This window comes from Sphingomonas sp. 35-24ZXX, assembly GCF_000786215.1.
Classification (GTDB): domain Bacteria; phylum Pseudomonadota; class Alphaproteobacteria; order Sphingomonadales; family Sphingomonadaceae; genus Blastomonas.
In genome coordinates, this window is the sequence record NZ_JROG01000003.1 from 57672 (window position 1) to 169947 (window position 112276).

Annotated in this window: 111 protein-coding genes, 1 tRNA gene and 1 pseudogene (2 of these 113 only partly in view); 57 read left to right on the forward strand and 56 right to left on the reverse strand. The window is 64.4% G+C overall.

The features are described from left to right. Nucleotides 1–1135 carry the 5' portion of a DUF885 domain-containing protein gene (locus LI72_RS02950; protein WP_033924424.1) on the reverse strand. It extends 686 nt beyond the left edge of the window, so only the first 1135 of its 1821 coding nucleotides appear in the window; it begins with the start codon at nt 1133–1135; its stop codon lies off the left edge, out of view. Nucleotides 1136–1428: 293 nt separating this feature from the next. Between LI72_RS02950 and LI72_RS02955 the strand changes: the two genes are divergently transcribed. After that, nucleotides 1429–1836 (forward strand): response regulator, encoded by a 408-nt coding sequence (locus LI72_RS02955; protein ID WP_052129458.1) that lies wholly within the window; start codon nt 1429–1431, stop codon nt 1834–1836. A gap of 47 nt (nt 1837–1883) precedes the next feature. On the opposite strand, the gene LI72_RS02960 is transcribed toward LI72_RS02955, so the two are convergent. Further along, a complete protein-coding gene (locus LI72_RS02960) occupies nt 1884–2972 on the reverse strand; it encodes a PAS domain-containing protein (RefSeq protein ID WP_052129459.1) in 1089 nt (362 codons plus the stop codon). A 53-nt stretch (nt 2973–3025) separates the two neighbouring features. Then, a complete protein-coding gene (locus tag LI72_RS02965) occupies nt 3026–3763 on the reverse strand; it encodes a Crp/Fnr family transcriptional regulator (RefSeq protein WP_033924425.1) in 738 nt (245 codons plus the stop codon). 278 nt (nt 3764–4041) lie between these two features. On the opposite strand from LI72_RS02965, the gene LI72_RS02970 reads away from it, so the two are divergent. Continuing rightward, nucleotides 4042–5802 (forward strand): class I adenylate-forming enzyme family protein, encoded by a 1761-nt coding sequence (locus LI72_RS02970; RefSeq protein ID WP_033924426.1) that lies wholly within the window; start codon nt 4042–4044, stop codon nt 5800–5802. A 45-nt stretch (nt 5803–5847) separates the two neighbouring features. Here the strand turns inward: LI72_RS02970 and LI72_RS18875 are convergent, their stop codons facing one another. Beyond that, complete coding sequence (locus tag LI72_RS18875; protein ID WP_052129461.1) at nt 5848–6591, reverse strand: hypothetical protein; 744 nt, start codon at nt 6589–6591, stop codon at nt 5848–5850. Between the two features lie 139 nt (nt 6592–6730). On the opposite strand from LI72_RS18875, the gene LI72_RS02980 reads away from it, so the two are divergent. From LI72_RS02980 to LI72_RS03005, 6 genes are read left to right on the forward strand one after another with little or no spacing between them, the layout of a single operon-like run. After that, nucleotides 6731–7375, forward strand: a complete 645-nt coding sequence (locus tag LI72_RS02980; protein ID WP_052129462.1) for a hypothetical protein — start codon at nt 6731–6733, stop codon at nt 7373–7375. Between the two features lies 1 nt (nt 7376). After that, entirely contained in the window at nt 7377–8687 is a 1311-nt protein-coding gene (locus tag LI72_RS02985) for a DUF4350 domain-containing protein (protein WP_033924427.1), read from the forward strand. Beyond that, nucleotides 8684–9640, forward strand: coding sequence for an AAA family ATPase (locus LI72_RS02990; RefSeq protein WP_033924428.1), 957 nt, complete (start codon nt 8684–8686; stop codon nt 9638–9640). Before LI72_RS02985 ends, LI72_RS02990 begins: the two co-directional genes overlap by 4 nt. Beyond that, nucleotides 9637–10959 carry a DUF58 domain-containing protein gene (locus LI72_RS02995; RefSeq protein ID WP_033924429.1) on the forward strand — a complete coding sequence of 441 codons (1323 nt, stop codon included), beginning with the start codon at nt 9637–9639 and terminating at the stop codon, nt 10957–10959. The genes LI72_RS02990 and LI72_RS02995 overlap by 4 nt, the downstream gene beginning before the upstream one ends. Beyond that, nucleotides 10956–11987 carry a stage II sporulation protein M gene (locus tag LI72_RS03000; protein WP_033924430.1) on the forward strand — a complete coding sequence of 344 codons (1032 nt, stop codon included), beginning with the start codon at nt 10956–10958 and terminating at the stop codon, nt 11985–11987. The genes LI72_RS02995 and LI72_RS03000 overlap by 4 nt, the downstream gene beginning before the upstream one ends. Further along, complete coding sequence (locus LI72_RS03005) at nt 11987–12913, forward strand: RDD family protein (protein WP_033924431.1); 927 nt, start codon at nt 11987–11989, stop codon at nt 12911–12913. Before LI72_RS03000 ends, LI72_RS03005 begins: the two co-directional genes overlap by 1 nt. 19 nt (nt 12914–12932) lie before the next feature. Here the strand turns inward: LI72_RS03005 and LI72_RS03010 are convergent, their stop codons facing one another. The 4 genes from LI72_RS03010 to LI72_RS03025 form a co-directional block, all read right to left on the reverse strand. Continuing rightward, nucleotides 12933–13268 carry a hypothetical protein gene (locus LI72_RS03010; RefSeq protein WP_033924432.1) on the reverse strand — a complete coding sequence of 112 codons (336 nt, stop codon included), beginning with the start codon at nt 13266–13268 and terminating at the stop codon, nt 12933–12935. 107 nt (nt 13269–13375) lie between these two features. Beyond that, nucleotides 13376–14905, reverse strand: coding sequence for an acyl-CoA carboxylase subunit beta (locus LI72_RS03015; RefSeq protein WP_033924433.1), 1530 nt, complete (start codon nt 14903–14905; stop codon nt 13376–13378). Nucleotides 14906–14953: 48 nt separating this feature from the next. Further along, nucleotides 14954–15529 (reverse strand): peroxiredoxin, encoded by a 576-nt coding sequence (locus LI72_RS03020; protein WP_052129463.1) that lies wholly within the window; start codon nt 15527–15529, stop codon nt 14954–14956. A 106-nt stretch (nt 15530–15635) separates the two neighbouring features. Continuing rightward, complete coding sequence (locus LI72_RS03025) at nt 15636–16397, reverse strand: glycerophosphoryl diester phosphodiesterase membrane domain-containing protein (protein ID WP_033924434.1); 762 nt, start codon at nt 16395–16397, stop codon at nt 15636–15638. Between the two features lie 108 nt (nt 16398–16505). Here LI72_RS03025 and lipB point away from each other — a divergent pair, with 108 nt between their 5' ends. Both lipB and LI72_RS20255 read left to right on the forward strand, forming a co-directional pair. After that, the gene (gene lipB / locus LI72_RS03030) at nt 16506–17216 is read left to right on the forward strand and encodes a lipoyl(octanoyl) transferase LipB (RefSeq protein WP_052129464.1); all 711 of its coding nucleotides are present in this window, start codon (nt 16506–16508) and stop codon (nt 17214–17216) included. A 2-nt stretch (nt 17217–17218) separates the two neighbouring features. Further along, nucleotides 17219–17527, forward strand: coding sequence for a hypothetical protein (locus LI72_RS20255; RefSeq protein WP_197051792.1), 309 nt, complete (start codon nt 17219–17221; stop codon nt 17525–17527). A gap of 40 nt (nt 17528–17567) precedes the next feature. Here the strand turns inward: LI72_RS20255 and queC are convergent, their stop codons facing one another. The 3 genes from queC to hslO all read right to left on the reverse strand — a co-directional run bounded on the left by queC (nt 17568) and on the right by hslO (nt 19908). Next, on the reverse strand, nt 17568–18251 hold the full coding sequence (gene queC, locus LI72_RS03040; RefSeq protein ID WP_197051794.1) for a 7-cyano-7-deazaguanine synthase QueC: 684 nt from the start codon (nt 18249–18251) through the stop codon (nt 17568–17570). A 175-nt stretch (nt 18252–18426) separates the two neighbouring features. Further along, nucleotides 18427–18843, reverse strand: coding sequence for a hypothetical protein (locus LI72_RS03045; protein WP_033925225.1), 417 nt, complete (start codon nt 18841–18843; stop codon nt 18427–18429). A 168-nt stretch (nt 18844–19011) separates the two neighbouring features. Beyond that, the gene (gene hslO / locus LI72_RS03050; protein ID WP_033924436.1) at nt 19012–19908 is read right to left on the reverse strand and encodes an Hsp33 family molecular chaperone HslO; all 897 of its coding nucleotides are present in this window, start codon (nt 19906–19908) and stop codon (nt 19012–19014) included. 117 nt (nt 19909–20025) lie between these two features. Between hslO and LI72_RS18880 the strand changes: the two genes are divergently transcribed. Continuing rightward, the gene (locus LI72_RS18880) at nt 20026–20535 is read left to right on the forward strand and encodes a hypothetical protein (RefSeq protein ID WP_156139461.1); all 510 of its coding nucleotides are present in this window, start codon (nt 20026–20028) and stop codon (nt 20533–20535) included. 33 nt (nt 20536–20568) lie between these two features. Here the strand turns inward: LI72_RS18880 and LI72_RS03060 are convergent, their stop codons facing one another. The 10 genes from LI72_RS03060 to LI72_RS03105 all read right to left on the reverse strand — a co-directional run bounded on the left by LI72_RS03060 (nt 20569) and on the right by LI72_RS03105 (nt 24339). Then, entirely contained in the window at nt 20569–20988 is a 420-nt protein-coding gene (locus tag LI72_RS03060; RefSeq protein ID WP_033924437.1) for a SufE family protein, read from the reverse strand. A 52-nt stretch (nt 20989–21040) separates the two neighbouring features. Continuing rightward, on the reverse strand, nt 21041–21280 hold the full coding sequence (locus LI72_RS03065; protein ID WP_017670897.1) for a hypothetical protein: 240 nt from the start codon (nt 21278–21280) through the stop codon (nt 21041–21043). Nucleotides 21281–21331: 51 nt separating this feature from the next. Continuing rightward, a complete protein-coding gene (locus LI72_RS03070; protein WP_033924438.1) occupies nt 21332–21601 on the reverse strand; it encodes a hypothetical protein in 270 nt (89 codons plus the stop codon). 31 nt (nt 21602–21632) lie between these two features. Continuing rightward, complete coding sequence (locus LI72_RS03075; RefSeq protein ID WP_033924439.1) at nt 21633–21893, reverse strand: hypothetical protein; 261 nt, start codon at nt 21891–21893, stop codon at nt 21633–21635. A gap of 31 nt (nt 21894–21924) precedes the next feature. After that, nucleotides 21925–22194, reverse strand: a complete 270-nt coding sequence (locus LI72_RS03080) for a hypothetical protein (RefSeq protein ID WP_231562345.1) — start codon at nt 22192–22194, stop codon at nt 21925–21927. Between the two features lie 53 nt (nt 22195–22247). Continuing rightward, complete coding sequence (locus LI72_RS03085) at nt 22248–22568, reverse strand: hypothetical protein (protein WP_033924441.1); 321 nt, start codon at nt 22566–22568, stop codon at nt 22248–22250. Nucleotides 22569–22604: 36 nt separating this feature from the next. After that, nucleotides 22605–23012: an envelope stress response membrane protein PspC gene (gene pspC / locus LI72_RS03090; RefSeq protein ID WP_052129466.1), complete on the reverse strand. Its 408-nt coding sequence runs from the start codon at nt 23010–23012 to the stop codon at nt 22605–22607. Next, complete coding sequence (gene pspB / locus LI72_RS03095; RefSeq protein WP_033924442.1) at nt 23009–23311, reverse strand: envelope stress response membrane protein PspB; 303 nt, start codon at nt 23309–23311, stop codon at nt 23009–23011. The genes pspC and pspB overlap by 4 nt, the downstream gene beginning before the upstream one ends. 4 nt (nt 23312–23315) lie before the next feature. After that, complete coding sequence (pspA, locus tag LI72_RS03100; protein ID WP_033924443.1) at nt 23316–24011, reverse strand: phage shock protein PspA; 696 nt, start codon at nt 24009–24011, stop codon at nt 23316–23318. A 127-nt stretch (nt 24012–24138) separates the two neighbouring features. Then, nucleotides 24139–24339, reverse strand: coding sequence for a hypothetical protein (locus LI72_RS03105; RefSeq protein WP_033924444.1), 201 nt, complete (start codon nt 24337–24339; stop codon nt 24139–24141). A 162-nt stretch (nt 24340–24501) separates the two neighbouring features. Between LI72_RS03105 and pspF the strand changes: the two genes are divergently transcribed. Then, on the forward strand, nt 24502–25560 hold the full coding sequence (pspF, locus tag LI72_RS03110; protein WP_033924445.1) for a phage shock protein operon transcriptional activator: 1059 nt from the start codon (nt 24502–24504) through the stop codon (nt 25558–25560). Between the two features lie 40 nt (nt 25561–25600). Next, entirely contained in the window at nt 25601–26752 is a 1152-nt protein-coding gene (locus tag LI72_RS03115) for a cupin domain-containing protein (protein WP_052129467.1), read from the forward strand. A 7-nt stretch (nt 26753–26759) separates the two neighbouring features. Here LI72_RS03115 and LI72_RS03120 read toward each other — a convergent pair whose 3' ends face one another. After that, nucleotides 26760–27302: a pseudouridine synthase gene (locus tag LI72_RS03120; protein ID WP_033924447.1), complete on the reverse strand. Its 543-nt coding sequence runs from the start codon at nt 27300–27302 to the stop codon at nt 26760–26762. A gap of 97 nt (nt 27303–27399) precedes the next feature. Here LI72_RS03120 and LI72_RS03125 point away from each other — a divergent pair, with 97 nt between their 5' ends. The 4 genes from LI72_RS03125 to LI72_RS03140 all read left to right on the forward strand — a co-directional run bounded on the left by LI72_RS03125 (nt 27400) and on the right by LI72_RS03140 (nt 30869). Beyond that, entirely contained in the window at nt 27400–28533 is a 1134-nt protein-coding gene (locus LI72_RS03125; protein ID WP_033924448.1) for a zinc-binding dehydrogenase, read from the forward strand. A gap of 198 nt (nt 28534–28731) precedes the next feature. After that, the gene (locus LI72_RS19465; RefSeq protein ID WP_033924449.1) at nt 28732–29229 is read left to right on the forward strand and encodes a glycine zipper 2TM domain-containing protein; all 498 of its coding nucleotides are present in this window, start codon (nt 28732–28734) and stop codon (nt 29227–29229) included. A 161-nt stretch (nt 29230–29390) separates the two neighbouring features. Next, nucleotides 29391–29945 carry a GNAT family N-acetyltransferase gene (locus LI72_RS03135; protein ID WP_033924450.1) on the forward strand — a complete coding sequence of 185 codons (555 nt, stop codon included), beginning with the start codon at nt 29391–29393 and terminating at the stop codon, nt 29943–29945. Between the two features lie 168 nt (nt 29946–30113). After that, complete coding sequence (locus tag LI72_RS03140; RefSeq protein ID WP_033924451.1) at nt 30114–30869, forward strand: hypothetical protein; 756 nt, start codon at nt 30114–30116, stop codon at nt 30867–30869. A gap of 6 nt (nt 30870–30875) precedes the next feature. Here LI72_RS03140 and LI72_RS03145 read toward each other — a convergent pair whose 3' ends face one another. The 5 genes from LI72_RS03145 to LI72_RS03165 all read right to left on the reverse strand — a co-directional run bounded on the left by LI72_RS03145 (nt 30876) and on the right by LI72_RS03165 (nt 34087). Further along, nucleotides 30876–31802 carry a DUF481 domain-containing protein gene (locus LI72_RS03145; protein WP_231562346.1) on the reverse strand — a complete coding sequence of 309 codons (927 nt, stop codon included), beginning with the start codon at nt 31800–31802 and terminating at the stop codon, nt 30876–30878. 82 nt (nt 31803–31884) lie between these two features. Next, on the reverse strand, nt 31885–32361 hold the full coding sequence (locus LI72_RS03150; protein ID WP_033924452.1) for an RNA pyrophosphohydrolase: 477 nt from the start codon (nt 32359–32361) through the stop codon (nt 31885–31887). Nucleotides 32362–32378: 17 nt separating this feature from the next. Next, entirely contained in the window at nt 32379–32804 is a 426-nt protein-coding gene (locus LI72_RS03155; protein WP_033924453.1) for a hypothetical protein, read from the reverse strand. Nucleotides 32805–32810: 6 nt separating this feature from the next. Beyond that, nucleotides 32811–33113, reverse strand: coding sequence for a hypothetical protein (locus LI72_RS03160; RefSeq protein WP_197051796.1), 303 nt, complete (start codon nt 33111–33113; stop codon nt 32811–32813). After that, on the reverse strand, nt 33110–34087 hold the full coding sequence (locus tag LI72_RS03165) for an alpha/beta hydrolase (protein WP_033924455.1): 978 nt from the start codon (nt 34085–34087) through the stop codon (nt 33110–33112). The genes LI72_RS03160 and LI72_RS03165 overlap by 4 nt, the downstream gene beginning before the upstream one ends. Before the next feature lie 208 nt (nt 34088–34295). On the opposite strand from LI72_RS03165, the gene LI72_RS03170 reads away from it, so the two are divergent. The 3 genes from LI72_RS03170 (at nt 34296) to LI72_RS03180 (ending at nt 37258) form a co-directional block, all read left to right on the forward strand. Further along, a complete protein-coding gene (locus LI72_RS03170; protein WP_033924456.1) occupies nt 34296–35108 on the forward strand; it encodes an SDR family NAD(P)-dependent oxidoreductase in 813 nt (270 codons plus the stop codon). A gap of 200 nt (nt 35109–35308) precedes the next feature. Next, nucleotides 35309–36211: a hypothetical protein gene (locus tag LI72_RS03175; RefSeq protein WP_156139462.1), complete on the forward strand. Its 903-nt coding sequence runs from the start codon at nt 35309–35311 to the stop codon at nt 36209–36211. A 141-nt stretch (nt 36212–36352) separates the two neighbouring features. Continuing rightward, entirely contained in the window at nt 36353–37258 is a 906-nt protein-coding gene (locus LI72_RS03180) for a hypothetical protein (RefSeq protein ID WP_231562347.1), read from the forward strand. 100 nt (nt 37259–37358) lie between these two features. On the opposite strand, the gene bfr is transcribed toward LI72_RS03180, so the two are convergent. From bfr to LI72_RS03190, 3 genes are all read right to left on the reverse strand, one after another. Next, the gene (gene bfr, locus LI72_RS03185; protein ID WP_033924459.1) at nt 37359–37838 is read right to left on the reverse strand and encodes a bacterioferritin; all 480 of its coding nucleotides are present in this window, start codon (nt 37836–37838) and stop codon (nt 37359–37361) included. A gap of 147 nt (nt 37839–37985) precedes the next feature. Beyond that, complete coding sequence (locus tag LI72_RS19470; RefSeq protein ID WP_081984724.1) at nt 37986–38156, reverse strand: (2Fe-2S)-binding protein; 171 nt, start codon at nt 38154–38156, stop codon at nt 37986–37988. Nucleotides 38157–38222: 66 nt separating this feature from the next. Beyond that, nucleotides 38223–39461, reverse strand: a complete 1239-nt coding sequence (locus LI72_RS03190; protein WP_033924460.1) for a DUF418 domain-containing protein — start codon at nt 39459–39461, stop codon at nt 38223–38225. A gap of 830 nt (nt 39462–40291) precedes the next feature. On the opposite strand from LI72_RS03190, the gene LI72_RS03195 reads away from it, so the two are divergent. From LI72_RS03195 to LI72_RS19915, 6 genes are all read left to right on the forward strand, one after another. Next, nucleotides 40292–40924: a TetR/AcrR family transcriptional regulator gene (locus tag LI72_RS03195; protein ID WP_081984584.1), complete on the forward strand. Its 633-nt coding sequence runs from the start codon at nt 40292–40294 to the stop codon at nt 40922–40924. A 123-nt stretch (nt 40925–41047) separates the two neighbouring features. Then, nucleotides 41048–41962 (forward strand): haloalkane dehalogenase, encoded by a 915-nt coding sequence (locus LI72_RS03200; RefSeq protein ID WP_033924462.1) that lies wholly within the window; start codon nt 41048–41050, stop codon nt 41960–41962. 40 nt (nt 41963–42002) lie between these two features. Then, nucleotides 42003–42911 carry a YghX family hydrolase gene (gene yghX, locus LI72_RS03205; RefSeq protein ID WP_033924463.1) on the forward strand — a complete coding sequence of 303 codons (909 nt, stop codon included), beginning with the start codon at nt 42003–42005 and terminating at the stop codon, nt 42909–42911. Nucleotides 42912–43059: 148 nt separating this feature from the next. Then, nucleotides 43060–44493 (forward strand): cytochrome ubiquinol oxidase subunit I, encoded by a 1434-nt coding sequence (locus LI72_RS03210; RefSeq protein ID WP_033924464.1) that lies wholly within the window; start codon nt 43060–43062, stop codon nt 44491–44493. Further along, on the forward strand, nt 44490–45491 hold the full coding sequence (gene cydB / locus LI72_RS03215) for a cytochrome d ubiquinol oxidase subunit II (protein ID WP_033924465.1): 1002 nt from the start codon (nt 44490–44492) through the stop codon (nt 45489–45491). Before LI72_RS03210 ends, cydB begins: the two co-directional genes overlap by 4 nt. Before the next feature lie 16 nt (nt 45492–45507). Further along, nucleotides 45508–45651: a DUF2474 family protein gene (locus tag LI72_RS19915; RefSeq protein WP_156139463.1), complete on the forward strand. Its 144-nt coding sequence runs from the start codon at nt 45508–45510 to the stop codon at nt 45649–45651. A 6-nt stretch (nt 45652–45657) separates the two neighbouring features. Here the strand turns inward: LI72_RS19915 and LI72_RS03220 are convergent, their stop codons facing one another. After that, entirely contained in the window at nt 45658–46944 is a 1287-nt protein-coding gene (locus tag LI72_RS03220) for an aminotransferase class V-fold PLP-dependent enzyme (RefSeq protein WP_033924466.1), read from the reverse strand. A 14-nt stretch (nt 46945–46958) separates the two neighbouring features. Next, nucleotides 46959–49367 carry a TonB-dependent receptor gene (locus LI72_RS03225; RefSeq protein WP_156139464.1) on the reverse strand — a complete coding sequence of 803 codons (2409 nt, stop codon included), beginning with the start codon at nt 49365–49367 and terminating at the stop codon, nt 46959–46961. A 193-nt stretch (nt 49368–49560) separates the two neighbouring features. Here LI72_RS03225 and LI72_RS03230 point away from each other — a divergent pair, with 193 nt between their 5' ends. The 3 genes from LI72_RS03230 (at nt 49561) to LI72_RS03240 (ending at nt 51705) form a co-directional block, all read left to right on the forward strand. After that, nucleotides 49561–49983 carry a phosphate-starvation-inducible protein PsiE gene (locus LI72_RS03230; protein WP_081984585.1) on the forward strand — a complete coding sequence of 141 codons (423 nt, stop codon included), beginning with the start codon at nt 49561–49563 and terminating at the stop codon, nt 49981–49983. 90 nt (nt 49984–50073) lie between these two features. Then, a complete protein-coding gene (locus LI72_RS03235) occupies nt 50074–50631 on the forward strand; it encodes a phosphoribosyltransferase (protein ID WP_033924467.1) in 558 nt (185 codons plus the stop codon). 51 nt (nt 50632–50682) lie between these two features. Then, nucleotides 50683–51705 (forward strand): adenosine deaminase, encoded by a 1023-nt coding sequence (locus LI72_RS03240; RefSeq protein WP_033924468.1) that lies wholly within the window; start codon nt 50683–50685, stop codon nt 51703–51705. Between the two features lie 14 nt (nt 51706–51719). Here LI72_RS03240 and gpmA read toward each other — a convergent pair whose 3' ends face one another. Then, nucleotides 51720–52406 carry a 2,3-diphosphoglycerate-dependent phosphoglycerate mutase gene (gene gpmA / locus LI72_RS03245; RefSeq protein ID WP_033924469.1) on the reverse strand — a complete coding sequence of 229 codons (687 nt, stop codon included), beginning with the start codon at nt 52404–52406 and terminating at the stop codon, nt 51720–51722. A 161-nt stretch (nt 52407–52567) separates the two neighbouring features. Further along, entirely contained in the window at nt 52568–53974 is a 1407-nt protein-coding gene (locus tag LI72_RS03250; RefSeq protein ID WP_033924470.1) for a cytochrome P450, read from the reverse strand. 185 nt (nt 53975–54159) lie between these two features. On the opposite strand from LI72_RS03250, the gene LI72_RS18890 reads away from it, so the two are divergent. The 6 genes from LI72_RS18890 (at nt 54160) to LI72_RS20455 (ending at nt 59227) form a co-directional block, all read left to right on the forward strand. Further along, on the forward strand, nt 54160–55020 hold the full coding sequence (locus tag LI72_RS18890) for a hypothetical protein (protein WP_052129468.1): 861 nt from the start codon (nt 54160–54162) through the stop codon (nt 55018–55020). Between the two features lie 74 nt (nt 55021–55094). Then, nucleotides 55095–56087 carry an LLM class flavin-dependent oxidoreductase gene (locus tag LI72_RS03260; RefSeq protein WP_033924471.1) on the forward strand — a complete coding sequence of 331 codons (993 nt, stop codon included), beginning with the start codon at nt 55095–55097 and terminating at the stop codon, nt 56085–56087. 4 nt (nt 56088–56091) lie between these two features. Continuing rightward, a complete protein-coding gene (locus LI72_RS03265) occupies nt 56092–56802 on the forward strand; it encodes an RluA family pseudouridine synthase (RefSeq protein ID WP_033924472.1) in 711 nt (236 codons plus the stop codon). Next, nucleotides 56795–57202 (forward strand): alternative ribosome rescue aminoacyl-tRNA hydrolase ArfB, encoded by a 408-nt coding sequence (arfB, locus tag LI72_RS03270; RefSeq protein WP_033924473.1) that lies wholly within the window; start codon nt 56795–56797, stop codon nt 57200–57202. Before LI72_RS03265 ends, arfB begins: the two co-directional genes overlap by 8 nt. A 25-nt stretch (nt 57203–57227) precedes the next feature. Next, nucleotides 57228–57710, forward strand: coding sequence for a GAF domain-containing protein (locus LI72_RS03275; protein WP_033924474.1), 483 nt, complete (start codon nt 57228–57230; stop codon nt 57708–57710). Between the two features lie 194 nt (nt 57711–57904). Then, on the forward strand, nt 57905–59227 hold the full coding sequence (locus LI72_RS20455) for an RcnB family protein (protein WP_052129469.1): 1323 nt from the start codon (nt 57905–57907) through the stop codon (nt 59225–59227). 3 nt (nt 59228–59230) lie between these two features. Here the strand turns inward: LI72_RS20455 and LI72_RS03290 are convergent, their stop codons facing one another. The 4 genes from LI72_RS03290 to LI72_RS03305 all read right to left on the reverse strand — a co-directional run bounded on the left by LI72_RS03290 (nt 59231) and on the right by LI72_RS03305 (nt 62341). Then, the gene (locus LI72_RS03290; RefSeq protein ID WP_033924475.1) at nt 59231–60331 is read right to left on the reverse strand and encodes a hypothetical protein; all 1101 of its coding nucleotides are present in this window, start codon (nt 60329–60331) and stop codon (nt 59231–59233) included. Next, nucleotides 60325–61431 (reverse strand): phosphotransferase, encoded by a 1107-nt coding sequence (locus tag LI72_RS03295; RefSeq protein ID WP_033924476.1) that lies wholly within the window; start codon nt 61429–61431, stop codon nt 60325–60327. Before LI72_RS03295 ends, LI72_RS03290 begins: the two co-directional genes overlap by 7 nt. A gap of 108 nt (nt 61432–61539) precedes the next feature. Then, nucleotides 61540–62019 (reverse strand): DUF1465 family protein, encoded by a 480-nt coding sequence (locus LI72_RS03300; protein ID WP_033924477.1) that lies wholly within the window; start codon nt 62017–62019, stop codon nt 61540–61542. A gap of 124 nt (nt 62020–62143) precedes the next feature. Beyond that, entirely contained in the window at nt 62144–62341 is a 198-nt protein-coding gene (locus tag LI72_RS03305; protein WP_033925234.1) for a YdcH family protein, read from the reverse strand. A 207-nt stretch (nt 62342–62548) separates the two neighbouring features. Here LI72_RS03305 and LI72_RS19480 point away from each other — a divergent pair, with 207 nt between their 5' ends. After that, nucleotides 62549–62707, forward strand: coding sequence for a YdcH family protein (locus LI72_RS19480; RefSeq protein ID WP_081984587.1), 159 nt, complete (start codon nt 62549–62551; stop codon nt 62705–62707). Nucleotides 62708–62836: 129 nt separating this feature from the next. Here the strand turns inward: LI72_RS19480 and LI72_RS03310 are convergent, their stop codons facing one another. Next, a complete protein-coding gene (locus tag LI72_RS03310) occupies nt 62837–63913 on the reverse strand; it encodes a DUF5694 domain-containing protein (RefSeq protein WP_197051798.1) in 1077 nt (358 codons plus the stop codon). 177 nt (nt 63914–64090) lie between these two features. Between LI72_RS03310 and ptsP the strand changes: the two genes are divergently transcribed. The 7 genes from ptsP (at nt 64091) to LI72_RS18910 (ending at nt 72453) form a co-directional block, all read left to right on the forward strand. Next, on the forward strand, nt 64091–66373 hold the full coding sequence (gene ptsP / locus LI72_RS03315) for a phosphoenolpyruvate--protein phosphotransferase (protein WP_033924478.1): 2283 nt from the start codon (nt 64091–64093) through the stop codon (nt 66371–66373). A 164-nt stretch (nt 66374–66537) separates the two neighbouring features. Then, on the forward strand, nt 66538–67434 hold the full coding sequence (locus tag LI72_RS03320) for a helix-turn-helix domain-containing protein (RefSeq protein ID WP_081984592.1): 897 nt from the start codon (nt 66538–66540) through the stop codon (nt 67432–67434). A 222-nt stretch (nt 67435–67656) separates the two neighbouring features. After that, a complete protein-coding gene (locus LI72_RS19485; protein ID WP_231562348.1) occupies nt 67657–68565 on the forward strand; it encodes a tetratricopeptide repeat protein in 909 nt (302 codons plus the stop codon). Then, nucleotides 68549–69511, forward strand: coding sequence for a tRNA lysidine(34) synthetase TilS (gene tilS / locus LI72_RS03330; RefSeq protein ID WP_033924479.1), 963 nt, complete (start codon nt 68549–68551; stop codon nt 69509–69511). Before LI72_RS19485 ends, tilS begins: the two co-directional genes overlap by 17 nt. 115 nt (nt 69512–69626) lie before the next feature. After that, nucleotides 69627–71582, forward strand: coding sequence for an ATP-dependent zinc metalloprotease FtsH (gene ftsH, locus LI72_RS03335; protein WP_033925238.1), 1956 nt, complete (start codon nt 69627–69629; stop codon nt 71580–71582). Between the two features lie 15 nt (nt 71583–71597). After that, nucleotides 71598–71990, forward strand: a complete 393-nt coding sequence (locus tag LI72_RS03340; protein ID WP_156139466.1) for a hypothetical protein — start codon at nt 71598–71600, stop codon at nt 71988–71990. Between the two features lie 88 nt (nt 71991–72078). Next, nucleotides 72079–72453: a hypothetical protein gene (locus tag LI72_RS18910; protein ID WP_156139467.1), complete on the forward strand. Its 375-nt coding sequence runs from the start codon at nt 72079–72081 to the stop codon at nt 72451–72453. Nucleotides 72454–72507: 54 nt separating this feature from the next. On the opposite strand, the gene LI72_RS03350 is transcribed toward LI72_RS18910, so the two are convergent. The 4 genes and pseudogenes from LI72_RS03350 to cpdR all read right to left on the reverse strand — a co-directional run bounded on the left by LI72_RS03350 (nt 72508) and on the right by cpdR (nt 74964). Then, nucleotides 72508–73485, reverse strand: coding sequence for an NAD(P)H-dependent flavin oxidoreductase (locus LI72_RS03350; protein ID WP_033924480.1), 978 nt, complete (start codon nt 73483–73485; stop codon nt 72508–72510). Nucleotides 73486–73529: 44 nt separating this feature from the next. Further along, nucleotides 73530–74303 (reverse strand): thioesterase family protein, encoded by a 774-nt coding sequence (locus tag LI72_RS03355; protein WP_033924481.1) that lies wholly within the window; start codon nt 74301–74303, stop codon nt 73530–73532. 99 nt (nt 74304–74402) lie between these two features. Then, nucleotides 74403–74477, reverse strand: a tRNA-Val gene (locus LI72_RS03360). A gap of 108 nt (nt 74478–74585) precedes the next feature. After that, nucleotides 74586–74964, reverse strand: a pseudogene (gene cpdR / locus LI72_RS18700) (cell cycle two-component system response regulator CpdR). A gap of 197 nt (nt 74965–75161) precedes the next feature. Here cpdR and LI72_RS03370 point away from each other — a divergent pair. Together LI72_RS03370 and LI72_RS03375 are read left to right on the forward strand one after the other, a co-directional pair. Further along, nucleotides 75162–76061, forward strand: coding sequence for an N-formylglutamate amidohydrolase (locus LI72_RS03370; protein ID WP_081984595.1), 900 nt, complete (start codon nt 75162–75164; stop codon nt 76059–76061). 268 nt (nt 76062–76329) lie between these two features. Next, complete coding sequence (locus tag LI72_RS03375) at nt 76330–76743, forward strand: hypothetical protein (protein WP_052129475.1); 414 nt, start codon at nt 76330–76332, stop codon at nt 76741–76743. Between the two features lie 12 nt (nt 76744–76755). Here the strand turns inward: LI72_RS03375 and LI72_RS03380 are convergent, their stop codons facing one another. From LI72_RS03380 to uvrA, 5 genes are all read right to left on the reverse strand, one after another. Beyond that, nucleotides 76756–77655, reverse strand: coding sequence for a hydrogen peroxide-inducible genes activator (locus tag LI72_RS03380; protein ID WP_033924482.1), 900 nt, complete (start codon nt 77653–77655; stop codon nt 76756–76758). Nucleotides 77656–77993: 338 nt separating this feature from the next. Next, nucleotides 77994–79478, reverse strand: a complete 1485-nt coding sequence (locus LI72_RS03385) for a TolC family protein (protein ID WP_052129476.1) — start codon at nt 79476–79478, stop codon at nt 77994–77996. Next, on the reverse strand, nt 79478–80581 hold the full coding sequence (locus LI72_RS03390) for an efflux RND transporter periplasmic adaptor subunit (RefSeq protein ID WP_033924483.1): 1104 nt from the start codon (nt 80579–80581) through the stop codon (nt 79478–79480). Before LI72_RS03390 ends, LI72_RS03385 begins: the two co-directional genes overlap by 1 nt. Beyond that, on the reverse strand, nt 80568–82292 hold the full coding sequence (locus LI72_RS03395) for an ABC transporter ATP-binding protein (protein WP_231562349.1): 1725 nt from the start codon (nt 82290–82292) through the stop codon (nt 80568–80570). The genes LI72_RS03390 and LI72_RS03395 overlap by 14 nt, the downstream gene beginning before the upstream one ends. Nucleotides 82293–82633: 341 nt before the next feature. Continuing rightward, complete coding sequence (uvrA, locus tag LI72_RS03400) at nt 82634–85567, reverse strand: excinuclease ABC subunit UvrA (protein ID WP_033924484.1); 2934 nt, start codon at nt 85565–85567, stop codon at nt 82634–82636. A 198-nt stretch (nt 85568–85765) separates the two neighbouring features. On the opposite strand from uvrA, the gene LI72_RS03405 reads away from it, so the two are divergent. Then, nucleotides 85766–86218 carry a hypothetical protein gene (locus LI72_RS03405; RefSeq protein WP_033924485.1) on the forward strand — a complete coding sequence of 151 codons (453 nt, stop codon included), beginning with the start codon at nt 85766–85768 and terminating at the stop codon, nt 86216–86218. 49 nt (nt 86219–86267) lie between these two features. Here the strand turns inward: LI72_RS03405 and LI72_RS03410 are convergent, their stop codons facing one another. The 4 genes from LI72_RS03410 to LI72_RS03425 form a co-directional block, all read right to left on the reverse strand. Then, nucleotides 86268–87644, reverse strand: a complete 1377-nt coding sequence (locus LI72_RS03410) for a sensor histidine kinase (protein ID WP_052129478.1) — start codon at nt 87642–87644, stop codon at nt 86268–86270. Next, nucleotides 87641–88612, reverse strand: coding sequence for a hypothetical protein (locus tag LI72_RS03415; protein WP_197051800.1), 972 nt, complete (start codon nt 88610–88612; stop codon nt 87641–87643). Before LI72_RS03415 ends, LI72_RS03410 begins: the two co-directional genes overlap by 4 nt. 72 nt (nt 88613–88684) lie before the next feature. Continuing rightward, entirely contained in the window at nt 88685–89872 is a 1188-nt protein-coding gene (locus LI72_RS03420) for a hypothetical protein (protein WP_033924487.1), read from the reverse strand. 123 nt (nt 89873–89995) lie between these two features. After that, nucleotides 89996–90313 (reverse strand): hypothetical protein, encoded by a 318-nt coding sequence (locus LI72_RS03425; RefSeq protein WP_033924488.1) that lies wholly within the window; start codon nt 90311–90313, stop codon nt 89996–89998. A 71-nt stretch (nt 90314–90384) separates the two neighbouring features. On the opposite strand from LI72_RS03425, the gene LI72_RS03430 reads away from it, so the two are divergent. Then, a complete protein-coding gene (locus LI72_RS03430; RefSeq protein WP_033924489.1) occupies nt 90385–92751 on the forward strand; it encodes a hypothetical protein in 2367 nt (788 codons plus the stop codon). A 6-nt stretch (nt 92752–92757) separates the two neighbouring features. On the opposite strand, the gene LI72_RS03435 is transcribed toward LI72_RS03430, so the two are convergent. From LI72_RS03435 to LI72_RS03445, 3 genes are read right to left on the reverse strand one after another with little or no spacing between them, the layout of a single operon-like run. Continuing rightward, nucleotides 92758–94221: an efflux transporter outer membrane subunit gene (locus LI72_RS03435; protein WP_033924490.1), complete on the reverse strand. Its 1464-nt coding sequence runs from the start codon at nt 94219–94221 to the stop codon at nt 92758–92760. Beyond that, nucleotides 94218–97421, reverse strand: a complete 3204-nt coding sequence (locus LI72_RS03440; protein WP_033924491.1) for an efflux RND transporter permease subunit — start codon at nt 97419–97421, stop codon at nt 94218–94220. Before LI72_RS03440 ends, LI72_RS03435 begins: the two co-directional genes overlap by 4 nt. Before the next feature lie 4 nt (nt 97422–97425). Continuing rightward, nucleotides 97426–98511: an efflux RND transporter periplasmic adaptor subunit gene (locus tag LI72_RS03445; protein WP_197051802.1), complete on the reverse strand. Its 1086-nt coding sequence runs from the start codon at nt 98509–98511 to the stop codon at nt 97426–97428. A 395-nt stretch (nt 98512–98906) separates the two neighbouring features. On the opposite strand from LI72_RS03445, the gene folE reads away from it, so the two are divergent. From folE to LI72_RS03465, 4 genes are all read left to right on the forward strand, one after another. Then, nucleotides 98907–99521: a GTP cyclohydrolase I FolE gene (folE, locus tag LI72_RS03450; RefSeq protein ID WP_033924493.1), complete on the forward strand. Its 615-nt coding sequence runs from the start codon at nt 98907–98909 to the stop codon at nt 99519–99521. 122 nt (nt 99522–99643) lie between these two features. Beyond that, complete coding sequence (locus LI72_RS03455; protein WP_052129479.1) at nt 99644–100585, forward strand: dioxygenase family protein; 942 nt, start codon at nt 99644–99646, stop codon at nt 100583–100585. A 10-nt stretch (nt 100586–100595) separates the two neighbouring features. Continuing rightward, nucleotides 100596–101393, forward strand: a complete 798-nt coding sequence (locus tag LI72_RS03460; RefSeq protein ID WP_052129480.1) for a response regulator transcription factor — start codon at nt 100596–100598, stop codon at nt 101391–101393. Then, entirely contained in the window at nt 101394–102758 is a 1365-nt protein-coding gene (locus LI72_RS03465) for a sensor histidine kinase (protein WP_033924494.1), read from the forward strand. Between the two features lie 57 nt (nt 102759–102815). Here LI72_RS03465 and LI72_RS03470 read toward each other — a convergent pair whose 3' ends face one another. Beyond that, complete coding sequence (locus LI72_RS03470; protein ID WP_033924495.1) at nt 102816–103292, reverse strand: peroxiredoxin; 477 nt, start codon at nt 103290–103292, stop codon at nt 102816–102818. 221 nt (nt 103293–103513) lie between these two features. Between LI72_RS03470 and ahcY the strand changes: the two genes are divergently transcribed. The 6 genes from ahcY to LI72_RS03500 all read left to right on the forward strand — a co-directional run. Then, nucleotides 103514–104932, forward strand: a complete 1419-nt coding sequence (gene ahcY / locus LI72_RS03475) for an adenosylhomocysteinase (RefSeq protein WP_033924496.1) — start codon at nt 103514–103516, stop codon at nt 104930–104932. A 192-nt stretch (nt 104933–105124) separates the two neighbouring features. Beyond that, nucleotides 105125–108286, forward strand: a complete 3162-nt coding sequence (locus tag LI72_RS03480; RefSeq protein ID WP_033924497.1) for an amidohydrolase family protein — start codon at nt 105125–105127, stop codon at nt 108284–108286. A 124-nt stretch (nt 108287–108410) separates the two neighbouring features. After that, nucleotides 108411–110774 (forward strand): sensor histidine kinase, encoded by a 2364-nt coding sequence (locus LI72_RS03485; RefSeq protein ID WP_033924498.1) that lies wholly within the window; start codon nt 108411–108413, stop codon nt 110772–110774. Then, complete coding sequence (tsaE, locus tag LI72_RS03490; protein WP_033924499.1) at nt 110771–111232, forward strand: tRNA (adenosine(37)-N6)-threonylcarbamoyltransferase complex ATPase subunit type 1 TsaE; 462 nt, start codon at nt 110771–110773, stop codon at nt 111230–111232. The genes LI72_RS03485 and tsaE overlap by 4 nt, the downstream gene beginning before the upstream one ends. Then, a complete protein-coding gene (locus tag LI72_RS03495; protein ID WP_081984597.1) occupies nt 111229–112215 on the forward strand; it encodes an aminoglycoside phosphotransferase family protein in 987 nt (328 codons plus the stop codon). The genes tsaE and LI72_RS03495 overlap by 4 nt, the downstream gene beginning before the upstream one ends. Before the next feature lie 29 nt (nt 112216–112244). Beyond that, on the forward strand, nt 112245–112276 hold the beginning of the coding sequence (locus tag LI72_RS03500) for a nucleotidyltransferase family protein (protein ID WP_156139540.1). It continues 664 nt past the right edge of the window; only the first 32 of its 696 coding nucleotides appear in the window; its start codon is at nt 112245–112247; its stop codon lies off the right edge, out of view.

Below are 112276 nucleotides of genomic sequence, written 5' to 3' on the forward strand. Positions count from 1 at the left end.
TGGGCAGGATCTTGAACTGGGTGGAAATGACCGCATCGACCTTCTTGCCGATATCGTAATAGCCCTGGGTCAGAGCCTCGCGGGTCGGCATCTTGAACTTGGGGTCGGTGCGCAGATGGTTGAAGAACTCGGGCAGGGTGCCCTTGAAGGCGACCTCGGCCCGGATCGTTTCCATCTCGGTGAGGATGCGCTTGACCTCGCTGAGCCCCAGATTGTGCACTTCATCGGCGGTCAGCGGCAGCGTGGTGGTCTGCTCGATCAGATAAGCATAAAGCTTGTCGCCGCCCTTCATGTACTTGAGGCCGACGCCCTCGCGCGCGTCCTTCAGATAGTCGTTCGCCAGATAATCGCGCAGCCGCGTGTAGGCGGGGTAGATCTCGTCGGTGATAACCTTGCGATATTCGGCGGTAAAGCGTGCCTTGTCCGCCTCGCTGAAGTCGGCGGGCAGTTGCTTGATCGGGCCGTAATAGGGCGATTCCTCGGGAGCCTGCTTCAGCTGCGTGTCGAGCTGTTCGATCACGTTGCGGATCGTCAGCTTGGTTTCGAACACGCCCGATGCCTGGCCTTCCTTGAAGCGCGCGATCGAACGGTCGAGCAGCAAGACGAACTCCTTGTGCCGCTTGAGGTTGTTTTCATAGTCGACGACCGTCTTGAACGGCGCGGTGCCGGTGCCCGAGGCGAAGTTCGGGTAGAAGGTGTGGAAGCCGAAGAAGTGGTTGAGCGGGCGCACCGCGGTCAACGGCAGATATTCAGGCGACAATCCCTTGATCAGATCCTTCTGGTTGCGCTCGAAGATGTCATAGGCAATCTGGTTGGTAGCGGTCAGCTTGGCCCGGTCGATCTTGGCCAGCGCCACCAGATTCTCTTCGGCCGCCTGGCGTTCGCCCGCATAATATTCGTCGGTGACATAATCGCCCAGGCGATCGGCATAGCGCAGATCGCCGCGGAACAGCCCGCCGATCGGGTTGCGCTTGAGCTGCGCCTCGTCATCGGCAGCAAAAAGGGCTGTCAGCCGAGCATCTTCCGACTGGGGGGCAGCCTCTGTCGCGGTCTGCGCCAGCGCGGGCGAAAGGCTGAGCGGGGCAGCGAGTGCGGCGCTGGCGAGCAGAAGCATGGTCTGGCGGAATGACGTCATTGGTGGCGGAACCTTCCCGGTCTGAAAATGGGGCGCAGGCCGGGCATAGAGACCAGCATTGCGGATAGCGCGGCGCTATCATGGCGGATGCGGCGCTGCAACGGCGGCGCAATGGTGCTGGTCGAACCCATTGATACGTTGGTGGAAACAGATCACCGCGCGTTGCGGTGGATCGAGCGCGTCGATTAACATGCATCAACTTATCGATGAAACTTTATGCCGCACCGGTGGTTTTATCTTTCGAGTGCCGCCCATTGGGGGACGCACCAGACCAAATTGGAAACGTAACCGCCATGCCCGCCCGGATCCTCATCGTTGAAGACGAGTTTCTCGTCGCACTCGACATGCAGGTCGGGCTGGAAGACGCGGGCCACGAGGTTGTCGGTGTTGCCGACGACTGGAAGTCGGCGATGCGTCTGGCAGAACGCAGCCCCAGCGTCGCTCTGGTCGATATCAACCTGTGCGATGGCGCGACTGGACCCTCGATTGGCGCCTGGCTGGGGCAGGACATCGGCTGCACGGTAATTTTCGTGACCGCCAATCCGCGCCAGATCGACGTTCCGATCCCCGGAGCGTTGGGCGTGATGATCAAGCCGGTCGATAGCCGCCAGGTCGTCGAGGCCGTCAGCTTTGCGGCGGCAGCCCGTCAAGGTCTGCCGACACCCACGCCGCCTGCCTGCCTGATGCTGCTGTCGTCCTGATGGGGGCAAGCCGGCGATTTGCAACTTCGCAAATCGTGCTTCGTTTCCTAGACTGGAGCGCCATCTGCGCGCTTGAGCCGGCTCGCCGAAATCCGCATATCGACGCGCAATCCCTCCGGCAGCCAATGTCGCTCGATCCCGCCAGCCAGCTGCTGGGTGACGGCCAGCTGTACCAGCCGCGTGCCGAAGCCCGTTTCCGCCGGCTCGCCAGCAAGGGGAGGGCCATGGCGTTCGATCCAGTTCACCTGCACGTCATCGCCCACCTGCGCCACCTCGATGGCCACGGTGCCAATGTCTGATGACAAAGCCCCGTATTTTGCCGAATTGGTCGCAAGCTCGTGGAACACCAGGGCGATCGGCGTCGCGCTGCGATCATCGATGTCAGGATCATCGCCGGTGATCGTCAATCGGCCTTCGCCCAGCGCCGGATAGGCGCTCAGAATTTCGCCGAGCAATCCGCGCAGCGTGGACGCGACCGAGACCGGGCGGGATTGTTCGCTGTGCGGGCGGGCGAATTCGTGTGCACGGCCGAGGGCCGCGATACGATCCTGCAGTTCCTCCGCCAGCGGGCGCAACTGCGGGCTTTGCCGGGCGGACATGCCGATCAAACCGTTGATGACGGCGAAAATGTTCTTGATCCGGTGGCTCAGCTCCCGGCTCAGAATCTCGTTTTCCTCCATCATCATCTTGGATTCGTGGATGTCGGTGCAGGTGCCGATCCAGCGAACGATGGTTCCGGCCTCGTTGCGCAACGGCAGCGCACGGCCCAGAGTCCAGCGATATTCGCCGCTGTGATGCCGCAGCCGGTAGGTGATTTCATAGGGATCGCCGGTCTCGAGCGAGTGGCGCCAGACGCTCCAGGCAAATTGCTGATCGTCGGGATGGAACACGTCGTTCCAGCCTTCGCCGTCGGTCGAACCGTCGGGGACACCGGTAAACTCGTACCAGCGCGCATTGTAATAATCGTGGAAGCCGTCGGGCAGTGTCGACCAGACCATCTGCGGCATGGCGTCGGTGAGGATGCGGAAGGCGGAATTCATCCGCTGCAGCGTATCGCGCGCGGCAACGACGCCATCGTCATCGGCGACCGGCGAACCAATACCGAAGGCGCGCGACAGAAAATCAAGGTCAGACATGGGCCAGCTTTCTAGCGGACTCGTCCGCACTATGACAGTCGGTTGCTCGAGGCTCACGCTCTGGCGGCGGGAAACCAGCTGGTGTCGATCGCGCTGAAGCGATCGACGAAGCGGGAAATCTCGATCAGCCGGGGTTCGTCCAGCAGGGTGACGGTGCTGCGATTGCGGGTAATCAGCTTTTCCTCGGTCATCTGCCGGATCAGACGGTTCACATGGACCTGCGTCAGCCCCACGGCATCGCCCAGATCGCTCTGAGTCAGCGGGATGCGGACCACGGGATTGCTCTCGCCGCTGACAGCCCGCATGCGGGCCGCGATCGAGAGAAACAGGTTGGCGAGCCGCGCCTTGCCTTCGCTCCGGCCAATCGCCCGCAGCCGATCGGCCAGATCGATGCTTTCCATCTGGCTCATCGAAAAGAACAGCGCGGCCAGCCTGGGGTGATGGATGAAGGTCTCGCCCAGAGCCTTGCGGGGAAACCGGCAGACGACCATGTCGGTCGCTGCGACGATGCTGGATGCGGCATCGCGAAAGGCAATTCCCGCAGCGCCGATCAGATCGCCCGAAAAATGGAACCGCAGAATCTGGCGCTTGCCATTGGGCGGGCGCGTCTCGGAATGGGCCCAGCCATGGTGCACGATCAGCAGCTCGGACACATCATCACCCTCCTGCCACAGCACGCTGCCTGATGGATATTCCTTGGGATCGCGCTCGAGCGCGGAGACGGCTTTCATCTCTCCAGCGGTCAGCGCAAGATAGCGGTTGAGCCGGACGACGAAACAACTGTCTGACATGGCCGGGCTCCTGCAACAAACACCATCCGGCAGGCCCGCCGGGATGCTGACAATTTCCAAACGCTTCTGGTCCTCGGCCGCTAGGCTTTAGGACGGCACCGACTAATTATCCAGCAAATTCATAATATTAACATATGTTATCAACTGGCGGTGCCAAGCTAGGAGTCTGTACGCCCGGCCCTGGAAAACGATCCGCAAAATCAGCCATTGCACGCTGCGTGCAATTCCATAGGGTTGAGCCAACACCAAAAAAAACGCATAGAGAGGATCGCCTTATCATGACGCTCACCCAGAGCCTGACTGCCCCAGAGACGCTTGCCGACAGCTGGAGTGCGCCTGCGGGCTGGCCTGCCATGTCGCTCAAGCAGATCGAGGGGATGCTGTGCGCGCCGGGTCAGCCGTTCGAGATGGAAACCATCGTCATCGATGGCATTGCCACGCGCTGCTGGAAGAACGCACCGCCCAGCCTGGCGGCACTGGCGCAGGTGGCGCGGATGCACGGCGACAAGACCTTCATCGTCTACGAGGACGAGCGCGTCAGCTACGACGCCTGGTTCCGCGCCGCCGCTACGCTGGCGCATCACCTGCAGGCTGCAGGAATCGGCAAGGGCGACCGGGTGGCGCTGGCGATGCGCAACCTGCCCGAATGGCCGGTGGCGTTCTTTGCCATCGTCAGCATCGGCGCGATTGCGGTGCCGCTCAATGCCTGGTGGACGGGCGCCGAACTGGCCTATGGTCTCGCTGATTCCGGCGCGAAGCTGCTGATTGCCGATGCCGAACGGCTGGACCGGATCGCCCCGCACCTGGGCGAGCTCTCCGCCTTGGAAGCGATGCTGATCAGCCGCAGCCTTGGGGATCTGGCCGCGCCTGCTTCGCGTCTTGAGGATATCATCGGCGCGCCGCCCGCTTATGCGGCGCTGGCGGCGGCCGAGCTGCCGGTGGTGGACATCGCCCCCGACGATGCCGCGACGATCTTCTACACCTCGGGTACCACCGGCAACCCCAAGGGGGCGTTGGGCAGCCACCGCAACATGACCACCAACATCATGACTTCTGCCTATGCCGGGGTACGATCGTCGCTGCGCCGCGGCGAAGCGCCGCCCGCGCCTGAACCTGCGGTGATGCTCACCGTCATTCCGCTGTTCCACGTCACCGCCTGCAGCGCAGGGATGACCGGCATCATGTTCAGCGGATCGACCATGGTGTTCATGCACAAATGGGATGCGCAAAAGGCGCTGCAGATCATCGAGCGGGAACGTGTGACAGCCACCGGCGGCGTTCCGACCATCGCCTGGCAGCTGATCGAGCATCCCGATCGCGACAAATACGACCTGTCGTCGCTCAAGTCGATTTCCTACGGCGGCGCGCCCTCCGCGCCCGAGCTGGTCCGCAAGATCCGCGAAGTGTTCGGCGCATTGCCTGGCAATGGCTGGGGCATGACCGAGACGATGGCGACGGTGACCAGCCACACAGCAGAGGATTATCTCAACCGGCCCGACAGCTGCGGCCCTGCGGTGCCCGTGTGCGACCTCAAGATCATGGACGCCGATGGCCTGACCGAGATGCCTGCGGGCGAAGTGGGCGAGCTCTGGGCGCGGGGCCCGCAGATCGTGAAGGGATACTGGAACAAGCCGGAGGCGACAGCGGCCACCTTCGTCGATGGCTGGGTGCGTACCGGAGATCTGGCGCGGATCGACGAAGAGGGCTTCTGCTACATCGTCGATCGCGCCAAGGACATGATCATCCGCGGCGGCGAGAACATCTATTCGTCCGAGGTCGAGAACGTGCTGTACGACCACCCCGCCGTCACCGATGCGGCGTTGATCGGCCTGCCGCACCGCACCTTGGGCGAAGAGCCCGCCGCCGTCGTCCATCTCGCGCCGGGAACCAGCGCGAGCGAGGCGGAGCTGCAGGCCTGGGTGCGCGAACGGCTGGCCGCGTTCAAGGTGCCGGTCAGGATCGTGTTCTGCCACGAAACGCTGCCGCGCAATGCCAATGGCAAGATCCTCAAGAAGGATCTCGCGGGCCTGTTTGGCTGAACTGCTGGTCCGGGGCCGGGCGAGGGCCTGGCCCCGGATTGCGCTTTACGCGAACACGCTGGCGAGATCCTCGCTGCTTGCGCCTTCCCGGGTTCCGCGCAGTTCGATGTAAACGGCGGCAATCCCCGCCGAGCCGACGGCGGCGCTCGCAGTGCTCAGCAAGGCGCTGCTGACCACGGTCAGCGAATCGCTGATCATCGAGATCACGCCGATCGGGATGGCGATGATGAAGCTGAACACGAAAAACACGATGATCAGCCCCAGCAGCCTCAGCCGCGAACCCTTGGTCAGCGCCGCGCTGCGGCCAAGCGCCTCGAACACGCCCAGATTTTCGACCATCAGTGCGGGCACGGCCACCATCCACATCAGGTAGAGGATGATGCCGGGGATGATCAGCAGCACCAGGCCCAGGCTGATGCCCACGGCGACGACGATCCCCAGCCCGATCAGCGGAAGCAGTTTCGACACTGCTCGCCCGACACATTCGCCGAAGTTGACCGGACGGCCTGCCAGGTCGTTGGCAGATGCCACGATCAGCGACGCCTGAAGGATGATCGACAGGAACAAGAAGACGAAATAGCCGATGATACTGCTGATAATTCCACCGGGGTTGGCGAACACCGTCGTCGGGTCCGCCGGTGCTGCGGGGAAGGCCATGCCGACCCCGACCTGCGGCAGCCCGACAATCACGAGCGATAGCCCCAGAAACAGGGCGGGGTTCCGGGCGATGACCCCGAACGTATTGGAAAACACATTGGATATGCTGAACTCGGCGGGCTGGCTGGCCATATCAATTCTCCCGGATGAATGTCCCAAGCGACCGGATCTGGTTTTGCGCAGAGCCTAACAGGTACGCGCAGGTCGTCCAGTGCGCTTCGTCACGCAAATCGCCTTGCCCCGTCCTCTCGCTTCTGCGATCAAACCGGCTGTGACTGCTGGCCCGGCCCTTACTGCACCCCGCCGCGATGGCTTTGATGCAGCCTATGATCAGGTGCGCGGCGATAGCGATATCCAGTTCGCCCCCAGCTTTGCCAAACCCCCCGATCCGCCGCCCGCGTGGTGGGAGGATGTCACCCGATGGCTGGGCGATGTGCTGGAGCCGGTGCTGCAGGTTCTTGCCGCCGCGTGGCCGTGGCTCAGCAAGCTGCTGCTGGTGGCGCTTGTCGTTGGCGTGATCGCTCTGCTCTGGGTGATCCTGGCGCCGTATATTGCCGACTGGCGCGAACGCCGCGCCGCCGCTGTGCCGGACTGGGCCCCGGACAAGGCGCAAGCGCGCGTCCTGCTCGAAGAGGCCGATCGGCTGGCAGCCGAGGGCCGGTTCGATGAGGCGGCGCATCTGCTGCTGTATCGCTCGATCGAGGACATCGCTGCCACGCGGCCCGATCTGCTGCGGCCATCGACCACCGCGCGCGAAGTCAGCGCGTTCGAGGCGCTGTCACAGCGCGCGCGCCAGGCGTTCGGCGTGATCGCAGGCCATGTCGAGGCGAGCTTCTTCGCGCGCCGCCCGCTCGATCGCAGCGCGTGGGACAGCTCGCGCGAAGCCTATCGCGCATTCGCGCTGGACGGCGGCTGACATGGCGGAAGCCGGCACCAGCGCCAACCCCTTCGCCCGCGGCACCGTGCTGCTGATGGTCGCCATCGGGTTCGCGGCATTTGTGGCATTGCTCTATGCGATCGGCGCGGGCGGAGCGCTTCGGCCGGGCAACAACGGCCAGGCGCATGGCGCATCATCGGGCGCGATCGGCTATTCGGCGCTGGGGCGGTTGCTCGAGCAAACCGGCACCCCCGTGCGCTATGGGCGCGGCCCGGATGCGCTGCAGCAGCAGGATCTGCTGATCGTGACGCCACAGCTGTCTTCCGATCCCAAGGAGTTGGCGGCCCTCGTCAACCAGCGCGCCTTTACCGGCCCCACCATCATCATCCTGCCCAAATGGCAGGCCAGCCCGATCCAGGGGTTCAAGACCGGTTGGGTCCAGCTCGATTCCCCGTTCGTGGCGATACAGAGCCCGCAGCTTCTGGCACAGCTGCTTCCCGTCAAGACACGGCTGGAAGGGGTCGATGATACGCTCGCCACGAAAATGCTTGTCCAGCCCGAGACGCCCGAGCAGCAGGCTGCCTTGATCCGGCAGGCGCTCAAGGCGCGCGTCACGATCACCGGCGACAGGCTGAAGACCGTGCTCGCCGACGCGCCAACCGGCCGTGCGCGCGTGGCAGTGATCGAGGACGGCGGCTGGTATCCTTCGCTCGACGCCAATGCACCGGCCGAGCCGGGCCCCGGCGTGCAGCAGGGGCGCTATCCGGTGGTCATCGTGGCCGATGCCGATCTGATGAACAACCTGAGCCTCGCCAACCGCAAGACGGCGGCGCAGGCGTTGCAGATCATCGATGCGGCCTGGTCTGGTGGCGGTGAAGGGGTGGTGTTCGACCTCACCCAGAACGGCCTGGGCGCATCGGAAAACCTGCTCTCGGTTGCATTCCGCCCGCCCTTTGTGGGCGCGGTGGCGAGCCTTTTGCTGGCGGCGATCGCCTTTGGCTGGATGGCGTTCTTCCGCTTTGGCCCGCCAATGTCCGAGGAGCGTCCGTTCGGCTTCGGCAAGACCGCGCTGGTCAAGGGCAGCGCCGGCCTGATCCGACGCCTGGGACGCGATCATCTGACCGCAAGCGCTTATGCCGACCTGCAACGCGATCGCGCGGCGCGCGCGCTGGGCCTGCCACCCTCGCTGCCACCGCCTGAGGTCGATGCCCGGCTGGCGCTAGTGCCTGCCGATGGGGAGGGCCGCAACTACGAGACACTGATCGAAACCATGCGCACGGCGCGCGACCGGCCCGCGATCGCGGCCGCCGCCCGCGCGCTCTACCGATGGAAAAAGGAACGGATGGGATGAACATGGCCGATATCAACGCGCTGGGAGACCGCATCCGCGCCGAAATGGCCAAGGCGATCATCGGCCAGGACGAGATTGTCGATCACCTGCTGATCGCGCTGTTCTCGTCGGGTCATGTGCTGCTGGAAGGGCCACCGGGCACCGCCAAGACCTTCATGGCGCAGTGCTTTGCCGCGTGCCTGTCGCTCGATTTCGGGCGCATCCAGTTCACCCCCGATCTGATGCCTGGCGACATCATCGGCTCGAACCTCTTCAACTTCCAGACCAGCCAGTTCACGCTGACCCGCGGCGCAATCTTCACCGATCTGCTGCTGGCGGACGAGATCAACCGCACCCCGCCCAAGACCCAGGCTGCGCTGCTCGAGGCGATGCAGGAGCGCAGCGTGACGCTGGATGGCACCCGCCATGCCTTGTCACCACATTTCATGGTGGTTGCGACGCAGAACCCGATCGAGCAGCAGGGCGTGTACCCGTTGCCCGAAGCGCAGCTCGACCGCTTTCTGTTCAAGCTGCTGGTCGGCTATCCCGATGCGGCAGAAGAGGCGCGGATCGTTGCCGAATATGGCAGGCGCAGCGGCATGCAGCGCCCGCAGGCGTTCGATATCCAGCCGCAGGTGACATCCGACGAGCTGACCGCGGCGCGCGCTGCAGTGGCGGACGTCAAGCTGGTCGACGAGGTGGTTGCCTATATCGTGCGTCTGGTGCGCGCGACGCGCGAGACCGCGGATTTCGAAAGCGGGGCAAGCCCGCGTGCGGCGATCATGCTCGCCAATGCGGCGCGGGCGCGGGCCGCGCTGCTGGGGCGCGATTACGTGATCCCCGATGACGTCAAGCAGCTCGCCGCATCGGTGCTGCGCCACCGCACCTTGCTGTCGCCCGCGGCAGAGATCGAGGGCCGCCGGGTCGAGACGATCGTCGCCGATCTGGTCGAACGGACCGAGGCGCCGCGTTGATCGGAGCCTATCCCAGTCTGCGCGGCGGCCTGCTGATTGCCGCCGGTGCGCCGCTGGCGATCCTGCTGACGGCGTTCGCGCCCGGGCTGTGGGCGCTGGGACCGGCCTGGTCGGCGTCGGTGCTGCTGCTGGCAGTGCTCGATTCCCTGATTGCCGGGCGTGCGCGCGACATCCGGCTGATTGTCCCGGCCAGCAGCGAACTGGGGCAGGATGTGCAGATCGGCGTCGAGGGGGCGTTGACATCGCAGGTGCCGATCCGGCGTGCCGAAGCGAGCATCGCGGTGGCAAGCCGGATCGTTCCGGGCGGACGCGGCTTTTCCGTTCTGACTGCGGACCGAGCGGCAGGGCACGTGCGGGGGACCATCGCACTCAGCCCGGCGCGGCGCGGAACTCTGGTGATCGAAACATTGTGGGTCCGCTGGCAGGGTCCGCTCGGGCTCGGCTGGCGACAGGAAAGACGCGCGAGCGGCGAAAGCACCGCGATCCTGCCCGACATTGCGGCGGTTCGCGCACCCGCCTTGCAGCTCTTCATCCGCGACGCGGTGTATGGAATCCTCGCCCGCCCGATCCGAGGCGAAGGCAGCGAGTTCGAGGCTCTGGTCGAATATCAGCCGGGGTTCGATCGCCGCGCGATCGACTGGAAAAGCTCTGCGCGCCATTCCAAGCTGCTCGCCCGCGAATATGATACCGAGCGCAACAACCAGATCGTGTTCGCGCTCGATTCCGGGTCGGACATGTGCGAGCCGGTCGCGGGCCTGCCGCGTATCGACCGGGCGGTGTCGGCGGCGCTGCTGACCAGCTATGTGGCGCTCAAGGCGGGCGACCAAGTGCGATTGTTCTCGTTCGCAGCCCGGCCAGAGCGCGCCACGCCGTTCGTCTCGGGCAGCCGCAACTTCTTCCGCCTGCAGTCCGAGGCTGCCGGAATCGACTACCGGTTCGAGGAAAGCAACTACACTCTGGCGCTGTCGACGCTCGCTGCGCAGCTCCAGCGGCGCTCGCTGATCGTCGTGTTCACCGACTTTACCGACCCCACCAGCGCCGAGCTGATGCTCGAATCGGTCGGGCGGCTGATCGATCGGCACCTGCTGCTGTTCGTCGCGATGGAAGATGAGGAACTGCTGGGCATCGTCGACCAGCCACCTGAAACCAGCGAAAGCGTGGCGCAGAGCGTCGCGGCAGCCAGCCTGCTGGCGCAGCGACGGCTGGTCATCACGCGGTTGCGGCATCTGGGGGTCGAGGTGATCGAGGGGCGGCATGACGAGATCGGCACGCGGTTGATGAACGCCTATCTCAAGATCAAGCGCCGGGGGCAGCTGTGACCGGCGCGGCGCAGCCATTGCGCGGCGAACAGGCGGTGGCGGCCGCAGTGCTGCGCAGCGATCGCTTCCGGCTGGAGCGCGAAGGCGATTGGCAGCGGCTCGACGCGATGGTCACGGCGATGGAAAAGGGGCGGCTGAAGAAGCTGTCCGATGATGACGTCATGGCGTTGCCGGTGCTGTACCGCAATCTGCTCTCGAGCCTGTCGATCGCACGCGAAAGCTCGCTCGACGCCGGGCTGATCGCCTATCTCGAATCGCTGACGTTGCGGGCGTATTTCATCGTCTATGGCACGCGCACCACCTTTGGCGGCTGGTGCCGCAGCTTCTTCGGCGGCGGTCTGAGCCGTGCGGTGCGTGCGGTGGGAGTGGATATTCTCGTTGCGCTGGCGGCAATGGTGATCGGTGCGATGCTGGGCTTCTGGCTGGTCGACGCCGACCCGCAATGGTATTTCCGGCTGGTACCCGCGCAGTTCAGCGACGTGCGCGTGCCGGGGGCCTCGCGCGAGGCCCTGCTCGGTACGCTGTTCGGCAAGGCCGAAGGCGAAGGGCTTTCGGTCTTTGCCGCCTATCTGTTCAACAACAATGCGCAGGTCGCGATCATGGCCTTCGCGCTGGGCTTTGCCTTTGGCGTGCCGACGCTGCTGCTGCTGGTGTACAACATGGTCGGCCTGGGCGCGATGCTGTGGGTCTTTGCCTCACGCGGGCTCACGGTGGAGTTCATCGGCTGGCTGTCGATCCACGGCACCACCGAGTTGCTTGCGATCCTGCTGGCAGGAGCAGCGGGGCTTCACATCGGGCGCGCTTTGGGCTTTCCGGGGCAGCGCAGCCATCTGGCGGCTCTCAGCGGGGCCGGGCGCACCGCCGCGCAAGTCATGGCGGGGGTCATCGTCATGCTGATCTGCGCGGGGTTGCTCGAAGGCTTTGCCCGCCAGCTCGTCCAGTCGACCGCGATGCGCTATGCCATCGGCTACGGCGTGCTGGCGCTGTGGCTTTCCTATTTCTTCGCTTTTCGCCCGAGGCGCAGCTGATGGCCCGCGCCGCCAACTTGGGTCGCAGCCGCGGCACCGATGCCAAGCTGCGGCGGACACTGGTCACGCCGGAAGGTGTCGCGCTCGACATCGCCGTCGCGCCGGCGAGCGCGCGGATTGGTGCGCTGTTCATCGATCTGACCGCGCTGTTCGGTCTGTTCCTGGCGTTCGTACTGACGATCCTGCTGCTCGCCTGGGCCTATTCGCGCGCCGGGCTGCCGGCCGTGTCGGATGGCGTGATGAACTTTCTGTTCGTGCTGTTCATCATCGGCACGTTTCTGGCGCGCAATGCCTATTTCCTGTTCTTCGAACTGGGCCAGCGCGCGGCGACCTGGGGCAAGAGGTCGGTGGGAATCCGCGTCGCCGCGCGTGACGGCGGCAGGCTGACGGCAGAAGCGGTGATCGCGCGCAATCTGCTGCGCGATATCGAGATGTTCCTGCCGTTGATGTTCATGACATCGGGCGGGGTGCAGGGCACGCTCAGCGAATTTGCCGCCTGGTCGGGGATCTTGTGGGTGGGGATATTCCTCGCCTTTCCGCTGCTCAACAAGGACCGGCTGCGCTGCGGCGATCTGATCGCGGGAACCTGGGTGGTGCAGGCCCCCCGGGCGACGCTGGGAGAGGTGGTCGCGACAGGCGCTGCGGCGAGCCCTGGCGCAGAACAGCTTTCACCCGACCGCTATCGGTTCGAGGAGGCCGAGCTTTCGGTCTATGGCGAGTATGAATTGCAGATGCTGGAGCAGGTGCTGAGGACCGGCAATCCCGAAGCGATGGACACCGTCGCCGCGACCATCTGCGGCAAGATCGGCTGGACGCCGCCGGTCGGCGATGAACGCGCTTTTCTGGAGGCCTATTACACGCAATTGCGCGCCCGGCTCGAACGCGCAATGCGGTTCGGTCGGCGACGCGCGGACAAGAACAGTTGATGAGACGACCTGCCGCCTGTCAGGCGGCGCCGATCAGCCCCGTGACGGCTTCAGCAGTCGGGGGACGCAGGGTCCGCATCGCCTGCTCGGGATCGCCGAGGATCGCCTTGGCAACTTGGCGCGCGAACTTGTCGAGCGTCTGCGGCAATTCTGCTGCGGACGCAGCCTTGGCCAGGCTCTCCATCGCTCCGCTGGTGGCGGTGGGGCGGTTGATCAGATTGATCACGCCTTCACCGGTCGATCGGCTGGGGGCCGGATCGGTGTTCCGCGGCGCGACGTCGTTCGCCTGATAATTGGGACGGATATACACCGTCCGCATGGTGGGCGAGCCCGGGGGGTCTGAATTGTTGATCATGGCACTGGTCCTGATAAAGTTCCTGACTGACAATGCCATCGTGTGCGTTAAGACAGGCTTCAGGGAGATGGCGTGCGCCGCGTTAAGCATATCGCAAGCGGTGCGCCTTATGCCCGACCTGCCGAAAGTCTTGTCCAGGCCAGATCCGCGAACTCGCATAATAACGGCCGAGTTTCGCGCGGATCAATGATATCTTCGACGGCAAAATGCTCGGCGCTGCGAAACGGGCTGCGAACCTTGTTCAGCCGCGCGCGGATGGCAACAAGATGCGCCTGCGGATCGGCACTGGCTTCCAGTTCGGACTTGTAGGCGACCTCCACGCCGCCCTCGATCGGCAGCGAGCCCCAATCGCCGCTCGGCCAGGCAAAGCGATACTGGAAGCGCTCGGCATTCGACATCGCCGATCCCGCAATCCCGTAAGCGCGGCGGACGATCACCGAGGCGAGCGGCACCCTGGCACGATAGATCGCGTTCATCGCGTTGACGCCATAGCGGATTGTCCCTGCGCGCTCGGCATCCGCTCCGATCATGAAACCGGGATTGTCGACGAGATGGACGATCGGCAGGCGGAACTGATCTGCCAGCTTGACGAAACGCTCCGCCTTTTCGCTGGTCTTGGCCTCCCACGACCCGCCCAGAAAGCTGGGGTCGCTGGCCAGTACCGCGACCGGCCAGCCATTGAGCCGGGCAAAGGCGGTGATCACCGCACGTCCCCAGCGCCGACCCATCTCGAACACGCTGCCGTGATCGAACACTTGGGTGAGCACCCGGCGCATCGCGTAGACCTGAGCCGGGTCACGGGGAACGACGGAGAGCAGTGCCTCTTCCCGGCGATCGACGGGATCGCTGCAGGGCGTTCGCGCGGCCAGGCTGTCGATTGAGGAGGGCAGGTAGGAGAGAAACCTGCGGGCGACGGCAAAGGCGTCGGCTTCGCTCGCCACCTCTTCATCGACGACGCCATTGCGGCAGTGGATCTCGGTGCCGCCCAGCTGTTCCTTGTCGACCGTCTCGCCGATCGCGGCCGCGACGGCGGGACCGGCGGCGAACAGCTGGGAGAGGCCCTTGACCATCACCGAATAATGGCTGGCAACCGTGCGGGCCGCCCCCAAACCGGCGGTGGGGCCGAGCGCCAGCGCCACGACCGGCACGGTTTCCAGGTTGGTGACGATATGATCCCAGCCCGGCACCATCGGAACGTAAGTATAGCCCATGGTCTCGAGCGTCTTGACCGATCCGCCGCCACCGGTGCCGTCGATCATCCGCACAAGAGGCAGGCGCAGCTCGTGCGCCATCGCCTCGCACTGGACGAACTTGCGGTGGAGGGCAGCGTCGGCCGAGCCACCGCGTACGGTGAAGTCATCGGCGCTGGCGACGATCGCCCGCCCGTCAATATCGCCCCGCCCGAAGATGAAGTTGGACGCGGCAAAGTCTGCCAGATCGCCTTGCGCATCATAGCTGCCACGGCCCGCGATCTTGCCGATCTCGCGAAAGCTGCCCGGGTCGAGCAGGCCATCGAGCCGGGCGCGCGCATCCATCTTGCCGCGCGCATGCTGCCGCGCGACCTTCTCTTCCCCGCCCATGTTGTCTGCCAGCGCGCGGCGCCGGTTCAGCTCGTCGATCTCGTCCTGCCAACTCATGCCCCGACGCTAGCGCGCGCCGGGGGCGGGGTCACGCAGGAAAAAGGATCAGCCCTTCTTGCCCTTTGCCATCGACTGGACGGCGCCCAGCGTCAGCTTGACGTGATCGCGATAGTCCATGTCGTCATGCACGAAGGTCACGCGGCCATTGGGCGCGACAACCATGCTGGTGCGTCTGGTCATGTTGGGGCGACCTGCCAGACCCACGCCATAGGCCTGGATCATCTGCGGGGTGGCCTGTGCCACAGTGAACTTGCTCTGGCAGGCTTCGGTCGAGAACTTCTTGAGCTCGTCGATGCCGTCGGCGGACAGGCCGATCACGGTCGCGCCGGCCTTCTTGAAATCGGCCATGCGGGTGGCGAACTCGTGCGCTTCTGCGGTGCAGCCGCTGGTGAACGCCTTGGGGAAGAAATACAGCACCACCGGGCCCTTCTTGAGCTCGCTGGCCAGGCTGAGCTTGTAGGCCTTGCCCGCCTTGGCGCCGGTGGTCGTGAACATCGGGGCCTTGCCGCCGATGGCGATCTTGCCGGCATCCGCGGCATAGGCCGGGGCCTCGGTCAACACTGCGGCGGAGCCTGCTGTCAGGGCGAGAACGGCGAGAGGAAGAGCAACCTTGGCGCGCATGAGTGTGACCCCTTTGTTTGGCGATAGTCGCAACTTAGGCGCGCGTCGCCGAATTTCCAGACGCATCGCCGGGTTTTCCGCCGTCAACGCATCCTGCAAATGCCGATCAGCTGAATTCGCGCGCGATATCCTCTGCATCGGGCCCGGCAATCTGGCGATAGATCGCGGCATAGATGCACACCATCAGCACCGTCAGCAGCATGCTCAGCACCGCATCGACCAGGGTCGTCAGCGTATCGGCTATGTCGCCAGCCATCCCCAGCCGGATCACCAGCCCGAAAACCGTGACGCTGGTGATGTAGACGAAGAACCCAGTCACCGCGACGACGATCAGAAACATCAGGATGCGGCCGCTATTGCCCTTGGTCAGCGCCCACGAACGCCGCAGCGGCGCCGTGATGCCGTGCTTGCGCTCTGCCACCATCACCGGACCGGCGACGATCAGCTTCACGAAGATATAGATGCCCGGCAGAATGAAGGCGAGCGACCCCAGAAAGGTGAGCACCCCACTGAGCACGCCCATTGCGTAATAGGGCAGGATGATCGCCAGGCCGCGCCGCATCGCTTCGCCGACATTGGGCCGCGTGCGATCAAGCATCAGTACCAGCATGACGATGCTCGCAAAACCATTGAGCAGCCCGATCAGCACGATCCAGATGATGTTGTCCGAATAGAACTGCTGGAAATTCTGATAGATGACCTCGAATGTCGCGTCCGCCGGGGCCGCCGGTTGCGGCGAAAAGAACGCGAACGCGAGGCTCGGCAGCAGGATGAACACCCCCGCCACGCTGAGCAGCAGCTCGCGATTGGCGCGGAAAAGCTGCATCACGTCGTTCCAGCAGGCGGAAAGGTCTAGCTTGCGGGTCATGGCGGGATTGGCCTCACGGACTAAAGCGACTAAAGCCGTGCGCTAAACGGCACAGGGGCCCCGCGCAAGGCATTTGGCTGCGGCGCCCCCGGCAGAAGGCACAGCGCAATGGCATTGGCAGGCAGTTTGGCAGAGACACCCGCAGGCATTCCCGACACGCCCGAGTGGCGCATCACGGCTGGTCATGCGGATTATCCGCAGGCGCTGGCCGAGATGGAGGCGCGCAATACCGCGATCGAACGCGGCGAGGCGGGCGAGCTGCTCTGGCTGCTCGAGCACCCACCGCTGTACACCGCCGGGACCAGCGCCGATCCTGCCGAATTGCTCAGCCAGCAGTTTCCCGTGTTCGATACTGGGCGCGGTGGGCGCTATACCTATCATGGGCCGGGCCAGCGGGTCGGCTATGTGCTGCTCGACCTGCGCAAGCGCGGCAAGGATGTGCGCTGCTTTGTCCATGCCGTCGAAGGCTGGGTGATTGCCGCGCTCGCGGATCTGGGCGTTGCCGCGCGCCGGGCGGAAGGGCGCGTCGGTATCTGGACCGACAACCGGGCAGGGCAGGAGGCCAAGATCGGCGCGATCGGCGTCCGCGTGCGTCGCTGGGTGACGATGCATGGCTTTGCGGTCAACGTGAACCCGGATCTGACGCATTTCGGCGGCATCGTGCCGTGCGGGATTGCCGAATATCCGGTGACCAGCCTGGCCGACCTCGGCATTGCCGCGAGCATGGCCGATCTCGACGCCGCGCTGGCGCGCCATGCCACCGGCTTTCTTGCAGCGCTGGGCGGGACGTGCCAAGGGCTGGGCGAAGCGAAGGAATGACGATGACGCGGATGCCTATCAGGACCGGGATTATGCTCGCGCTGGCAGGGCTGGCGCTGGCGGGATGCGAGCAGAAGAGCGCAGACGGTGCCGCCGTGGCCCAGGGGCGCGCGCCCGAAGGCACAATCAGCGACGAACTGCCCGATCTTGAACTGCTGCCCAATGATGCGCCGCTGGCCGATCCGGCAGACCTGCCGCCGGTTCCGGGGGCAGCGCCGCTCGTGCCGCCCACCGAGGCTCCGGCTGCAGCCGCACCGGCGCCTGCGCCCGCTCCGGCAGAACCTGCGCTCGAAGGTTCGATCGCGGAATAATCTTTCGTTTGCCCCGGCGTTTCGCCGGAGGACGCAGGCATCAGGCGGCGTAGACCGTCGGATCGACCAGCCCGGCATCGGCAAAGCCCTGTTTGCGCAGGCGACAGCTGTCGCACAGGCCGCAGGCCTTGCCCTCGGGCGTCGGATCGTAGCACGACCAGCTCATTCCGGGATCGAGCCCCAGCCGGGCTGCCTCGGCTGCGATCTCGGCCTTGCCCAGAAACTGCAGCGGCGCGTGGATGGTGAACGGCTCGCCCTGATCGCCAGCCTTGGTGGCAAGGTCTGCCAGCCGCTCGAAGCCCTGGATGAACTCGGGCCGGCAATCGGGATAGCCCGAATAATCGAGCGCATTGACGCCGATGAAGATGTCGCGCGCGCCGAGCGCTTCGGCCCAGCCCAGCGTCAGCGACAGGAAGATCAGGTTGCGTGCGGGCACGTAGGTCACCGGAATGTCGGTGCCGACCCCGGTCTTGGGCACGGCGATATCGTCGGTCAGCGCCGATCCACCGAACTGGCGCAGGTCCAGCGGCAGGATGATGTGCCGCACCGCGCCGATATGCTCGGCGATGGTCCTCGCTGCCTCGATCTCCACCCGGTGGCGCTGATTATAGTCGATCGTCAGCGCGGCAACGGCAAAGCCTGCTTCCTGCGCGCGCGCGGCGGACACCATGGAATCAAGGCCGCCCGAAAGCAGGACGACAGCGGTTTTCTGGGGCTGGATCATGCGCTTTCGCATATTGCGCCGCGCCATCGCGGGCAAACCAAAAAATCGGGCCGCTCGGACATGTCCGGCGGCCCAGGGAGGTCTTGCGACCTGAATGGAGGAAAGCGTACCGAATCCGGCACGCCCCGGTCATAACCCGCGCGTGGTTAAGAAAGCGTGCACCCTCCCGGGCGCATCAGCCGCCGCAGGTTCCCGCGTACCGGGCTTCCTTCGCGAAGGCGAACGGCGAGTTATGGGCAATGCCCTGCGAATCGATCTGGATCAGCCCGCGGCCTTCATATTTGATGGTGGTGCGACCGGAGCCGCCGCCGGGGCAGCGATAGGTCACGGTGACCTCGTTGGGTTCGTCGGAGACTACGAAGCGGCTGCACTGGATGTCGCGGTGACCCAGCTGCAACAGCTTGCGCGGATCGCGCACGCACACCTTGTCGGTGGCATCGCTGCTGCCGCGTTCCTTGAGGTTCCAGAGGCCGGGCTGCACCTTGTTGAGCATCGCGAGTTCAGGGGCCTGCGCGGGGGACGAGACCGACGCGAACACGAGCGCGCCCAGCGGCAGGGCAATCCATTTCAGGCGAAGGGGAAATGCAGTCATGCGGGTAACCTTATCGTTGATCCCCGCCGGCGATGCGGCAGGGACAGTCATTGGCTTGCGACCCGATTCAGGTTTCTTGCCCCAGGCAATAGGGATGTCTTACGGGCAGATCGTGGCAAAATCACCCGGCAATTATGGCGGGTTTGCGGCCCCGTGCGATGACCGCGATCACAGCCCTGCGGGCGGCTCGATATGAAACGCGCGCGAGCAGAAGGCGCAATCGACCACGATCGTGCCGGTGTCACCGACCATTTCGGCCTGTTCTTCGGGCGGAAAGCGCCCGATGACATCGCGGATATGGTCTATATTGCAGCGGCATCCCTTGACCAGCGCCACGCCATCGGTGGCGCGGATCTCGTCTTCCTCGTGAAACAGCCGCCACAGAATGTCGCGCCCGCTCAACTCCGGGTCGAGCAGTTCGGAATGCTTGAGCGTACCCGACAGCACCGAGATATGCTCCCACTGCGGGTGGTCGAGCCGAACGTGCAGCCGCTCGCGTCCTTCCTCGCCTTCGGGGAGGTGCTGGATCAGATAGCCCGCGCTGCGGCAGCCGGTGGCGTCGCTCTCGATCGCGATGCGGATCATCGTCGGCACCTGTTCGGACTGGCTGAAATAGCTCTCGCACGCCTGTGACAGTGAATCGCCGTCGAGCGGAACGATGCCCTGGTAGCGGCCCTTGCCAAAGCTCTGGTCGAAGGTCATCGCCAGATAACCCTTGCCGAACAGCGCGAACAGCGAGGGATTGGCCCCCAGCCGCGCCAGCCGCTCGGCATCGAAGCGCACATGCCCGCGCAGCTCTCCGCCGCGATAATCCACCACCAGCAACTCGACGATGCCGCCTTCGGTCTGCGCCTGGATGGTGACCTGGCCGCCATCCTGCTTCATCAGCGAGCCGATGAGTGCGGCGAGCGTGATCGCCTCGGCCAGCACCAGCTTGATGCAGGTGGGATAATCGTGCGCGGCGAGAATCTCGCGCAGCACGCTGTCCAGCCGCACGAAACGGCCGCGCGCATCCTGGCCGGGGAGGGTGAAATGGACGGGCAAGGCTTCGAAAGGTGAGGTCATGCGCCGCTATATGGTGCGGGCAGGGGCTGGCGTCAAACCTGTGTTCCGAGAGCTGCCCTTCCTTGCCATTGCCTATGGGACAGGTGCATCTGTTCCATCGCGGCTGGGGAGGACAGAATGAAAACCATATGGATGAGCGCGCTTGTGCTGGGATCGATCGTTTTGAGCGGCGCAGGGCCCGCAAACCAGAGCACGGTACAGGACACCGCAGCATCTCGCTTTGAAGCCATGACAGGACTGGTCGGCGTATGGCGCCGGGCCGACAAACCCGATTCTCCCTTGCGGATACGGTTCTCGTTGACGGCGGGTGGTACGGTTCTGGTCGAAGAATGGCTGCGACGCGATCAGCCGCATTCGTTGACGCTGTACCATCGCGATGGGTCAGATCTGCTGGCGACCCATTACTGCCCTCAAGGCAACCAGCCGCGACTGGTTGCATCGACGGCCCATGCGGCAGACGCTCTCGTTTTCAAGTTTCGCGACGCCACAGACCTGGACGCGCAACACGAGTCTCATCTGGTGGAACTTGGGTTCGAGCTTTCGGCTCCCGATCAGATGAAGCGATCCGAAATCTATCGGCAAAATGGAGCAGACGAAGCGTCCGAACTGCACCTGGTCCGCGAGTGACGAAATTGCCGAGCCGTTGAAGCCCGCGGCAGCCTAACCCGTGTACCGTCCCGCCGTCTCCCGGATCAGCGCGATCATGTTCGGGATGCCCTGCGTGCGGTTGGACGAGAGCTGGTTCTTCAGATCGAACGGGGCGAGTGCGCCTTCGATATCGGCGCTTGCAACCTCGGCGGGCGCCTTGTCCTGCACGCTGAGCAATACAAGCGCGATGATGCCCTTGGTGATCGCAGCGTTGCTGTCGGCGAGGAAGTGGAGGCGATCATCGTCGGTGCGGGTGGGATAGACCCAGACCGAAGCGGAGCAGCCGCGGACCAACGTGGCATCGGTCTTGAGCGCATCGGGCATCGCGTCGAGCGTCTTGCCGAGGTCGATGATCAGCCGGTAGCGGTCGTCGGCATCGAGAAATTCGTATTCTTCGGCCAGATCGGCCAACTGGGGGGCTGTGCTGCTCATGGGCCGCAGATAGGGGCGCGGCGGGGGAAAGTCACCCCGCCGCGCGCTTTTGTTAGAGCTCGACGCCGGCGGCGATCGCTTCCAGCTTGCGGATGCGCTCCTTGAGATCGGCGATCTCGATCCGCGAATGGGTCGAGGGCGATCCGCCATCGTGCAGCGGGCCGTGCGATTCGATCTCGTGCCGCTTGAAGGCGAGCCATTCGCGCCAGCCGCGCAGCACGGTGGAGGAGACGAGGGCAATGCTCAGCAAGGCGCTGGTTGCCACGGTCATGTAGAGATAGGCGCTTTCCATGATAGTACCCTTTACGGCCCCCGCCGCCCGGTTGATGGTTCATGCGCCGCGTCAGCGGTCGCGCAGTTTCTCGATTTCAAGGCTGAGGTCGCTGGTCTGGCGCTGATCGGTGATCACGCGTTCCAGCACCTGCACCCGCTCCTTGAGGCCGCGCACTTCTTCGCGCAGCCGTGATGCTTCTGCGGTGTCGGCAGGCCGGGCGAGCTGCTCGTTGCCGTGCTCGTCTTCCAGGATGCCGTGCTTGGCCTTGTATCTGGCCTTCAGAACATTGCCGATCGTCACGATCAGAATGATGCCGATCACCATTTCAAACGGATTCATGATGTGATTTCCCTCAAAATCTCAAAACGTCTCAGGTCAGCTGCTTCTCGCGCAGATTCTCGATCTGCTGAGCCAGGTCGTCGCGGCCTCGGCCATCGGTGATGATCCGTTCCAGCGTCCGCAGGCGCTGTTCCATTCGATCATCGACGGGTGGTCTCGCGATTGCCTGAGCCTTGGCCAGCTCGATCTGCAGCTCCAGCGTCTTGCGCTGGTGCTTTGTCCAGATCGCCAGGCCGCCGAGCATAAACGGGGCTAGCGGGATCAGAACCAGAAGCGCGTCGGGATCGAACATTGGTATGCCCCCAGGTGTTAGAGTGTCAGTGTCAGTTGGCCCGTTTGTCGCGCAGCGCCTCGATCTCGTGGGTCAAGCGGTGCGCGTCATCGGTGACGATGCGCTCGACATTGCCCAGACGGTCCTTGATCGATCCCAGCTCGGCGCGCAGCTGGGCGTTTTCCTGGCTCAGCAGCTTGATCCGTTCGACCGATTCCTGATCGGTCTTGGGATAGATCGCCTTGCCCCAGCTGCTTTCGAGCGGATAGCCGTTCTTGATGCGCAACCAGGTTGTGGCAACCCAGCCAAAGGTGATCATCATGCAGCCCGCCACCATAACCGGTGCAAGAGCTTCAATGAGTGCCAGCTTTTCCATTATGCGCGGTCCTTTTCCACTCTCAGGCGTTCGATTTCATCGGCAAGGCGGCTGCTGGAGCTGTTGGCATCGGTGGCGATGCGTTCCAGCACCGCAATCCGTTCTTCCAGCCGTCCGATCTTGCCGGTTAACTGCTCGTTTTCATTGGTGAGCAGCGATATTTTTCGATCAGCGTCGGGATCGGTTCGTTCAATGACTTTGCCGGTCCACTGATCTTCCAGTGGATAGCCATGCTTGGCGCGGATCCAGGTGGTGAACACCCATGCGCTCATCGACAGCATGACAATCGCGATAACAAACCCTGGTCCACCCCAGCTCATGATACTCTCCTGAAGCCTTGTTGTTGGCGGTTGCGCTTAGCGCAGGCTTTCGATCTCGTCGGCCAGCCGCGTGTTCTTGGCGGTGTAGAACAGCTCTACATCGGCCAGGCGGCGGTCGATCTCGCGGAACCGGGCCTTGACGTCGCGGGCGGTGCGGCCCGGCGACTGGCGTACGCCCTGCCAGAACTTCTGGTCCTGATCGTCGGTGTAGAGATGCGCGGGCTTCTTTTCAGCGAGGAAGCCCATCGCGAGATAGCCGATCAGCGCCCAACCCGTCATCAGTGTCAGCAGGATGGCGGCAACGCGGATCCAAACGACGTCGATCCCGGTATAGTCGGCGATGCCAGCGCATACGCCCATGAACTTGCCGTTCTGCTTGTTGCGGTAGAACTTGGTCTTGCGCGGTGCAGGGGCGTCGTATTTGTATTTGTCCAGGCGGCTCATTTCCTTACCCTTTCCTTCAGCAGGCGCTCAACCTGTTCCAGGCCGTAATCGTCCTGGTCATCCGAGCTGGTCAGCCGCGCCGGGCGCCAGTCGGGGTTGTCGGCGGAAATGATCCGCTCGACGGTATCCATGCGATCATCGAGGCGACGTGCCATCGCGTGCAGCTCTTCCAGCAGGTTTTCGTCCGAGCTGGTGAGGGTCGCTGCGGTCTTCCACTTGGTGATGTAGTGAAACACCAGCCAGGGCAGACCGATAAAGAGCATGCCGACGACGAAGATGGGGACGAGGATGTCTTCCATCGGATCAGCCCTCCTTCTTCAGGGCGCGTTTCATCGCCTCGAGTTCTTCATCGACCTTGTCGCTGTCTGCGAGGGCAGCAAACTCATCGTCCAGGCTGCGCTGGCCCAGCGCCTTGCGCTCGCTGCGTTCGTCCTCGGCCATGCCCAGAGCATCGGCGCGGCCTTCGGCCATGTCGACGCGGCGCTCGAGCAGGTCGAAGCGGCTGAACGCCTCGCGGACCTTGTCGCCATTGTACATCGTGCGCAGCTTGACGCGGTTTTCCGCGCTTTCGAGGCGGCTCATGATGTTGTTCTGGCGCATGCGGGCCTCGCGCAGCTTGGCCTGCAGCTTGGCGATGTCCTGTTCCGAGGCGCGCAGCGCATCGTCCAGCACGGCAATCTCGACATTGAGCTGATCGGCCATATCGGCAGCCTTCTTCTTTTCCAGCAGCGCGGCGCGGGCCAGGTCTTCGCGGTCCTTGGACAGGGCGAGTTCCGCCTTGTCGGTCCAGTCGGCCTGCAGCTGCTCCAGCTTGCCCACGTGCCGCTTCATTTCCTTCTGATCGGCAATGGTGCGCGCGGCAGAGGCGCGGACTTCGACCAGGGTTTCTTCCATCTCAAGGATGATCATGCGGATCATCTTTGCCGGGTCTTCGGCCTTGTCGAGCAATTCGGTGACATTCGCGGCGATGATGTCGCGGGTTCGAGAGAAAATTCCCATGGCCAAAACTCCGTTCATTCTAGGTCAGGCGGACCGGATCCTTGTCCACCATATCCTCTTTTGCGCATGTGTTGAAAGAGATTGGCCGGGACGGGGCAAGGGGGGGTAAGCGTCCCGGCCAAATCCGTCAGGCAAGGTACCGGACGGAAACGATTTTGCCGGCATCACCGTCGTGGCGGACGGGCGAGGCGGCGGCCTCGATGCTGGCGAAGGCGGTGAGGAAGAGCGTGGTGACCAGCGCCAGCGCAGCGACCGTGGTGATCAGGGTCGACTTGAAGACGCTGTCTTCCTGGGTCGTCTGTTCGTTGGTCTGGTTCGCGTAACGCACTGTCTTTCTCCCTTGTACCGCTGTGTGTCGGTGTTGTCCCAAGCATTGCAGGGTGCGTGCCAAACTGAAAAACATTGTAAAAACAAAGGTTTGGAAATTTGACCTCGGCTTGGCGTTGGTTGGGATTGCCATGAGTTGGGATTTTGCACTATCTCTTGGCGCATGGAACGGGGCAGTCAATTCATCGGGGAATCAGGAGCGTTTCTGGACGCGGTCGAACGCGCCAGCCGCGCCGCCATGCTCAACCGTCCGGTGCTGGTCATCGGCGAGCGCGGGACGGGCAAGGAGCTGATCGCCGAGCGCCTGCATCGCCTGTCCTCGCGCTGGGATGGGCCGCTGATCACGCTGAACTGTGCAGCCCTGCCCGAAACGCTGATCGAGGCGGAATTGTTCGGCCATGAAGCCGGCTCGTTCACCGGCGCCACCCGGGCGCGGCAGGGCCGTTTCGAAGAGGCCGATGGCGGGACATTGTTTCTCGACGAGCTCGCCACCTTGAGCATGGGCGCGCAGGAGCGCCTGCTGCGCGCGGTCGAATATGGCGAAGTGACCCGCATCGGCTCCTCGCGCTCGATCAAGGTCGACGTGCGCATCGTGGCGGCGACCAACGAGCATCTGCCCGAACTGGTCGACAATGGCCGCTTTCGCGCCGACCTTCTCGACCGGCTTTCGTTCGAGGTGGTCACTCTGCCCCCGCTGCGCGCGCGCGAGGGCGATGTCATGGTGCTTGCCGACTTCTTCGGGCGGCGCATGGCCGCCGAGCTCGACTGGTCGAGCTGGCCCGGCTTCGGCGCGATGGCGACCGAAGCGATGCAGCGTCACAGCTGGCCGGGCAATGTCCGCGAACTGCGCAACGTCGTTGAACGCGCGGTCTATCGCTGGGACGACCCCGACCGCCCCGTCGATCATATCGTCTTCGATCCGTTCGAATCCCCCTGGAAGCCGCGCTCGGCCAAGCGCGCCAATGCGCCAGCGAACGAATCGCCGTGTGACGAGGTGATCGATGCAGCACTGTCAGACGCGGGGGTTCGCGCGACACTCGACCAGACGATGAACTTCGATACGGTCGACGATCTGCGCGGCGCGGTCGATGCGCACGAAAAGCGCATCCTGCAGGCCGCACTTGCCCGCCACCGCTACAACCAGCGCCAGACCGCCAAGGCGCTGGGCCTCAGCTACGACCAGCTGCGCCACTGTTTGAAGAAGCACGACCTTCTGGGCTGAAAGCGCTGGACGGCGGCTCCGACGGCTGGGAAGGGGAGGCATGAAACTCGCCCATTTCGATCCCGCCGATTTCCTTGCCAACCACTGGCAGCAGCGACCTTTGCAAATTCGCAATCCCTGGGATGACTGGCAATGCCCGGTCGATCCGGACGAGCTGGCGGGCCTTGCCTGCGAGCCGGAAGTGGAATCGCGGCTTGTGGTGCAGCCGGAGCCGGAAATCTGGGCGCTGGAGCAGGGGCCCTTCGATGAATCGCGCTTTGCCGATCTGGAGCAGTGCCCCTGGACCTTGCTGGTGCAGGCGGTCGATCATCATGTGCCCGACGTCGCCGCGCTGCTTTCGCAATTTCGCTTCGTGCCCAATTGGCGGATCGATGACGTGATGGTCAGCTATGCCAGCGCCGGCGGCGGTGTCGGCCCGCATTTCGACCAATATGATGTCTTCCTGATCCAGGGTCGCGGGCGGCGGCGCTGGCGGGTTGGGCAGCATTGCGATGACAATACGCCGCTGCGGCCACACCAGGATCTCAGGCTGCTCGCCGATTTCGAGGAGGCTGCGGTCTACGATTTGGAGCCGGGCGACATTCTCTATGTCCCGCCGGGAGTCGCCCATGATGGCGTGGCGCTGGACGATGACTGCATGACGCTGTCGATCGGCTTTCGTGCGCCGTCTCGCGCCGAGCTGGTGACGGGGTGGAGCGACCATGTGCTCGATCAGCTGGGTGACGATGATCGCTATGCTGATCCGGGGCTGGTGCTGCAGCCGAACCCGGGCGAGATCACGCCCGAGGCGCTGGACCGATTGCAGGCGATGGTGCTGGCAGCGCTGGGCGACCGTGATCAGTTCGCGCGCTGGTTCGGTGCTTCGAACAGCACGCGCAAATATCCCGAGATCGACTGGCAGCCCGAGGCACCGCTGACCGCCGACGATGTCCGTGACGCGCTGGCTGCGGGGATACCGGTGCTGCGCAACCCCGCCAGCCGCTTTGCCTTTGTTCGCCAGGATGCTGGCGTGCTGCTGTTTGTCGATGGCGAGATGTTCGAATGTGCAGGCGAAGGCGCGCGCCTGGCCGAGACGCTGAGTGCAGCGGACGAGGTCATAGTTGGTGAAACCTCGGACCAGGGCGTCGAACTGCTGCTGGCGCTGGTCAACATGGGCAGCATTGCCTTTGCTGGGGACGAAGACGACGCCTGATCGCGGTTCAGTCTGCCTCGACGGCGCGCCATTGGCCCTGAGCCAGGCCATCGAGCGACCACGAACCCACCTGCCAGCGCACCAGCCGCAGCGTCGGCAGCCCCACCGCCGCGGTCATCCGGCGAACCTGCCGGTTGCGGCCTTCGCGCAGCGTCAGGCTGATCCACGCATCGGGCACGGTTTTGCGGAATCGCACCGGTGGATCGCGCAGCCAGAGCGCAGGCGGCTCGATTTTCCGGGCATCTGCAGGGCGGGTCATGCCGTCCTTCAGCAAAACGCCGCTTTGCAACTTTGCAATTGCGTCGTCGGAGGGCTCACCTTCGACCTGCACGAGATAGGTCTTGGGCAGCTTGAACTTCGGATCCGCGATGCGCGCCTGCAACCGCCCGTCGTCGGTCAGCAGAACCAGCCCCTCGCTGTCCTGGTCCAGACGCCCGGCGGGATAGACCCCGCGCACATCCACGAAATCGGCCAGCGTCTTGCGGTCGCCCTCGCCGCTGAACTGGCAAATGACGCCATAAGGTTTGTTGAACAGGATCAGCCGGGGCAAGGGCAAGGCACTTTCTGCGCGCTATGGGTGGCATTGTGGTGCAAGGCTTGGCACAGGGGTGCATTGCATAACAACCCCAATAGAGAGAGGTCCCACCATGACGCTTCCGTCAACCTATCTGCAGATGATCTCCACCGTCAGCGCCGAGGGCGAGCTGGTGATGGAGCTTGCCGAAAAGCCGATGCCAGAGCTCGGCGACGACGATGTGCTGATCCGCGTCGAGGCGACTCCGATCAACCCCTCCGACCAGGGCGTGATGTTCGGCTGGGCCAGCATGGCCAAGGCCAGCTCGTCGGGCAGCGGCGATGCGACCAAGCTGACCGCGCCGGTTTCTGCCCAGGGCATGGCGGTGATGAAGGCTCGCATCGGCCAGCAACTGCCCGTCGGCAACGAAGGCGCCGGCACCGTGGTGGCCGCAGGCTCTGGCGATTATGCGCAAGGCCTGATGGGCAAGGTCGTCGCGGTGATGGGTGGCGGCATGTATGCGCAGTACCGCAAGGCCCCGGCGATGATGTGCCTGCCGCTCCAGGATGGTCATACCGCGCGCGACGGCGCATCGTGCTTCGTCAACCCGCTGACCGCGCTGTCGATGGTCGAAACCATGCGGATGGAAGGTCACACCGCGCTGGTGCACACTGCGGCCGCGTCCAACCTGGGCCAGATGCTCAACCGCATCTGTGCCGCCGATGGTGTCGAGCTGGTCAATGTCGTTCGCAAGCCCGAACAGGCCGAACTGCTGCGCGGCATGGGGGCGAAATATGTCGTCGATTCGAGCAGCGACAGCTTCAAGGCCGATCTGGTTGACGCGATCCACGCCACCGGCGCGACCCTGGCGTTCGATGCGACTGGCGGCGGTGAACTCGCCTCGAACATTCTCGCCGCGATGGAAGCGGCTGCAGCGCGCACCCCGGGGGCGTACAGCATCTACGGCTCGGTCAAGCACAAGCAGGTCTACCTGTATGGCGGGCTGGATACGTCGCCCACCGTGCTCAACCGCGCCTATGGCATGGCCTGGGGCGTGGGTGGCTGGCTGCTGCCCAACTTCCTGGCCAAGGCAGGCAATGATGTCGCGGTGCGGTTGCGGGCACGGGTGGCCGATGAGCTCAAGACCACCTTCGCCAGCCATTACACCGACGAACTGTCGCTGGAACAGGCGCTGCAGGCGGATGTCGTGGCGCGCTATTATGCCAAGACCACGGGCGAAAAGTTCCTGATCTGCCCGCAGAAGTAAGCGTGTCCGCGGCGGGCGGGCAGGGGGCTTCCCTTGCCTGCCCGCCGCCGATCGCCATATCCGGAAAGGCCGCGCGCCGTTCAAGAAACCCTGCTGCAACATGAACAGCCTTTCCACAATTCGTTCAGCTGGCATCCCTTAAATATGAACATAACAGATGGCGAATCGGCGCTGTCTCGGTCTCAAGGGAGACAGATTATGAAGAAGTTCCTTCTCGCTGCTGCCGCTGCCGGTGCAGTCACCCTTTCCGCAGCGCCTGCTATGGCAGCCCCGGTGAGCCATTCCGCTCCCAGTGCAGCAGCCGCTTACGGCGTCACCTACGAAGCCCCCATCGCGCATCAGTATCGCGGCTATGACAACGACTGGCAGCGCCGCGGCTATGACAACGACCGTTATTACGGCCGCGAGGGTCGCTGGGACGATCGGAATGATCGTCGCTTCGACCGCAGGTACGACCGGCGCGCGGTTCGCGGCTGGAACGGCCAGTCCTGGCGCGGTAATGACGGCCGCTTCTACTGCCGCCGCGACAATGGCACCACCGGTCTGCTGATCGGCGGCGCCGCAGGCGCCCTGGCCGGCAGCGAGATCGCCGGACGTGGCGACCGCACCGTCGGCGCGATCATCGGCGGCATCGGCGGCGCGCTGCTTGGCCGCTCGATCGACCGCAGCGGCAACAACGGTTACAGCTGCCGCTAACAAGCTTTCGCCTGCGCTTCCTGACGGGGGCGTGGTGAACGGGGAGACCCCTCTCTGCCGACGGGCAGGGAGGGGTTTCGCTTTGGGGCACGCAGCCTTGCCAAGCCGAAGTGCTGTGCCTATCCCCGAGGCCATAAACAGACAGGCGAGGGAGATGCGCGATGATCAACGGCCCCATATTGGTGACCCAGCGCCTGATCCTGCGCCCGCCCGGCCCTGAGGATTTCGAAGCCTGGGCCCAGTTTTCCGCCGATGAAGAGACCATGCGCTATCTGGGCGGCGTGCAGCCACGCGCCGTTGCCTGGCGGGGCCTCTGCTCGATGGCGGGCGCCTGGCACATTCGCGGATTTGCGATGTTCTCGCTGATCACGCGCGATACCGGTGAATGGATCGGGCGGATCGGTCCATGGCAACCCGATGGCTGGCCAGGCACCGAGGTCGGCTGGGGTGTGCTGCGCAGCCATGCCGGCAAGGGCTATGCGCTCGAGGCGGCCGTGGCGACGATCGATTACGCCTTCGATCTGCTGGGCTGGGACAATGTCATCCATACCATCGATCCGGACAATGCCGCGTCGATCGCGCTCGCCGAGCGGTTGGGATCGCGCAATCAGGGCAGGACGCAGCTGCCCGAGCCGTATCAGGACTTTCCGGTCGATTGCTATGGCCAGAGCAAGGCCGAATGGCAGGAGAACCGGCGCAAATTTGTCCGGTTCTGAAACGGTTAGCGGCTAAGTCCCGTTGTGGGACAGGGCCTGACCCAATTGGCGGCGGGTTAACCCTCTTTTGGCGGGACAGTTCCATCACCGCCAAGGCATGGCTAACGTGATGCTAACGGCTTCTCTGGCATGGAGAGGCTTTCCGTCGATCAACTGAGGACAACAGCCATGGCCCGACCTTCCTTCGCGTTGCCGCGCAACCTGCTGATACTGAGCAGCGCGGCGCTGGCGCTGGCAGCCTGTCAGGACGCCAACGACAAGGCGGCAGACGGGGAAGATGCCGCGCTGCTGGCGGACGCTGCCGATCCTGCGATGAAGGGTGCGCTGGAGGATCAGATCCTCGTCGATCCCGATCTGGTCGACAAGTCGAACCGCAACGCGGTGCTCGGCGAAGGCAGCGATGGCTCGGTCCCGTCGGCAGGAGTGCCCAAGGGCCAGCTGGCTGCGGTGGAGAAGGCCGCTGCGGCCGCGATCGGTCCGCGCGGCCTGATGAAGGCCCCCGAACCCAAGAAGGTCGCCGCCGAAGACTGCAAGGATTGCAATCAGGGCAGCACTCTGGGAGCCAAGGCGGCGCAACAGAACGGCGTGTGCCAGGGCAAGCTCGATTACGCGATGGGCTGGGCCAGCCGCATGCCTGCGGATTTCGCGGTCTACCCGCGCGCCAATGTCAAGGAAGCTGCTGGCGTCGACAAGGGCCAGTGCAATATTCGCGTGGTCAACTTCACCACGCCGGCCGCGCTCAAGAATGTCGTCGATTTCTATTACACCAAGGCCCGGCGCGGAGGCTATTCAGCTGAATATCAGCTGCGCGGCGCGGACCATGTGCTCGGCGGCACCAAGGGCGAATCGGCTTATGTGCTGTTCCTGAAGCCCATGGCCAACGGCGGGACCGAGGTCGACATCGTCGCCAACGGCGGTCGCTGAACGACCTCAGAAGCCGTAGACCAGGGTCAGGCGGCTCGTCGTGTCGGTGGGCGCGCGGCCCAGCGCCGGGTTCGATTCATACTGCACGGTATAGGACAGGCGCGCCTTGAGCTTGCCGATCAGCTGGGAATCGATCGCGGCGACCGAGAACAGGGTGCTGCGCTCTTCGTCGACATAGGCGCTGGCCGCCTCGGTCAGCTGGATCGTCGGGGTCACCTTGACCTTGATGTCGACTGAAGCCAGGCCTGCGACCACCGATTCCTGCATGCCGGTCACCAGCCGGGTATAGCGCCACGCCGGGCCCGCCTTGACGCTCAACTTGGCTTCATCGCTGGTGAGCAGGCTGTAGCCGACACCGCCCGATACGCTGTAGCGCGCGTGGAATCCCTGGAAGCGGTCCTGTTCATACTGGCCCAGCCCGTAGACATAGCCGCGCTCGTTGAACTTGTAGTTGGGTTCCACGCTGAAGCGATACTGTTCGCGGACCACGACCTTGCTGGTTTCCTGGTAATCCGCGCGTCCCAGCAGACCCAGCCGCCAGTCTTCGCCCTCGGCCGTCAGCTTCAGCCCGGCCGCAAGGCCGATTCCGGGCGCATTGCCGGTGGTGGTGAAGGCACCCAGTTCGCCTTCTCCGCTGTATTTGACGGCCGACGCCGTCTGTTCAGGCTCGGCAGACGCCTGGGTCTTCGCTTCGGCAGTGATCACGGGTGGGTTGGCGGCGACGGCAGGGGGAGCGGGCGGCTGGTCACCCGAACCATTGGCATTGCGAAAGGCGGCGACCTGCGCGTCGATCGCTTCGGCAGCCTCGGGGTGCGCCTGCTTGGCATAGCGGATTACCGCATCCAGACCTGCAGCATCGCCCGAACGAAGCGCAGCCTCGACCATCTCACCCACCCCTGCCGGAGTCTGGGCTGCCAGGGGCGCGCTAGCCAATACAATCAGGGCGATCGCGCCCGTTACGGCGCGCGAAGGGATCATCTTGAACGCGTCCAATCACATCTGCGAAATACGCAGACTATATGAGCGGACGGAATTCTTCCACCACTGCGCGGTACAACCGTCGCTTGAATGGCACGATCAGTCCCTCAAGACTGTCGGGATCGGCCCAACGCCAGGATTTGAACTCCTGGTGGTCGGTCTCGATATCGATGTCCTTGTCGGTCCCCATGAACCGCATCAGGAACCACATCTGGCGCTGGCCGCGGTACTTGCCGCCCCAGATCCGCCCCATTAGTTCAGGTGGAAGATCATAGAGATGCTCGTGCTTCGAGCGCGCGATCACTTCGACCAGCGAGGCGGCGATGCCGGTTTCCTCGCCAAGCTCCCGATAGGCGGCCTGCTCGGGCTCTTCGCCCGGGTCGATCCCGCCTTGCGGCATTTGCCAGGCTTCAACTGTGCTATCCAGCCGCTGGCCGACAAACACCTTGCCATCATTGTTGACCAGCATGATGCCCGCGCACGGCCGATAGGGAAGACTGTCAAATTCGTTCATGCTGCACGCCTTAGCGGTCAGGGCGACCCAAAGGCAATGGAGCAATCGCCAGTTGCCGTCTTGTCGCGACAGAATGCGATCGACCGGAAGCGACTCATGACCGCAGGCACCATGTCATCGCGGATCGGCGGCTCCCCTTCGGCAAAGCGTTCGCCCCGCTCGGCATATTGCAAAACCACGATATTCTGATCGTCGCGCAGCAACAGGGCGATGAACTGCTCACCCCGGCCGGACCGGGCACCGGGATAGCCGCCCGCGGCGGTCGATCCGCAGCCATTGCTCGAAAGATTGTACTCGGTTCCGTCGTTCAGTCGGCCACTGGCGATCACGCGCGAGAAGTTTGCAATTTCGCAGCCCTTGGCGGTGTTGAAGAACCGCTGCTGCATGTCGGCGGTGGAAACCGGCGAGGATCCTGCGCCCTTGAAGGCGGACAGGGTGATCATTCGCGGCTAGTTTTCAACTGTCGCACCCTGGGGCACGAATTCGAGGATCAGCTGGCGGTCGTTTCGCGCCTCGTAGACCGGCTCGAAGCTGTCGAAGAGCCAGAAGGCGAGGGTCCGGTCGAGCACTGGTGCAGAAAAGGCACAGCAGCTGCCAGCGTCGCGTGCGCGCTTTTCCCGATACTCGCTCACGATCCCGGAAAAATCGGGGGCTGTGCGCACCTGGGGTGCGCTTTGCGCCTTCGCCGGAATCGCAGGAAGACCGCCCGCCAGCACCGTGGCAAGGGCGATGATCCCCAGCTTGCGCATCACAGCGCCAGCATCGCCTTCATTCCGCGGAAAATGGCATCGCAATCATCCTGCGCGCTGGGAACGCCCTTGCGCAGGCAGATGAAGCCATGGATCGTGCCGCGCATCTCCATATAGGTGACATCGACTCCTGCCTTGACCAGCCGTGAGGCAAAATCGCGGCCCTGGTCGCGCAGCGGATCGAGCCCCGCCGTGACCAGCAGCGTCGGCGGCAGGTTTGCAAGTTCGCCATTGATGCAGTCATGGCGCGGATCGCCGGGGATGGCGGCATAGGTGTCGCCGAACCATTTCATGGCATCGGCGGTCAGCAGATAGCCTTCGGCAAAGTCGGTGAACGACCCGCTGGTCTGGCTGGAATCGACGACCGGATAGAGCGGTGCCTGGGCGATGACGGGAACGGCTGCCGGCTTTGCAAGCAGCGCCTGCGTGACCACGATCGTCAGATTGCCGCCCGCGCTGTCGCCGGTAAAGACCAGGCCTGTGATATCGAGGCCCAGGGACGTGCCGTTTTCCGCCAGCCAGCGTGCCGCAGCTTCGCAATCGATCGGCGCGGCAGGGAACGGGTGCTCGGGCGCCAGCCGGTAATCGACCGCAATGACGGGCAGGTCCATCTTAGCGGCCAGTTCGGTGCAATAGGGATGGTGCGTTTCCAGATCCCCGATGACGAAACCACCGCCGTGGAAGAACATGATGGCCGGACCCGCCTCCCGCGTTTCGCGCGCATCATAATAGCGCAGCGGGATGTTGCCGGCAGGGCCGGGGCAGGTGAGATCGCGAACGATCGCGAGTGGGGTGGGGTCGGCGTCCGCGACGAACCGCATCATGCGATAGGCATCGCGCGCATCGGCCAATGGCAATTGGTCCATCGGCGGGGCGCCAGAGGCCGCCATCATCGCCAGCAGCATCGCCACGTCGGGGCGCACATAGGGCCCGGTCTGTTCGTCGCTGTCGCGTTGCAGTTCGATGGTGTCGCTCATCCTCTTGATATCCTCTCAGCTGGATTTGGCGGCGAGGCTAACGCGTCGGCTGCAATGGGTCCATCTGCAAAATAGGTCGCCGTGCCAGTCCTATTGCGATTCATCGGGCACGACCCGCCAGCCGCTGTCACAATTGCGGAATTACACGGCATCGGCGCGGTGCTAAGCCCAAGGCGTTCAGGTGTGGCATCGGTGCAGGGGTGAAAACATGGCGGATTTCGGATCAAGCAGGTTGCAGGGCCGGGTCGCGTTCATCTCCGGTGGTCTGCGCGGGATTGGCCATGCCTGTGCCGCGCGGTTTCTGGCCGAAGGTGCCATGGTCGTGCTGTCCGATCTCGACAGCGCGGAAGACGCGGCAGAGACGATGGCCGCGCTGGGCGATGGCGCAAGCTATCTGCAGGCCGATGTCACCCGCGAGCAAGACTGGCAGCGCGCGCTCGATCATGTCACCCAGCGTCATGGCGCGCTGCATGTGCTGGTCAACAATGCCGGGATCGATCTGACCGGGCCGGTCGAATCGATCGCCCTTGCCGACTGGCGCAGGATCATGAGCATCAACGTCGATGGGGTGTTCCTGGGGACCCGCGTCTTCGTGCCCTTGCTCGCGCAGAGCGGCCTGGCGGTGAAAGGCGGGGCCAGCATCATCAACGTCAGTTCGATCATGGGCATCACCGGCTATAGCGAGGTTTCCGCGTACAACGCCAGCAAGGGGGCGGTGCGAATGTTCACCAAGGGGATCGCGGTCGAATTTGCAAAAAAGCAAATGCCGATCCGCGCCAATTCGGTGCATCCCGGCTTTGTCGAGACGCCCTTGCTCAACGCCGGGTTCCAGCGCTGGGTCGACAAGGGCTTCGCCGAGAAGACCGAGGATCTGGTGGCAGCGATGAATTCCGCAACGCCGATCGGACGGCTGGCGCGGCCCGAAGAGATTGCCGCCCCGATCGCCTTCCTCGCCAGCGATGATGCCAGCTACATGACCGGATCAGAACTGATCGTCGATGGCGGATGGACCGCCCAATAACGCGCAAATATCCGTCAATCTGGGGCCAAGGCGCCGTTCGCCAGACAAAAAGACGCGTTGATCGAACATAGCGTTACGATCGCTGTGTCATGGGGTTTGATCGGGAGAGTCATTGCGGTGCGGTCGCAGCCCATAGCCGGTTCCGCAATCGCACCCGAATTCAGCATCACAATGCGAGGTTTGTCGCCATGAAGCTCCGCATGTCACTCCGGTTCCTTTCGGGCATGGCCCTGTCTGCCCTGGCGCTGTCGTCCTCGATCGCTCCGGCAGCGGCTCCGGGGGATGACGATCCCATTGTCGTTACCGGCCAGAGGATCACCCGCGCCGAGGCGCATCAGATGGCACGCGCGTACACCCGCGCGGTTTTCGCCCCCACCGAGGCGGATCAGAATGCCCGCTGGGCCGACCCGATCTGCGTTGGGGCCATCGGCCTTCGCCCCGAAATCGCCACGCCGCTGATCGACCGGATCGAGGCAACCGCCCGCGAGGTCGGCGCGCGCGTTGCTGAAGGCGAGTGCTCGCCCAACATCATGCTGGCATTCCTGCAGGACAGCGATGCGACTTTTGCAAAGTTGCAAACCAATCGGCCCGACCTTTTGCAGACCACCAAGAACGAAGAGCGGCGCAAGCTGGCCCGACCTGGCTGGCCCGTTCGCTGGTTTTACGGACAGGTGGCCGAGGGTCTTGGCGGCCGCGGAGTGGGGCAGAATGGTCCGGGCCTCGCCGGCTCTCCCGGCGCGCTGTTCGATCTGCCCGTGCTCAACGACGGCAGCCTCAGCCGCATGAACAGCCCGGCGCAGATAAGCATCAAGGGCGTGACCGTGCTGGTCGACGTGCCGCGCATTGCCGGCGTGCCGTTCGACGCGCTGGCCGATTATCTGGCCTTCGGGATCCTGTCTCGCACCAAGCTGGATGCCGACCCGCAGAGCGCCAGCATCATGGCGCTGTTCGTGGCACCCGAAGGCAATCGACCCACCGGATTGTCGGATTTCGACCGCGCCATGCTCAAGGCGCTGTACCGGATCCCGATCAATCGCAGCGCAGCCGTCCATCGCAACCAGATCGCGAGCGAAATGATCAAGGACATTGCTGCAGCGCAATAAGTCATCGGCCAAGCACTGTTGCTTGGGTCCAAAATCAACCTCAAGTCCAGTTTGAGCATCGATGCTTGTAACGGGTAGGGCGTTTCTGTAGCATCGCTGATGCTGCGACATCGGGATGCTCTATTGACGAGGTCGATGATGATGAAAAAGCGCTTTCTGCTTGCCTCTGCTTTGGTGCCGGCGCTGCTTGCCGCGTCCGGACCTGCCTCTGCCAGCCGTCCCTCCGAAGACGATCCGATCGTCGTGACCGGGCAGGTGATGAAGCGCGGCGATGCCCATGCGCTCGCCAGGGATTTTACCCGCGCGGTGATGGCGTCTTCGGTTGCCGACCAGAATGCGCGATGGGCTGCGCCGCTCTGCATCGGCGCGATCGGCCTACGCCCCGAAGTGGCAACCCCGTTGATCGACCGGATCGAGGCGATGGCCTTGGCTGTCGGTGCCCGCGTTGCCAAGGGCGATTGCCAGCCCAATGTCATGCTGGCTTTCGCGCAGGATGGCGATGCCGTGTTTGCCAACCTGTCGAAGAACCGGCCCGACCTGCTGATCGACACCCGTGCCGAGGAGCGTCGGAAGCTGCGGATGGCCGGGCTGCCGGTGCGCTGGTTCTACGGACAGACGGTCGAAGGGCTTGGCGGCCGCCAGGTCGGGCAGATTGCGCCGGGATTGCGCCAGGGCGCCGTTGCGCTGTTCGACTTGCCGATCCTGAATCATGGCACCGTCAGCCGGATCAACAGCCCGGCGCAGGTCAGCATCGAGGGTGCGACGTTCGTCATCGACGTGCCCCGCGTGGCGCACGTGTCGTTCAACGCGCTGGCGGATTACCTCGCCTTTGGCATCCTCTCGCGCACCCGCGTCGATGCCAGTCCATCGGGGAGCAGCATAATGAACCTGTTCAATGCCTCAGCCAGCGCGCTACCAGAAGGCATGACCGATCTCGATACGGCCATGCTGACAGCGTTGTACAAAATACCGATCAACCGCACCGCGATCGTTCATCGCAACCAGATGGCGAGCGAAATGATCAAGGCCATAGCGCTCAGCCAGTAAATCCAGCCCGATGTCGCGGTAAGCACAGGCTGCAGTTCATGCAAGACGATGGGCAGGGCATAACGCGCCTGCCCGTCATCGCGAAAGTGCCTTCAACGGGTCAGTCTTCAACCGGGCTCGACTGCAGCTGGATGTAGTTGTGGATGCCCATGCGCTCGATCAGGTCGAACTGCGCTTCGATCGTGTCGACATGTTCTTCCTCGCTCTTGAGGATATAGGCGAGCAGGTCGCGCGTGCCGTAGTCGCGCACGGACTCGCAATAGGCGATGCCGTCCTTGAGCAATGGAATCGCTTCGTTCTCGAGTGCCAGATCGGCCTTGAGGATCTCCTCCACCGTCTCGCCGATCTTCAGGCGACCGAGCAGCTGGAAATTGGGCAGGCCGTCGAGGAACAGGATGCGATCCGCCAGCTTGTCGGCGTGCTTCATCTCGTCGATCGATTCCTCATACTCGTATTTGGCGAGCTTGTTGATGCCCCAGTTGGCGAGCATCTTGGAGTGGAGGAAATACTGGTTGATCGCTGTCAGCTCGTTCTTGAGCGCGTCGTTGAGAAATTCGATGACCTTGGGGTCGCCCTTCATGATGATGCTCCTGTAACCGCATGGCCTCTCCCAAGGCGCATGGGCGTGTTCAATTCAGAAGCTTATGATAGCGGGAAATGGCCCGGAAATAAAGACTTTGCAGTGCGGGAAATACTTGATTTTTAAAAGGAATTTAGCGGGCTATTGCTATGCGCTCGCAGTTTCCCGGCTGATAATGCTTTGCGCAAACGAGAGGCACTGGCCGCATTTCGGACGCCGGCCAAGCCGGGCGTAAACCTCTGCCGGACGGGCTGCGCCATCGCGCAAGGCGTCCTTCAGATCCTGTTCCCGAATCGCGTTGCAGATGCAAACAACCATGCGTCTCTCCTGTTGCAGCCCCCAATAGCGATATTGAGAACGCATCGCAACAGGCATTTTGCGACCCTATCGCAATTTCATCGGTTGCAAGCTGCGCCGCGCCAGCGAACGCCACAGCCATTCGGCGGGCCCGAAGCGGAATCGCTCGAGCCACGGCCTCGACCACAACAGCATGATTCCCCAGGTTGCGAACACGAACAGCATCGATGTGGCCCGGTTGACGCTGCCGAACAGACCCAGGCCCCAGCCATAGAAGATGAAGGTCATCAGCAGGCTGGTGCCGAGATAATTGCTGAACGCGGCCCGCCCTGCGGCGGCCACGCGCACGATAAGGGGGTGGTCCCTGTGCTGCCCGATCAGCCAGAGCAATGCCGAGGCCCAGCCGACGGTGAGCACGATCCGGAACGGAAATGAGAAGCAGAAGAATGCTGCGAACGTGATGATCGTGTCAAAGCCGCTGGCAATCACCCAGGCCGCCAGCGCGATCATCGGGACCAGCCCGATGGTAAAGGCCCGCAGCGCGATCTTCGCGTACATGGCAGGAGCCCAGAGCCCCAGGATGAAGCCGCTTTTGAGCATCGCCATGCCCAGCAGCATCATCGCCAGCGTATCGAGCGTGAAGAACATCAGCGTATTCACCAGCGATTCCGCAAAGATCGACAGATGCTCGCGGACGATCGTCGGCCAGCCGCTGCGATAGAGCTCGAGGCTTTCGGAGATCTGGTCGGTGCCCGGCTTGCCGAAGCTGGCGAGCATCTTGGCAGCGCCTCTGGCCATTTCCGGATCGGCCCCGGGGGCGGCGGTCTGGATCGCCTGCCACCAACCACCCGCCACCAGCAAGCAGGTCAGGATGAAATAAAGCGTGTAGAGGATCACCGCCCAGCGCAGCAGCTGCTTTACATCCTTGTTCACGAAGAAAAGCGCCAATGTGCCGCAAATGGCATAGGGCACCAGGATGTCGCCCCACCAGATCAGGATGAAATGGGCGGCGCCGATGACGAACAGCCAGGCCATGCGATTGAGATGGACTGCGCTCGGGTTCTGCCCTGCCGCTTCTGCCCGCTGCATCACAAGTAGCATGCTTGCGCCGAACAGCACGCTGAACAGCCCTCGCATCTTGCCGTCGAACACGACGAAATTGATTGCCCACACGCCCGCATTGAGCACATCGGTGCCGCCCCACGCGGCGGGATTGACATAGGCCGCATCGGGCATCGCGAACCCCACGATGTTGAGCAGCAGGATGCCCATCACGGCAAAGCCTCGCATGGCATCGAGCGATAGGTGCCGGTCGGTCTGTGTCATGTCGAATGCCCCCTCATGGCCGCCCGGCGCCGCGATGGCGCGATCCGCTCCAGATCAGGCGAGTTAGCCTTCTAACACACTGACCCGATGGCGCAATGCGCAGATTGCCGAGCAGGGGAGGGGCGGGAGCCCGGGAAGATGACGCCCCTATGCCCGGTTTTCCAAGGCTCTGAAGTCTCCAGACCGGATGGTCCAGCGGAAGACCCGCCGGTCCAGCAGCAAACCTTTCGGTCTAGGTAGCAGGCTCCAAAATCGCTCTTCGACGCACCGATCGCGGGCCAATATTGCCTGGTCGAGGGGTCTGACGGGTTCGAAAAGGGCCTGATTTGACCTGTCTGGACCGCACGGTCCGAAACCCAAAAGTTAATGGACCGACCGGATCAGCCTCGGCCGCACAAAACGGCGGCTTAGCAAAACCCGTCGTGCGCTCCACCGCGGTAACCTTTTGGTCATCAGGATTAACCGATAGAAATGCCAGATTTATCTTCTGTTAACCAAGATTAACTCCAAAAAATATCATTTTCATACAGTGAATTATAACGCAAATTTGTGATGAAATATCGATGAGTCTGGTATCATCCCCCGAAGTGTGGGGAAATCCGGGTCTGACCGAACGGTCCATTTGGTCCGTTTTGCCGCCAGGTTGACCAAAGGTAAACGCGTCTTGAAGCGATCCGATCGCTGACCACAAGCCGATCCCAATTCGTTAACGAAAGATGTTGGTGTTTTTGGCGTCCGAGGCACCCGTTTTGGCTGCTCCCACAGCAAAAAATGCCTCTGAATTGCGGCTCGCTTGACAGGCTGGAGCCGCTCGCTAGACTGTTCGGTCTATGCTGGCCTTTTTGCTCGATCCCAACCCCGTTTCCGGCGCGTCCGGAGGGGGTGACCCGTCCTCGGACATGCATCCGACGCGATTGCGCCTGATCATGGTCGCGACCCGGCTGTTCCAGCAGCGCGGCTATCATGCGATCGGCCTGTCTGAGATTCTGGCGCTGTCCGAGACCCCCAAGGGCTCGCTCTATCATCATTTTCCCGGCGGAAAGCAGGAGTTGGCTGAGGCGTGCATTAACAGAAATGCAGAATCCTCGCTGGCGGCACTCGACCGCGTATCGGCCACAGGGCTCGATATCATCGGGTTTCTGCGCAACCTGTCTGACGTGACGGCGGCATGGTTGCAGCGCACCGATTGGCTGGATGGCTCGCTGCTCGCGGCGATCGGGCAGGAGCAGGGTGGCGCCAGCAGTCCGCTCGGCGAGGCCGTGCGCATCGCCTATCAGCGCATCGAAATGCGGCTTGCGCGCTGGCTGATGGCCGAAGGCGTGGCTGTCGCGCGGGCCCGCGACATGGCCGCCACCATCATCGCTTCGCAGGAGGGCGCGCTGGTTCTGGCCCGAAGCCGCCATGATGCGGCGCCGGTTCGGCTGGTCACCGACATGCTGTGCGCGATGGTCGACCGCGGATAGCCCGGATTCCCGAGGTTTTGTGCATGGCGACCAATCGGTCTAGGCAGCAAAACGCGCTGGTATCTGTGCGATTTCCAGCTAGTCTGGCGCAACACGGATTGGATAGCGAAGGACTACCTGGCCATGATCGAAGCGCTGCGTACCCCCGATGCGGCGTTCGATGCCGTTCCCGATTTCGCCTATCCCGTCGATTATGCCGATGACCTGCCAGGCTATGAAGGGTTGCGCGCGGCCTGGATCGATGCGGGTCCGCACAATGCCGACCGCGTCTTCCTGTGCCTGCATGGCGAGCCCAGCTGGTCGTTCCTGTACCGCCGGATGATCCCGGTGTTTCTGCAAAGCGGCGCGCGCGTGATCGCGCCTGATCTGTTCGGCTTTGGCCGCTCGGACAAGCCGGTGCGGCAGGAAGATTACAGCTTCGCCTTCCATCGTGACCATCTGCTGCGGCTGGTCGAGCGACTGGACCTTCGGAACGTGACCCTGGTGGTGCAGGACTGGGGCGGCCTGCTGGGCCTGACCTTGCCGGTCGACCCCGGCTTTGCAGACCGGTTGACGCGGCTGATCGTGATGAACACCGGCATAGGGCAGGGGGAAAGCCCCGGCCCGGGCTTCGACGCCTGGAAGGCCTATGCGCTCTCCACCCCGGATCTGCCGGTGGGGCGGATCATTGCGCGCGGCACGCCGCATCTCACCGAGGCAGAGATCGCGGCCTATGATGCGCCTTATCCCGGCCCCGAATACAAGGCCGGGGCTCAGATCTTCCCTGCGCTCGTTCCTGTCGCACCCGATATGCCGGGGGCTGATCTGGGCAAGGCGGCAGCAGCGTTCTGGAGCGAGGATTGGTCCGGCGAGAGCTTCATGGCGGTGGGCGCCGCCGATCCGGTGCTGGGCACCGGGCCGATGGCGCGGCTGCGTTTAATGATCAGGGGCTGCCCCGAACCGATGATCATTCCCGATGGCGGGCATTTCGTGCAGGAATGGGGGGAACAAATCGCCCGCGCAGCGCTTGCCCATTTTGGCGACATGCCCGCCGACTGACCTTTTCGACCTCCTATCCCGCAGCCCCAAGGATGACCCGATGACCGAAGCTTCCACCCCCCGCCGGATGCGCGTCAGCGATTTTCACCCGCACATCCTCGAGATTTTCGATGGCTATGTGCATGGCAAGCTGACCAAGCGCGAATTCATCCAGCAGGCAGGCCGCTATGCCGCTGCGGGTGTCACCGGGCTGATGATCCTCAACCAGCTCAGCCCGGACTATGCGCTGGCGCAGCAGGTTTCGCCCGACGATCCGGCGATCCGCACCGAGCGGGTCGAGTACAAGAGCCCCGAAGGCCATGGCACTGTGCGCGGATTGATGGCCTGGCCCGCCAAGACCAAGGGCAAATTGCCCGCGGTACTGGTCGTGCACGAAAATCGCGGCCTCAATCCGTATATCGAGGATGTCGTTCGGCGGCTCGCCAAGGCTGGCTATCTGGCGCTTGGCCCCGATGGCCTGACCTCGCTGGGCGGTTATCCCGGCACCGATGATCAGGGCCGCACGATGCAGGCCTCGCTCGACCCTGCCAAGCTGATGGAAGATTTCTTCGCCGGGTTCGAATTTCTGCGCGATCACAAGACGAGCACCGGCAAAGTGGGTGTCACCGGCTTCTGTTATGGCGGCGGCGTGTGTCATGCGCTGGCGGTGGCCTATCCCGATCTTGCCGCCGCAGCGCCGTTCTACGGGCGTCAGGCGCGGCCCGAAGAGGTGCCGATGATCAAGGCGCCGCTGCTGATCCATTTTGCCGAGAATGACGAGCGGGTGAATGCGACCTGGCCGGCGTGCGAGGCCGCGCTCAAGGCCAATGGCAAGCCGTACGAGGCGCATTTCTATCCCGGCACCAGCCACGGCTTCCACAATGACACCACCCCGCGCTATGACGAGGCGGCGGCAAAGCTGGCCTGGGACCGGACATTGGCGCATTTCGCCAAGCATCTGAAGGCCTAGCCTTCGCCGGGGCGGGCTTGCTTGGACAATCCGTCGCATTGTGGCATCTTCTGCGCTGTCATAGGCTTGTGACAGAGACCGGCCAGGCTTCTGGCCGGAAAGCTCCGCCCCTCCTGTCAGGGGAGGAGCGGCCTGGGAGAACGCGCCGATGTTCGAGGGTTTTGACGCGCTGTTGCTGGCGCGAATCCAGTTCGCCTTTACGGTCAGCTTCCATTTCATCTTCCCGGCGTTTTCGATCGGGCTGGCCAGCTATCTGGCGGTGCTGGAAGGGCTGTGGCTCAAGACCAACGACAATACCTATCTCGATCTGTTCAAATACTGGCGCAAGATCTTCGCGATCGCCTTTGCCATGGGTGTCGTCTCGGGCATCGTGATGTCCTACCAGTTCGGCACCAACTGGTCGGTGTTTTCGGACAAGACCGGCCCGATCATCGGCCCGCTGATGGCCTATGAGGTGCTCACCGCCTTCTTCCTGGAGGCGGGTTTCCTCGGCGTGATGCTGTTCGGCATGGACAAGGTGGGGCGCAAGCTGCACTTCACCGCGACCTTGATGGTCGCCATCGGCACCTTCATCTCGGCCTTCTGGATCCTCAGCGTCAACAGCTGGATGCAGACACCCACCGGGTACGAGATCGCCGCCAACGGCCAGTTCATTCCCGGTGACAGCTGGCTGGCTATCATCTTCAACCCCAGCTTCCCCTATCGCCTCGTCCACACCGTGATGGCAGCCTATCTTACGACCGCGTTCGTGGTCGGTGCCGTCGGCGCCTTCCATCTGCTCAAGAACAAGACCGACCATCGCGCGCGGCGGATGTTCTCGATGGCGATGTGGATGGCCGCCCTGGTGGCTCCGCTGCAGATCTTCGCCGGCGACATGCATGGGCTCAACACGCTCGAACACCAGCCCGCCAAGGTCATGGCGATGGAGGGGCACTATCAGAGCCACCCCGATGGTGCGCCGCTGATCCTGTTCGGCATCCCCAACAGTGCGGAAAAGCGCGTGGACTATGCGATCGAGATCCCCAAGGCCTCCTCGCTGATCCTCAAGCATGATCTCGACGCGCCGCTCGCCGGGCTGGATACCATTCCTGCCGACAAGCAGCCGCCGGTCGGCATGCTGTTCTGGTCGTTCCGTATCATGGTGGGCATCGGCTTTGCGATGCTGGGAATCGGGCTGTTCAGCCTGCTCGCGCGGGTGCGCGGCAAGCTGTACGACTGGCCGTGGCTGCACCGCGCGGCGATGGTGATGGGTTCCTCAGGCTTTGTCGCCGTGATCGCGGGCTGGGTGACCACCGAGGTCGGCCGCCAGCCGTACACGGTCTATGGCCTGCTGACGACGGCCGACAGCGTCTCGCCGCTCGCGGCACCTGCGGTCGGCGCGTCTCTGGTCGCGTTCGTGGTCACCTATTTCATCATGTTCGGCGCGGGCACGCTCTATATCCTGAAGCTGATGAGCAAGCCTGCCACCGGTCATGAGGAAGCGGCTGCATCGGGGCCGCTGCGCAGCGCAGGCATCACCCCGGCATCGGCCGACAGCACGCGGCGCGGCCAGACCGGGACCATGGCGGAGCATGGCGCATGAACCTGGATCTGACGATCGTCTGGGCGTTCATCATCGCCTTTGCCGTTTTTGCCTATGTGGTAATGGACGGGTTCGATCTGGGCATCGGTATCATCTTCCCGGCTTTGGGGCGTGGGCCCGAGCGTGACAAGGCGATGAACACGGTCGCGCCGGTCTGGGATGGCAACGAGACCTGGCTGGTGCTGGGCGGGGGAGGGCTGCTTGCGGCGTTCCCACTGGCCTATGCGATCATCCTGCCCGCGATCTACCCGCCGATTATCGCGATGCTGCTGGGGCTGGTGCTGCGCGGTGTGGCATTCGAGGGCCGCTGGCGCGACCCCAATCACCAGCCGTTCTGGGATTTCTCGTTCACCGCCGGATCGTTCATCGCCGCGTTTGCGCAAGGGGTGACGCTGGGCGCGCTGCTGCAGGGGGTGGAGGTCGAAGGCCGCGCCTATGCGGGCGGCTGGCTCGACTGGCTGAGCCTGTATTCAGTGCTTACCGGCATCGGCACGGTGATCGGCTATGGCCTGCTGGGATCGACCTGGCTGATCATGAAGACCGAAGGCCCGGTGCAGGATCACGCGTTCCGGATGAGCTGGAAGCTGTTCCCGGCAACGCTCGTCGCGCTGGGGGCGGTCAGCCTGTACACGCCGTTCCTGGAGGGCGAGTACTGGAACCGCTGGTTCACCTTCCCGAATGTGCTGTTCTCCGCGCAGGTGCCGGTGCTGGTCGCGCTGATCACCTTCCTGCTCTACCGCGCGCTCAAGCTGCGGCGCGACTATGCGCCCTTTCTGCTGACGTTGGCGCTGTTCCTGCTGGGCATGATCGGGCTGGGGATCAGCATGTTCCCCTATGTCGTGCCCGATGAAGTGACGATCTGGGATGCCGCGACCCACCCCAGCAGCCAGCTGTTCATGCTGGTCGGCACCTTGTTCATCGTGCCGCTGATCATCGGCTATACCGGCTGGGCCTATTGGGTGTTCCGCGGCAAGGTGGGCGACGAGGGCTACCATTGATGGAAGGCTGGCATTGATGCTCCCCGACGCCGACGACCCCGATCGCGGCGATGCGCGGCCGTTGGCGCACAAGCTGGGCTGGATGGTCGCGATCTGGCTGATGTCGGTCGGCTTTATCGGGGCGATCGCCTATGCGATCCGCTGGTGGATCAACGCCTGACCGGCATCATCCCTTGGCCATCCTGGGGGCGAGTTCCTGCAGCGCCTTGGCCAGCGCATCGACATCGGCCATCGTGTTGCACAGGGCAGGGGTCACGCGCACGCAGGCTCCGGCAGCGACCCCGCCGCGCTGGACGGTGAAGATGCCGTGGCTCTCCAGCAACGCCTGCGCCACCGCGCGATTGTCCGCATCGCTGGTGCATCTGCGCACCCTGAACGAGGTGATCGCCCCGTGCATGCGGGGATCGTCGGGTGTCAGCACCGCGATATCGGGGTGCGTGCGCACCTGTCGCACCCAGCGGTCGCGCAAGCTGCGCAGCCGCTGCTCGCGCGCCGGCGCACCGATCGCCGCCTGGAAATCGAGCGCGGCGGGCAACGTCAGCAAGGCTGCAAAATCCACCGTTCCGGTATGCACGCGTGACGCGATGGACTCGAGTTTGGCGTGATCATCTGCCAGATCGGGATCGATCGCATCGAGCCGCTCTGCACGAATGTACATCGCCCCCACGCCCAGCGGCGCGCCGATCCATTTGTGCAGGTTGAAGCCGATGAAATCCACGCCCAGATCGGGCAGGCGATAGTCGACCTGGCCCAGGCTGTGCGCGGCATCGAGGATCGTGTCGATCCCGCGCGCCCGCGCCATGTCGGCAATCGCACGCACCGGCAGCATCAGCCCGGTGCGGTGGCTGATATGGGTGAGCAGCACCAGCTTGAGGTCGCGATGGGCTGCAAAGGCCGCCGCGTAAGCCGCGAGCACAGCATCATGCGTTGCCGGTTCGGGCAGGTCGATCTTCACCACCCGCGCACCGCGCAGGCGGGCCGCATTGACGAGGCTCGCCTGCATGCTGTCGTAATCCAGATCGGCGTGGAGCACCGCCGTTCCGGGGCCGATCCGGTTATAGCCGCCGATCAGGCTTTTCAGCGCCTCGGTGGCGTTGCGGGTGAACACGATCTCGTTCGTGGCCACGCCCAGATGGCTCGCCAGCCGCTGCTGCGCCGCCATCAGATCGCGCCCCATGCCGCGGCGGGCATAGAAGCTGGTGTCGCGGTTTACCCGTGCCACCGCTTGCTGATATTGCGCCAGCACCGGGCGCGCCATCATCCCCCAATTGCCGTTTTCCAGCTGGATGACCGATTCCGGGCGATCATATTGCGCAGCCACGCGGGCCCAATAGGCCTCGTCTTGGGCCGCGGCGCCCTGGCTGGCACTCGCGGCGCGGGCCAGAGGGGAGGCGAGGGGCGCAGCAGCGAATGCCGCCGCGCCCGTCAGCAAGGTTCTGCGATCGATGCTCATGCCCCGATCATGCCTCAGAACTGCACGCCCAGGCGAACATAATATTGACCGCCATCGGTATCATAGGGCGCATTGCGCGAATAGATGAGGCCACGCACCGCCTGGTTGGTTGCTTCATCGGGATAGGTGTCGAAGATATTCTCGGCACCGACACGGATCGACAGATTCTCGGTGAATTGCACCGCGGCGGACAGATCGAACAGCACGATCGAGCCGAACCGCTGGAACACATCTCCGGTGGCATTGCCGCTGGAATCGGTCCACGCGCCGTAATAGCGGCCCGCCGCCGTCACCGTGAACGCGCCGATCGTGTAGCCCAGCGAACCGGTAGCATTGTGCTGCGGCAGGCGTTCCTCGAACAGGCGCCGCTGCGTATCGTTGCCAATGGTGATGCTGGTGCCGTTGGTCACCTTGGTCTGGTTGTAGTTATAGGCGAGGCGCGCGTTGAACGTGCCATCCCCCAAGGCGGCGGCATATGCGAGCACCACATCGAGCCCACGGGTGCGGGTGTCGAAATCGTTGGTGAAATAGCTGATCGAGGTGAACTGCAGCGGATTGGGAAGGCCCGCCGGCACCGCAAAGGCATTGGACTGGCCGAACCGGTCACGCACGTCGATCTGATAGACATCGATGCTCGCCGAGAGACCGAATTCGGACTGGAAGGTCAGGCCTGCGGTGAGCGTTTCGGACTGTTCGGGCTGCAGGGGCTGGGCCCCCAGCGCGATTGCGACCGGATCGTTGGTCGAAAGCCGTCCCCGGGTGAAGATCTGTAACGTGCGGGTATCGAGCCCCTGCGAGGTGTTCGAGGTGTTCGACTGGCCCGGCGTCGGCGCGCGGAAGCCGGTGGAAAACGCACCGCGGATGGCAAGGCCCGAAATTGGCTCGAACCGCGCCGACAGCTTGTAGTCGAACGTGTCGCCAAAGTTCGAGAAATCCTCGTAGCGGGCTGCCACACCCAGTGTCAGCGGTTCGGCCGGGCGCCATTCGAGATCGAGATATCCGGCATAGCTTTCCTGCCCGAAGCTGCCGTCCTGGCTGGGCGCAAAGCCCGGAAAGCCGTTGGCATTGGGGGCGAGGCCTGCCACTGCGCCCGGGCCGACGGCGTAAGATGCCGGGTCGCCTGCCCCCACGCTGTAGGTTTCCTCGCGGCGCTCGCCGCCAAAGGCGATGTTGACCGGCTCAAACCCGCCGACATCCAGCCGATAGACAAAATCGGCATTCAGGTTGAACTCGCGCTGCTCGAGCCGGCCCAGATAGAAGCTCGTCGGGCTGTTGGGACCGAGCGAGGCGTTGAGCGATTCGCTCATCAGATAGTCGATGCGGCTGCGGCCCGACGAGGCGCTGATGTCGAAGGTGAAGTCTCCGGTACGCTCGGCGCTTCGCAGCCCGGCGACGGCTTGCAGGTCCTCATGCTCGGTGCCGAAGCGCGGGGTGAAGCCGGCAGGGTAGATCCGCGAAAAGTTGAAGCCCGGAAAGACCGTCGTGTTGGCATAGACGTTTGCGGTGCCGACCGGGTTGCGCCAGTTGAAATCGGTGACGCCATCGCCGCCGGTGGCGGTTCCGAAGGCATAGATTTCCAGCGCATCGCTCAAGGCATAGCGCATGTTGATCGCGCCGCGCATGATCCGCGATTCCGGCTGACCCCATCGCTGCACCGGGTTGGGGATCACCAGATCGGGGCGGGCCGCCTGCAGGGCGATCGCATCAGGGCGCTGGCGCGTGCGTGATGTCGCCGCATTCTTGCTGTATTCGCCCGAGAACACGATGCTGCCGCGGTCGCCCAGCGCGAGGCCGCCCTGAACGCCGACCTGATAGTTGTCGCCATCGCCTTCATAATATTCGGAGAACTGGCCGAAGGCTTCCATGCCGGGCTCGTCATCGAGGATGATGTTGATCACGCCGGCGATTGCATCCGAACCATATTGCGCGGACGCACCGTCGCGCAGCACCTCGATCCGCTTGATCGCGATGGTCGGGATGGTGTTGAGGTCGGGCGCCTGCGCGCCGCGACCGCCCAGCAGCGCCGAACGGTGATAGCGCTTGCCATTGACCAGAACGAGCGTGTGGTCGGGCGACAGGCTGCGCAGGCTGGCCGGGCGGACGAAGGCCTGGCCATCGGCTGCGGGAAGCCGCTGGACATTGAACGACGGCAGCAGCCGGGCGAGCGTGTCAGACAGGTCTTCGGAAATCACGTTGTCGACGACATCATCCGACAGCACATCGACAGGGGCCATGGTGTCAAACTGGGTCCGGGTGGCATCGCGGGTGCCGGTGACGATGATCATGTCCGACGGGGCGGCATCGGCAGCATCCGCCGCATCTTCGGCTCCGGCTGACGGCATGACGTCAGCAGCCTGTGCTGCGGAAGGACAAAGCATGGCGAATTGCAGCGCGATGAGCGCGCACCCGGTGAATTTCGACATTTGGTGTAACCCCATGAAAACTGACGTTATTTGGCTGTCGCGGCCGATAGGGTCGGGGGGCGTCGCTCTGATGACCGGATTGTATACTATTTATGGCAGTCCGGCGGCGGGTCTGTCACAATGCCGACGGCGGCGGGGTGCAGAGCCGGGAGACGGCGCTAACCTTTTTTGCGATGCCGTGGTAGGCTGGCGCATGGCAGACCAACCCGGACCGCATGACGAGGTGCCCGCCGCCGCATCGCCCATGCTGGCCGCCGACTCGTATGCCGTGCGCGGCTTCCACCTGATCGAGCATGTGCTGCTGATCCTGGTGGCGTTGATGACGCTGGGCGCGGCGGGGATCGAGGTCTGGGGCATTCTGGCCGCACGCACCATTTCGCTGGCCGATATCCTGCTGATGTTTCTGTACACCGAAGTGATCGGCATGATCGCGGTCTTCTATACCGGGCGCGGATCGCCGTTCGTCTATCCGATCTTCATCGCCATCACTGCGCTTGCCCGGCTGATCGTGCTTCAGGGCAAGGACATGGCACCCGACAAGATCCTGTTCGAAGCTGGTGCGATCCTGCTGCTGGCGATTGCCGCGGTGGTGATCACGCGCGCGGGCAGGGCCTGAAGCGCGGCGCCTGATCCCGGCAGGGCTTGACCCCACCTGCGGCGCTGGCATGAAGGCGCAACGCCCGTCGCCAGCAAGGCCGCCCAAGTCATGACCACCGAAAAACTCTATATCACCGCCAACAGCCTGCTCGAAGACAGCTATCGGCTGGCCATGCAGGTGATCGAGAGCGGCTATCAGCCCACCCATATCGTCGGAATCTGGCGCGGCGGTGCGCCGGTGGGCATCGCGGTGCAGGAGCTGCTCGAATATCACGGCATCGATGCCGACCATATCGCCATCCGCACCGCCAGTTATTACGGTATCGACCAGCAGAGCAAGGACGTGCGCGTCTATGCCTTGGGCTATCTGATCGACACCTTGAGCCCGGAAGACCGGCTGCTGGTGGTCGACGACGTGTTCGATTCCGGACGATCGATCCGCGCGTTCATTCATGAGCTCGCGGCGAAATGCCGGTACAACATGCCGCACGACTGGCGGATCGCGACCGTCTACTACAAGCCATCGCGCAATGTCACCGATCTCACCCCGCGCTATTTCGTGCACGAAACCGAACAGTGGCTGGTCTTTCCGCACGAGATCACCGGCCTGACGGTCGAGGAAATCCGCGCCCACAAGCCGGGGGCCAATATCATTCTTGGGGAATGATGACCGCAGAAGCGATTGCGCCGGACCCTTGCGATTGGCATAACCGCAGGCATGAAACCCGATCAGCGCGACGCCTATATCGACCGGCTCCCCAAGGCCGAACTGCACCTCCACATCGAAGGCTCGCTTGAGCCCGAAATGCTGTTTGCGCTGGCGCAGCGCAACCGCGTCGATATCCCGTTCGACAGTGTCGAGGATATTCGTAAGGCATATAATTTCAGTAACCTGCAGGACTTTCTGGATATCTACTATCAGGGCATGGCAGTGCTGCTGACCCAGCAGGATTTCTACGACCTGACCTGGGCCTATCTGGAACGTGCGCATGCCGACCATGTCCGCCATGTCGAAATCTTCTTCGATCCGCAGGGGCATACCGAGCGCGGCGTAGCCTTTGCCGATGTCGTCACCGGAATTTCCGACGCGCTCGCCGATGGTGAAAAGCAGTGGGGCATGACCTCGCACCTCATCATGTGCTTCCTGCGCCATCTCGACGAGGCCGCGGCCGAGGCGACGCTGGACGAGGCGCTTCCGTATCTGGACAAGATCGCCGGGGTGGGTCTCGATTCGTCCGAGGTCGGCCATCCGCCGTCGAAATTCACCAATGTGTTCGCGCGCGCGCGGTCGCTCGGCCTCAAACTGGTCGCGCATGCCGGCGAGGAAGGGCCGCCCGCCTATGTCCACGAGGCGCTGGATATCCTGGGTGTCGACCGGATCGACCATGGCAATCGCGCCATGGAGGATGCAGGGCTGGTCGCGCGCATCGCGGGCGAGGAGATGACGCTCACCGTCTGCCCGCTGTCCAACCTCAAATTGTGCGTGATCGACGAGATCGGGCAGAGCCCGGTCAAGGCGATGCTGGACGCCGGCATCCGCGCGACGATCAATTCGGACGATCCGGCCTATTTCGGCGGCTATGTGAACGAGAATTATCGGGCCGTCGCCAGGGCATTGGACCTCAGCCGTGCTGAGCTGCGATCGCTCGCAGCCAACAGCTTTACCGGTTCATTCCTGCCCCCCGAAGCGGTGGCGCATCTGCTGGCCGAAATCGACCATTATGACGCGCACACCGCCTGACGGCAGGGCGCCGGTCAGCGCTCGCTGAGGTAATAGCGCTCCACCTCGGCGAGATTGTCGTCGAGCTGGTAGACGATGGGCTGACCGGTGGGGATTTCGAGCGAGGTGATGTCATCGTCGGCGATGCCCGAGAGGTGCTTGACCAGCGCCCGCAGCGAGTTGCCATGCGCCGAGATGATCACCCGCTTGCCTGCCTTGAGTTCGGGCGCGATGCGGCTTTCCCAATACGGCAGCACGCGCGCGATGGTGTCCTTGAGGCTCTCGGTATTGGGAATGGCGATGCCGGCATAGCGGCGCTCCTTGGACAGGTCGAATTCCGATCCTGCGTCCATCGGCGGCGGCGGAATGTCGAAGCTGCGCCGCCAGATGTGCACCTGCTCGTCGCCATGCTTGGCGGCGGTCTGTGCCTTGTCGAGCCCGGTCAACCCGCCATAATGCCGCTCGTTCAGGCGCCAGTCCTTCTCGACCGGAAGCCACAGCCGGGTCATCTCTTCGAGTGCCAGATTGAGCGTCTTGATGGCGCGGGTCTGCAGCGAAGTGAAGGCGATGTCGAAATCCAGCCCCTTGTCGCGCATCAGGCGGCCAGCGGCGCGCGCTTCTTCCGCGCCCTTTTCGGTCACATCCACGTCCCACCAGCCGGTGAAGCGGTTTTCCAGGTTCCACTGCGACTGGCCGTGGCGGATGAGGACGAGTTGCGGCATCGGATGGGTCTCCTGTGATGGTCTTTGGTCGCCACCTAACGCCGATAACCGCCAGAGAAAACCCGTTTTCCGGCAAAAGCCGGAAACCAGGGGCGGTGTGGTGCGGTACGCAGCCCGGACTCAGGCTTTCGCCAGAGACCGGGAGAGGAGAGGAGGGGAGCCTAGAGCGTCTCGAACCGGACCCTGAGGCCATCCTTGGGCTGCGGGATCGGCCAGGCCTGCCATTCGGGGGCATAGCCGGGCTCGGTCACGATGCGATGTTCGCTCAGGATGTGGTGGAGCAGCACCTTGATCTGCATATAGGCAAAGTGCAGCCCCAGGCACATGTGCGCGCCGCCGCCGAACGGCACCCAGGCGTATTTGTGGCGGTTGCGCGTTGCCTCGGCGGTGAACCGCATCGGATCGAACCGGTGCGGCTCGGGCCAATGCTCTTCCTGCTTGTGGGTATAGGCCGCGCTGATGCTGACCGGGGTTCCGGCAGGGATGCGATAGCCGCCGAACTCGAAATCCTTGAGCGCGCGGCGCGGGGTGGAGGGCACCGGCGGGATCAGCCGCAGCGATTCTTTGAAGGCCATTTCGGTGAGCTCGAGATTGGGCAGCGAGTCGTACGGCATCGGCGAACCGGCAGGCGCCTGTTCGAGCAGTTCGGCGCGCAGCTTGTCCTGCCATTCGGGGTGGCGCGCCAGCATCCAGATCAGCGAACTGGCCGACGAGGTGATGGTATCGTGCGCCGCCATCATCAGGAAGTTCATGTGATCGACCACCTCGTCGGTGGTGAGCAGGCTGCCATCTTCGCGGGTTGCGCGGCAGAACTGGCTGAACATGTCCGGCCCCTGCTGCTCGCGGCGCTTCTGCACCTCGGGGGTGAAGTAATCGACCAGGAATTTGCGGCCCGCCACCCCGCGGCCCATCTTGGTGAAGGGCAGCGGACGGCGCACGACTCCGATCGAGGCCTGGACCATGTCGACAAAGGCCTTGTTGATCTGGTCAGCTTCGGGGCCCCAGGGGATACCCAGGAAAGACGTTGCCGCAAGATCGAGCGTCAACTTCTTGATTTCCGTATAGAACTGGATGTCCTTGTTGGCCCAGCTACGGACCCGTGTTGCAATTCCCTCGTTCAGCTTTTCCGCATAATGGCGCATCGGCGCGGGCTTGAAGGCGATCGACAGCGCGCGCCGGTCGGCCCGGTGATGATCGAAGTCCATCAGCATCAGCCCGCGCGGGAACAGCAGATTGAGCACCGGTCCCCAACCCTGTTCGGACGAGAACACCTTGTCGCGGTCGAACAGCACCAGCTCGTTCGCGTCCGCGCCGAACAGCGCCACCTGCTTGCGGCCGAACGCATTGGTGCGATAGACCGGGCCGTATTTGGCGCGCATCTCGTTGCCGAACTTTTCGGGGTCGGCCAGCATCTTCAATGTGACGCCCAGCACGGGCAGGCCGTCCTCGCCGGGAATGTGGTCCAGGGCGTCGGGTCGCGGCATGCGCGTCCAGTGCGGATTGCCGCTGTCGCGCTGTATCGTATGATCAGGAAACATCTCGCGCGGGGGTGCAATCACGGTAGCCATGGGGAATCCTCTGCACTGGTTTAATCGCCCCATTAAATATCAACTGACATCAATGTTAGCAAGCGCCGACTGACTGGCTCGACTCATTCATCGTTAATTCAACAAGCGGTTTGTATGAACGAATAATCGGGGCATCGCTCCGGCGGCCTGTCGCGCCCGGCTTGCGGCAACCTTGGGGAAAAATTGTGGCCCGACTTGAATTCCTAGGCAGGACCCGTCGCCAGGCGCTGCGCATTGCGGCTCTGGCCGTCGGGGCGGTTTCGCTCTCGGCCTGCGCTTATGGCGATTATGGCGGTTACGGTGGCGTCTCGGTCGGCGTGGGCAGCGGCTTTGCCGGTGGCTATGACCCCTATTGCGACGGCTTTTCGGCATGGGACAGCTGGTACGGCTGCGATGCCGGCTACGGCTTTGGCCAGATCGGCTATGGCGGGGGCTATTGGGACAATTTCTACTACCCCGGCTATGGCACCTGGATCTTCGATCGCCCCGGCGGACGCCGCTTTGCGATGCAGGACCGGCACCGTCGCTATTGGGCACAGCAGCGCTGGCAATATCAGCAGCAGCGCCGCGGGGAGCGGCGTGACGATCGGTTCGACCGCCGCAACGACCGGCGCGATGATCGCTTCGACCGGCGTCAGGACCGGCGCGAGACCCTGGATGACCGGCGCGACTGGCGGCGGGAGCAGCGCGCCGACAACCCTGAATTCCCCCGCACCCGGCGTGGTGAGCGCGAGCGGATGGGGGGACTGACCCCCGAAGACCGGCAGCGGCGCTTGGAGCGCTGGGAACAGCGTCAGCAGGAACAGCTGGGTCAGCCCCGGCAGGATCGCCGCGGAGGAGGAGAGGGCAGAGGCGCAGGCCGTGGCCGCCCTGATCTCGGTCAGCCCGATGGACAGGGACAGCCCGGCGTCAGCCGTCCGCCGCGGGCGGAGCGCGCGCCGCGCCCCGACCGCGCACCCCAGGTCATCGAACGCCCGCGGCCGCGTGGCCCGGCGGGGGTCGCCAACAGCAACGGCGTGCGCCCGCAGGACGTCCGCGAGGACTGATCGGCATCACGCATTTCGGGGCGGGACACGGCTTGGGCTTGTGACCCGCCCCAAAAGGCCTATCCTTATAGGCGATGCTACGTTTTTCCCTTCTCGACCAATCGGTACGCTTTGCCGACGTTCCCGCCAGCGCGGCGCTCGCCGCGTCGCTGGAGACGGCGCAGCTCGCCGACCGGCTGGGCTATCACCGGCTCTGGCTGTCCGAACACCATGCCAGCCGCTTCCTGTGTGGCAGCGCGCCCGAAATTCTGATCGCGGCGATCGGCGCGCACACGCGGTCCATTCGCCTGGGGTCGGGCGGCGTCATGCTGCCGCATTACAGCGCCTACAAGGTGGCAGAGCAGTTCGCGGTGCTGAGCAACCTCTATCCGGGTCGGATCGATCTGGGAGTGGGGCGCGCGCCGGGGGGCGAAATGCGCGTGGCTGCGGCTTTGTCTGCACCCCATCCCCCGTCGTTCCGCGAATTTCCGCAGCAGGTGGCAGAGCTTGTCGGCTATCTTGACGGCAGCCTTGCCGACCCCCGGTTGAGCCCCGAGCCCATAGGCGACGTGCCGGTATGGATCCTGGGTACCAGCCCGGACAGCGCGATGCTGGCCGGACAGCTGGGGCTGCCGTATGCGCTGGCACTGTTCATCAATCCGCACGCCGACCCCAGCCTCACCGACCTGTACCGGCGCAATTTCCGCCCCAGCGCGCAGCTTGCCGAACCCTATGTCATGCTGGCGACCACGGCCTTTGCCTGTGACGATGCCGATCAGGCGGAGCTGCTGCGCAAGAACTATTTTCTCAATATCGCGCGACTCCTGGGGGGCGGCCAGCAACCTGCGCTTTCGCCCGAAGAGAGCCGCGACATGGGCTTTACCGAGCGCGAGGCGATGATTGTCGGCGCACAGGCACGGATCGCGGCCTTCGGTACGCCGGGCGTGGTCCGGGACAAGGTTCTGGCGCTGGCCGAGGTCTTCGAGGCAGACGAGGTGATGATCTCGTGCAATGCCTATCACCAGGCCGACCGGCTGCGGGCGATCGAACTGTTCGCGCAGAGCTTCGCGATGGCCGAGGCAGGCTGAGGCCATGACCAGTCATATTCCATCCTTCTGCGTCGCCGGGACGCTGCCCTTCATCGATGGCGAGGCGATCGTCATCGACAAGCCGGCGGGCCTTCCTGTCACGCAGCCGCGCAAGGGCGGGCGCAGTCTTGACGATTACCTGCCGCAGCTGCGCTTCGGTTTCCACAAGATACCGCTCGCGGTGCATCGGCTCGATCAGGACACGTCGGGCTGTCTGCTGCTGGCGCGCCACGCCAAGGCTGCAAAGCGCTTTGGTGCGGCGTTCGAAAGCGGCGATGTGGAAAAGACCTATCTGGGCATCGTCGAAGGCGAACTTGCCGACGATGGCGGCACCATCGACATTGCGTTGGGCAAGACCAGCACGGCGCAGACAGGCTGGCGGATCGTGCCCGACGCGTCGGGCAAGCGCGCGGTCACCCACTGGAAGCGGATCGGTACGGTGTCTGGCAGGACGCTGGTCGAATTCCGTCCCGAGACCGGCAGGACCCACCAGATCCGCGTGCATGCGCTGCATGGCCTGGGCAAGGCGCTGCTGGGCGACCCATTTTACGGCACGGCATACCCTTCCGGATTGATGCTGCACGCCGCAGGGCTGAACTTGCCGCGCGGCACCAAGCCCCCGATCGTGGCGGCGGCGCCCATGCCCAGGCGTTTCCTCGATCTTGGCTTTGGCACCATCGAGGCTGTAGCCGATGAAGGGCTGACCGATGCCTGACATTGCGATCCCGGACCACGCGATCGTGTCCGAACGCTTCATCACCGCGTCTGGCCCGGGCGGGCAGAATGTCAACAAGGTGGCGACCGCAGTCCAGCTGCATGTCAACATCTACGCTCTCGGTTTGCCACCTTTGGTTTATAACCGTTTGAAATCATTGGCTGGTAGCAAGATCAATCAGGATGGCGAGCTGGTCATCCTGGCGCGCAACCATCGTACCCAGGAAGCCAACCGCAAGCTGGCGCGCGAGCGCGTGTCCGCATTGCTCGCTCAGGCCTATGATCTCCCTGCCACCCGTGCCCGCTCGCGGCTCAACCGGGTCGGCAAGACCGAACGGCTGGCGGGCAAGAAGGTGCGGTCGACGGTCAAGAAAAACCGCGGCAGGGTGGCCTTCGACTGACTTCATGGTATTTGGAAGATTTTGCATGTACACCTTTGAAATCGATGACAATGCTCCCAAGGCGCAGCTCTATGACGATCTGCATTCGGCGGCGCTGGCGCTTGTCGATGGCGAACCTGATGGTGTAGCCAACATGGCCAATGTCGCCGCGCTGCTGGGGCAGTATCTCCCCCGGCTCAACTGGGCGGGGTTCTACCGGATGGTCGATGGCGAACTGGTGCTCGGCCCCTTCGTCGGCAAGCCTGCCTGCATCCGGATTGCCCTTGGCAGCGGTGTCTGCGGGACGGCGGCCGCGAGCGGCGAGACTCAGCTGGTGGACGACGTCCATGCCTTTCCTGGTCATATCGCCTGCGATGCCGCCAGCCAGTCCGAACTGGTTGTGCCGGTCATCCATGAGGGCCGCGTTACGCATGTGATCGATCTGGACAGCCCCGAGCTTGCACGGTTCGACGCTGACGACCGCGCCGGGATCGAGCGCCTGGCGAAAACTCTGGCCGGACGCATCTGATTCAACGGGTTAACTAGCTGACAATGCGCTGCCCCATATTGAAACACCAAGCCGTCCGACAGCCGGTTTTACATCGCTGTGATGGTGCAAACTCCCCGCAAATGGTAACGATCGCTTAACCAAGCCGCAGAGGCCAAGGGGCGCTCCAATACGCTCGTCTCGCGGCCTGGCGGATTGCCCAAGGGGAGTTAACCATGAAGATCCGCGCTTTTGCTACCTTGCGCCATGCTGCGATTGCCGCCAGCGCCCTTGCCGTTGCGGGAATGACCCTCCCGGCCCAGGCCGCCGACTCGCGGGTTGGCAACCCCCAATCGGGTCTGATCGCGCTCAAGCTGAGCAGCGCGCTGGGCAATGGCCCCGCAGTCCGTCCGTCTTATGGTGCCCGCTTCCCGGCAGGGGCGCCGGCCTATGTTCGCCCGTTCCGGGGTTTCACCTTGCCCCGTGTATGGATCGCGCCGAATTACTATATCGCCAACTGGCAGGGCCTCGGCCTGCCGCGCCCCGCGCAAGGCTTTGGCTGGTCGCGCTATTACGACGATGCGGTGCTGACCGACCGCAGCGGCCAGGTCTATGACAGCGTGCAGGGCGTCAACTGGCAGGCAGCGCAGGCGGGGACGAGCACCGTCGTCACGCAGACCTATTCGCCCGATTACGACCCCTATAACTACGACAAGAGCCTGCTGCTGGGCAGCGACGATGTCGTGGAAGGCACGCACTGGGTCGAAGGGCCGGCCGATGCGCCGGGCGTCGATTTCGATCCCGACATGCCGCCCCCGCCGCCGCCGCCTTCGGCTGTCTATGACCGCGACTATGATCCGGCGTTCCTGGAAGCCTGCCGCCGGGACTCCGGGCTGGGCGGCGCGGCCATCGGCGCGGCTGCTGGCGGTCTTGCGGGTAACCGCATCGCCGGGCGCGGCAACCGCACGGGTGGCACGCTGATTGGCGCTGGCGTCGGCGCGCTTGCCGGCATGGTGATCGACAAGGCCGAGGACCGCGAGCGCTGCAAGCGCCTGCTGGCGGGCGAGAGCGCGCGTGGCCCTGGCCCGAGCTATGGCTATGCGCCTCCGCCGCCGCCGGTTCCCGCTTATGGCGGGGATTATGACCCGGCGTTTCTCGAAGCCTGCCGCCGCGACAATGGCCTGGGCGGTGCAGCGCTTGGCGCGGCCGCAGGCGGTCTCGCCGGCAACCGCATCGCTGGGCGCGGCAACCGTACCGGCGGCACGCTGATCGGCGCCGGCGTCGGTGCCCTCGCTGGCATGGTGATCGACAAGGCCGAGGATCGCGAGCGCTGCAAGCGCCTGCTGGCGCAACAGGGCGTGGCCCCGGGCCAGCCGGGTGGCTATCCGCCGCCGCCTCCCGGCTATTATTATTACTATCCGCCGCCGATCGTGACCACGGTGACGATCACGCCGGGCAGCTGCAACTGCGAGGAAACTGTGGTGGTGACCGAGGGCACCACGCATCACCGCCCGGTCGTGCACCATCGCGGCAAGAACGTACGCGTCTACCGCAAGTGATGGCTAGCCGCTGATCGGCGTATCGACATAGCCGGTCAGCCCCCAGGGCTGATAGGGTCCGAGGACCAGCTGTTCGAACGTGCCGAGCCCTGTTTCGCCCGCGCTGGTGGTGACCCGGCACAGGATCTGCACATGCAGATTGCCCATGTCGGGGGCCAGCGGATCGAGCGCGGCGAGATCGAAATCCTCGCGCTCCACCGCCATGCTCCCATGGTGCAGCCCATGGCCCCAACGCGGGCAGGTATAGCCGAGGCCGCGCATCTGGAAGCGCTGCAGCGGCTCGAAGCTGACCCCCAGCGGTCCTTCATCGGTCTCGATCGTCAACTCGCCGCCGCCCGGCCAGCGGGTGCCCGCCTGATGCCGCGTGGCAAGGCTGGCTGCGGGGGTCTCGACAAAGCCGTCATGTCCGGCGCCATCGGGGGCAATCACTGCGCGGGTGTTCCATGGGCGCCCGCTGCGGTGCGCGTTGAGATGGAAGAACAGACTGCGGCTGGGAAGGTTGATCGGCGTCCATTGCCAGAAGAAGCTGGGTGCAAGTCCGCCCGAATGGGGCTGCGCGTCGCTGGCGCCGACAGGGCGGACACCCCAGCTGCGGTCACGCGTGCCGCTGCACCCGTCTGCGACTTCCATGCGCACACCATCGATCTCGATCCAGCCGCTGTAATGGCCGTTCTGCGTCATCCGGGTATAGTCCATGAAGGTCCGCGGGCCGTTTCGGAAGGTGAAACGCGGTTCCTCGATCGGAAACGCGCGCCCGGTGAACAGCAGGTCGGCCGCCATGCCTTCGCCATCAACCCGGATGCGCAAGGCCTTCAGCGGTTCGACCACGTCTATGCGGATAGGCCCGACTTCCAGCGCCATGCGCTCCATGCCGAGTTCGCGTGAAGCATGAAGATTGTGCTGCATTCCATTGCGAATACAGCAAAAACTGGCGTCTGCGATGTCGAGATGGGGATAGACGCCAAAAGCCAGGGCGAAAAAGCCCGATCCATCCGGATTGTAGCCGTTGAAGAAATAGCGATCATAGAAATTGCGGTCCGTCCCCGAATAGGCGATCGGCTCTGGCGTCTGGTGCAGAGGAAAGTCATCACCTTTGGTCAGCATGGTATTGTTTCCGTATGTTTTTCCGCATGACGCAGCAAGGCGCCGATGCTGTCATGATCCAGCGCCAGGCTGCATGCTCCGCGCGCCATCGACAGGAAGTTGGCATCGCCGCGCTCTGTCCGTTCGACAAAGGCGGCGCTGAACACGGCGGTGGACAGTCCGCTGAGCGCCCCGATGCGGATATCGTCCCAGATCTCAGCGCGGCGTCTCGGCACGCCCAGCCGCGTCATCTCCGCGCAGTAGAGGTCGATCAGCTCATCCTCATGCGCGCGGCGCACGTCCGTGCCGATCCCGGTGCCCAGGAAATAGCCCAGGTCGCTGGTGCCGGCGCCGGTGACGCAGGTCTGCCAGTCGACCACGGCCAGCGGTTCGGCACCGCCGCGGATATCGAACAGCATGTTGTCGAGCCGGAAATCACCATGGGTGATACAGCGGGTGCCGGGCGTGAAATGAAACCAGGTGGCGCACTGCGCGGCGAGCTGTTCGCAGATGGCGAGATATTCAGGCTCGATCTGCCCGGCATAGCGTTCTGCAAAAATGGCCTGGGCACCTGGATAGGCCTGGATGATCCAGTCGCGCGCGGCCGGATCAGGCTGCAGCCAGTCCTCGTCGAGCACCGCGAGCCCATCGGTGGAGGCATGGAGCAAGGCTGCCTCGCACACCGCGCCGCGCGCCTGTTCAGGCGTGCACGCTTCCAGCTGGTTGCCGACCTTTGCCGGCCCCAGATCCTCGAACAGAAGGATGAAGTCGCAACCCGCCTCGTCGATCAGGGCGGTGTAGGTGCGCGGCACGCGCATCGGGATGAGCGGCGCGACGCGGGCGTAGAAATTGACCTCGCGCAGATACAGCCTGAAATGCGCCGCGGTCGCCCGGCTGGTGGCGTCGCGCGATGGCAGCTTGGCGGCGATCGTTGCTGGCAAGGAGGGAGAGGCGCGGTCATAGCCGAGTGTGATGCGGACCGTGTCGCCGACCTGGCCGGTGCCGATCGGCTGGGTGGCCAACGTCGTGATCCGCGCACCATCCAGCACACCAGCCCGATCGAGCGCGCGCTGAAGCCAGTCACGGCTGATATCTTCCGCCCGGGTGGGGAATGCCTCCATGTCCATCCTCTCCGCCGGATCTCGTCCGGTCGTTGTTTAATCGTATGATTAAACAAGGGGAGGGGGAATGCAATCGCGCAGTTGCCGCCCGCAGCGCGGGCGTGTGCGTCAGGCGAGTTCGCTGGCCAGTCGTGCCTGCATCTGGTGAACCATCGGATGCATCGCCTGCGCTTCGATAAAGCCCAGCCGCTCGGCTTCGAGCGAGTGTTCCAGCCGAACCAGTCTATCGAGCAGATGCTGGGTCTCGGTCACCAGCCGCTGCGCCTCGGCGGGCAGGCGGGCGACGACAAAGGCATCGCTCGTGCTGCATTTCCCCAACGCGCGGCTGCGGCTGCGCAGCTGGTGCTCGGAAAGCTCGCCCGCAAAAAACGCCTTTTGATTCAACAGCCAGGCGATCGAGTGCATCAGTCGGGTGGTCACGCGCAGCGATTCGCACGACATGTCGATGCGGACCTCATCTTGCTGGGCCAGGCCCTGCTCTTCGGCGCTGAGCTCGAAAAAGGCGCGCGCTTCGTCGGCGAGGACCATCGCTTCGACATAGAGCGACTCGACCAGCTTGGCGGTGAACTCGGATGGGTTGCTTTCCATGCGCTATCCTTGCCAAACTCGCGGGCGGCTGCACAGGGTCTAGCTTTGGTTAACCCCCCAAACCCGGGGGGTGTGTCATCCCGGAACACCCGGGCTCGCAGCGGTAAACCGCTGACCCAGGCTGTCAGGCGATGATGTCCGGGATAAGATAGTCTTCCAGCATCGCAATCTGGTCGCGCAGCATCAGCTTGCGCTTCTTCAGCCGGGCGAGCTGCAGCATATCGGCGGTGCCGCCGTTGCTCAGCGCCAGGATGGCATGGTCGAGGTCGCGATGCTCGATGCGCAGTAAGGCCAGCTTCTGCCGGACTTCTTCCTCTGTCACGCGCGACACCTTTCCCCACCACGGCCCGCCGCCACGATCGCAGCGAATTCGCCATAGCGCAGGCGTGATGCCTGCCGGTTATCGCGGTTATGGAATGTTTCGCCGCATTGCAAGCACGCCTGTGCATAAACCCGAGAGACAGGTCGGAAAGATTATGTTTAGATCACGATCCCAAGATGAGAAGGCAACGAGTCGAAGGAGACATACATGCTGCAAGACAGTCATACCGAAGCCCTCAAGGCCAAGCATGCCGGTATCGAACGGATGATCCACGACGAAGAACGCCGGCCAGCGCCCGACACCGCGCTGATCGCCAAGCTCAAGAAGCAGAAACTGCGCATCAAGGAAGAGATCAGCCTGCATTGATCGGCTGATGTGATACCGCGGACGCCGGCCGGGGGGCCGGGCGCCCGCAAATCCGCCCGGCGCGCCTGCAAGACCCAGACCGGTCGGGGGCAGAGCGCGCGTCGGGCGACGGGGGCGGATCGACAGATCCTAGTTCAGGACCTGCCCCGCATCGACCAGCCTGACATCATGCATCTGGTCGAGATAGGCCTCGTAATAGCCCTTGTGCGAAGCCCCGACGATAGTGAGCATCCGCGTGCCGGGATAACGGCTCATGACATCGCGCATGTTGGCCACCATGCGGAGGTTGCGCGTTTCCCAATAGCCCAGATATTTCCGGCCGAAGCCCTGGGGTGACGGTTCGACGAACGCGGCGCCGAAATCGGATCGGTACGCCAGCATCGGTGCACCCGGCGCGTTATAGGCCCGGTACAGGTTCAACAGCCCATCAGGTTGGGACAATTGCGCATTGAGCCGGTCGCTTTCGGCGCGGCGTGCCTGGGTGGCCGGATTGTCCCAGGCCGTCATGATCGCTTTTTCGTTGGCGGCAAGCTCGGCCGGATCGGTGGGCTCGGGCGAGTCTGCCGAATGATCGTCGACGCTCCACAGGCGCTCGTGTCCCAGTCGCGCCGCGAGCACCGCCGCCAGCATATAGGTCTCGTTCTTGCGCGCTGCGGCCTTGTCGAGCGTGTCCACCAGCGCCTCTGTCAGACCATCGCCGACCTTGCGGTCATCGGGCGCCAGCCTCAGCCACTGGACCAGCGCCGATCCGCGTTCTCCCGCGGCCAGCAGGATCGCCGCCAGGCGGCGGCGCTCGCCGGGTGCAGGGTTGGTGCGCCAGGCTGCCAGCAGCCGTTCCGCCTCGGCATTGGCCTCGAGGACGCTCATGCCCGTCGCGGCGGCCGCAGGGGACGGGTCGTAGCAATAGACCTTCACCGTTTCTGCATAGCGCACCGGATAGCGGCGCAGGCTGTCGCATTGCAGGCCAGAGAGGTCCTCGGTGGCGATGGCGGTGGGACGCCACGCGGCCAACCGGTCGAGCAGCGGCGTCAGCAAGGCGGGTGTGAAGCTGTCCGGCAGACCCGACAGGTGCGGCGTACCCAGCACCAGAACCTCGTTCGGCGTGCCGGGGGGCGGGCCCTTCAACGTCTGCGGCTGGAACGCGGGACGATAGCCTTGCGCCGAAACGGGGAGGGCGGTCAGTCCGATCCCTGTGGTGGCCAGCAACGTCGCTGCAGCACTGCAGCGCAAGAGCAAACGAACGATCAAGCAAACCCCCAACAATAAGGTGTGTTGCTGTATTGATACGATAGATGGCCTGGGCTGTCCAGGCCTCAGCAATCCCCCCAGATCGGAGCGAAGCCCCGATAGCCTAGCGCCAAAGTGCGTGCTAGACCTTGGGGCATGTCAGAAGCCCAGATCAACGCCACGCTCGCTGCCCGCAACATTCTTACCCGTCTGCACGATGTCATGGCCGCGCGCACCAATGCCCAGGCCAAGCTCAACCAGGTGGTCGACATCATCGGGGATTCGCTCAACAGCGAGGTGTGTTCGATCTATCTGCTGCGCGAAGGCGTGCTCGAACTGTTCGCGACGCGCGGGCTGAACCAGGAGGCGGTGCACGTCACCAAGCTGGCGCTGGGCCAGGGGCTCACCGGCACGATCGCCAAGAATGTCGAGACGCTGAACCTGGCTGAAGCCACCGCGCATCCGGACTTCCAGTATCGCCCCGAAACCGGTGAGGAGAAGTTCCACAGCTTTGCCGGCGTGCCGATCGTGCGAATGGAGCGCGCGGTGGGCGTGCTGTGCATCCAGCATGTCGAGCCCCGCCGCTATCTGGAGGTCGAGATCGAGGCGATGCAGACGGTGGCGATGGTGCTGTCCGAACTGATCGCCAATGCCGGCCTCGTCGACACCCAGGGGGCCAAGGACGGCGGCGCAGAGCTGACCCATTCGCAGCGCGAGATCGGGTTCACGCTGGTCGCCGGCCTCGCCAGCGGCAAGGCGGTTTTCCACCAGCCGCGGATCACGATCGAGCATGTCGTGGCAGAAGACGTCGAGGTGGAGCGCCAGCGCGTCTATTCCGCGTTCATCAAGATGCGCGAGCAGATCGACAAGATGGCGAGCCAGGCCGAATTCGGCACCGGCGGCGAGCATGACGAGGTTCTCGAGACCTACAAGATGTTCGCTTATGACGAAGGCTGGTCGCGGCGGATCAACGAGGCGATCGACAGCGGCCTGACCGCGGAAGCCGCGATCGAGCGGGTGCAGCAGCGCACCCGGATGCGGATGCGCAAGATCGACGATCCGTTGCTGGCGGACCGGATGCACGATCTGGAGGATCTCTCCAACCGGTTGCTTCGCATGGTGTCTGGCCAGATCGGCACCGCAGCGCAGATGGGGCTGCGGCAGGACACGATCCTGATCGCCCGCAACCTTGGCCCTGCGGAGCTGCTGGAATATGACCGGCGGCGGCTGAAGGGCGTGATCCTGGAGGAAGGCTCGCTCACCGCGCACGTCACCATCGTTGCGCGCGCCATGGGCATTCCGGTCATGGGCCGGATGCGCAACATCCTGCACCAGGTGCGCCAGGACGATCATCTGCTGATCGATACCAACGAGAATTCGGTGCTGATCCGCCCGGCGCCGCAGGTGATCGAGGCGTTCGAGGCGAAGTTCCTGCGCAGCCGCGAAAAGCAGGCCGCCTATGCCGCGCTGCGCGATGTCGAGCCGCGCAGCAAGGATGGTCAGCGGATCGATGTGATGATCAACGCAGGCCTGCGCGACGACATCGCGCATCTTTCGGTGACCGGTGCCGATGGCGTGGGCCTGTTCCGCACCGAGTTCCAGTTTCTTGTCTCGGCCACGCTGCCCCAGCGCGAACGCCAGCTGCGGCTCTACCGCGACGTGCTGGATGCGGCGGGCGAGAAGCCGGTGATCTTCCGCACGGTCGATATCGGCGGCGACAAGTCCTTGCCCTATCTGCGCGAGGATGGACCGGGCGAGGAGAACCCCGCGATGGGCTGGCGCGCGGTGCGTGTCGCGCTTGAACGCGACGGGCTGCTCAAGGTGCAGGCGCGCGCGCTGATCGAGGCGGCGGCCGGGCGGACGCTCAACGTGATGTTCCCGATGATCGCCGAGCCTTGGGAGTTCGATGCCGCGCGCCAGGTGTTCGAGGATCAGCTGGCCTTCCTCAAGGGACGCAAGAAGATGCTGCCCGACCGGATCCGCTATGGGGCGATGCTCGAGGTTCCCGCGCTGGCCGAAACGCTCGACATCCTGGGCCCCAATATCGATTTCCTGTCGATCGGGACCAACGATCTGACGCAGTTCCTGCTCGCGGCCGATCGGGCACACCCCAAGCTGGCGCAGCGTTACGACTGGATATCGCCCGCGATCCTGCGCTTCATTCGTCGGGTGGTGCGTTCGGTGGAACCGTACAATATCGATCTGACGGTCTGCGGCGAAATGGGCGGGCGGCAACTGGAGGCGCTGGCGCTGCTGGCGATCGGGATTCGGCGGCTGTCGATCACCCCGGCTGCGGTCGGGCCGATCAAGGCGATGGTCCGTTCGCTCGATCTCGAGGCAGCGCGCGCCAAGCTGGACGAGATGCTGGCGCATCCCCCGGCCAACATGCGCGCCGATCTGCTGGCCTGGGCGCAGAAACAGGGTGTCGAGCTGGGATAGATGTCCAGCCCGAAGGCTTTCTGAAAATTACCACCAATTTACATCTATTGGGTTGCTGAAAGTGGTAAAAAACGGCCAATAACGTTGACTTTTAGGCCTGTTCATGTTTCTCCCATCGCAGGGGCAACATCATAACCGGGACAACCCGGATCGGGAGCGCACACGTGGCAAACACGTCAGATGAAGCAACGGCTGTGCCCTCGATCGAGGGCGCATCCACTGGTAACCTGTTTCCGCCCGCCCATGTCGGCGAACGGCTGGCCGAGGCGCGCCGTGCCCTGGGGCTGACCCTGCAGGACATCGGTTCGCGCACGCGCATTCCGGTTCGGCATCTGGAAGCGATGGAAGCCGGGGCCTTCGAAAGACTGCCCGGTCGCACCTATGCCATCGGGTTCGGCAAGGCCTATGCCCGGGCCGTGGACCTTCCCGAAGACGAGGTTGCCCAGAGCATTCGCGAAACGCTGGGCGGTTCCTCCGCCATCCCGGCGCGCGATGCCACCCAGTTCGATCTCGACGAACCGAGCAAGGTGCCTTCGGCCCGGTTGGCGCTGATGGCAGCCGCCGTCGGTGCGGTCATCCTGATCGCAGGCTTTGGCGTCTGGCGGACCTATTTCTTTCCCGGGGCGAATGTCGAAGATCTGGCACAGGCGGCCGATGCTGCCTCGGCCGATCCAGCGGCGGCCGCAAAGACCCGCGCTGCAGCAGCCCGCAAACCGGCAGCTGCCCCTGCCGTCGATCCCAAGGCCGAGGTCGTGTTCACTGCGACCGAGGACAACATCTGGATCAAGTTCTACGATGGCGAGGGCAAGCAGCTGATGCAGAAGCAGATGGCGCTGGGCGAGCAATATGCCGTGCCCGCTGATGCCGTCGAGCCCCAGGTCTGGACTGGTCGGCCCGATGCCTTCGAAATCACCGTCGGTGGCCGCAACGTACCCCCGCTCGGCACATCCGAGGTCGCGGTGAAGGATGTTCCGGTCACGGCGGCTGCGCTGATGGGCCGCCCGCCCGTTGCATCGCAGGATGCGGCCGATGCGGGCAATGGCGCTCGCGACGATAGCTGATCGCCCATATCCTTTCGGTCAACTGCCGTTCAGTGACGTCATGACATCCAATTTCCGCGCGGCTGGCTTTGACGAATGCTGCCAGGCCCGTATAGGTTTGCCGTGACGTACCCATTTGCAGAGCTGGAGCCTGATATGCCGACCGCCCGCCCAATTTCGGCCCTTCATCGCCAAATCAGCCTGTCCGCCCGCTTGCTGGCGGGCACATTGCTTGCGGCATGCATGGTCGCATCGAACCCTGCGGCGGCGCAGGCCGCTCCGCTGGAGCCGCGCGTCAAGAAGCTGGAGTCGGAAATGCGCGCTGTCCAGCGGAAGGTGTTTCCTGGAGCATCGGACCGCTTCTTCGAACCCGAAATCTCGGCACCGGCCGCTGGCCCCTCGACCACCGGCGTCAGCGCCAGCGCCCCGCTGACCGACCTGCTGCAGCGGGTGGATACGCTGGAAACCCAGATCACGCGGTTGACCGCGCAGACGGAAGAGAACGGCTTCAAGCTGGGCCAGCTGGAAAAGCGCCTGGCTGTGCTGGAAGATCAGGCCAAGCAGGCTGCAGACGCGGCGGCTGCCGCGGCAGCGCCTGCCGCAGGCACGGTGCTGGGCGGCATGGCGGGGGCAGGGGCCGGTGCTGGCCCAGCCTCGTCGGCGTCGCGTCCGGCGACCCCTGCAGCGGCCAGCACGGCTGCGGCGGCTCCCAGCGCAGAACGGATCGCTGCGGTCTCCAAGATCGAAAAGCCGCAGACCGCCGATGCCGGCGAGGATGCATATCTTTACGGGTATCGCCTCTGGGAGGCCAAGTTCCTGCCCGAAGCCCAGGCCCAGCTGCGCTTCACGCTGGAAAAACACCCCAAGCACAAGCGGTCGAGCTACACCCGCAACCTGCTGGGCCGCGCCTATCTCGACGATGGCAAGCCCAGCGCCGCTGCCAAGATGTTCGCCGAGAATTACGAGAAGGAGCCCAAGGGCGACCGCGCCCCGGAAAGCCTCTATTTTCTCGGCGACGCTTTGGTGAAGCTGAACGAGAAGGCCAAGGCCTGCGTGGCTTTTGCCGAACTGGCAGAGGTATATCCCGATGTCGCGACGGGGCGCCTGTCCGACCGGTTGGCCACCGGGCGCCGCAATGCCGGATGTAAATGATCCACTGCTGACTCGGATCGAAGACGCGCTGGTCCGGTTGACCGGCGCGCAAGACGGCTCCCTTCTGCTGGCCGTGTCGGGCGGGCCTGACAGCATGGCCATGCTCGATATAGTGCGGCGCTGCTGGACCGGTCAGGCGATGGCCGCAACCGTCGATCATGGCCTGCGCGCCGAAAGCGCCGCCGAAGCGCAGATGGTCGCCCGCTATTGTGCCGATGCCGGCGTGCCGCACGCCACCTTGCGTCCGTCGGCGCCGATCACCGGCAGCCTGCAGTCGGCGGCGCGCGCGGTTCGCTATGCCCTGCTGCGCGGCCATGCCGACCAGTGCGGCGCGGCATTCATCGTCACGGCGCATCATGCCGACGACCAGCTGGAAACCATGCTGATGCGCCTCGCGCGGGGCAGTGGGGTCGACGGGCTGGCGGGGGTGCGGGCGCGCAACGACAGCATCATCCGCCCCATGCTGGGGTGCCGCAAGGCAGAACTGGTCGCCTATTGCCAGCAGCAAAGCGTTCCCTCCATCTCGGATCCCAGCAACGCCAACAGCGATTTCGATCGCGTCCGGATGCGGAGCGCGCTGGCCCGGTTCGATGTGGTCGATCCGTTGATGGCGACGCGATCGGCCGATGCGCTTGCCGAAGCCGCAGCAGCCCTCGACTGGATCACCGCCCGCGAGGCGCAGCATGTTATCGTGAACGATGGCGGGGGTGCGCGTCTGCTTGCGACCGACTATCCCCCCGGGCTGCTGCGTCGCCTGGTCCAGGCCTGTCTCGATATCGTCCAGCCCGGCCTGGCCCCGCGCGGTGGGCAGATGGATCGCCTGATCGCATCGCTGCAACAGGGCGAACAGACCATGATCGGCAACATTCTGTGCCAGGCTGCAGCGCAAGGCCAAGGCTGGCACTTTGCGCCTGCGCCGCCGCGGGCCACCTCTGCCATCATCTGACTGTCGACGACGCGACCGAATAATGGGGCTGCGGGCCAAATGGCGGCCGGATTATATTGTCATTCAGGAATAGCAGCCTATCTTGATGATGGTTTACCGCTTCAAAGGCTTTGTGATGAACGACGATCAGGATCCCGGCTCGAACCAGAACGGCTGGATGAAGAACATGCTCATCTGGGCGGGGGTCATCATCGGCCTGCTCGTCGTGGTGTCGCTCATCGATACGCGCGGCTCGGCCGATCGCGGCAGCTCGATCAGCTATTCGACTTTCCGCGACCGTGTCGCCGATGGCCAGGTCAAGAATGTCGTCATCTCATCCGATCGCATCACCGGCACTTACGCCAACGACGAACAGTTCTCCGCAGTCCGCGTCGAGAACGACCCGACCCTGATCCCGCTGCTTGAGGAAAAGGGCGTCGATTACAGTGGCAAGGCCATCGAACAGCCCAGCCTGCTGGTCGCGATCCTGTTCCAGTCGCTGCCTTTCATCCTTATCATCGCCATCGCGTTCTTCGTGCTTCGACAGGTGCAGAAGGGCGGCGGTGCCAGCGGTGCGATGGGCTTTGGCAAGTCCAAGGCCAAGCTGCTGACCGAAAAGTCGGGCAAGGTCACGTTCCAGGACGTCGCCGGCATCGATGAAGCCCGCGAGGAACTGCAGGAAATCGTCGAATTCCTTCGCGATCCCAGCAAGTTTGCGCGGCTCGGCGGCCAGATTCCTAAGGGCGCGCTGCTGGTCGGCTCGCCCGGTACCGGCAAGACGCTTCTCGCACGTGCCATTGCGGGTGAGGCGGGCGTTCCGTTCTTCACCATCTCGGGTTCGGACTTCGTCGAAATGTTCGTGGGCGTCGGCGCCAGCCGCGTGCGCGACATGTTCGAACAGGCCAAGAAGAATGCACCGTGCATCGTGTTCATCGACGAAATCGATGCCGTCGGCCGTCATCGTGGCAGCGGCCTTGGCAACTCGAACGACGAGCGCGAACAGACGCTGAACCAGCTGCTGGTCGAAATGGACGGTTTCGAGGCGAACGAAGGTATCATCATCATTGCGGCGACCAACCGTCCTGATGTGCTCGACCCCGCGCTGCTCCGTCCCGGCCGCTTCGATCGCCAGGTCGTGGTGCCGGTTCCCGATATCGAGGGTCGCGAGAAGATCCTGCAGGTCCACATGAAGAAGGTGCCGCTGGCACCCGACGTCAACGCCCGCACGATCGCACGCGGCACCCCCGGCTTTTCGGGTGCGGACCTTGCCAATCTGGTCAACGAGGCCGCGCTGCTGGCGGCTCGCCGTGGCAAGCGTCTGGTGGCGATGAGCGAGTTCGAGGCCGCCAAGGACAAGGTCATGATGGGCGCCGAGCGCCGCTCGATGGTGATGACCGAGGACGAGAAGCGCATGACGGCTTACCATGAAGCCGGTCACGCCATCGTCGCCGTGCACGAGCCTGCATCTGATCCGATCCACAAGGCCACCATCATTCCGCGCGGCCGTGCATTGGGCATGGTGATGCGCCTGCCGGAACGTGACGTGTACAGCTATCACCGCGACAAGATGTACGCTAATCTCGCGGTCTCGATGGGTGGCCGCGTCGCCGAGGAAGTGATCTTCGGTTACGACAAGGTGTCCTCGGGCGCGAGCGGCGACATCCAGTATGCCACCAAGCTGGCCCGCGACATGGTCACCAAGTGGGGCATGTCCGACGAGCTCGGCCCGCTGCAGTACGAAGAGCAGTCGGAAGGCTATCTGGGCTATGGCCAGAGCCAGCGGCTGATGATGTCGGACGAGACGGCGCGCAAGATCGATGCGGAAATCCGCAAGGTCGTCGATCAGGGCTATGACCGGGCGAAGCAGGTGCTGAGCGACCATGTCGACCAGCTGCATACCCTGGCGCTGGCGCTGCTCGAATATGAGACGCTGAGCGGCGATGAGATCCAGCAGCTGATCGAGACCGGCAAGCTCGACCGCCCCGATGGCAAGTCGATCAAGCCCGATATCGCTCCCGGCATCGGTGCGGTCATCCCGCGCGCAGGCAAGCGCAAGGGTCCGTTCCACGATCCCAAGCCGCAGGGCGCCTGACAGGTCCGAACTTCGATGTTCGGTTTGACGATGATGCTTCCGGCGCTGCTCGCCACCCAGGCCGCAGCGCCGGTTGCCGTTCCGGCCCCGCCCGAAACCGTGGCTGAATTTCTGACGCAGGCAGACGCGCTGATCGCCATCGGTGGCGATGCCGCAGTCGCATCGCCGCAGGCCGATACCATTCGCGGTGCCCTGCAGCAGGCTGGCATGGCCTATCGCGCCAGCCTTGCAGAAAGTGCGCAGCGTGGCGAGACGCCGCCCAGCTGCCCGCCACCACCGGGCCAGGCGCAGCTCTCGCTCGGCGACATTACCGGCTATTTTCGCGCCTTTCCCCAGGCCAATCGCGACATGCCGCTGGAGACGGCATTCGCGCTGGTGATGACCCTGCTGTATCCATGCAGTACATAGCGGACATGTGGGCAGTCATGGCGCGTTCATGGCGTCATGCTACGAGCTGCGGGGAACACGTTCACGGGGGAAAGTGATGAAGGGTGGAATGCGTTTGTGGATGCTCGCGCCGGCAGCGCTGCTGCTGCTGACAGGAGCGGCGTCCGAGATGACCGTGGCCGAATTTCTGCAAGGCATGAAGAAGGCAGAGAGCCTGGGCCCTGCTGCCTTGCTGTCGAGCGATGTCCGTGCGCTGCGCGCGGAGTCGGAACGGGTGCGCGAGATGTATGTCGCCGATATCACCAAGCAGAAGAAGGCAGGCGGCGCGCGGCACAGCTGTCCGCCTGCCAATGACCGCCCCAAGATGACCGGAGAGGAGCTTCGCAGCTACCTCACCAGCCTCAGCCCCGCGGCGCAGAAGCAGCCCTTCCGCGTCGCGGTCTACAACCTGATGAAGAAGAAATATCCCTGCAAGCCGGCCTGACCGCCGGCGGGGCAATTCCCCTCCGGTCGGCCACCTTGGATCGGCGGGCAGCCATCAGGCCGCGAGGAAGCCTTCCAGCCGTCCGCGGATGATCTGCTCGGCCTCGGACATGATCCGGTCGATCAGCTCCTTGCAGGTCGGGATGTCGTGGATGAGGCCTGCGACCATGCCGCAGCTCCAGGCGCCGGCATCCATGTCGCCTTCCATCATGATCCGCGGATAGACGCCGGCAACCTGCTCGATGATGTCGGTGAACTGCAGATCCTTGCCCTTTTCGCGTTCGATCACCAGCAGCTTTTCGACCGCTTCGTTGGTCATCACGCGTTCGGTGTTGCGCAGCGGGCGCATCACCAGCCGGGTGTCGAGCTCGGAGGCAGCGACGATCGCCTGCTTCACGTTCTCGTGCACCGGCGCCTCCTGGGTGGCGATGAAACGCGTGCCCATGTTGATGCCGTCCGCCCCCATCGCCAGCGAGGCCACCAGCGAGCGCGCATCGGCCTGTCCGCCCGAAGCCACGAAGGGAATGTCCAATTCGTCTGCGGCGCGGGGCAGCAGGATCATGTTGGGCACATCATCCTCACCCGGGTGGCCACCGCATTCGAAGCCATCGACCGACACCGCATCGCAGCCGATCGCCTGCGCCTTCAAGGCGTGACGCACGCTGGTGCATTTGTGGATCACCTTGATGCCGGCCTCCTTGAGGTAGGGCAGCACCGATTGCGGGTTGTTGCCTGCGGTCTCTACCGCCTTGACCCCATTCTCGATGATCACGCGAACGTAACCGGGGTAATCGGGGGCGGTGAGCACCGGCAGGAAGGTCAGGTTGACGCCGAACGGCTTGTCGGTCAGCGCCTTGCACTTCTTGATCTCGGCATCGAGGTCTTCGGGCGTCTTCTGGGTGAGGCCGGTTATGATCCCGAGGCCGCCCGCATTGGAGACGGCGGCGGCCAGCTCGGCAAAACCGACATAATGCATGCCACCCTGGATGATCGGGTGCTGGATTCCGAACAGTTCGGTGATGCGGGTCTTCATGGGCGTCTCTCCTGTTTATGCTTGTCTGGGTTGGCGCAGCGCCTTCAAACGAAAAGCGCGACGCTCTGCATGGCGGCCATCACCGGCTCCAGCCGGCTGTTCCACACGGTCATGTACTGGCTCGATGCGCCGTGGTGCGCGTGGTGGGTCACCGATTCGAGCAGCCACCAGCCATTGTCGGTCTCCGGCGCGTCGGTCAGCATGTTGACCTGCCAGTTCATGCTGCTGATGGGTCCTGCGACCTCCATCAGCCCCATTGCCGAGGGCGGCAGGCCATCACCGATGCACATCAGCTCGGTCATCGGATCGAGACCCTCGCGCGCGGCAAAGCGGTGCCAGTTGGCGAGCTTGGGCGTATTCATGCCCAGCTCGAGTCGCTTTTCGGGATATTCCATCTGGGAGGTGAAGAATTCGGGCGGGCCGCTGCGGGTCGTGCCTTCCGCCGGTGGCGCCGCGACATCGGGGCGGTGGACGCCCTCGAACTCGATCTTGCTCTCGCGCTTGCTCATGAAGATGAAGGTGCCGATGAGGCCCAGCCCCTCGGCGCTGCGAATCTTGACCTCGACAAACGCGGTGTTGCGGCCGCGGCGCAGCAGTTCGCAAGCCACCGTGACCTGGCCCGCAAGTGGCCCCACAAACGCCACCTGAGCCGAACGCAACGGCGGCGCATCGGGCACCGCCAGCCGCGCGGCATGATGCGCGATGGCAGACGACAGCCCGCCATAGGCAGTGCGCCCCTGCATCCAGCTGCTGGGGATGGAAACGGTCCAGCCAGTGTCGGCGGGCACGAACGAAGCGAGGGTTTCGGCGAGATTCATCGCGCGATTAAGACCAGAGAATCTGCGGCGAATCTACCGGAAATTTGGCCCGGTACGCGTGCCGCTACGGATTACTGATGTCGGGAAAAAGGGGAAGGCTGGTGGGCGTAGGAAGGATTGAACTTCCGACCCCTGCGATGTCAACACAGTGCTCTACCACTGAGCTATACGCCCACTCTGTAGCCTTCCTGCCGGTCCCGAAGGCTGCGGCAAGGGCGGTCCATTACAAAGAGCTTGGCGGTCGCGCAAGCGGTAAATGACGCCGCCGCTGCGATTATCCCGTCAAAGGCTCTGAGCAAAGGTGCCGCGTGCAAAAACGCGGTCCACTTCCAGCACCAAATCCTTGAGGTGAAACGGCTTGGAAAGCACCCGTGCGCTGGGCGCAGCCTGCTCTGCCTTCAATGTCACGGCCGCAAATCCGGTGATGAACATCACCTTGGTCGACGGGGAAACCTTGGCACAATGCTGTGCCAGCTCGATGCCATCCATCTCCGGCATGACGATATTCGGTCAGCAGCAGATCGAAATGCTCTTCCTGCAGCAAGGGCAGGGCAGCGGTGCCGCGATCGACCGAGGTCACGGCATAATCGGCCTTTTCGAGCGCCCGTTGCAGATAGGTTCGCATCGCTGCATCGTCTTCCGCCAGCAATATGCGCAACATAACCAAACCCTCCAACGGATGCCGTGCCCCTGTTTATGCCAAAGGCGGTTAAGATTTTCCAGCATTTCAGCTAACCGTTATCGGCCATGCCCCGAAGCAGGACAGCCAGGGAGGCAGACGTAAACCCAGGGTCGATTGCAGGCGAGCCGCAGGCGCGGCTTTGACACGGGCACGGCTTTGGCGCATGTCCATTGTCCATGGATGACGCTCCCGCCGACCATGCCGCCACGGCCAGGCTGTTCAGCCTGGATGGCCTGTCGACAGCGCGTCTGCCGGTGCTGGTCGCCGTACCGCACGCCGGGCGCGATTATCCCGATGAAATCCTGCAGAATCTGCGGGTGGCGCTGCATGTGCTCGAGCGGCTGGAAGATCGCCATGCCGATATGCTGCTGCCAGATCTGGCGGCCATCGGCTGTGTGACACTGGTCGCGCATGCAGCGCGTGCCTGGATCGATCTCAACCGCGCACCCAGCGAAGTCGATCCGCAGATGATCAGCGATGCCCCGCGCACCGCTTTTGCCCAGCCAAGCGCCAAGGTGCGCGGCGGCCTGGGGCTGGTGCCGCGCCGGCTCGCCGAACACGGCGAGCTGTGGCGGCGACCACTGCCTCGCGCGGCCATCGCGGCGCGGATAGCGCGGCTGCACGATCCCTATCACCAGACGCTCGCCCGCACCCTCGCGGCGCTGCATGCCCGATTCGGCTGCGCGCTGCTGATCGACCTGCATTCGATGCCGCCGGTGAAACCGGAATCCGACGCTGCCGTACCACAAATCGTGGTCGGCGATCGCTATGGCCGCGCCGCCGATGCGCGCCTGTGCGATCTGGCGATGCGGACGCTGGCTCAGTCCGGCTTCGAAGTCGCGCTCAACCACCCGTATGCCGGCGGCTATGTGCTCGACCGGCATGGGCGCCCTGCGCGCAACGTCCACGCGCTGCAGATCGAGGTGGATCGCAGCCTGTACCTCGACTCGCACATGCGCGATCCCGGAGAGGGGTTGAGGCAGGTGCGGGCCATGATCGCCGGGCTGGTGCAGACACTGGCCGAGGACCTTCTGAACGGCGAGGACCCCGTCGATCTCGCGATTGCCGCCGAGTAAGTCTGCCGAATCCAACAAAAAACCGCCTCGTGACGGATCACGAGGCGGCCAAGGTTCAGGGAGGAGGTGCACAAGTGCACCTGTCGGAACGCGAAAGGGGGGGAAGCGCTCCGACACTTTTAATGTAGGGCAGATCACTGGGCAGTTCAATGCCTGCAAGGCCAAAAAATGCACCTGCCGGAATTTTCTTGCTAATGATATTTACTCGCAATAACGTTGGTTCCGTCACCGCATCGGGTGGTGGCGACACGTGCAAGAAGGAGTGGTCATGGGCATTTGGTGGCAGGACATGTTGGATCGGCCCGCCGATCTGGGGTCGGCAAGCCTGATCGAGGCCAAGCTGGTCGTGGCCCTGCGGATTGCGGTGTTTGCGCACAAATCGGGGGCGGATCCCGCGCCGCATGTCGCAGCCCGACTGGGCAGTATCAGCCTGTCGAACCAGCTCTCGCTGGTGCTCGAGGCAATGGGCCAGGCCTGGCCCGATCCGTTCAGCGTCTCGCGGCCCTGCTGCGGCAGGCTCTCTCCGGACGAAATCCTGTTCGTGGGCATGGTGCGCAGCGCGATGCGCGGCAACCGTGCGGCATTCGACCGCCAGACGCGCGAGATGCTGGGCGAGGATGCGCGCACCCTGATCTACAACCTCATGTGGCAGATGGGGCGGATGGTGCCGGCCTCTGCCTGACAGCAGCCCGGGTCAGACCGGTTCGTTGACGTAATTGCGGATGAATTCAGCGATCGCGTGGAAGCCATCGCTGAAGGCGGCACCGCTCCGCCACAAGGCCGCGATCGATCGCCGTGCGTTCCAACCGGCGATATCCAGCGTCGCCACGACCTCTGCGCTCTGCGTTTCGGCGGCCATGTAGCGCTCGGGCAGGAGAGCAAGGCCGATGCCGGAACCCACCATCTGCCGGATGCTGTCGAGGCTGGTGCCTTCGTAATCATGAAGGATATGCGCGCCCACCCGCTCGCAGATGTCGCGCGTCTGCCTGTGGAAATGGTGCCGACGGTCGAGAGTGAGGAAACCTTCCCCCTTCAGCGCATCGGCGGGAATGTCCTTCTGGCCCGCCAGCGGGTGGTCCGGCGGGGCGATGATGAACATCCGCTCGCTGAACAGCGGCTCGATCACGATTCCCGAGGCGTCGACGGGCAGTGGGCACAGCATCATGTCCAGCTCGCCGCGCATCACCTGGCGCACCTGATCATCGGGAATGCCCTCGCGGATGTGCAGGCGAAGATCGGGCTGCTGCTTGTGCAGGCCGGCCACGATGGCAGGCATCAGATACGGACCCAGCGTCGGGGTGACGCCAAAGCGCAAGGTCCCGCCGATGCCCTTGCCGGCGCGCCGGGCAAGATCGGAAAGGTCCCGCACCTGGACCAATATGCCCCGCGCGCGCGCCGCGATGTCGCGGCCCAATGGAGTCAGTTGCACATCATTGCTGCTGCGGTCGATCAGTGACGCTCCCAGTCTTGCCTCGAGCGTGCGCAGCTGCTGGCTGAGCGTGGGTTGCGATACATGCACCGCAAAGGCGGCACGGCCGAAATGGCGGTGGTCGTCCAGCGCCACCAGATATTGCAATTGGCGAAGACTGGGCATGCTGGCTCCCCTGGCTTGATAGACGTTGACTATCAAGAATCGGTCGGTCTTTCAAATGGAAACAATGATACAACGTGGCATATTGGGGTCACACCAAGCAGTGGAGCCGGTCACCTCCCCGAACCGCTCTGCCCAAAACTGCTTGATAGATGCCGCGGCTTGAACGGACACCCCAAAGCTGCGGATAGGGTGGCGCATCGGTCCGCCGAGGTCGCAGCTTAGCCTCCGGTGCGTCACCCGCCTATCTTCCTCCGCCAGGTGCACAACAGCACGCCACCACACCGGCGCCCCGCAGGACGCGGCACCGGCGTAGATGTCGCTGCCGATGAAAGCAGTGCTCAGGGCGTCGTGGTCTGGCCGAGGTCTTCGCTCAGACGCAGGGCATCCAGATCAGCGGCCACGGCCACCAGATCGGCGCGCGCCTGTGCCAGCCGAAATTCCGCATCCAGCCGACGGATCGCCGCATTGGCGGCGGCATCCTCGCGCAGGTTGACCAGGAAGAAATCGCTGGCCCCCGCCTGGAACAACCGGCGTTCACCCGCTGCCAGCTTTTCGGCCTGTACTTCCTCGTCGCGCGCCAGCACTGCGAGGCGTTCAGCCGCCGAAAGGTTGGTCGACAGCTGCTGGATCTCGGCAATGATCTGTTCCTCGCTTTGGCGACGCCGCCATTCGAGCGCGGAAATGCTCGCTTCTGCCGCAGCGACCTGACCCTTGGCGGCGCGGTTCTGCAGCGGCATGGAGAAGGTAAAACCGACGACTGCTTCGAACGGGTCACGCGAACGACCGCCCAGGCCTTGCTCGCCAAAGTCCTTGCCGGCTTCGGCGAACAGCCTGAGCGACGGCAGCAGCCGGTTGCGTTCCAGCTCGAGCCGGGTTTCGCCCAGCTCTAGTCGCTGCTCGAGGAGCTTGAGGTCGGGCCGCCGCGCCAGGATCGCTGCCGGATCGGCATCGCGGGCGGCGGGGATCATCGGCAGCGAGGTGGGCAGGTCTGCCGGCGTTGCAACACGCGGCCTGCCATCATCATCGCGCCAGAACAGCGACAACCTTTGCGCTGCATTGGCCAGATCGCGTTCGGCCGCCACCAGCAGCGACTGCCGACGGAGCAAGTTCTGTTCGTTTTCAGTGAGCAATATCGCAGCGCGCGCGCCGAGCTGGACCTGCCGGCGAATGCCCTCCTGCCGGTCCTGCGCCAGCCCGACCAGCGCGCGATACACCTGCACCTGCTGTCCGGCGGCCACCCATTGGCCATAGCTCTGGATCGCGCGCTGCTGCACGCCGATGGCAATGATCAGCGCATCCAGCCCGGCAATGTCGCGTTCGATCATGGCATTGCGCTGGCCGAAACGGCGATCGTCGATCGCGCGATCGCGCAGCAGCGCGAACACGCCGCGCACCTTGAGCTCGCCCAGCTGGTCGGTGAAGCTGTAATCCTCGTAAACGGGGAAATCGCCGCGCGAAACGCGATAGCTGGCCTCGAGCTGACCGCCGTTGTTGGTCAGCGGCTGGATCGCCTTGCCCTGCAGATACGTGCCGTCATAGAAACCGGTGACCCGCGAAAAGCCTTCGCCGGTGAACAGCAAGTCGAATGCGCCTTCGCTCGCCAACACGCGCCCGTCGGCCGCCCGCGCCATGGCCAGCGCCTCCAGGATCGTCGGCGCAAACCGGCGCGATGATTCCAGCACGTCCGACAGCTGCAGCCCCTTGGTCGAGCGCACCTGATCCGGCGCGAGAACGGGCGCGGGCAGGGGCTGCGCCGCCACGGGCGATGCCGCGGCCAGCAGCGTCGTCGCTGCCAGCCCGGCCATCAGCAGGGCCTTGCGCATCACTTCTTCCCCGAAGAGCTGGTCGACGACGACATGCCCTTGGTGCCGCCGGAAGATGCCGCCGAGGCTTCGCCTGCCCCCGCCTGGCTTTCTTCGATCAGTGCTGGGTTCTGCAGCGGGAAGTCGTTGAGCTGACGCCACAGTTCGAAGCCGACCGAGACCTGCTCCATTGCTACCCAGCCGCGCACGTTGGCACCCAGCCGGACATAGGGTTCGCGCGGCCAGCGGGTCTTGCCCTTGGCCTCCTGCACCAGCACGCGGAACAGGCCATTGGGCGAGGCGGCGAGATCGACCTGCTGCACCTGGCCATCGAACAGCCCCTGCGCCACCGAGGGCCAGCCGGAAAACTGGATCGCGGGCCAGCCCTCGAACTCCAGCCGCACCGGCTGACCGCGCCGAATCAACGGAGCATCGCGGCCGTCGACATAGATTTCGACCACCCGGCGGGCCTGGGTCGGCGCAAATGTGGCTAGGACTTCGCCCTGCGACACCATGGTCGCGCGGTCGCCGCCATTGATCCGCTGGATCACGCCATCGCGCGGTGCGCGAACCAGCTGCAGCGACTGACGGGCGAGGTTGATGTCGATCTGGGTAATGGCAGCGCGGGCCTCGGCCAGCGTCGCCTCCATCTCTGCGACCTTGATCCGCGCGAGCTCGTTTTCGCGCCGCGATGCCAGGCCCTCGCTGAACAGCGTGCCGGTGCGGCCGACATCGAGCCGAGCAGTACTGAGCGCGCTTGCGGCGGCGGCGGCCTTGGCTTCGGCCAGGCTGCGTTCGACCTGCAGGCGCTGCAGCAGCATGGGGTCGTTGTCGGAAATCTGGACGATCGGATCGCCCTCCTTCACCACCGAGCCGTCCTGCACGTACCAGCGCTCGATCCGTCCCGAGACAAGGGCCGTGACATTCTGCAGGCGATCTTGCGGGTTGAGTGCGATCACCTGGCCAGCGCCATAGGCGGTCTGGACCCAGGGCACATAGATCATGAACACGGTGGCTGCGATGATGGTCACGATGACCATCGCCGCAATGGCGCGCAGCGGACGCGGCGTGCGTTGCCGCGCCAGCGTGTGGAAGCGGACGAGGGCGCGATCACGCGTTGTCATGGCGCGCCTCCTCTGCCTGACGATCGGTAATGGCAATGAATTCGTCCGGGTCATCGATGATCCGTTGCTGGTCGCAGCCCAGCCAGAGGTAGCGGCAGTCAGGCTGCGGCCCGGCCTGGTACGTGAACTGGATGACAGTCGATCCCTCGGCGCGCATCGCGTTGCGCACATCGGCCAGAATGGCGCCATCGATCATGTCGAAAAGACCGGTCAGGATCAGCAGGCGCGGGCATTTCAGCATGGCGCCAGCCAGCTTGAGCCGCAGCGATTCCGCATAGGAAAGCGGCCAGCCGCTGGTCGACAGCTGCGTATCCAGGCCATCGGGCAGGCGCATGACGCGGTCCTGCAGCCGCACCAGGGCCAATGCACGCAGCACATCGGCGGAAGAGGTCTCCGGCCCGGCGAGGCGCAGATAGTCGCGGATGCTTGCCTGGACGATGGTGGGGCGGTCGAGCACGATGATCTCGCTGCGCAGCCGGAACATGTCGACCATCGCGATATCCTGCCCCCCCAGGGTTACGACGCCGGTTTCGGGCGTGATGTACCGCTTCATGGCATGTGTGAACAACCGCTGCACATCATGGTTCTGCGCCTGCGCCACCAGCTGCGAGCCCGCCGGAATGGCGATGTCGAGCGTGATGCCGGGGGCCGTGCTTGCGTGGGTCACGCGCCGCAGCATCAGGTCGCTGCCGCCGATAGCATCTTCACCCTCGCGTGCCTCTTCCTCCTGCTCGATATGATAGATCAGGCCGATTTCTTCGGCCGCCGCGATCAGATCGTAGGTGGTATCGAGATAGGCGCCCATCTGGCCGAGGCCGAAAAACGCCGCCGACAGGATCAGCTCGGCGGCGACCAGCTGGCCGATCGACAGCTCGCCCTGGATCACCAGCCATCCGCCCAGCGCCAGCAAACCAGCGCTGGCAAAGGCGTAGAGCAGCAGGAAGGCGACCGTCTGCGACATCGTGTAGCGGAAATGCTTGGACTTGGCGTCGATATAGGCCGCGGTCACGCCCTCGGACCGGTCGAGCGCATAATCGACATGCCGACCCGACTTGTAGAATCCGTTGGATGCGCCGACATTCTCGAGCCAGCCGGCGGCGGCATATTTCGCATGGCTGAGCGCGATGCCGGAGCGCACTGCGCCGCGCGTCCAGATCAGCAGGATCAGCATCGCCGTGCCGATGACGATCAGATTGAACGCCAGGAAGAAGGGGTGATAAAAGGCGGTCACGGTAAAGCCGACCGCGGACTGCAGGATGATCGTGAAGCCACCGATCAACAGGCTGGGCACCGCCTTCTGCACGGTGTTGACGTCGAAATAGCGGTTGAAAAGGTCCTGCCGCTTGCTGTCTTCGAAAAACGGGTTGCGCGCATGGATCGATCGCAGCGTGATCTCCGCCACCTGCCGCGCATAGAAGCGCCGGGCGAACAGCTCCATCGTGTAGATGCGCAGCGCCGACAGCAGGACAGCGATCAGCAGCAGGCCAAGTAATGTCCCCGCCAGCGTGATCAGCGGGGTGACAAGCGCGGTGTTGGCGACCGAATTGATCAGCATCTGCACCGAAATCGGTGTGGCGAGCGAGAGCACCGAGACCGCAACGCCATAGATCAGCGCCAGCGCAATGAAGCTGCGCTCGCCCTTCAACAGGCCCAGCATCCATCGGATTGCCTCGCGAGCCCCCATGATGTGATGTTCGGAAGATGAAGCCATGTGTTTGCCTGCCCGTGAATCCAAGGTCGCCGCTGCACGAATTAGGTGACGCAGCCGATAAGCCCATTCGAAAGGCATCCTCCGGAATGATTGCTTTTATCTATCGCGGCAGCACGTGGCTGACGGACTTTTCCATGATATATGTTAACTTGCCCTGCGTCGAACGATTGAAATCGACGATTAATCCTGTCGCGTGGAAAATTCCGCAACTCAAGGAAAAATGGCTGGCAACAGCGGTTTGCGGCTGCACTACGACACGCCGCCGACAGGCGGGCTTCACCTGTCGGGGCGCTCGTTAGACCAATAACCGGTGCGGGGCAGGCCCAGCTGCCCCGGCGGTTCTACCGCTTCAGCAGCGGCGCGAGATAATGGCCTGTATAGCTCCTTGCGACCTTGGCCACCTGCTCGGGCGTGCCCTCGGCCACGATCTCGCCGCCCTTGACGCCGCCTTCGGGGCCCATGTCGATGATCCAGTCGGCGGTCTTGATCACATCCAGATTGTGCTCGATCACGACAACGCTGTTGCCCTGATCGACCAGACGGTGGAGCACCTCCAGCAGCTTGCGGACATCCTCGAAGTGCAGGCCGGTGGTGGGCTCGTCCAGAATATAGAGCGTCTGTCCGGTCGACCTCCGGCTGAGTTCCTTGGCGAGCTTGACGCGCTGCGCCTCGCCGCCGGAGAGCGTGGTCGCCTGCTGGCCGACCTTGACATAGCCCAGGCCCACTTCCCACAGCATCGCCATCTTGTCGCGGATCGGCGGCACCGCCTTGAAGAACTCGACGGCGTCCTCGACCGTCATGTCGAGCACGTCGGCGATCGAATGGCCCTTGAACTTCACCTCCAGCGTTTCGCGGTTGTAGCGCTTGCCGCCGCATTCCTCGCAGGTGACATAGACGTCGGGCAGGAAGTGCATCTCGATCTTGATGACGCCATCGCCCTGGCATTTCTCGCAGCGGCCGCCCTTGACGTTGAAGCTGAACCTGCCCGGCTTGTAGCCCCGCGCCAGCGATTCCGGCAGCGCGGCAAACCAGTCGCGAATGTTGGTGAAGGCGCCGGTATAGGTCGCCGGGTTGGACCGCGGGGTGCGGCCGATCGGCGACTGGTCGATGTCGATGACCTTGTCGCAATGTTCCAGGCCGGTGATCTTGTCGTGCGGCCCGGCAATGATCCGGGCCCCGTTCAAGGTGCGCGCCGCGCCAGCATAGAGCGTGTCGATCGTGAAGCTGGACTTGCCCGAGCCTGAAACCCCGGTGATGCAGGTGAAGGTGCCCAGCGGAATCGATGCCGTCACGCCGCTCAGATTGTTGGCGCGTGCGTTGTGCACGGTCAGCTTCTTTCCGTTGCCCTTGCGCCGCTTGGCCGGAACCTCGATCCGCCGTTCGCCGGTCAGATATTGGGCGGTCAGCGAATCCTCGGACTTCAGCAGCTCCTCGAGCGTGCCCTTGGCGACGATCTCGCCGCCATGCACGCCGGCGCCGGGGCCCAGATCGACGATATAGTCGGCGGTGCGGATCGCATCTTCGTCATGCTCGACGACGATCACCGTGTTGCCGAGGTCGCGCAGCCGCTTGAGCGTGACCAGCAACCGGTCGTTGTCCTTCTGGTGTAGGCCGATGCTGGGCTCGTCGAGCACGTACAGCACGCCCGAAAGCCCGCTGCCGATCTGGCTGGCTAGACGGATGCGCTGCGATTCCCCGCCGGACAGCGTGCCCGAGGTGCGATCGAGGTTGAGATAGTCGAGCCCGACATTGTTGAGGAAGCCCAGCCGCTCGATGATTTCCTTGAGGATCGCCTTGGCGATCTGCTGCTGTTGCGGCCCGAGCTTGTCGTTCAGCGTTTCGAAGAAGTGCAGGGCATCCGCGACCGACCGGCGGGTCGAGATCGAGATGTCCTCGCCCGCCACCTTGACCGATCGCGCCTCGGGCTTGAGGCGCGCGCCATCGCACACTTCGCAGGGCTGGGCGGTCTGGTACTTGCTCAACTCCTCGCGCATCCAGGCGCTGTCGGTCTGCAGCAGACGGCGGTTCAGGTTGCCGATGACGCCCTCGAAGGCTTTCTTGACCTCGTACGACTTGCGACCATCCTGGAAGCGCAGGGTCACCGGCTTTCCGCCGGTGCCGTGCAGGATGATGAGGCGCACTTCCCCGGGAAGATCCTTCCAGGGCGTTTCGAGCGAGAAGCCGAACTCGCGGCCCAGGCTGGAGAGCACCTGCATGTAATAAGGCGAGGGCGGATTGGACTTCGCCCAGGGCACGACTGCGCCCTTCTTCAGGCTCAGCTCCTCGTTGGGGACCACCAGCTGCGGGTCGAAATACATCTTCTCGCCCAGGCCGTCGCAGGCTGGGCACGCGCCTTGCGGCGCGTTGAACGAGAACAGCCGCGGCTCGATCGCCTCGATGGTGAAGCCGGACACGGGGCAGGCGAAACGTTCGGAAAAGATGATGCGGTTGTCGGGGATGCCGGCATTCTTCATGCCCTTCTTGGGCTTTTCCGCCTCGATCGGCTGACTGTCGGCGGCAAGCGCAGCAGCGGGTTCGCCCAGCGCTGCCACCGTGCCATCAGCCAGATCGACGAAGGCCAGTCCGTCTGCCAGTTTGAGCGCGGTCTCGAAGCTGTCGGCCAGCCGGGTTTCGATGCCTTCGCGCACCGCCATGCGGTCGATCACGACCTCGATGTCGTGCTTGTACTTCTTGTCGAGCGCCGGGGCTTCCTCGATCTCGTAGAATTCGCCGTCGATCCGCACGCGGGTGAACCCGGCGCGCTGCCATTCGGCGAGCTCCTTGCGGTATTCGCCCTTGCGGCCGCGCACGACCGGGGCGAGCAGATAGAAGCGCGTGCCCTCGGGCAGCGCCATCACCCGGTCGACCATCATGCTCACCGTCTGCGCGGTGATCGGCAGGCCAGTCGCAGGCGAATAGGGCACGCCGACACGCGCCCAGAGCAGGCGCATGTAATCGTAAATCTCGGTCACCGTCGCGACGGTGGAGCGCGGATTGCGGCTGGTTGTCTTCTGCTCGATGCTGATGGCAGGCGAGAGGCCGTCGATATGCTCGACATCGGGCTTCTGCATCATCTCCAGAAACTGGCGCGCATAAGCCGAGAGCGATTCCACGTATCGCCGCTGGCCTTCGGCATAGATGGTGTCGAACGCGAGGCTCGATTTGCCACTGCCCGAAAGACCGGTGATCACGATCAGCTGATCGCGCGGCAGATCGATATCGACGCCCTTGAGGTTGTGCTCGCGCGCGCCGCGCACGGAAATATGAGTCAGCATGGAGCGCCTTATGTTCTATCGATGTTCTGGTTGCAAGCACGCGATTGCGGGCTGGACGTGGGTTGGACGGTGCCGCACGGACACATGGTGCGCGCACGCCGCCGCTGCAAGGCCGCACGCATGGTCCATGGAACGGCTTTGCGCCTCCAACGTAGCCGTGTTAATCGAGATCAACTTTGTTTTGAGGGAAGCAAGATCATGAATACCCGTTTGTTCCGCGCCGCCTCCATGGCCGCATTGCTGGCTGCTGGCACGATGGCGCTGCCCGCCGGAGCCCAGTCGGCGAGCGCACCCGCGACCGAGGCACCCGACAACGGTTCGATGGAGCCTTCGCCCGTCACCCAGAATCCCAGCACGCCGGAAGAGCAGGCCCAGCGCGAGGCCGCAAATGCCGCGCAGGCGCAGCTTTCGAGCGCACAGGTTGCGCAGAATGCCGAGAACATCGCCAATTATCAGGCGCGTCGTTCCAGCTATGAAAGCCAGATGAAGCTGTATGAAAACACCGTGGAATCGCGGGCTCGTGCCGAAGCGGAATATGCCGAGATCAAGAAGCTGTACGACGCAATCCATGCGCAGTGGGAGGCCGATGTGGCCGCCTGCAATGCCGGCAATCGCAAGCGGTGCGCCCAGACTCCGGTGCTGCCGCAGTAAGCCCTTTAGTCTTGCTGCCTCTGCCCGGTGAGAGGCAGCGGCACGGTAATCAGCCCTTGGGCAGTATCAACGTGAATCGCGCGCCCTGACCAGGCGCGCTTTCCACCGTCAGATCGCCGTCCATCGCCAGCGCCAGCCTTCGCGAGATATACAGGCCAAGGCCGCTGCCGCCGTCGCCGCTGCGCCCCAATCGCTCCCACTTGTTGAACAACCGGTTGCGGTCCTCTTCGGTGAGGCCCGGGCCCTGATCGGCGACGGTGACGCTGGCCCAATCGGGTCCATCGTCGAGCCGCAGCCAGATCATCGACCCGTCGGGCGCATAGTTGATGGCATTGCCCAGCAGGTTGAGCAGCACCTGCAGCACGCGGCGGAACTCGCCGATCGCAGGCACGGTTTCGTCTTCCGCCGGCTTGTCGATGCGGATCGATCGATCGGCTGCCTTGAGCGCAAGCAGACCCGCTGCGCGGCGCGCCAGATCGGCCAGGTCTACCGGCTCGCGCGCGGCGCTGAAACCGGTTGCCTCGATCGCTTCAAGATCCGCAAGATCATCGACCAGCGCCAGCAGGTGCCGCCCGGCCGACGCGATATCGCTGGCATAATTGGCATAGTCCGCGCGCAGCGGCCCCTCCAGCCTCCCGCCGATCGTTTCCGCATTGGCAATGATGCGCCCGATCGGCTGACGCAGCGCGGGTCCGATCTGGGTGCCGAACATATGCGCCAGCCGTTCGCCGTCGAACAGCGGCGGCGGGGCGGGCTCTGCGGCAGGGTCGGCAGGGTTCGGTGCCGGCGTCAGCACAAGCTGCGCAGCGCCATGCGCCTGGGACGCGACCCTGCGCACACTCCAGATTTGTTCATTGCCCGCAAGGCGCACATGCTGGCCATCGATGCCGGCTGCACCATGCAGCGCGATGCCATTCGTGCTGGTCAGCAGGCTCGCCAGCGGCTTCAGCATCACGTCTTCCGGACGCCATTGCAGACCCAGTGCGAGCGATGTCTCGATGGCCAGGATACGCTCGTCCGAAGCGATCCGGACCCGGATCGCTTCGGGATCCAGCGGCAGCGGGGCGATACCTGGTGCAGGGCCGGCCACGGCGGGCAGGGGCTGTTCGCGCCAGGTGGTGACGGCAATGTCGATGCCCTCCGGCCCGGGCGTGCATTCGCACCACAGGTCGATCAGCGCATCGGGGCCGGCGACGGTGACGGGACGCGACAGGCGCATCCCCAGCCGAAGCCCATGGCGGGCAAGATCAAGCAGGGCCGGGACGGCGAGCACGCCGCCGCCATCTCCGCCCAGCGCGGTGTGCAGTGCCGCGATCCGGTCGTCTGCGGCGATCAGGCGCCCATCGCGGTCCAGACGCAGCATCGCTGCCTCGGCGGCGTGCGCCTGAGTGAGTGCGTGGTCGCGATCGGAGGGGTGGGCATTCACCACGGCGATCCGGCGGACTGCAACGGGGCAAGATTGCGCCATCCTGCCACCAGCCTCTGGGCATCGTCGGTCGCGATGGCCCGCAGTGCCGCGAGCGAGGGCAGATCGTCGGCGCGAAGCGATGCCAGCACGGCAAGGCTCTGGATCAGCCTTGCCGCGGTTTCGGGCTCGATCGCGCAAGCGCGCAGCACCACCGCCAATCTTGCCAGATCGGGATCGCGCAGCATGTCGAACAGCAGATCGCCGGGAAGCTGGCTTGCGCGTTCGAGCATCGCCATCACCAGCGATGGTCCGTTTTCCGCCAGGGCCCAGTCATCGCCCGCGCGCGGCAATGCGAACAGATGGCAAAAGCGCATCAGCCTATGCGGGCGGCCACGCCGCTCGTCAAACCCGGCCAGCAGCGAATCGGAGGTTTCGCGCAGCGCGATCGGATCACGGCCGTCATGATCCTGCAGCCACGCCACCGCCATCCGCACCACCGCGTGCAGCACTTCGGGCGGCAGTTCGTCCAGATCGATCGCAAACCCCTGCGAGCGGCTGACAAAGCGGCTTTGGGCGATGATCAGCGCCATCGCGGCCTCGGCCAGTTCATCCTGCGCATTGGCAACCTGCGCTTCGACCCGCGGCGGCAATTCGGGCATGGCGAGGCCGATCAGCCCCGCCTGGCGGCACAGGCGTGCTTCGACCGCGCGCGCGAACAGCAACCGGATTGCGGGGGGATAGGCCAGCACGGCGTGCTGCGCGATCGGTCCGGGGTCGGCAGCGCCCAGTTCCTGCGCGAGTCGGCCTGCGATGGCGTCGACGAAGCCGCCTGCCATGCTGAGATCATCTTCGCGCAGCGCCTGCGCGGCATCGGGCAGCAGTTTCTGGCGTACCAGGGCGGGGACGGCCATCGCCTGCCGGGCCTGCGCTTCGGCATGGCGCAGCAACGCGCCAACGTCCCGTAAGACCGGGCGTGCGGGGGCCATGTCGGTATTCATCGCCTTGCCCTACCAATTGCTGGTTAAAATGCTGTTAGTTCAACGGTGCCGCGCCAGGATTCAGATATGGGAGTCAGGCGTCCCCGTGGCAAGCGCAGGCGTACGGGTCTGCCACAGCGAAAGCCCGACCAGCGCCAGATTCCAGAGCATCAGTACGGGCATCACCAGCCCGAACGGGATGGCGATCAATGCTGCGATGGCGACCAGGCTGGGCGATCCTGCCAGGCGCCGCCACAACCGGGGGAGGGGGCCGCGCAGACGCTTGAGGACGATGGCGATTCCCGGCAGCAACAGCGCCGCGAACAGCCCCGCCAGCCGGTCGGAAGCTGCCACGCTGAGCACTATGATGATGATGAACGCGGCGGCAAAGGCGCTGTCGCGCGCCGCCTGTTCGCTTGGACGCGTCAACATTCCGGCAAAGCGTCCGAACAGCCGGTTGGCGGCATGGCTCGCCCCGCGCCCGGTGACCAGCAGACCCAGCGCGGCCATGCTCCACCCGCCGATGGCAACCCCGATGGCCAACACAGGCAATGCCAGCGACGACAATCTTAGCACCGGTCGGCTCCAGCGTGCCGCCCAGAGCCGCTGCGCCAGGCCCCGCATCGGGGCGGTCTGCACCAGATTTCCGCCCAGCGCGCCAGCAGATCCGGCCAGTTCCTGCAGGGCCAGCGTGTCGACCTCATGGCCCTCGCGCACGATCGCGATGCGGCCCGCTTCGGCCAGCGCGAAGGGCAGAACCTCGCGCCGATAGCCTTTCTGGATCGCCAGCCGCAGCAGCGCCGACTGGATGCTCCAGTCCTCGGGGAGGTCGCGCGCGTCGACGACATCGCGCGCACGGATGCAGGCCAGCCCCGCCCAGACATGGTTGATGTCGATCCGCTCGAATCGCTCGACCAGCACACGCGCGCCATCGCCGAGCGCAAAGCTGGCAACGAAAGTGCCCGTCTCCCGCGCCATCCGCGCCATGTCGGTGGGCGCGACATACAGACCATCGGCGATGATCAGCAGTTCATCCTCGCTCGCCAGCCGCACGCTGATGTCCGCGACCGAGCGGGCGAGATGAAAGGTCACGCCGCAGCGCAGCGCATAGGCCTCGATCTGCCGAACCCGGTCATCGACCGCGCCGACCAGGCACAGGATTTCGCCCGCTCCCGCTTGCACCGCCAGATCGACATGCAGCATCGCCAGCTGGCCGTGCGCCAGCGGCAACGCGCCGCGCAGGCCGGTCCCGCCGGGCAGGGTTTCCATCAGCGAAATCAGGGCGGCGCGCACGGGTTCGGGTCAGCTCCGGTTACAAGGAGCGGTCCTCTTATCGGGTGGCAGGTGCTGTGCCAACCGGCAGCGCGGTTGCCGGCGTTCCGATAGACGCGTTTACATCTCGGGCTGAGAGGTCTCGCCAAAGTCGCGCATCGCGGTGGCGAGGTCGCGCAGCACCACCGGGTCGCCGGGGGCACCTTCGAGGGCCCGATCCGCCAGATCGACGATCCCCTGGACGCTGAAGCTGGCAGCCAGGCTCTTGAGCCGCAGCGCCGCGAAATGCCAGTTGGCATCGCAGCGCGCGCGCCCCAGCAGATCGATCTGCCGCGCAGCGCTTTCGACAAAGGCTCCGCGCAGTTCCGCGACAAGCTCGGGGTCGCTGCCAACGGCGGCGGCGAGTGCCGCATTCAATGCTCCGGATTCATAGGCCATGACCGGCTCGAATAGACGAGCCGTCTTAACTTTCGGTTTCTGGCGAATGAAAATCTGTTAAGCATGTTCGCATGGGCGAGGGGAAGAACATCATAGACCTGCGGCATGGCCGCAGCGACGAAACTTCGGCGGCAAGCGAGCCGGTTCCGGACATGGCGGCACCTGCCTTGCCGTTGCGGAGCGACCCTTCGGACGCCGCCGATTCGCAGGCTCCTTGGATGGACGAAGATGAAATTCCGGCGCCCGAACGCGCCATCGGTGCTGCTGGCTGGATCGCGATCGCGCTTGCTGCGGGCTGGACCGGTGTCTTTGTCTGGGCCTCGCTTCCCGGTTGGCAGGCGGGGTTGAGCCCGTCGGCGGGTGTGCAGGCGGTGTCGCAATGGGCCGTGCCGCTGGTGCTGATCGCCGCCGTCTATCTGGTGCTCCAGCGCAACAGCACGCGCGAGGCACGCCGTTTCTCGGCCATCGCGGGATCGTTGCGGGCGGAAAGCGCGACGCTCGAAAATCGCCTTGCCCATGTCAATGCCGAGCTTTCGCTCGCCCGGGAGTTCCTGGCCAATCAGAGCCTTGAACTTGAATCCTTGGGCCGGGTGTCAAGTGACCGGCTGCGCGGGTTCGCCGAAGAGCTGCGCGCCATGATCGCTGCGAGCGACACCGGAATGCGCGCCATCGGCGAGGTCAGCGAAGCCGCCTCGGGCAACATGGACAAGCTGCGCAATCACCTGCCGGTGATCGCCAATTCGGCCAAGGACGTCACCAACCAGATCGGCAATGCCGGACGTACCGCGCAGGGCCAGGTCGAAAGCATGATCGCCGCGTTCGAAAAGCTCAACGCCTTTGGCCAGGCGGCCAGCGCGCAAATCGGCACGTTGGTGCGCGAATCGGATGCGGCCACGGTTCGGCTGGCGCAGTCGGTGGAAACCAGCGGCGATGCGCTGTCGCGCCATGTCGGCGATGCCAGCCAGCAGATGGATCAGGCGATCGAGACGGTCGCCAGCCGCCTCGCCAACACGCGTGCCAATCTCGACCAGACGTCCGCAGCCCAGGCGGAACAGTTGCGCGCGCTGACCGCCGATCTGGATCAGTCGCTGGCCCGCATGGGAGGCGCGATGGCGGAAAGAGCCATGGCCAGCCGTGAGGACATGCGGGCTGCAGCCGATGATCTGGCCCTGACGCTGAATGCGCTGGCGACATCTGCGGGCGAGAGCGATGCCACCATCCGCGCGGTCATCCGTGCGGCCGATGCCCAGATCACCCTCGCAGAGCAGCGCCTGCAGGACATGGACCGGCAGAGCAGCGAATCGCTGGCACGGCTTGCGTTTGCGCTTTCGGCGCTGGACGGCAATGCCGCCGCCCTGTCCGAAAGGCTGGCGGCGGGTAGCGGCCATGCCGAAATCTTCGATGCCAAGGCGCAGCGCCTGCGCGAACTGCTCGAGGCGATCCAGCAGCGCCTGGACGACAAGATTCCGCAGGCGCTGGCCGAATTCGACCGGTCCACCCAGGCGAGCCAGCAAAGCGTTGGCCTGTTGCGCGAGGGCGTGTCGGACGTCGACAGCCAGATGGTCCGTCTGGGGTCGGTACTGGGCAATTTCGAACAGCGCATCGCCGAGCAGACCAGCGAGATCGCGCGTCTCGCCGACAGCAGCGAAAGCGCCTGGAGCGAGCGGGCAGAAGATATTGCGCGGCTGATCGTCGCCATGCGCGATGCACGCGATGAAATCGATCAGATCAACGCCCATTCCGCCGTCCGGCTGGTCGAGACGATGCGCGATGTCCAGCGCGAGGCGCATGCCGCCGCCGACGAGGCGCGCCGGGCGATGGACACCGCCATTGTCGCTGCGACCGACAAGCTCGGCCGGGATAGCGGCGCGGCGCTGGAAAAGGTGTTGCGCGGCAAGGCCGAGGAACTGGTCGGCAAGCTCGAATCCGCCATCAGCCGCGCGGTCGGCGCGACGAGCGATGCCAGCCTGCATCTCAAGGACCAGCTGGCGCGCGTCGATGATCTGGCGAGCCATCTCGAGCGGCGGGTCGCGGAGGCGCGCGAGCAGGCCGAAGAGCGCACCGACAACGATTTTGCGCGGCGACTGGCGCTGCTGACCGAATCGCTCAATTCCACCGCGATTGATGTCGACAAGATCCTGTCGACCGATGTCAGCGACACCGCCTGGTCCGCTTATCTGCGTGGTGATCGCGGTGTCTTCACGCGGCGGGCCGTGCGCCTGATCGACAATGGCGAGGCCCGGGAAATCGCCGCGACGTACGAGAACGACCCGGTCTTCTACGAGCTGGTCAACCGCTACATCCACGATTTCGAGAGCATGCTGCGCACCGTGCTGTCGACCCGCGACGGCGGTGTGATGGGCGTGACCCTGCTGTCGTCCGAGACTGGCAAGCTCTATGTGGCGCTGGCCCAAGCGATCGAGCGACTGCGCGACTGACAGGGCTCAATCGCGCTTGGTTGCGCTGATCTCCTGCACGGCCGGCGCATTTTCCCAGCCACCGCCCAGCGCGCGGAACAGCGACACCTCGGCCTCGGCACGCGCTGCGGCGGCCGATCCCGTGGCAGCGCGCGCAGCCAGCAGATTGCGTTCGACCTCCAGCAGCTGCAGCGCGTTGTCGCGACCTGCACGGAAGCGGATACGGGTGATGCGTGCGACTTCCTCGGCAGCCTTGGCTGCGCTCTGCAGCGCCGCTTCCTGCTCCACCGCCGCCTTGAGCCGCGCCAGCGCCTGTTCGGTTTCCTGCAGCGCGGTCAGCACCGCGCCGTCAAACGCTGCGAGCCGCGCATCGGCCTGCGCTGAAGCGGCGTTGACGCGCGCACGCGCCGCCCCGTCGATCGGGATCGACCAGGAAATCAGCGGGCCGAGCGAGAAGCCCAGGTTGTTCGATTCGGTCAGCGCGCCGGGGGTGGTGCCACCGATCGACAGCGATCCGGCGAGGCGGATAGAAGGATACAGCGCCGCAGTTGCCACGCCGACACGCGCGGTATCGGCTGCGAGCCTGGCTTCGGCGGCGCGCACATCAGGTCTGCGGGCGAGCAACGCTGCGCCATCGTCCACGGGAATGGCGACGCGGGTGCGCGGGGGGGCTGTGCAGGCAGAGGCCGCCGCATCGAGATTGCTCGGCGTATCCCCTGTCAGGGTCGCCAGCGCGAACAGTGCCGCGCGCTGTTCCGCCTCGAACTGCGGGACTTGCGCCTGCGCCTGTGCGACCAGCAGCTCGGCATTGGCGACATCGCGCCGCTGTCCGCGCCCTGCGGCAGACAGGCGCTGCGTCAGGTCGAGCGTGCGCAGCTGGGTGGCGAGCGATTCGCGGGCGATATCCGCCTGCAGCCGGCTCGAGCACGCGAGCGCGTAGTTGCGGGCGACCTCAGCCGCAACGCTCACCCGCGCGGCATCAAGCTCTGCCTGCGCGGTCAGCGCATCGCCGCGCGAGGCTTCGACCGAGCGACGGATGCCGCCGAACAGGTCAATCTCGTACGAGGCATCGGTCGCAAGCTGGTAGAAATCGAAGGTCAACGGTTCGGGCGGGGCAAAGCCGACCCCGGCATTGGCGCCGGTGCCGACTTGGTTGGTGTTGGCCGATGCGCTGCCGTTCAGGCTGGGCAATTGCCCGGCGCGTACCTCGCGCACCAGCGCCCGCGCCCGGCGCAAATTGGCGCTGGCCTCGCGCACGGTCGTGTTGCGCTCAAGAGCGCGTGTGACGAGCGCATCGAGCGCGGGGTCCTCGAACAGTCGCCACCACCCTTCGGGCAGCGGCGTCTGAGCGAAGCGCGGGTCGGCGCTTTCGGTGAACGGCTGTGCCGCCCCATTGGGCGTGATGGGGCGCGCGAAGTCCGGGCCGACGGTGCATGCAGCGAGCGCGGCGCTCATCGCCGCGCAGGCGAGCAGGTGACGTGTCTTGATCATGGCTGATTGCCCTCCAGCACGGGCTGGTCGGTTGCAGGGGGTGTCGGATCGTCCTTGCCGCGACGCGCTGACCAGGACTTGATCCGCTCCTCCATCGTCCGCACCATCACATAGAAGGCAGGCGTGAACAGCAGACCGAAGATCGTCACGCCGATCATGCCGAAGAACACCGCGATGCCGAGTGCCTGGCGCATTTCCGCGCCGGGTCCGCTCGAAATCACCAGGGGCAGCACGCCCAGGATGAACGCGAGCGAGGTCATCAGGATCGGGCGCAGGCGCTGGGCGGCGGCGTGGCGCGCCGCCTCCAGCACCGACTGGCCATGGTCCTCGTTGTGCTTGGCGAACTCGACGATCAGGATCGCGTTCTTGGCGGCAAGGCCGATCAGCACGACCAGGCCGATCTGGGTGAGAATGTTGTTGTCCCGCCCCATCAGATTGACCCCGAGAATCGCCGCCAGCAGACACATCGGCACGATCAGGATCACCGCCAGCGGCAGCACCAGGCTTTCATATTGTGCGGCGAGCAGCAGGAAGACGAAGACTACGCCGAGCAGGAACACCAGGGTGCCGGTATTGCCTGCGGCGCGCTGCTGGAAGGCCAGCTCGGTCCACTCATAGTCAAACCCCTGCGGCAGCACCTTCTGTGCAAGCTGCTCCATCGTGTCGAGCGACTGGCCGCTCGAATAGCCGGGCAGCGTATCGCCCTGCAGTTCGGCGGAGCGATAGAGGTTGTAGCGCACGACGCGATAGGCGCCCGAGTCGTTGCGCAGGCTCATCACCGCATCGAGCGGCACCATCTGCCCGGTCGAGGACCGGGTCCGCAGACGGCCGATATCGGATACGTCGTCGCGATAGGGGGCATCGGCCTGGGCGGTGACTCGGAAGGTGCGGCCCAGGAAGTTGAAGTCGTTGATATAGCTCGAACCCAGATAGGTGCCGAGCGTCGAGAAGATGTTCTCCACCGGCACGCCCAGTTGCTCGGCCTGCGCGCGGTCGATGTCCGCGAACAGCCGCGGGGTGCGGGTGTTGAAGGTGGTGAAGGCTCCCGCGATGCCTTCGGTCTGGTTGGCCGCGCCCATCATCGCAAAGGCTGCGCCTTCGAGCGCCGGAAGTCCGGCATTGCCGCGATCCTCGATAATCATCTTGAAGCCGCCGCCGGTGCCAAGGCCTGCGACCGGGGGAGGCGCGATAACGAGGATGCTGCCCGCGGTGATTCGCGACATCGCCCCGCGCAGTTCGTTGGCGACATCATCAGCCGAAATCCGCGTTCCTGCAGGTTTCAGCGTGATGAAGATCGCTGCGGCGTTGGGCGCGTTGGTGAAGGTTGCGCCATCAAACCCGGCAAAGGCGATGGTGCTGATCACCGAACCGTTCTTGAGTGCGATCCCTTGCGCTTCCTCCAGCGCCGCAGTGGTGCGCTGCAGCGATGCGCCCGGAGGCATCTGCACGACGCCGATCAGATAGCCCTGATCCTGCGCGGGGATAAAGCCCGCAGGCGTGGCGGTAAAGCGCCAGCCGGCAATCGCAATGAGGATGAGATAGGCGATGCCCATGAACATCAGGCTGCGAATGGTGCGCGCGGTCAGTCGTCCATAGCGTTCCGACAGCTTGGCAAAGCCGCGGTTGAAGCCGCGCGCAAAGCGGGTTCCCCATCCGCGCCAGCCAGGCGCCGGCGCGTCTTCGCCATGCGTGCGGGGACGCAGCAGCAAGGCGGCCAGCGCGGGCGAGAGCGTCAGCGAAACGAAAGCCGAAAAGGCGGTGGCGCCGGCAATGGTCACGGCAAACTGCTGGTAGAACGCGCCAGAGATTCCGGGGATGAAGGCGGTGGGGATGAACACGCCGCACAGCACCAGGGCAATCGCGATCAGCGCGCCCGACACCTCGTCCATCGTCTTGTGGGCGGCATCGAACGGGCTCAGCCCTTCTTCCTCCATCAGCCGCTCGACATTCTCGACCACGACGATCGCGTCGTCGACGACAATGCCGATGGCCAGGACCATGCCGAACAACGACAGGCTGTTGAGCGAGAAGCCCAGCGCCGCGAGCACCGCAATCGCGCCTGCCAGCGCAATCGGGATCGCGATGATCGGGATGATCGCAGCACGCCAGCTTTGCAGGAACAGCAGAACGACGATGGCCACCAGGATGATCGCTTCGACCAGCGTATCCTGCACCGCGGCGATTGAGGCTTCGACATAGGTCGTGGGGTTATAGGGAATGGTATAAGCCATGCCCGGCGGGAAATCCTTCGACGCGCGCTCGAGCTCGTCTTCGACCGCCTTGGCAACGGTCAGCGCGTTCGATCCGGGAAGCTGCGAGATGACCAAGGCGACGGTGGGCTTGCCGCTGGCAAAGGCGTTGACGCTATAGTCCTGCGCGCCAAGTTCGATCCGCGCGACATCAGCGAGGCGGGTCAGCGCCAAGCCTTCGCGCTTGATGACAATCTGGCCGAACTCTTCGGGCGTGCTCAGCCGTCCCTGGGTCTGGACGCCCAGCTGGAATGCCGTTCCGCCCGTATTGAACGGGGGCTGGCCGATCGATCCGGCAGACACCTGCGCGTTCTGCGCACGGATCTTGCCGACGATCTCATCGACCGTCAGATTGCGCGCCGCGGCGAGATCGGGGTCGATCCACACACGCATGTTGTAATCACGCCCGCCGAACAGCCGCGCCGCGCCGATGCCGTCGATGCGCGATATCCGGTCGATGATCTGGAGCGTGGCATAGTTGGAGATATAGGGCTGGGTCAGCGATCCATCGGGCGAGAAGAAGTTGGCGACCAGCAGCAGGTCGGGCGAGTTCTTGCGCACGGTAACGCCGATCTGGCGGACTTCCTGCGGCAGGCGCGGTTCGGCGCTGCTGACGCGGTTCTGGACCAGCACCTGCGCCTGGTCGACATCGGTGCCCTGCGCGAATGTGACGGTGATTGCGAGATTGCCGTCGCCGGTCGACGAGGACGACATGTAGAGCATGTCCTCGACGCCGTTGATCGATTCCTCGAGCGGCGCTGCGACCACATCGGCGATCGTTTCGGCGCTGGCTCCGGGGAAGCTGGCGCTGACCACCACCGTCGGCGGTGCGATTTCCGGATATTGCGACACGGGCAGCGTCGGATAGGCGACCACGCCGAAGATGACGACCAGGATCGAGAGGACCGCCGCGAAGATCGGGCGGTCGATACAGAAATGGGCAATGCGCATCGACTTAGCTCGCCGTTGCCTGGGCCGGGGCCGGGGCAGAGATGGGCTGCGAAATCGGTGCGTCGTCCTTGGCGCGGGCCTTGATCTGGCCCTTGCGCGGGGTGACCACCATGCCGGGCTGCATGCGTGCCAGACCGTCGATCACGATGCGTTCTGTGGGGGCGATCCCTTCGCGGATCACCCGCAGGCCCTCGACCATCGGCCCGGTCTGCACAGGACGCGGCGACACCTTGTTGTCCTTGCCCAGCACGAAGACAAGCTTGCGCGTCTGGTCGGTCATGATCGCCTCGTCGGGCACCAGCATCGCCCGGTAGGTGCCCGATCCCAGCAACCGCGCGCGGCCGAACATGCCGGGAACGAGGAACCCGTTAGGATTGTCGACCATGGCATAAGCGGTGATCGTGCCCGTTTCGGGGCTGATGCCGTTGTTCAGGAATTCCATCCTGCCGCGCCAGCGGAAATTCGGCTCGTCGGCGAGCTGGATCTCGACCGGGTTGGCCGCATAGCGCGAACTCTTGCGTTCGCCGCCGGCATCCTGCCGGATGTACTTGAGGTAGAAAGCCTCTGCGCCGTCGAAGCTGAAGCGGATGGGGTTGATGCGAACGATCCGGGTGAGTTCGGTCTGGCCGGCCGTGACGAAATCGCCGACATCGACCATGCGATTGGAGACACGGCCGGAAATCGGGGCGCGCACTTCGGTAAAGGAGAGGTCGAGCTGAGCCGATTGCCGCCGCGCCTGAGCGGCTGCCAGCGAGGCGCGCGCGGTCCGCAGGTTTGCTGCGAGCGTATCGGCCTCTTCCTTGCTGATCGCATCGAAGCTGACCAATTCGGTGCCCCGCGAAGCCTGGGCCTGCGCATTGGCGAGCGAGGCACGGGCACTGGCGACGCTGGCATCGGCTTCGGCGAGGGCCGCTCGGAAAGGCCGCTGGTCGATCACGAACAGGAGGTCACCCTTGCCGACATCGCGCCCGTCGCGAAAGGCGACGCGCGAAATCGGACCGGAAACGCGGGCGACGAGCTGGACGTCCTCATCCGCGGTGAAGCGCCCGATATATTCATCCCAGTCGACGACCGTGCGCTGGAGAGGCACAGCAACCGTAGCGGCAGGTGGCGGGGGAGGGGGCGGCGGCTCTGAACCGCAGGCGCTGACCAGCAACGCCAACGTTGCTACGATAAGCGCGCATCTGGGGGGGACGCGCATGGGTGACTCCGGGAATTGATATTGCACTGCAATAAAATGAAGGAAAGGGGCCGCGGCGTCCAGATAAAAAAGTTGCAAAAAACAACTAATCTATGTTTATTTTTTGCAACTACGCTTCGCCAACTCGCAATTGCGGGCTTTGTTCCGCGAAAACGCGTATGCTGTGCCAGTGCGCTGCGCCAATGCAGGCTTCGACCATGGCACCACTGGCCCGGCCATGGTTGTACAGCCGGGTGGCGGTACCTATCTGTCCGCCCGGTTCGCATAAAAAGGGGGATTGCCTGATGCTGTATCATGATGCCGATGATGACAATGATCTGTCCGAGAAAGGCAAGATTCCCGTTCCGCACGATGTGCAGCAGGCCATCGTCACATTGCTGCGCTGGACGGGCGACGATCCCGACCGCGAGGGTCTTCGCGATACGCCGCTGCGCGTGGCGCGTGCCTGGAAGGAATATTGCTCGGGCTATGACGATGACCCCAGCGTCCATCTGAGCCGGACGTTCGAAGAGGTCGGCGGCTATGACGAGCTGGTTCTGCTGAAGGCCATTCCGTTTCAGTCACATTGCGAACACCATATGGCGCCGATCATCGGCAAGGCTTCGATCGCCTACATGCCGCGCGATCGTGTGGTCGGCATTTCCAAGCTCGCGCGCGTGCTGCACGGCTATTCGCGCCGTCTGCAGGTACAAGAGCGACTGACCGCCGAAGTGGCGGCCTGCATCTGGGAACATCTCAATCCGCATGGCGTGGCTGTCGTCATCGAGGCCAGCCATAGCTGCATGACCGCACGCGGCGTGCGGACGCCTGGGGTGAGCATGATCACCAGCCGCCTGCTGGGCTGCTTCCTCGACGATCATCGCTCGCGCGAAGAGGTGATGAGCCTGATGGGCTATTGATGCCACCCAGCCTGTGCAGCGCCTGGTGCGCTGCTGCAACATGGCTGCAACACTGTGAAATCGTGATGTGACATGGCGGGGCTATGCCGGTTGACGACCATCAACCGACATAAGGACCCGCCATGACGCTGAATGGACCCCTATCGCCTCCTGCCATCGCCGATGCCCAGCTGCACGATCATGACCATGACGGCGGTCTGGAACACGATCTGCAGCAGATCGAGCACATCCGGCTGGGCCGGCGCAACATGCTGGGCTGGATGGCATCGGCAGGTGGCGCTGCCATCATCACGGCCTGTGGCGGTAGCGGAAGCAGCTCCACGGCATCGACCGTGACCGTGTCTGGCACGACGACCACGACCACCACCACGACGACCACCGCAACCCCGACCCCGAGCCCGACCTCAACGACCTGCACCGTCTATGCAGCCGAAACGAACGGGCCCTATCCCGCCGACGGCACCAACACCGCGCCGGGCAGCACATCGAATGTCCTGACGGTCAGCGGCATCACGCGATCCGACATCCGCTCGAGCTTCATCGGCTCGACAACCGTGGCCGCGGGTGTCCCGGTGACCTTCACGATCACTGTGGTCGATGCCAACAACAGCTGCGCGCCGCTGGCTGGCTATGCCGTCTATATCTGGCACGCCGACCGCGATGGTCGCTATTCGCTCTACGACCTTCCGGCGGAGACCTATTTGCGCGGTCTTCAGGTCACCGATGCCAATGGCCGGTGCACCTTCACCACCATTTTCCCCGGCTGCTATGCCGGGCGCTATCCGCACATCCATTTCGAGCTGTTCACCTCGGTGGGCAATGCAACCGCTGGGCGGTTTGCTCGGCTGATTTCGCAGTTCGCCCTGCCCGGAGCAGCGTGCAGCACGGTTTATGCCTCGACCGGTTACACCAGCAGTGCCACCAACTTCCGATCGGTATCGATCGCCAATGATAATGTGTTCAGCGACAACAGCGCCGCGCAGATCACGGCAATGACGATGGCGATGACCGGATCGGTGGCGGCAGGCTATACCGCGACCGCCACCGTTGCCATTGCGACCTGACATCGCCGCCATGATGGTTGCATCGCCCGCAAGGCCGGGCAATGGTGATGCCATCATGGCAGGCGAAACCATTCTTGTCGTCGATGACGATGCTTCGTTGCGTGACCTGATTTGCGGCTATCTGGCCGACAATGGGTATCAGGTGCATGCGGCTGCGGGCGTCGAGGCGATGCGTGGCCTGCTGGGGCAGGGTGATCCCGATCGGGCCATTTTCCCCGATCCGGTCATCATGCCCGATCGGATCATCATGCCCGATCTGATCATCATGGATGTGATGATGCCCGATGAGGACGGCCTGGCAGGAATGCGCTGGTTGCAGGGCCGGACCACCGCCGCCTGCATCATGCTTTCGACCATGGCCGCCGATGTCGACCGGATTGTTGGGCTGGAGCTCGGCGCCGACGATTACATCGCCAAGCCGTGCAACCCCCGCGAACTTTTGGCGAGGGTGCGGGCAGTCCTGCGGCGCAGGCAGGTCAGCACGACAGCACAAGTCGCACCGCCAGAACCTGCCGGATGGACGTTCGATACCCGCAGCTGGCAGCTGATTGCGCCGGATGGCAGCTGTCCTGAGCTGTCGAAGAACGATCTGCGGCTCCTGCTCGCGCTGGTCGACGCCGATGGGCGCGTGCTGTCGCGCGATCAGTTGATCGCGCAGCTCGATCCCGACATGGACAATTTCGATCGTGCCATCGACGTTCAGGTGAGCCGGCTGCGCAAGCGGCTGGCGCTGCATGGTGGCGAGGGTTTGGTCCGCACGGTGCGGGGCTTCGGCTATGGCCTCGGGCTTGCGATGAAGCGGATCTAGATGGCGCAGGGTTCGGCACTGCTGGGCTGGTGGCAGCGCAGACCGATTGCCTGGCAGATCTTCATGCTGGTGCTGGCTGCTGTCCTCATGACTGCGGCAGCGATGGTCGCGCTGACCTTTGGCGGGCCTCCCTCAAGGCCTGCACCGACGCGGGTAGACGAAATCGTGACCGCGCTGCGCACCGGTCGGGCAGCACCGGGAATCGGGCGGCCGATCCATGTCTGGTTGCAGAAGGAACTGCCCCCCATCCCGCCAGACCAGATGCGGAGCCCGCGGCTGGAACAGGCGGTCATTGCCGATCTGGGCCGCGCCGCATCGGTGCGGGGCTATAGTTCGGAAGGGCCCGGTCCGCCGATGCAGCCAGGCGCGATGGTGGATGTGCGCGGCACCGTTACCGTCATCCGGCGCGTGGGCGAGCGCTGGCAGGTGGTGCAGTCGCGTGATTCAGGCACAGTCCAGCAGTGGTTGCTGACCACGTTTCTGGCAATTCTCGCGGTTCTGGCGCTGATCATGTTTCTTGCTTGGCGCGTGGTGCGATCGATCACCCAGCCGCTGCGCGCCATGGCGGCAGCGGCCGATGCGACCCGGGTCGGGCGGCCGTGGAGCCTCGCCCCTGCAACCACCGCGCCTGAGATAGCCTCGGTCGAGGCCGCGCTCGCTAGCTTTGATGCACGGCACCGCGACCATCTGCGCCAGCAGACTGCGATGCTCGCCGCTGTCGCGCACGATCTTGGCACCCCGCTGACCAGGCTGGCTTTCAGGGTCGAAGCGCTTGCCGACAGCCAGCGCAATGCGGCAGGCGATGATATCGCGCTGATGCGCGCACTGATCGGCAACTCGCTGGCGCTCGCCCGCAGCACGATGGCGCGGAGCGTTCCGGTCGATCTGTCAGCGCTGGTGGAGGAGGTCGTGTCGGCGAGCTGGCAGCAAGCGTCCCCGGTCTCGGCGCATTGCGACAGGCGGGCCATGGTGCAGGGTGAGCCGGTGGCCCTGCAATGCCTGGTGCAGAACCTGGTCGATAACATGCAGCGCTATGCAGGCGGCGGCATCGTGACTCTGGACTGCCGCGACGATCGCTTGGTGTTGCGCGCAGAAGATGAGGGGCCGGGCTTTCCCGTCGCCCTGCTCGGCACCATCGGGTCGCCCTTTGTGCGCGGCGACCCCTCGCGCAACGCGCAGACCGGTGGCAGCGGGCTGGGCCTTGCCATCGCGCGCACCATCGCAGAGCGCCACGGCGGCGGCCTGACGCTGGGTAACAGGGGGGTGGATACCATGGTGGGACGCAATACGGCGGGGGCCGCCAGGGCGGGACGCGGGGCATGGGTAGAGGTCAGCTTCCCGGCCGGACTTCCGGGCCAGGCATGAAAATGGGCGCGACACTCGGTGCCGCGCCCGTATCCTGGCCCGAAGGCGTTTTGCCGATCAGAGCTGGTCGAGCATGTAATCTGCGCTGCTGACCTTGAAGTCGCCGGGCTCTTCCACGAACAGCTTGTCGACCACGCCGTCCTTCACGACCATTGCGAACCGCTGGCCGCGCGTGCCCATGCCAAAGCCGCTGCCGTCCATCGTCAGGCCGACCGCTTCAGCGAAATCGGCATTGCCGTCTGCCAGCATGGTGATGGCGTCGGCGCCGGCCGACTTGCCCCAGGCCCCCATCACGAACGCATCGTTCACCGCGGTGCAGGCGATCTCGTCGACGCCCTTTTCCTTCAGCGCGGCGGCCTTTTCGACAAAGCCGGGCAGGTGACGGGCCGAGCAGGTCGGCGTGAATGCGCCGGGAACGGAGAACAGGGCCACGGTCTTGCCCGCGAAAAAGTCCTTTGCCTCGACCTGCTGCGGACCTTCAGCGGTGGCGCGCACGAATTTGGTGTTGGGGATGGTATCGCCGACTTTGATCATGTCTCTATCTCCTGCTGGTATCGTAGACCGGGCTGCATGTTGTCGCATGGCGGTGGCATTGCAAGGGCGGATGCAGGCTGCAGCGGGAATTCGCAGCGTCCGCCATTGCACACGACATATAAAGGAATCTTTATATTTGCCTGAAAGGCTGACTCTGGCTAAAGGGGCGACAGTTCCGACGGCCCTGTTGGCCACGCGGACAGATATTCAGGAGAAATTGCGTGGCCAGTGCCCCGACCCTCGACCGCACCGACTATGTCGTTGCCGACATTGCGCTTGCCGATTTCGGCCGCAAGGAAATCACGATTGCCGAAACCGAAATGCCCGGCCTGATGGCGATCCGCGAAGAATATCGCGGTGAACAGCCGCTCAAGGGCGCGAAGATCACCGGTTCGCTGCACATGACGATCCAGACCGCCGTTCTCATCGAGACGCTGGTGGCTCTGGGCGCCGAAGTGCGTTGGGCAACCTGCAACATCTATTCGACCCAGGATCACGCCGCTGCCGCCATCGCCGCGCAGGGCATCCCGGTTTTCGCCATCAAGGGTGAGAGCCTGGAAGAGTATTGGGAATATGTCGATCGCATTTTCGACTGGGGCGCTGAAGAAGGCAACACCTGTAACCTGATCCTCGACGACGGCGGCGATGCCACCATGTTCGCGCTCTGGGGCGCACGCGTCGAAGCCGGCGAAGAACTGTTCACGCCTTCGAACGAGGAAGAAGAGTATTTCGTCAAGGTCCTGAAGCGTCGTCTGGCGCAGACCCCGGGCTACCTCACCAAGACCGTGCAGAACATCAAGGGCGTTTCGGAAGAAACCACCACCGGTGTGCACCGCCTGTATGACCTCGCCAAGAAGGGCAAGCTGCCGTTCCCCGCGATCAACGTCAACGACTCGGTGACCAAGTCGAAGTTCGACAACAAGTACGGCTGCAAGGAATCGCTGGTTGACGGCATCCGTCGCGGTACCGACGTGATGATGGCCGGCAAGGTCGCTGTCGTGTGCGGTTATGGCGATGTGGGCAAGGGTTCGGCAGCATCGCTGCAGGGCGCCGGCGCTCGCGTCATCGTCACCGAAATCGATCCGATCTGCGCGCTGCAGGCCGCCATGGACGGCTTTGCCGTGCAGACGCTGGAAGACGTGGTCGCAACCGCCGACATCTTCGTCACCACCACCGGCAACAAGGACGTCATCACCCTCGAGCACATGCGTGCGATGAAGGACATGGCGATCGTCGGCAACATCGGTCACTTCGACAATGAAATCCAGATCGGTGCTCTGGAAAACATGAAGTGGACCGAGATCAAGCCGCAGGTCGACCTGGTCGAATTCCCGGGCGGCAAGCGCATCATCATGCTGTCGAAGGGCCGTCTGCTCAACCTGGGCAACGCCACCGGCCACCCCAGCTTCGTTATGTCGGCCAGCTTCACCAACCAGGTGCTGGCGCAGATCGAACTGTTCAAGGGTGCCAACAACTACAACAACGACGTGTACGTTCTGCCCAAGCATCTCGACGAGAAGGTGGCACGCCTCCATCTCGAAAAGCTGGGCGTTAAGCTGACCGAGCTGACCAAGGAACAGGCCGACTATATCGACGTGTCGGTGACCGGTCCGTTCAAGAAGGACGAATACCGCTACTGATCCTGCAGGTCCCCGGCTTCGGCAGGGAACCTCGGACAGACAAGACCCGCTCCGCTCATCGCGGGGCGGGTTTTTTGTCGTTGCGCTCACGGCGGACCGGGTTAGCGTAGGCGTATACGAAAAACGTCTCCGGGGAACATCATCATGAAAGCTTTGCACTTTTCGGTCGCGCTTGCGGCGCTGGCTCTTTCCATGCCGGCGCTGGGCCAGGGCAAACCGGCCGACAAGGCCCCCGCCTGGGACGTCAACGCGCCGCCGATGAAGACACGCGCCATCCCGATCAAGGTCGACGAGGGCACCTGGATGAACCTCGACGTCAGCCCCGATGGCAGCCGCATCGTCTTCGATCTGCTGGGCGACATCTATATCATGCCGGTGAGCGGTGGTGCTGCCACCCGCATTGCCGAGGGGCTGGCCTATGAACAGCACCCGCGTTTCTCGCCCGATGGCAGCCGCATCGCCTTCACCTCGGATCGCGGCGGCGGCGACAACATCTGGATCATGAACGCCGATGGATCGGACAAGCGCCAGCTGACCAAGGAAAGCTTCCGGCTGCTGAACAACCCGAGCTGGAGCCCCGACGGCCAGTATGTCGTCGCACGCAAGCACTTCACCACGGGGCGGTCGCTCGGCACCGGCGAGCTGTGGCTCTACCACGTCAGCGGCGGCAACGGTGTGCAACTGGTGAAGCGCCCCAGCGAAGCGCACCAGAAAGAACTGGGCGAGCCGATGTTCGCCCCCGATGGCAGCGGCATCTTCTACAGCAAGGATGCGACTGCCGGGCCGATCTTCGAATATGCGCAGGACAGCAACGGCCAGCTGTTCGTGATCGAACGCTATGACATGGCCAGCGGCAAGGTCGAGCGGGTGACCGGCGGGCCTGGTGGCGCGGCGCGCCCGCAGCCGTCGCCCGATGGTCGCTATCTCGCCTTTGTCCGTCGCGAGCGCGCCAAGACCAAGCTGTATGTCCGCGACCTGCAGACAGGCGAGGAACGCAAGATCTATGACGCGATGGACCGCGACGTGCAGGAAACCTGGGCGGTGCACGGGGTTTACCCAAACATGGGCTGGACCGCCGACAGCGGCAAGGTGATCTTCTGGGCCGGCGGCAAGATCCGCTCGGTCGACGTGAAAAGCGGCGCGGACAGCATCATCCCGTTCAGCGTCAACGACACCCGCAGCATCATCGACCCCATCCGCCCGCAAAAGCCGGTCGCGCCCGATACCGTGGCGGTCACCATGCCGCGCTTTGCCAGCGTTTCGCCTGATGGCAGCCGCATGGTGTTCGAAGCCTTGGGCAAGCTGCACCAGCAGCCCGCAACCGGTGGCGCGGTGCAGCCGCTGGTCACCAACGGTGGCAGTGATTTCGAACTGTTCCCGGCCTATTCGCGCGATGGCAGCCAGATTGTCTACGTCAGTTGGGACGACAACCGGCTGGGCGAATTGCGCGTCGTGGGCGCAGGCGGGGGCGAAGCACGCACGATCAGCAAGACCCCCGGCCACTACCGCCGACCGCAATTCTCGCCCGATGGCCGCTTTGTCGTCTTCGAGGCCGGCGGGGGCGGCGGCTTGACGTCAGATGCCTGGGGCGCCCAGCCCGGCATTCATCTGCTCGACATCGCCAGCGGCCAGACGCGGCGGATCACCGACGATGGCAGCGAACCCCATTTCGGCGCGAACGGTGATCGCATCTTCTTCAGCAAGGGCGCGGGCGGCAAGCTGGCTTTGGTCAGCACCGATCTCAACGGCGAGGCAGAGCGCACCCATGCCAGCGGCGAGATGGTCAGCGGCTATGCGCTGTCGCCCGATGGCAAGACTTTGGCCTTCCGGCAGAACTATTCCGCATTCGTGATGCCGTTCATGGCAGGCGCGGTGGATCTCGGCGCAGGCCGGGGCGGCGGCGCGCTGCCTGCGGTGCAGGTGAGCGAGGGCGGGGCGACTTTCCTGCAATGGAGCCATCAGGGCCGGATGCTCAACTGGTCGCTCGGGCCGGTGGTCTATTCCGCCGATGCGAGCAAGGCGATCGCCGCCGGGCCGGTCACCAGGACCGACGCCAGGTTCGCGCCGCCGAAATCGGGCGTAGCGATCAACGTGACCGTAGCTGCCGACAAGCCTTCGGGCACCGTGGCGTTCACCAATGCCCGCATCGTGACGATGGCCAATGACGCTGGCGGCATCATCGAGCGCGGCACGGTGGTGGTGCGCGACAACCGGATCGTCGCGGTCGGCGCGAATGTTGCGGTTCCAGCAGGTGCACAGACGGTCGATGTCGCGGGCAAGACGATTATCCCGGGCCTGATCGATGCGCATGCCCATGGTCCGCAGGGACAGGATGACATCATCCCGCAGCAGAACTGGCATGCGGTGTCGCACCTCGCCTTGGGCGTGACGACGATCCACGACCCCAGCAATTCGGCGAGCGAGATCTTCGCGGCGGCCAGCTATCAGCGTGCGGGCAAGTATCTGGCCCCGCGCATCTTCTCGACCGGCGAAGTCGTCTATGGCGCCAAGGCGGCTGGCATTTTCGCCGAGATCGACAGCCTCGCCGATGCGCGTGCGCACACCACCCGGCTGAAGATGCAGGGTGCGCACAGCGTCAAGAACTACAACCAGCCCCGGCGCGAACAGCGCCAGCAGGTGGTGGCAGCAGCGCAGGCCGACGGGCTGGCGAGCGTCGCCGAGGGCGGGTCGCTGTTCGGCCAGGACATCACCATCATCGCGGATGGCAACACCACGCTCGAACACAATATCCCGCAGGAACGGCTGTACGAGGATGTCCGCAGCTTCTTCGCGCAGAGCAAGGTGGGTTATACGCCGACCTTGGTGGTCACCTTTGGCGGCATGGGGGCAGACCCCTACTGGCGCAGCCACACCGATGTGTGGCAGCACCCGATCCTGAGCAAGCACGTGCCCCGGCGGCGGCTGGAGGCGACCACGGTGCGCCGCGAGATCGGCCCCGAGGACGACTATGCCGATACCGCATCCGCGCGCGAGGCCTTGGAACTCGCCAAGCGCGGCGTACCCGTCGGCATCGGCGCGCATGGCCAGGAAGAGGGTCTTGCCTCGCACTGGGAGCTGTGGAGCTTCGTCAAGGGAGGCATGACGCCGCTCGAGGCATTGCGCACCGCGACAATCAGCGGCGCGCGGTCGCTGGGCTTCGACAAGGACATCGGTTCGATCGAGCCGGGGAAGCTTGCCGACATGGTGATCATCGATGGCGATCCGGTCGCCGATATCCGTCAGTCGGACAAGATCACCCATGTCATGCTCAACGGGCGGCTCTACGACGTGCCGACAATGAACGAGACGGTGACCGGCAATGCCACGCTGAAGACATGGTACTGGGACAAGTGACCCGAAAATCCTCCTCCGCACCGTGACCGGGCGGGGGAGGAATTTCTCCACAGCCCGTTTTGCTCCAGCCCCAATCTGCGCTACGGCCCATCACGATGACGCGGACGCCCAATGAACGCCTGAAATGGATGAGTCGGCCATGCTGGTAAGCAATGGCGGCCTGTTCCTGATCGCCCTCGTGCTGGCCCTGTGGACAGGCGGTGCGATCTGGGCGCTGGTGACCGGCCTGCAGATGCGCAGGTCTGCGGGCACCGCACGGCGTCAGCTGCGCCGCCTGACCCGCTTGATCGAATCGGGACCCGCCATCCCGCTGATCGTGCGATCGGATTCGCGGATCGAAGGGCCAGAGCGCGTCGCGCGCTGGCTGGGCCTCGATAAGCTGCCGCCCTATCTCGCCGAGCTGTCGCAGGAGGGCAAGGGCCTCTCGCGCGAGGCGCTGGATGCGCTGGGTGCGCAGATCACGACCGCGCAGAAAAGCGGCGCGCCGTTTTCGGCTGCGGTAACCGCCGCCCGATCGAACCGGCGGCTGCGGATCGAGGGGCGGCTGGCCGATCCGCAGACGATCGCGCCGGGTGCGGTGCTGCTGTGGTTCTACGACGCCACCGATGGCGAAACGCGCATGGCGGCTTTGGTCGAAGCCGAGGCAGAGGCCAGACGCGCCTTCGATGCGCTGTCGGGCCTGATCGAAGCGGCGCCAATCCCGATGTGGTTCCGCCGCGAAGACCTGTCGCTGCTGCTGGTCAACAGCGCCTATGTCGAGGCAGTGGGCGGGGCGAATGCCGCCGACGTCGTTCAGGCCGGGCAGGAACTGGTCGAGACCGTCGACGGACTGACCCCGGTCGCGGTGGCTGCGCGCGCGATGGAAGCCAACACGGCCTCGCGCCGCACCGTGACCACCACCATCGCGGGTACACGGCGGGCGATGGATATTGTCGATCTGCCGATCCGCGGGCGTGGCGTCGCGGGCTATGCCATCGATGTGCACGAGCTGATCCAGGCGCGCCAGGCGACCGAACGGTTCCGCGATGCGCAGCGCGACATGCTCGACAATCTGTCGGCCGGCGTGGCGCAGTTCGATTCCCAGCGCCGCCTGATCTTCGTCAACCAGCCCTTCGTCCGCATGTTCGCATTGAAGCCGCAATGGCTGCAGGACGGGTTGGAGTTCGAACGGCTGATCGACCGGATGCGCGAGGCCGGACGGGTCCCCGAGGTTCGCGATTTTCCCGCCTGGCGCGACGAGAAGCGCGAATGGTTCCAGGCGGCAGGCCCTTCCGACGAGGTGTGGCTGATCCCCGATGGCACCCATCTGCGCGCCATCGCCCAGCCGACGCCCGACAACGGCCTGTTGCTGATCTTCGAGGATCGCACCGAACAGGTGCAACTGGCCAGTGCGCGCGACACGCTGCTGCGGGTGCGCACCGCGACCTTCAACAACCTTTACGAGGCGCTCGCCGTGTTCACGTCCGACGGGCGTCTGCACCTGTGGAACACCCGCTTCGGCGCGGTGTGGGAGGTGGACGAGGGCGAGCTCGCCAAGCATCCGCGCGCCGACGAGCTGCTCAAGGCGATCGCGCCCAGGCTCAAGCGGCCTGCCCAGATTTCCGCACTGCGCGAGGTGATCCGCGCCGCCACGCTCGACCGGGCGCAGCGCGCCGGGCAGCTGGTGATGAAGGATGGCCGGGTGTTCGATTTCGTCGGCATTCCGTTGCCCGATTCGAGCGCGCTGTTCACGATGATCGACGTGTCGGACGCCAAGCGAATGGAAGACGCACTGCGCGAGCGCAACGAGGCGCTGGTCGAGGCCGACGCGATCAAGACGCGGTTCCTCGCCAACATGAGCTACGAGTTCCGCACACCGCTGACCTCGATCGGCGGCTTTGCCGAACTGCTCGCAGGTGGCGTTGCGGGACCGCTCTCGGAACAGGGGCAGGAATATGCCCGCGCCATCATCGATTCGGTCGAACGGCTGTCGGCGCAGATCAACATGGTGCTCGATCTGAGCCAGAGCCAGGCAGGCACGCTGCCGCTGAAGCTGGAGCCGACCGATATTGCGGGGCTGCTGCTTGAGGTGGCCAAAGGTGCGGCGGGGCTGGCCGGAGGCCGCAACATCGCGCTCGAACTCGACATCAAGGGCGAGCCCGGCAGTGCCGAGGTCGATCGCGCGCGCTTCGGTCAGGCGATCGCCGCCGTGGTCGACAATGCGCTGCGCTACACGCAGGAAGGTGGCCGAGTGCTGCTGCTGGGCGACCGGTTCCGCGGCAAGCTGCGCATCGTGGTATCGGACAACGGCCCGGGGCTGGATGCACGGGCCCAGGCGCGTGCGCTCGACGGCGTGCTGCAGGCTGACGAGGCCGGCGGCAAGCCGCTCCCGAAACGCTCGGGCCTGGGGCTGCCGCTGGCGAAGAATCTGATCGAGGCGCATGGCGGGCGGATGGAGCTGATGAGCGAACCCGGCGCTGGCACCATCGTCACCATCCTGATGCCATGACGCTGCGCATTGCCTCGCTCGACGCCATGGCGCAGCTTGGCCAGGCGCTCGCCGATGCCGCGCAGCCCAGCGACACGATCGCCCTGTCGGGCGATCTGGGCGCGGGCAAATCGACACTGGCCCGCGCGATCCTCAATGCGCTGGGCTTTGCCGGCGACGTGCCCAGCCCGACTTTTGCGCTGATCCTGCCTTACGACCCGCCCGAAGTGCGCATCCCGGTCATCCATGCCGATTTCTATCGGCTGGAAGGCGCGATGGAGCTCGACGAACTGGGGCTGGACGCGGGCGAGCCTGCGTTGCTGATCGCCGAATGGCCCGAGCGGGTCGGCGGACTGGCTGGGCCCGATACGCTGCAATTGCGGATTGAAGGGACCGATGCTAGCGAGCGGCTCCTGACCGCGCAGCCCGGCTTGCACTGGCGTGAGCGGTGGCAGACTATTGCAGGTGGTGGATCTTGAGCGCACGTGATTTGGTTATCCGCAGGTTTGCAGATGCGCATGGCTGGGCGGCGGCAGAGGTGCTGCCGATCCCCGGCGATGCCTCGTTCCGGCGCTATTTCCGCATCGTCGATGGCGACCGCCGCGCGATCCTGATGGATGCGCCGCCACCAGAGGAAGACCCGCAGCCGTTTGTCGATGTGGCGCGCTATCTGACCGGCCAGGGGCTTCGCGCGCCCGCCATTCTCGCCGTCGATGCTGCGCAGGGGCTCGTGCTGCTCGAAGACTTCGGCGATGTGCGGATGCGCGAGACGGTCGATGCGGGCAGTGCCGAGGCCGAGCGTGCCGTCTATACGCAGGCGATCGAGACCTTGGCGAAGTTGCACCGATGCCCGCCCGCCGATGTCGCGCCTTATGATCGCGCGGTCTATCAGCGCGAGGCGGGGCTGCTGACCGAATGGTATTGCCCGGCACGCGGTCTGGATGTTGACGCAGAAGGCTATGTCCGAGCCTGGGATGCCGTGCTCAATGGCATGGATGCGGCTGCACCTGCCGTGACGGTGCTGCGCGATTATCACGCCGAAAACATCATGCTGCTGCCCGATGGCGGGCAGGGGCTGCTCGATTTCCAGGACGCGCTGATAGGCGACCCGGCCTATGATCTGGTCTCGCTGCTGCAGGATGCAAGGCGCGATGTCTTGCCTGCGCTGGAGGCCGAGATGATCGCGCTGTACCGCGATCTGGCGCGCCCGGCCTATGATTTCGACACCGCCTATCACGTGCTGGGCGCGCAGCGGAACGCCAAGATCGTCGGCATTTTCGTGCGGCTGTGGAAGCGCGACGGCAAGCCGCGCTATCCGCTGATGATCCCGCGGGTATGGGGAGCGATGGAGCGCGATCTGACGCACCCGGCACTCGCACCGGTGGCTGCCTGGTTCGATGCCAACATCCCCGCCGAGCTGCGCGACCCTGGGCGCACTCTGGGCGGCGAGTTCGCGCTGTGAACGCCAGCCCCGCCTTTGCGCGTACCGCGATGGTCATGGCTGCAGGGCTCGGCAAGCGCAT

Excerpts from the sequence above, each read along its gene's own strand:
- LI72_RS02955 (WP_052129458.1), top strand. The coding sequence starts at position 1,429 with ATGCCCGCCCGGATCCTCATCGTTGAAGACGAGTTTCTCGTCGCACTC.
- LI72_RS02960 (WP_052129459.1), bottom strand. The coding sequence starts at position 2,972 with ATGTCTGACCTTGATTTTCTGTCGCGCGCCTTCGGTATTGGTTCGCCG.
- LI72_RS02965 (WP_033924425.1), bottom strand. The coding sequence starts at position 3,763 with ATGTCAGACAGTTGTTTCGTCGTCCGGCTCAACCGCTATCTTGCGCTG.
- LI72_RS02970 (WP_033924426.1), top strand. The coding sequence starts at position 4,042 with ATGACGCTCACCCAGAGCCTGACTGCCCCAGAGACGCTTGCCGACAGC.
- LI72_RS18875 (WP_052129461.1), bottom strand. The coding sequence starts at position 6,591 with ATGGCCAGCCAGCCCGCCGAGTTCAGCATATCCAATGTGTTTTCCAAT.
- LI72_RS02985 (WP_033924427.1), top strand. The coding sequence starts at position 7,377 with ATGGCGGAAGCCGGCACCAGCGCCAACCCCTTCGCCCGCGGCACCGTG.
- LI72_RS02990 (WP_033924428.1), top strand. The coding sequence starts at position 8,684 with ATGAACATGGCCGATATCAACGCGCTGGGAGACCGCATCCGCGCCGAA.
- LI72_RS03005 (WP_033924431.1), top strand. The coding sequence starts at position 11,987 with ATGGCCCGCGCCGCCAACTTGGGTCGCAGCCGCGGCACCGATGCCAAG.
- LI72_RS03010 (WP_033924432.1), bottom strand. The coding sequence starts at position 13,268 with ATGATCAACAATTCAGACCCCCCGGGCTCGCCCACCATGCGGACGGTG.
- LI72_RS03015 (WP_033924433.1), bottom strand. The coding sequence starts at position 14,905 with ATGAGTTGGCAGGACGAGATCGACGAGCTGAACCGGCGCCGCGCGCTG.
- LI72_RS03020 (WP_052129463.1), bottom strand. The coding sequence starts at position 15,529 with ATGCGCGCCAAGGTTGCTCTTCCTCTCGCCGTTCTCGCCCTGACAGCA.
- LI72_RS03025 (WP_033924434.1), bottom strand. The coding sequence starts at position 16,397 with ATGACCCGCAAGCTAGACCTTTCCGCCTGCTGGAACGACGTGATGCAG.
- lipB (WP_052129464.1), top strand. The coding sequence starts at position 16,506 with ATGGCATTGGCAGGCAGTTTGGCAGAGACACCCGCAGGCATTCCCGAC.
- LI72_RS20255 (WP_197051792.1), top strand. The coding sequence starts at position 17,219 with ATGACGCGGATGCCTATCAGGACCGGGATTATGCTCGCGCTGGCAGGG.
- queC (WP_197051794.1), bottom strand. The coding sequence starts at position 18,251 with ATGATCCAGCCCCAGAAAACCGCTGTCGTCCTGCTTTCGGGCGGCCTT.
- LI72_RS03045 (WP_033925225.1), bottom strand. The coding sequence starts at position 18,843 with ATGACTGCATTTCCCCTTCGCCTGAAATGGATTGCCCTGCCGCTGGGC.
- hslO (WP_033924436.1), bottom strand. The coding sequence starts at position 19,908 with ATGACCTCACCTTTCGAAGCCTTGCCCGTCCATTTCACCCTCCCCGGC.
- LI72_RS18880 (WP_156139461.1), top strand. The coding sequence starts at position 20,026 with ATGAAAACCATATGGATGAGCGCGCTTGTGCTGGGATCGATCGTTTTG.
- LI72_RS03060 (WP_033924437.1), bottom strand. The coding sequence starts at position 20,988 with ATGAGCAGCACAGCCCCCCAGTTGGCCGATCTGGCCGAAGAATACGAA.
- LI72_RS03065 (WP_017670897.1), bottom strand. The coding sequence starts at position 21,280 with ATGGAAAGCGCCTATCTCTACATGACCGTGGCAACCAGCGCCTTGCTG.
- LI72_RS03070 (WP_033924438.1), bottom strand. The coding sequence starts at position 21,601 with ATGAATCCGTTTGAAATGGTGATCGGCATCATTCTGATCGTGACGATC.
- LI72_RS03075 (WP_033924439.1), bottom strand. The coding sequence starts at position 21,893 with ATGTTCGATCCCGACGCGCTTCTGGTTCTGATCCCGCTAGCCCCGTTT.
- LI72_RS03080 (WP_231562345.1), bottom strand. The coding sequence starts at position 22,194 with ATGATGATCACCTTTGGCTGGGTTGCCACAACCTGGTTGCGCATCAAG.
- LI72_RS03085 (WP_033924441.1), bottom strand. The coding sequence starts at position 22,568 with ATGAGCTGGGGTGGACCAGGGTTTGTTATCGCGATTGTCATGCTGTCG.
- pspC (WP_052129466.1), bottom strand. The coding sequence starts at position 23,012 with ATGAGCCGCCTGGACAAATACAAATACGACGCCCCTGCACCGCGCAAG.
- pspB (WP_033924442.1), bottom strand. The coding sequence starts at position 23,311 with ATGGAAGACATCCTCGTCCCCATCTTCGTCGTCGGCATGCTCTTTATC.
- pspA (WP_033924443.1), bottom strand. The coding sequence starts at position 24,011 with ATGGGAATTTTCTCTCGAACCCGCGACATCATCGCCGCGAATGTCACC.
- pspF (WP_033924445.1), top strand. The coding sequence starts at position 24,502 with ATGGAACGGGGCAGTCAATTCATCGGGGAATCAGGAGCGTTTCTGGAC.
- LI72_RS03115 (WP_052129467.1), top strand. The coding sequence starts at position 25,601 with ATGAAACTCGCCCATTTCGATCCCGCCGATTTCCTTGCCAACCACTGG.
- LI72_RS03125 (WP_033924448.1), top strand. The coding sequence starts at position 27,400 with ATGACGCTTCCGTCAACCTATCTGCAGATGATCTCCACCGTCAGCGCC.
- LI72_RS19465 (WP_033924449.1), top strand. The coding sequence starts at position 28,732 with ATGAAGAAGTTCCTTCTCGCTGCTGCCGCTGCCGGTGCAGTCACCCTT.
- LI72_RS03135 (WP_033924450.1), top strand. The coding sequence starts at position 29,391 with ATGATCAACGGCCCCATATTGGTGACCCAGCGCCTGATCCTGCGCCCG.
- LI72_RS03140 (WP_033924451.1), top strand. The coding sequence starts at position 30,114 with ATGGCCCGACCTTCCTTCGCGTTGCCGCGCAACCTGCTGATACTGAGC.
- LI72_RS03150 (WP_033924452.1), bottom strand. The coding sequence starts at position 32,361 with ATGAACGAATTTGACAGTCTTCCCTATCGGCCGTGCGCGGGCATCATG.
- LI72_RS03155 (WP_033924453.1), bottom strand. The coding sequence starts at position 32,804 with ATGATCACCCTGTCCGCCTTCAAGGGCGCAGGATCCTCGCCGGTTTCC.
- LI72_RS03165 (WP_033924455.1), bottom strand. The coding sequence starts at position 34,087 with ATGAGCGACACCATCGAACTGCAACGCGACAGCGACGAACAGACCGGG.
- LI72_RS03170 (WP_033924456.1), top strand. The coding sequence starts at position 34,296 with ATGGCGGATTTCGGATCAAGCAGGTTGCAGGGCCGGGTCGCGTTCATC.
- LI72_RS03175 (WP_156139462.1), top strand. The coding sequence starts at position 35,309 with ATGTCACTCCGGTTCCTTTCGGGCATGGCCCTGTCTGCCCTGGCGCTG.
- LI72_RS03180 (WP_231562347.1), top strand. The coding sequence starts at position 36,353 with ATGAAAAAGCGCTTTCTGCTTGCCTCTGCTTTGGTGCCGGCGCTGCTT.
- bfr (WP_033924459.1), bottom strand. The coding sequence starts at position 37,838 with ATGAAGGGCGACCCCAAGGTCATCGAATTTCTCAACGACGCGCTCAAG.
- LI72_RS19470 (WP_081984724.1), bottom strand. The coding sequence starts at position 38,156 with ATGGTTGTTTGCATCTGCAACGCGATTCGGGAACAGGATCTGAAGGAC.
- LI72_RS03190 (WP_033924460.1), bottom strand. The coding sequence starts at position 39,461 with ATGACACAGACCGACCGGCACCTATCGCTCGATGCCATGCGAGGCTTT.
- LI72_RS03195 (WP_081984584.1), top strand. The coding sequence starts at position 40,292 with ATGCTGGCCTTTTTGCTCGATCCCAACCCCGTTTCCGGCGCGTCCGGA.
- LI72_RS03200 (WP_033924462.1), top strand. The coding sequence starts at position 41,048 with ATGATCGAAGCGCTGCGTACCCCCGATGCGGCGTTCGATGCCGTTCCC.
- yghX (WP_033924463.1), top strand. The coding sequence starts at position 42,003 with ATGACCGAAGCTTCCACCCCCCGCCGGATGCGCGTCAGCGATTTTCAC.
- LI72_RS03210 (WP_033924464.1), top strand. The coding sequence starts at position 43,060 with ATGTTCGAGGGTTTTGACGCGCTGTTGCTGGCGCGAATCCAGTTCGCC.
- cydB (WP_033924465.1), top strand. The coding sequence starts at position 44,490 with ATGAACCTGGATCTGACGATCGTCTGGGCGTTCATCATCGCCTTTGCC.
- LI72_RS19915 (WP_156139463.1), top strand. The coding sequence starts at position 45,508 with ATGCTCCCCGACGCCGACGACCCCGATCGCGGCGATGCGCGGCCGTTG.
- LI72_RS03220 (WP_033924466.1), bottom strand. The coding sequence starts at position 46,944 with ATGAGCATCGATCGCAGAACCTTGCTGACGGGCGCGGCGGCATTCGCT.
- LI72_RS03225 (WP_156139464.1), bottom strand. The coding sequence starts at position 49,367 with ATGTCGAAATTCACCGGGTGCGCGCTCATCGCGCTGCAATTCGCCATG.
- LI72_RS03230 (WP_081984585.1), top strand. The coding sequence starts at position 49,561 with ATGGCAGACCAACCCGGACCGCATGACGAGGTGCCCGCCGCCGCATCG.
- LI72_RS03235 (WP_033924467.1), top strand. The coding sequence starts at position 50,074 with ATGACCACCGAAAAACTCTATATCACCGCCAACAGCCTGCTCGAAGAC.
- LI72_RS03240 (WP_033924468.1), top strand. The coding sequence starts at position 50,683 with ATGAAACCCGATCAGCGCGACGCCTATATCGACCGGCTCCCCAAGGCC.
- gpmA (WP_033924469.1), bottom strand. The coding sequence starts at position 52,406 with ATGCCGCAACTCGTCCTCATCCGCCACGGCCAGTCGCAGTGGAACCTG.
- LI72_RS03250 (WP_033924470.1), bottom strand. The coding sequence starts at position 53,974 with ATGGCTACCGTGATTGCACCCCCGCGCGAGATGTTTCCTGATCATACG.
- LI72_RS03260 (WP_033924471.1), top strand. The coding sequence starts at position 55,095 with ATGCTACGTTTTTCCCTTCTCGACCAATCGGTACGCTTTGCCGACGTT.
- LI72_RS03265 (WP_033924472.1), top strand. The coding sequence starts at position 56,092 with ATGACCAGTCATATTCCATCCTTCTGCGTCGCCGGGACGCTGCCCTTC.
- arfB (WP_033924473.1), top strand. The coding sequence starts at position 56,795 with ATGCCTGACATTGCGATCCCGGACCACGCGATCGTGTCCGAACGCTTC.
- LI72_RS03275 (WP_033924474.1), top strand. The coding sequence starts at position 57,228 with ATGTACACCTTTGAAATCGATGACAATGCTCCCAAGGCGCAGCTCTAT.
- LI72_RS20455 (WP_052129469.1), top strand. The coding sequence starts at position 57,905 with ATGAAGATCCGCGCTTTTGCTACCTTGCGCCATGCTGCGATTGCCGCC.
- LI72_RS03290 (WP_033924475.1), bottom strand. The coding sequence starts at position 60,331 with ATGCTGACCAAAGGTGATGACTTTCCTCTGCACCAGACGCCAGAGCCG.
- LI72_RS03295 (WP_033924476.1), bottom strand. The coding sequence starts at position 61,431 with ATGGAGGCATTCCCCACCCGGGCGGAAGATATCAGCCGTGACTGGCTT.
- LI72_RS03300 (WP_033924477.1), bottom strand. The coding sequence starts at position 62,019 with ATGGAAAGCAACCCATCCGAGTTCACCGCCAAGCTGGTCGAGTCGCTC.
- LI72_RS19480 (WP_081984587.1), top strand. The coding sequence starts at position 62,549 with ATGCTGCAAGACAGTCATACCGAAGCCCTCAAGGCCAAGCATGCCGGT.
- ptsP (WP_033924478.1), top strand. The coding sequence starts at position 64,091 with ATGTCAGAAGCCCAGATCAACGCCACGCTCGCTGCCCGCAACATTCTT.
- LI72_RS19485 (WP_231562348.1), top strand. The coding sequence starts at position 67,657 with ATGGTCGCATCGAACCCTGCGGCGGCGCAGGCCGCTCCGCTGGAGCCG.
- tilS (WP_033924479.1), top strand. The coding sequence starts at position 68,549 with ATGCCGGATGTAAATGATCCACTGCTGACTCGGATCGAAGACGCGCTG.
- ftsH (WP_033925238.1), top strand. The coding sequence starts at position 69,627 with ATGAACGACGATCAGGATCCCGGCTCGAACCAGAACGGCTGGATGAAG.
- LI72_RS03340 (WP_156139466.1), top strand. The coding sequence starts at position 71,598 with ATGTTCGGTTTGACGATGATGCTTCCGGCGCTGCTCGCCACCCAGGCC.
- LI72_RS18910 (WP_156139467.1), top strand. The coding sequence starts at position 72,079 with ATGCGTTTGTGGATGCTCGCGCCGGCAGCGCTGCTGCTGCTGACAGGA.
- LI72_RS03350 (WP_033924480.1), bottom strand. The coding sequence starts at position 73,485 with ATGAAGACCCGCATCACCGAACTGTTCGGAATCCAGCACCCGATCATC.
- LI72_RS03355 (WP_033924481.1), bottom strand. The coding sequence starts at position 74,303 with ATGAATCTCGCCGAAACCCTCGCTTCGTTCGTGCCCGCCGACACTGGC.
- LI72_RS03370 (WP_081984595.1), top strand. The coding sequence starts at position 75,162 with ATGGATGACGCTCCCGCCGACCATGCCGCCACGGCCAGGCTGTTCAGC.
- LI72_RS03375 (WP_052129475.1), top strand. The coding sequence starts at position 76,330 with ATGGGCATTTGGTGGCAGGACATGTTGGATCGGCCCGCCGATCTGGGG.
- LI72_RS03380 (WP_033924482.1), bottom strand. The coding sequence starts at position 77,655 with ATGCCCAGTCTTCGCCAATTGCAATATCTGGTGGCGCTGGACGACCAC.
- LI72_RS03385 (WP_052129476.1), bottom strand. The coding sequence starts at position 79,478 with ATGCGCAAGGCCCTGCTGATGGCCGGGCTGGCAGCGACGACGCTGCTG.
- LI72_RS03390 (WP_033924483.1), bottom strand. The coding sequence starts at position 80,581 with ATGACAACGCGTGATCGCGCCCTCGTCCGCTTCCACACGCTGGCGCGG.
- LI72_RS03395 (WP_231562349.1), bottom strand. The coding sequence starts at position 82,292 with ATGGCTTCATCTTCCGAACATCACATCATGGGGGCTCGCGAGGCAATC.
- uvrA (WP_033924484.1), bottom strand. The coding sequence starts at position 85,567 with ATGCTGACTCATATTTCCGTGCGCGGCGCGCGCGAGCACAACCTCAAG.
- LI72_RS03405 (WP_033924485.1), top strand. The coding sequence starts at position 85,766 with ATGAATACCCGTTTGTTCCGCGCCGCCTCCATGGCCGCATTGCTGGCT.
- LI72_RS03415 (WP_197051800.1), bottom strand. The coding sequence starts at position 88,612 with ATGGCCCCCGCACGCCCGGTCTTACGGGACGTTGGCGCGTTGCTGCGC.
- LI72_RS03420 (WP_033924487.1), bottom strand. The coding sequence starts at position 89,872 with ATGGAAACCCTGCCCGGCGGGACCGGCCTGCGCGGCGCGTTGCCGCTG.
- LI72_RS03425 (WP_033924488.1), bottom strand. The coding sequence starts at position 90,313 with ATGGCCTATGAATCCGGAGCATTGAATGCGGCACTCGCCGCCGCCGTT.
- LI72_RS03430 (WP_033924489.1), top strand. The coding sequence starts at position 90,385 with ATGGGCGAGGGGAAGAACATCATAGACCTGCGGCATGGCCGCAGCGAC.
- LI72_RS03435 (WP_033924490.1), bottom strand. The coding sequence starts at position 94,221 with ATGATCAAGACACGTCACCTGCTCGCCTGCGCGGCGATGAGCGCCGCG.
- LI72_RS03440 (WP_033924491.1), bottom strand. The coding sequence starts at position 97,421 with ATGCGCATTGCCCATTTCTGTATCGACCGCCCGATCTTCGCGGCGGTC.
- folE (WP_033924493.1), top strand. The coding sequence starts at position 98,907 with ATGCTGTATCATGATGCCGATGATGACAATGATCTGTCCGAGAAAGGC.
- LI72_RS03455 (WP_052129479.1), top strand. The coding sequence starts at position 99,644 with ATGACGCTGAATGGACCCCTATCGCCTCCTGCCATCGCCGATGCCCAG.
- LI72_RS03460 (WP_052129480.1), top strand. The coding sequence starts at position 100,596 with ATGATGGTTGCATCGCCCGCAAGGCCGGGCAATGGTGATGCCATCATG.
- LI72_RS03465 (WP_033924494.1), top strand. The coding sequence starts at position 101,394 with ATGGCGCAGGGTTCGGCACTGCTGGGCTGGTGGCAGCGCAGACCGATT.
- LI72_RS03470 (WP_033924495.1), bottom strand. The coding sequence starts at position 103,292 with ATGATCAAAGTCGGCGATACCATCCCCAACACCAAATTCGTGCGCGCC.
- LI72_RS03480 (WP_033924497.1), top strand. The coding sequence starts at position 105,125 with ATGCCGGCGCTGGGCCAGGGCAAACCGGCCGACAAGGCCCCCGCCTGG.
- LI72_RS03485 (WP_033924498.1), top strand. The coding sequence starts at position 108,411 with ATGGATGAGTCGGCCATGCTGGTAAGCAATGGCGGCCTGTTCCTGATC.
- tsaE (WP_033924499.1), top strand. The coding sequence starts at position 110,771 with ATGACGCTGCGCATTGCCTCGCTCGACGCCATGGCGCAGCTTGGCCAG.